At 65.3% G+C, this 113,819-nt stretch carries 100 protein-coding genes, 3 tRNA genes and 1 pseudogene; 50 read left to right on the top strand and 54 right to left on the bottom strand.

The features are described 5' to 3' along the window. Positions 1–92: 92 nt before the first annotated feature. From FG94_RS01580 to moaD, 6 genes are all read left to right on the top strand, one after another. Positions 93–1,298 (top strand): glycine C-acetyltransferase, encoded by a 1,206-nt coding sequence (locus FG94_RS01580; RefSeq protein ID WP_036206089.1) that lies wholly within the window; start codon positions 93–95, stop codon positions 1,296–1,298. Between the two features lie 18 nt (positions 1,299–1,316). Continuing rightward, on the top strand, positions 1,317–2,273 hold the full coding sequence (locus tag FG94_RS01585) for an NAD-dependent epimerase/dehydratase family protein (protein WP_036206093.1): 957 nt from the start codon (positions 1,317–1,319) through the stop codon (positions 2,271–2,273). Between the two features lie 50 nt (positions 2,274–2,323). Continuing rightward, positions 2,324–3,712 (top strand): L-serine ammonia-lyase, encoded by a 1,389-nt coding sequence (locus FG94_RS01590; protein ID WP_036206096.1) that lies wholly within the window; start codon positions 2,324–2,326, stop codon positions 3,710–3,712. A 119-nt stretch (positions 3,713–3,831) separates the two neighbouring features. After that, positions 3,832–5,307 (top strand): threonine synthase, encoded by a 1,476-nt coding sequence (thrC, locus tag FG94_RS01595; RefSeq protein ID WP_036206099.1) that lies wholly within the window; start codon positions 3,832–3,834, stop codon positions 5,305–5,307. Between the two features lies 1 nt (position 5,308). Next, a complete protein-coding gene (glp, locus tag FG94_RS01600) occupies positions 5,309–6,553 on the top strand; it encodes a gephyrin-like molybdotransferase Glp (protein WP_036206102.1) in 1,245 nt (414 codons plus the stop codon). Positions 6,554–6,560: 7 nt separating this feature from the next. Then, entirely contained in the window at positions 6,561–6,818 is a 258-nt protein-coding gene (gene moaD / locus FG94_RS01605) for a molybdopterin converting factor subunit 1 (RefSeq protein ID WP_036206428.1), read from the top strand. 34 nt (positions 6,819–6,852) lie between these two features. Here moaD and dctP read toward each other — a convergent pair whose 3' ends face one another. The 5 genes from dctP to FG94_RS01630 form a co-directional block, all read right to left on the bottom strand. Beyond that, positions 6,853–7,866, bottom strand: coding sequence for a TRAP transporter substrate-binding protein DctP (dctP, locus tag FG94_RS01610; protein ID WP_229445812.1), 1,014 nt, complete (start codon positions 7,864–7,866; stop codon positions 6,853–6,855). A 241-nt stretch (positions 7,867–8,107) separates the two neighbouring features. Next, a complete protein-coding gene (locus FG94_RS01615) occupies positions 8,108–8,338 on the bottom strand; it encodes a hypothetical protein (RefSeq protein ID WP_036206431.1) in 231 nt (76 codons plus the stop codon). A gap of 17 nt (positions 8,339–8,355) precedes the next feature. After that, a complete protein-coding gene (locus FG94_RS01620) occupies positions 8,356–9,300 on the bottom strand; it encodes an alpha/beta fold hydrolase (protein WP_036206105.1) in 945 nt (314 codons plus the stop codon). Next, positions 9,297–9,500 carry a helix-turn-helix transcriptional regulator gene (locus tag FG94_RS01625; protein WP_036206108.1) on the bottom strand — a complete coding sequence of 68 codons (204 nt, stop codon included), beginning with the start codon at positions 9,498–9,500 and terminating at the stop codon, positions 9,297–9,299. Before FG94_RS01625 ends, FG94_RS01620 begins: the two co-directional genes overlap by 4 nt. Beyond that, a complete protein-coding gene (locus FG94_RS01630; RefSeq protein WP_036206110.1) occupies positions 9,497–9,883 on the bottom strand; it encodes a hypothetical protein in 387 nt (128 codons plus the stop codon). The genes FG94_RS01625 and FG94_RS01630 overlap by 4 nt, the downstream gene beginning before the upstream one ends. A 145-nt stretch (positions 9,884–10,028) precedes the next feature. Between FG94_RS01630 and FG94_RS01635 the strand changes: the two genes are divergently transcribed. Beyond that, positions 10,029–11,276, top strand: coding sequence for a TIGR03862 family flavoprotein (locus FG94_RS01635; RefSeq protein ID WP_036206114.1), 1,248 nt, complete (start codon positions 10,029–10,031; stop codon positions 11,274–11,276). On the opposite strand, the gene FG94_RS01640 is transcribed toward FG94_RS01635, so the two are convergent. From FG94_RS01640 to hpnC, 6 genes are all read right to left on the bottom strand, one after another. Beyond that, positions 11,266–12,072, bottom strand: coding sequence for a head GIN domain-containing protein (locus FG94_RS01640; RefSeq protein ID WP_036206117.1), 807 nt, complete (start codon positions 12,070–12,072; stop codon positions 11,266–11,268). The two genes, FG94_RS01635 and FG94_RS01640, sit on opposite strands and share 11 nt — an antisense overlap. Positions 12,073–12,074: 2 nt before the next feature. Then, complete coding sequence (locus FG94_RS01645; RefSeq protein ID WP_036206120.1) at positions 12,075–12,869, bottom strand: DUF1700 domain-containing protein; 795 nt, start codon at positions 12,867–12,869, stop codon at positions 12,075–12,077. A gap of 28 nt (positions 12,870–12,897) precedes the next feature. After that, positions 12,898–13,059 (bottom strand): hypothetical protein, encoded by a 162-nt coding sequence (locus tag FG94_RS27785; protein ID WP_200879933.1) that lies wholly within the window; start codon positions 13,057–13,059, stop codon positions 12,898–12,900. Positions 13,060–13,095: 36 nt separating this feature from the next. After that, positions 13,096–14,499, bottom strand: a complete 1,404-nt coding sequence (hpnE, locus tag FG94_RS01650; RefSeq protein WP_036206123.1) for a hydroxysqualene dehydroxylase HpnE — start codon at positions 14,497–14,499, stop codon at positions 13,096–13,098. Then, positions 14,486–15,319 (bottom strand): presqualene diphosphate synthase HpnD, encoded by an 834-nt coding sequence (gene hpnD / locus FG94_RS01655; RefSeq protein WP_036206127.1) that lies wholly within the window; start codon positions 15,317–15,319, stop codon positions 14,486–14,488. Before hpnD ends, hpnE begins: the two co-directional genes overlap by 14 nt. A gap of 76 nt (positions 15,320–15,395) precedes the next feature. Continuing rightward, positions 15,396–16,205 carry a squalene synthase HpnC gene (hpnC, locus tag FG94_RS01660; RefSeq protein ID WP_036206130.1) on the bottom strand — a complete coding sequence of 270 codons (810 nt, stop codon included), beginning with the start codon at positions 16,203–16,205 and terminating at the stop codon, positions 15,396–15,398. Positions 16,206–16,347: 142 nt separating this feature from the next. Here hpnC and FG94_RS01665 point away from each other — a divergent pair, with 142 nt between their 5' ends. From FG94_RS01665 to FG94_RS01715, 11 genes are all read left to right on the top strand, one after another. Then, positions 16,348–17,472, top strand: coding sequence for an efflux RND transporter periplasmic adaptor subunit (locus FG94_RS01665; protein ID WP_036206133.1), 1,125 nt, complete (start codon positions 16,348–16,350; stop codon positions 17,470–17,472). Then, the gene (locus FG94_RS01670; RefSeq protein WP_036206136.1) at positions 17,469–20,564 is read left to right on the top strand and encodes an efflux RND transporter permease subunit; all 3,096 of its coding nucleotides are present in this window, start codon (positions 17,469–17,471) and stop codon (positions 20,562–20,564) included. The genes FG94_RS01665 and FG94_RS01670 overlap by 4 nt, the downstream gene beginning before the upstream one ends. A 188-nt stretch (positions 20,565–20,752) precedes the next feature. Beyond that, positions 20,753–20,839: transfer RNA gene (locus tag FG94_RS01675), tRNA-Leu, on the top strand. 31 nt (positions 20,840–20,870) lie between these two features. Beyond that, the gene (gene tig / locus FG94_RS01680; RefSeq protein ID WP_036206140.1) at positions 20,871–22,211 is read left to right on the top strand and encodes a trigger factor; all 1,341 of its coding nucleotides are present in this window, start codon (positions 20,871–20,873) and stop codon (positions 22,209–22,211) included. 241 nt (positions 22,212–22,452) lie between these two features. Then, positions 22,453–23,070, top strand: coding sequence for an ATP-dependent Clp endopeptidase proteolytic subunit ClpP (clpP, locus tag FG94_RS01685; protein WP_027864172.1), 618 nt, complete (start codon positions 22,453–22,455; stop codon positions 23,068–23,070). A gap of 161 nt (positions 23,071–23,231) precedes the next feature. Next, positions 23,232–24,500: an ATP-dependent Clp protease ATP-binding subunit ClpX gene (gene clpX / locus FG94_RS01690; RefSeq protein ID WP_027864171.1), complete on the top strand. Its 1,269-nt coding sequence runs from the start codon at positions 23,232–23,234 to the stop codon at positions 24,498–24,500. Positions 24,501–24,770: 270 nt separating this feature from the next. Further along, positions 24,771–27,182, top strand: coding sequence for an endopeptidase La (lon, locus tag FG94_RS01695; protein ID WP_036206144.1), 2,412 nt, complete (start codon positions 24,771–24,773; stop codon positions 27,180–27,182). Positions 27,183–27,326: 144 nt separating this feature from the next. Next, complete coding sequence (locus FG94_RS01700; RefSeq protein WP_161783926.1) at positions 27,327–27,644, top strand: HU family DNA-binding protein; 318 nt, start codon at positions 27,327–27,329, stop codon at positions 27,642–27,644. Positions 27,645–27,709: 65 nt separating this feature from the next. After that, positions 27,710–27,786, top strand: a tRNA-Asp gene (locus tag FG94_RS01705). Between the two features lie 19 nt (positions 27,787–27,805). Next, positions 27,806–27,882, top strand: a tRNA-Asp gene (locus FG94_RS01710). Positions 27,883–28,160: 278 nt separating this feature from the next. Next, complete coding sequence (locus tag FG94_RS01715) at positions 28,161–30,083, top strand: SurA N-terminal domain-containing protein (protein ID WP_081925721.1); 1,923 nt, start codon at positions 28,161–28,163, stop codon at positions 30,081–30,083. A 275-nt stretch (positions 30,084–30,358) separates the two neighbouring features. Here the strand turns inward: FG94_RS01715 and mnmH are convergent, their stop codons facing one another. Beyond that, positions 30,359–31,414 (bottom strand): tRNA 2-selenouridine(34) synthase MnmH, encoded by a 1,056-nt coding sequence (mnmH, locus tag FG94_RS01720; protein ID WP_036206146.1) that lies wholly within the window; start codon positions 31,412–31,414, stop codon positions 30,359–30,361. Then, positions 31,414–32,040 (bottom strand): arylesterase, encoded by a 627-nt coding sequence (locus FG94_RS01725; protein WP_036206149.1) that lies wholly within the window; start codon positions 32,038–32,040, stop codon positions 31,414–31,416. Before FG94_RS01725 ends, mnmH begins: the two co-directional genes overlap by 1 nt. On the opposite strand from FG94_RS01725, the gene FG94_RS01730 reads away from it, so the two are divergent. Beyond that, positions 32,039–32,764: an ABC transporter ATP-binding protein gene (locus tag FG94_RS01730; RefSeq protein ID WP_036206152.1), complete on the top strand. Its 726-nt coding sequence runs from the start codon at positions 32,039–32,041 to the stop codon at positions 32,762–32,764. The genes FG94_RS01725 and FG94_RS01730 overlap by 2 nt on opposite strands. A 3-nt stretch (positions 32,765–32,767) precedes the next feature. Here FG94_RS01730 and FG94_RS01735 read toward each other — a convergent pair whose 3' ends face one another. Next, complete coding sequence (locus FG94_RS01735; RefSeq protein ID WP_036206155.1) at positions 32,768–34,264, bottom strand: bifunctional ADP-dependent NAD(P)H-hydrate dehydratase/NAD(P)H-hydrate epimerase; 1,497 nt, start codon at positions 34,262–34,264, stop codon at positions 32,768–32,770. An 87-nt stretch (positions 34,265–34,351) separates the two neighbouring features. On the opposite strand from FG94_RS01735, the gene FG94_RS01740 reads away from it, so the two are divergent. Further along, positions 34,352–37,951 (top strand): hydantoinase B/oxoprolinase family protein, encoded by a 3,600-nt coding sequence (locus FG94_RS01740; RefSeq protein WP_036206156.1) that lies wholly within the window; start codon positions 34,352–34,354, stop codon positions 37,949–37,951. A gap of 21 nt (positions 37,952–37,972) precedes the next feature. Here the strand turns inward: FG94_RS01740 and FG94_RS01745 are convergent, their stop codons facing one another. Together FG94_RS01745 and FG94_RS01750 are read right to left on the bottom strand one after the other, a co-directional pair. Beyond that, positions 37,973–38,425 (bottom strand): hypothetical protein, encoded by a 453-nt coding sequence (locus FG94_RS01745; protein ID WP_036206159.1) that lies wholly within the window; start codon positions 38,423–38,425, stop codon positions 37,973–37,975. Positions 38,426–38,522: 97 nt separating this feature from the next. Next, a complete protein-coding gene (locus FG94_RS01750) occupies positions 38,523–40,151 on the bottom strand; it encodes a tetratricopeptide repeat protein (protein WP_036206161.1) in 1,629 nt (542 codons plus the stop codon). A gap of 202 nt (positions 40,152–40,353) precedes the next feature. Between FG94_RS01750 and purL the strand changes: the two genes are divergently transcribed. After that, the gene (gene purL / locus FG94_RS01755) at positions 40,354–44,379 is read left to right on the top strand and encodes a phosphoribosylformylglycinamidine synthase (protein WP_036206163.1); all 4,026 of its coding nucleotides are present in this window, start codon (positions 40,354–40,356) and stop codon (positions 44,377–44,379) included. Positions 44,380–44,439: 60 nt separating this feature from the next. Here purL and FG94_RS01760 read toward each other — a convergent pair whose 3' ends face one another. The 8 genes from FG94_RS01760 to FG94_RS01795 form a co-directional block, all read right to left on the bottom strand. Beyond that, the gene (locus FG94_RS01760) at positions 44,440–44,790 is read right to left on the bottom strand and encodes a hypothetical protein (RefSeq protein WP_036206165.1); all 351 of its coding nucleotides are present in this window, start codon (positions 44,788–44,790) and stop codon (positions 44,440–44,442) included. 90 nt (positions 44,791–44,880) lie between these two features. Beyond that, positions 44,881–45,309 carry a hypothetical protein gene (locus FG94_RS01765; protein WP_036206167.1) on the bottom strand — a complete coding sequence of 143 codons (429 nt, stop codon included), beginning with the start codon at positions 45,307–45,309 and terminating at the stop codon, positions 44,881–44,883. A gap of 220 nt (positions 45,310–45,529) precedes the next feature. Beyond that, complete coding sequence (locus tag FG94_RS01770; RefSeq protein WP_036206170.1) at positions 45,530–46,321, bottom strand: peptidylprolyl isomerase; 792 nt, start codon at positions 46,319–46,321, stop codon at positions 45,530–45,532. A gap of 81 nt (positions 46,322–46,402) precedes the next feature. Then, positions 46,403–47,182: a peptidyl-prolyl cis-trans isomerase gene (locus FG94_RS01775; RefSeq protein ID WP_036206173.1), complete on the bottom strand. Its 780-nt coding sequence runs from the start codon at positions 47,180–47,182 to the stop codon at positions 46,403–46,405. Positions 47,183–47,317: 135 nt separating this feature from the next. Next, positions 47,318–47,596, bottom strand: a complete 279-nt coding sequence (locus tag FG94_RS01780; RefSeq protein ID WP_036206178.1) for a BolA family transcriptional regulator — start codon at positions 47,594–47,596, stop codon at positions 47,318–47,320. Further along, on the bottom strand, positions 47,586–48,227 hold the full coding sequence (locus FG94_RS01785) for a septation protein A (protein WP_036206437.1): 642 nt from the start codon (positions 48,225–48,227) through the stop codon (positions 47,586–47,588). Before FG94_RS01785 ends, FG94_RS01780 begins: the two co-directional genes overlap by 11 nt. A gap of 20 nt (positions 48,228–48,247) precedes the next feature. Continuing rightward, positions 48,248–48,643, bottom strand: coding sequence for a peptide-methionine (R)-S-oxide reductase MsrB (msrB, locus tag FG94_RS01790; RefSeq protein WP_036206181.1), 396 nt, complete (start codon positions 48,641–48,643; stop codon positions 48,248–48,250). 35 nt (positions 48,644–48,678) lie between these two features. After that, complete coding sequence (locus FG94_RS01795; protein ID WP_051995989.1) at positions 48,679–50,145, bottom strand: YdiU family protein; 1,467 nt, start codon at positions 50,143–50,145, stop codon at positions 48,679–48,681. Positions 50,146–50,334: 189 nt separating this feature from the next. On the opposite strand from FG94_RS01795, the gene FG94_RS01800 reads away from it, so the two are divergent. Further along, entirely contained in the window at positions 50,335–51,999 is a 1,665-nt protein-coding gene (locus tag FG94_RS01800) for a 3-(methylthio)propionyl-CoA ligase (RefSeq protein WP_051995990.1), read from the top strand. Positions 52,000–52,004: 5 nt separating this feature from the next. Here FG94_RS01800 and FG94_RS01805 read toward each other — a convergent pair whose 3' ends face one another. The 4 genes from FG94_RS01805 to FG94_RS01820 are packed head-to-tail and all read right to left on the bottom strand — an operon-like array spanning position 52,005 to position 56,221. After that, positions 52,005–53,000, bottom strand: a complete 996-nt coding sequence (locus FG94_RS01805; protein ID WP_036206184.1) for a 2-hydroxyacid dehydrogenase — start codon at positions 52,998–53,000, stop codon at positions 52,005–52,007. Between the two features lie 20 nt (positions 53,001–53,020). Beyond that, the gene (locus FG94_RS01810; RefSeq protein WP_051995991.1) at positions 53,021–54,856 is read right to left on the bottom strand and encodes a bifunctional diguanylate cyclase/phosphodiesterase; all 1,836 of its coding nucleotides are present in this window, start codon (positions 54,854–54,856) and stop codon (positions 53,021–53,023) included. Then, positions 54,834–55,460 carry an MEDS domain-containing protein gene (locus FG94_RS01815; RefSeq protein ID WP_036206188.1) on the bottom strand — a complete coding sequence of 209 codons (627 nt, stop codon included), beginning with the start codon at positions 55,458–55,460 and terminating at the stop codon, positions 54,834–54,836. The genes FG94_RS01810 and FG94_RS01815 overlap by 23 nt, the downstream gene beginning before the upstream one ends. Positions 55,461–55,519: 59 nt before the next feature. After that, positions 55,520–56,221, bottom strand: a complete 702-nt coding sequence (locus FG94_RS01820; protein WP_036206191.1) for a hypothetical protein — start codon at positions 56,219–56,221, stop codon at positions 55,520–55,522. 144 nt (positions 56,222–56,365) lie between these two features. Here FG94_RS01820 and FG94_RS01825 point away from each other — a divergent pair, with 144 nt between their 5' ends. From FG94_RS01825 to FG94_RS01835, 3 genes are all read left to right on the top strand, one after another. After that, positions 56,366–58,453 (top strand): 3-hydroxyacyl-CoA dehydrogenase NAD-binding domain-containing protein, encoded by a 2,088-nt coding sequence (locus FG94_RS01825; protein WP_036206194.1) that lies wholly within the window; start codon positions 56,366–56,368, stop codon positions 58,451–58,453. 5 nt (positions 58,454–58,458) lie between these two features. After that, complete coding sequence (locus FG94_RS01830; RefSeq protein WP_036206198.1) at positions 58,459–58,995, top strand: DUF2939 domain-containing protein; 537 nt, start codon at positions 58,459–58,461, stop codon at positions 58,993–58,995. 74 nt (positions 58,996–59,069) lie between these two features. Then, positions 59,070–59,318 (top strand): hypothetical protein, encoded by a 249-nt coding sequence (locus FG94_RS01835; protein ID WP_036206202.1) that lies wholly within the window; start codon positions 59,070–59,072, stop codon positions 59,316–59,318. A 66-nt stretch (positions 59,319–59,384) separates the two neighbouring features. Here the strand turns inward: FG94_RS01835 and FG94_RS01840 are convergent, their stop codons facing one another. After that, positions 59,385–61,085: an MFS transporter gene (locus tag FG94_RS01840; RefSeq protein ID WP_036206205.1), complete on the bottom strand. Its 1,701-nt coding sequence runs from the start codon at positions 61,083–61,085 to the stop codon at positions 59,385–59,387. Positions 61,086–61,357: 272 nt separating this feature from the next. Here FG94_RS01840 and FG94_RS01845 point away from each other — a divergent pair, with 272 nt between their 5' ends. The 3 genes from FG94_RS01845 (at position 61,358) to FG94_RS01855 (ending at position 63,558) form a co-directional block, all read left to right on the top strand. Further along, positions 61,358–61,660 carry a Dabb family protein gene (locus FG94_RS01845; protein ID WP_036206207.1) on the top strand — a complete coding sequence of 101 codons (303 nt, stop codon included), beginning with the start codon at positions 61,358–61,360 and terminating at the stop codon, positions 61,658–61,660. A 187-nt stretch (positions 61,661–61,847) separates the two neighbouring features. Next, entirely contained in the window at positions 61,848–62,630 is a 783-nt protein-coding gene (locus FG94_RS01850) for an SDR family oxidoreductase (protein WP_036206209.1), read from the top strand. 19 nt (positions 62,631–62,649) lie between these two features. Further along, positions 62,650–63,558 carry an SDR family oxidoreductase gene (locus FG94_RS01855; protein WP_036206210.1) on the top strand — a complete coding sequence of 303 codons (909 nt, stop codon included), beginning with the start codon at positions 62,650–62,652 and terminating at the stop codon, positions 63,556–63,558. 167 nt (positions 63,559–63,725) lie between these two features. Here FG94_RS01855 and FG94_RS01860 read toward each other — a convergent pair whose 3' ends face one another. From FG94_RS01860 to FG94_RS01870, 3 genes are read right to left on the bottom strand one after another with little or no spacing between them, the layout of a single operon-like run. Further along, positions 63,726–64,484 carry an NRDE family protein gene (locus FG94_RS01860; RefSeq protein WP_036206212.1) on the bottom strand — a complete coding sequence of 253 codons (759 nt, stop codon included), beginning with the start codon at positions 64,482–64,484 and terminating at the stop codon, positions 63,726–63,728. 3 nt (positions 64,485–64,487) lie between these two features. After that, positions 64,488–64,778, bottom strand: coding sequence for a DUF4936 family protein (locus FG94_RS01865; protein WP_051995993.1), 291 nt, complete (start codon positions 64,776–64,778; stop codon positions 64,488–64,490). 3 nt (positions 64,779–64,781) lie between these two features. After that, entirely contained in the window at positions 64,782–65,852 is a 1,071-nt protein-coding gene (locus tag FG94_RS01870) for a folate-binding protein YgfZ (protein WP_036206214.1), read from the bottom strand. Positions 65,853–65,986: 134 nt separating this feature from the next. Between FG94_RS01870 and mltG the strand changes: the two genes are divergently transcribed. The 13 genes from mltG to FG94_RS01935 all read left to right on the top strand — a co-directional run bounded on the left by mltG (position 65,987) and on the right by FG94_RS01935 (position 75,422). Then, positions 65,987–66,985: an endolytic transglycosylase MltG gene (gene mltG / locus FG94_RS01875; protein ID WP_200879925.1), complete on the top strand. Its 999-nt coding sequence runs from the start codon at positions 65,987–65,989 to the stop codon at positions 66,983–66,985. Beyond that, on the top strand, positions 66,982–67,611 hold the full coding sequence (gene tmk / locus FG94_RS01880; protein WP_036206216.1) for a dTMP kinase: 630 nt from the start codon (positions 66,982–66,984) through the stop codon (positions 67,609–67,611). Before mltG ends, tmk begins: the two co-directional genes overlap by 4 nt. Before the next feature lie 8 nt (positions 67,612–67,619). Then, complete coding sequence (locus FG94_RS01885; protein WP_036206456.1) at positions 67,620–68,639, top strand: DNA polymerase III subunit delta'; 1,020 nt, start codon at positions 67,620–67,622, stop codon at positions 68,637–68,639. A gap of 10 nt (positions 68,640–68,649) precedes the next feature. Further along, positions 68,650–69,036: a PilZ domain-containing protein gene (locus tag FG94_RS01890; protein WP_036206218.1), complete on the top strand. Its 387-nt coding sequence runs from the start codon at positions 68,650–68,652 to the stop codon at positions 69,034–69,036. A 57-nt stretch (positions 69,037–69,093) separates the two neighbouring features. Beyond that, positions 69,094–69,612 carry a GNAT family N-acetyltransferase gene (locus tag FG94_RS01895; RefSeq protein ID WP_036206220.1) on the top strand — a complete coding sequence of 173 codons (519 nt, stop codon included), beginning with the start codon at positions 69,094–69,096 and terminating at the stop codon, positions 69,610–69,612. A 35-nt stretch (positions 69,613–69,647) separates the two neighbouring features. Next, entirely contained in the window at positions 69,648–70,430 is a 783-nt protein-coding gene (locus FG94_RS01900; protein ID WP_036206223.1) for a TatD family hydrolase, read from the top strand. Position 70,431: 1 nt separating this feature from the next. Continuing rightward, positions 70,432–71,097, top strand: coding sequence for an ankyrin repeat domain-containing protein (locus tag FG94_RS01905; protein ID WP_036206227.1), 666 nt, complete (start codon positions 70,432–70,434; stop codon positions 71,095–71,097). A gap of 120 nt (positions 71,098–71,217) precedes the next feature. Further along, positions 71,218–72,132 carry a methyltransferase domain-containing protein gene (locus FG94_RS01910; protein WP_036206460.1) on the top strand — a complete coding sequence of 305 codons (915 nt, stop codon included), beginning with the start codon at positions 71,218–71,220 and terminating at the stop codon, positions 72,130–72,132. Between the two features lie 195 nt (positions 72,133–72,327). Beyond that, positions 72,328–72,528: a hypothetical protein gene (locus FG94_RS01915; protein ID WP_036206230.1), complete on the top strand. Its 201-nt coding sequence runs from the start codon at positions 72,328–72,330 to the stop codon at positions 72,526–72,528. Positions 72,529–72,650: 122 nt separating this feature from the next. Beyond that, positions 72,651–72,878: a DUF6139 family protein gene (locus FG94_RS01920; protein ID WP_036206234.1), complete on the top strand. Its 228-nt coding sequence runs from the start codon at positions 72,651–72,653 to the stop codon at positions 72,876–72,878. Positions 72,879–73,052: 174 nt separating this feature from the next. Further along, entirely contained in the window at positions 73,053–73,952 is a 900-nt protein-coding gene (gene lpxO / locus FG94_RS01925) for a lipid A hydroxylase LpxO (protein ID WP_036206237.1), read from the top strand. Positions 73,953–74,042: 90 nt separating this feature from the next. Continuing rightward, on the top strand, positions 74,043–74,642 hold the full coding sequence (gene wrbA / locus FG94_RS01930) for an NAD(P)H:quinone oxidoreductase (protein WP_036206241.1): 600 nt from the start codon (positions 74,043–74,045) through the stop codon (positions 74,640–74,642). 81 nt (positions 74,643–74,723) lie between these two features. Beyond that, positions 74,724–75,422 carry a glutathione S-transferase N-terminal domain-containing protein gene (locus FG94_RS01935; RefSeq protein ID WP_036206246.1) on the top strand — a complete coding sequence of 233 codons (699 nt, stop codon included), beginning with the start codon at positions 74,724–74,726 and terminating at the stop codon, positions 75,420–75,422. 18 nt (positions 75,423–75,440) lie between these two features. Here the strand turns inward: FG94_RS01935 and FG94_RS01940 are convergent, their stop codons facing one another. After that, entirely contained in the window at positions 75,441–76,757 is a 1,317-nt protein-coding gene (locus FG94_RS01940) for a PEP-CTERM sorting domain-containing protein (RefSeq protein ID WP_036206249.1), read from the bottom strand. A 209-nt stretch (positions 76,758–76,966) separates the two neighbouring features. Between FG94_RS01940 and FG94_RS01945 the strand changes: the two genes are divergently transcribed. Then, the gene (locus FG94_RS01945) at positions 76,967–77,959 is read left to right on the top strand and encodes a tripartite tricarboxylate transporter substrate binding protein (protein ID WP_036206252.1); all 993 of its coding nucleotides are present in this window, start codon (positions 76,967–76,969) and stop codon (positions 77,957–77,959) included. A 54-nt stretch (positions 77,960–78,013) separates the two neighbouring features. Here the strand turns inward: FG94_RS01945 and FG94_RS01950 are convergent, their stop codons facing one another. The 3 genes from FG94_RS01950 to FG94_RS01960 all read right to left on the bottom strand — a co-directional run bounded on the left by FG94_RS01950 (position 78,014) and on the right by FG94_RS01960 (position 81,982). Further along, complete coding sequence (locus FG94_RS01950; RefSeq protein WP_036206255.1) at positions 78,014–78,946, bottom strand: family 43 glycosylhydrolase; 933 nt, start codon at positions 78,944–78,946, stop codon at positions 78,014–78,016. Between the two features lie 135 nt (positions 78,947–79,081). Beyond that, the gene (locus FG94_RS01955) at positions 79,082–81,052 is read right to left on the bottom strand and encodes a U32 family peptidase (RefSeq protein ID WP_036206259.1); all 1,971 of its coding nucleotides are present in this window, start codon (positions 81,050–81,052) and stop codon (positions 79,082–79,084) included. A 198-nt stretch (positions 81,053–81,250) separates the two neighbouring features. Next, on the bottom strand, positions 81,251–81,982 hold the full coding sequence (locus FG94_RS01960) for a siderophore-interacting protein (protein ID WP_036206262.1): 732 nt from the start codon (positions 81,980–81,982) through the stop codon (positions 81,251–81,253). Between the two features lie 66 nt (positions 81,983–82,048). Here FG94_RS01960 and FG94_RS01965 point away from each other — a divergent pair, with 66 nt between their 5' ends. Beyond that, positions 82,049–82,525 (top strand): MarR family winged helix-turn-helix transcriptional regulator, encoded by a 477-nt coding sequence (locus FG94_RS01965; RefSeq protein WP_229445814.1) that lies wholly within the window; start codon positions 82,049–82,051, stop codon positions 82,523–82,525. Here the strand turns inward: FG94_RS01965 and FG94_RS01970 are convergent. The 4 genes from FG94_RS01970 to FG94_RS01985 form a co-directional block, all read right to left on the bottom strand. Next, on the bottom strand, positions 82,489–83,040 hold the full coding sequence (locus FG94_RS01970; RefSeq protein WP_036206268.1) for a putative glycolipid-binding domain-containing protein: 552 nt from the start codon (positions 83,038–83,040) through the stop codon (positions 82,489–82,491). The two genes, FG94_RS01965 and FG94_RS01970, sit on opposite strands and share 37 nt — an antisense overlap. Before the next feature lie 75 nt (positions 83,041–83,115). Then, on the bottom strand, positions 83,116–83,313 hold the full coding sequence (locus FG94_RS01975) for a hypothetical protein (protein ID WP_027864111.1): 198 nt from the start codon (positions 83,311–83,313) through the stop codon (positions 83,116–83,118). Positions 83,314–83,544: 231 nt separating this feature from the next. Further along, positions 83,545–84,504: a chemotaxis protein gene (locus FG94_RS01980; protein WP_027864110.1), complete on the bottom strand. Its 960-nt coding sequence runs from the start codon at positions 84,502–84,504 to the stop codon at positions 83,545–83,547. 129 nt (positions 84,505–84,633) lie between these two features. Beyond that, positions 84,634–86,517, bottom strand: coding sequence for an AI-2E family transporter (locus tag FG94_RS01985; RefSeq protein ID WP_036206271.1), 1,884 nt, complete (start codon positions 86,515–86,517; stop codon positions 84,634–84,636). 183 nt (positions 86,518–86,700) lie between these two features. Here FG94_RS01985 and FG94_RS01990 point away from each other — a divergent pair, with 183 nt between their 5' ends. Next, complete coding sequence (locus FG94_RS01990; RefSeq protein ID WP_200879926.1) at positions 86,701–87,171, top strand: SgcJ/EcaC family oxidoreductase; 471 nt, start codon at positions 86,701–86,703, stop codon at positions 87,169–87,171. Positions 87,172–87,298: 127 nt separating this feature from the next. Then, on the top strand, positions 87,299–87,634 hold the full coding sequence (locus tag FG94_RS01995) for a hypothetical protein (RefSeq protein ID WP_036206274.1): 336 nt from the start codon (positions 87,299–87,301) through the stop codon (positions 87,632–87,634). A gap of 67 nt (positions 87,635–87,701) precedes the next feature. Here FG94_RS01995 and FG94_RS02000 read toward each other — a convergent pair whose 3' ends face one another. The 8 genes from FG94_RS02000 to FG94_RS27025 all read right to left on the bottom strand — a co-directional run bounded on the left by FG94_RS02000 (position 87,702) and on the right by FG94_RS27025 (position 95,546). Beyond that, positions 87,702–88,340: a DVUA0089 family protein gene (locus FG94_RS02000; protein ID WP_036206277.1), complete on the bottom strand. Its 639-nt coding sequence runs from the start codon at positions 88,338–88,340 to the stop codon at positions 87,702–87,704. 87 nt (positions 88,341–88,427) lie between these two features. Continuing rightward, entirely contained in the window at positions 88,428–90,701 is a 2,274-nt protein-coding gene (locus tag FG94_RS02005; protein WP_229445816.1) for a hypothetical protein, read from the bottom strand. A 274-nt stretch (positions 90,702–90,975) separates the two neighbouring features. Beyond that, positions 90,976–91,419 (bottom strand): DUF4440 domain-containing protein, encoded by a 444-nt coding sequence (locus FG94_RS02010; RefSeq protein WP_036206281.1) that lies wholly within the window; start codon positions 91,417–91,419, stop codon positions 90,976–90,978. Between the two features lie 21 nt (positions 91,420–91,440). Continuing rightward, positions 91,441–91,788 carry a copper-binding protein gene (locus FG94_RS02015; RefSeq protein ID WP_036206283.1) on the bottom strand — a complete coding sequence of 116 codons (348 nt, stop codon included), beginning with the start codon at positions 91,786–91,788 and terminating at the stop codon, positions 91,441–91,443. A 51-nt stretch (positions 91,789–91,839) separates the two neighbouring features. Beyond that, on the bottom strand, positions 91,840–93,234 hold the full coding sequence (locus tag FG94_RS02020; RefSeq protein WP_036206287.1) for a multicopper oxidase family protein: 1,395 nt from the start codon (positions 93,232–93,234) through the stop codon (positions 91,840–91,842). Between the two features lie 14 nt (positions 93,235–93,248). Continuing rightward, on the bottom strand, positions 93,249–94,664 hold the full coding sequence (locus tag FG94_RS02025; RefSeq protein ID WP_051995996.1) for a TolC family protein: 1,416 nt from the start codon (positions 94,662–94,664) through the stop codon (positions 93,249–93,251). Positions 94,665–94,677: 13 nt separating this feature from the next. Next, complete coding sequence (locus tag FG94_RS02030) at positions 94,678–95,019, bottom strand: hypothetical protein (protein ID WP_051995998.1); 342 nt, start codon at positions 95,017–95,019, stop codon at positions 94,678–94,680. 107 nt (positions 95,020–95,126) lie between these two features. Further along, the gene (locus FG94_RS27025; RefSeq protein WP_152570803.1) at positions 95,127–95,546 is read right to left on the bottom strand and encodes a hypothetical protein; all 420 of its coding nucleotides are present in this window, start codon (positions 95,544–95,546) and stop codon (positions 95,127–95,129) included. Between the two features lie 198 nt (positions 95,547–95,744). On the opposite strand from FG94_RS27025, the gene FG94_RS02040 reads away from it, so the two are divergent. After that, positions 95,745–96,086, top strand: coding sequence for a DUF3703 domain-containing protein (locus FG94_RS02040; protein WP_036206292.1), 342 nt, complete (start codon positions 95,745–95,747; stop codon positions 96,084–96,086). 69 nt (positions 96,087–96,155) lie between these two features. Here FG94_RS02040 and FG94_RS02045 read toward each other — a convergent pair whose 3' ends face one another. Beyond that, positions 96,156–97,148, bottom strand: a complete 993-nt coding sequence (locus FG94_RS02045; RefSeq protein WP_036206295.1) for a tyrosine-type recombinase/integrase — start codon at positions 97,146–97,148, stop codon at positions 96,156–96,158. Between the two features lie 503 nt (positions 97,149–97,651). On the opposite strand from FG94_RS02045, the gene FG94_RS02050 reads away from it, so the two are divergent. Beyond that, on the top strand, positions 97,652–97,978 hold the full coding sequence (locus FG94_RS02050) for a hypothetical protein (RefSeq protein WP_036206297.1): 327 nt from the start codon (positions 97,652–97,654) through the stop codon (positions 97,976–97,978). A gap of 85 nt (positions 97,979–98,063) precedes the next feature. Here FG94_RS02050 and FG94_RS02055 read toward each other — a convergent pair. Further along, a pseudogene (locus FG94_RS02055) lies at positions 98,064–99,144 on the bottom strand (IS3 family transposase). Between the two features lie 548 nt (positions 99,145–99,692). Here FG94_RS02055 and FG94_RS02065 point away from each other — a divergent pair. From FG94_RS02065 to gudD, 3 genes are all read left to right on the top strand, one after another. Further along, positions 99,693–101,996, top strand: a complete 2,304-nt coding sequence (locus tag FG94_RS02065; protein WP_036206303.1) for a TonB-dependent receptor — start codon at positions 99,693–99,695, stop codon at positions 101,994–101,996. 62 nt (positions 101,997–102,058) lie between these two features. Continuing rightward, positions 102,059–103,909, top strand: a complete 1,851-nt coding sequence (locus FG94_RS02070) for a glycoside hydrolase family 2 protein (RefSeq protein WP_036206306.1) — start codon at positions 102,059–102,061, stop codon at positions 103,907–103,909. Positions 103,910–103,937: 28 nt separating this feature from the next. After that, on the top strand, positions 103,938–105,278 hold the full coding sequence (gene gudD / locus FG94_RS02075) for a glucarate dehydratase (protein WP_036206308.1): 1,341 nt from the start codon (positions 103,938–103,940) through the stop codon (positions 105,276–105,278). A 119-nt stretch (positions 105,279–105,397) separates the two neighbouring features. On the opposite strand, the gene FG94_RS02080 is transcribed toward gudD, so the two are convergent. From FG94_RS02080 to FG94_RS02095, 4 genes are all read right to left on the bottom strand, one after another. After that, positions 105,398–106,678, bottom strand: coding sequence for a hypothetical protein (locus FG94_RS02080; protein WP_036206311.1), 1,281 nt, complete (start codon positions 106,676–106,678; stop codon positions 105,398–105,400). 87 nt (positions 106,679–106,765) lie between these two features. Then, a complete protein-coding gene (locus FG94_RS02085; protein WP_051996004.1) occupies positions 106,766–108,040 on the bottom strand; it encodes a DUF2264 domain-containing protein in 1,275 nt (424 codons plus the stop codon). Continuing rightward, positions 108,037–110,118: a glycoside hydrolase family 88 protein gene (locus tag FG94_RS02090; protein WP_051996009.1), complete on the bottom strand. Its 2,082-nt coding sequence runs from the start codon at positions 110,116–110,118 to the stop codon at positions 108,037–108,039. Before FG94_RS02090 ends, FG94_RS02085 begins: the two co-directional genes overlap by 4 nt. Before the next feature lie 473 nt (positions 110,119–110,591). Beyond that, positions 110,592–113,696, bottom strand: coding sequence for a TonB-dependent receptor (locus FG94_RS02095; RefSeq protein WP_036206314.1), 3,105 nt, complete (start codon positions 113,694–113,696; stop codon positions 110,592–110,594). Positions 113,697–113,819 lie beyond the last annotated feature (123 nt).

Here is a 113,819-nt window from a genome sequence, read left to right on the forward strand (position 1 = left end):
ACAGAACTCGGTTCCATGAACCGAACGGGTCCAACGATACGACATTCGCCAACCACCGGTCAAGCCGGATCAAACCAGGGAGTAGGGACACCATGAGCGATCAAGCATTCTATAGCGGCCTGCAATCGAAACTCGAGACGCTGCGCAGCGACGGCCTGTTCAAGCCGGAGCGCGTGATCGCCTCGCGCCAGGGTTCGGAAGTGGTGTCCCAGGACGGCCGCACGCTCATCAATATGTGCGCCAACAACTACCTGGGCCTGTCCGGCGACGAGCAGACCTCCCAGGCCGCCGCGGCCGCCCTGGAAAAGTACGGCTACGGCCTGTCCTCGGTGCGCTTCATCTGCGGCACCCAGACCGTGCACAAGGAACTGGAGCAGAAGCTGTCCGAGTTCCTCGGCACCGAAGACACCATCCTGTACGCGGCCGCTTTCGACGCCAATGGCGGCGTGTTCGAGCCGCTGTTCGACGAGAACGACGCGATCATCTCGGATGCCCTGAACCACGCCTCGATCATCGACGGCGTCCGCCTGTGCAAGGCCGCGCGCTACCGCTACGCCAACAACGACATGGCCGACCTGGAAAAGCAGCTGCAGGCAGCAACGGAAGCCGGCAAGCGCCATAAGATCATCGTCACCGACGGCGTGTTCTCGATGGACGGCACCATCGCCCAGCTGGACAAGATCGTCGAGCTGGCCGAGAAGTACGGCGCCCTGACCATGATCGACGAATCGCACGCCTCGGGCTTCATGGGCAAGACCGGCCGCGGCACCCACGAACACTGCGGCGTGATCGGCAAGATCGACATCATCACCGGCACCCTGGGCAAGGCCCTGGGCGGCGCGATGGGCGGCTTTACCTCGGGCCGCAAGGAAGTGATCGAGACCCTGCGCCAGAAGTCGCGTCCCTACCTGTTCTCGAATACCCTGGCGCCGATGATCGCCGGCGCTAGTCTAGCGGTGCTGGACCGTATCTCGAAGTCGACCGAGCTGCGCGACCGCCTGCATGAGAATACCGCCTACTTCCGCAAGGAGATCGAGCGCATCGGCTTCACCATCAAGCCGGGCACCCACCCGGTGGTGCCGGTGATGCTGTTCGAGGCGCCGGTCGCCCAGAAATTTGCGGCCCGCATGTTCGAACTGGGCGTGCTGCTGTCGGGCTTCTTCTACCCGGTGGTGCCGATGGGCCAGGCGCGCGTGCGCGTCCAGCTGTCGGCCGCGCACACCCGCGAGCAGCTCGACACCGTGCTGAAGGCTTTCGAGCAGGCCGGCAAAGAGCTGGGCATCCTCAAGAATAACTAAGATCTAGATCGGAACAACATGGAACGCATCCTCATCATCGGCGCCAACGGCCAGATCGGCAGCGAGCTGGTCACCGCCCTGGCCGAACAGCACGGCCTGGACAATGTGATCGCCTCGGACATCGGCAGCACCAACATCTACGGCGCCGCGCGCTACACCCAGCTCGACGTGCTGGACCGCGAGCGCCTGGCCGGACTGATCGAGCAGGAAGGCATCACCCAGGTCTACCAGCTGGCGGCGTTGCTGTCGGCCACCGGCGAAAAGGCGCCGCTCAAGGCCTGGACCTTGAACATGGACGGCCTGCTCAACATCCTGGAAGTGGCGCGCGAGCGCGGTGAGGCGGGCAAGCCGCTGAAAGTGTTCTGGCCGTCCTCGATCGCCGCCTTCGGTCCGAACACCCCGGCCGAGAACACGGCCCAGTACACGATCATGGACCCGACCACGATCTACGGCATCAGCAAGCTGGCCGGCGAGCGCCTGTGCGAGTACTACCACAGCAAGTACGGCGTGGACGTGCGTTCGATCCGCTATCCCGGAATCATCAGCTTCAAGTCGCCCCCGGGCGGCGGCACCACCGACTACGCGATCGCCATCTTCCATGCGGCGCTCAAGGGCGAGACCTACGAATGCTTCCTGGGGCCGGAAACCACGCTGCCGATGATCTACATGCCGGACGCGATTCGTGCGACCATCGAGCTGATGGACGCGCCGAGCGAGAAAGTTGCGATCCGTTCCTCGTACAATGTGGCGGGCGTGTCCTTCAACCCGCGCGAACTGGCCGCCGCCATCCAGAAAGCGGTCCCGGGTTTCGAGATCGCCTACAAGCCGGACAGCCGCCAGCAGATCGCCGATACCTGGCCGAAGAGCCTGGACGACAGCCGCGCCACCCTCGATTGGGGCTGGAAGGCGCGCATTGGCGTGGATGAGATGGTCGAGAGCATGCTGAAGAACATCGACGTGGGCATCACGGCCTGAGTCGCTTCACCCATAACACAATAATAAAAAACTGAAGAGTCGAGACAACGATGGACATGAGTGTTTTTGATCTGTTCAAGATCGGTATCGGGCCGTCGAGCTCCCACACGGTGGGACCGATGGTGGCGGCGCGCCGCTTCCTGCTGGAGTGCGGTTCGCTAGAGCAGGCAGTGGGCGTCGAGGCGCACCTGTACGGTTCGCTCGCCTTGACCGGCGTCGGCCACGCGACCGACAAGGCCGTGATCCTGGGCCTGATGGGCGAGACGCCGCAAGGCATCGATCCGGATACCGTCGAGGACAAGCTGGCCGAAGCCGAGATGGACGGTGTCTTGAGACTGCTGGGCGAGAAGGAAGTGCCGTTCCAGTACGCCACCGGCCTGGTGTGGCACAAGCAGTCGACCTTGCCGGAACACCCGAACGGCATGAAGTTCGTGCTCAAGCTGCTTGACGGCAGCATCATCGAGCGCATTTATTACTCGGTGGGCGGCGGCTTCATCACCGCGGCGGGCGAAAGCCAGAACCGCGGGGAAGAGCCCGCGTCAAGGCAGGTGCCTTTCCCCTTCAGCACCATGAGCGAGCTGCTTGCGCACGGTAGCAAACACGGCCTGTCGATTCCGCACATGCTGCGCGCGAACGAACTGGTGCGCATGAGTGAGAGTGATCTGGACGCGGGCCTGGACCGCATCTGGGAAACCATGCGCGACTGTATCGCCCACGGCCTGGTCACCGAAGGCCAGTTGCCGGGCGGCCTGAACGTCAAGCGCCGCGCGGCCAAGCTGTGGAAGCAGGCGCATTGCACCGAAGGTAAACGCGTCAACGAGCTGCCGCATGATGCGACGCACCACGTGACCCTGTACGCGATGGCGGTCAACGAAGAAAACGCGGCCGGCGGCCGTGTCGTCACCGCCCCGACCAACGGCGCGGCCGGCATCATCCCGGCGGTGCTGCGCTACTACGCCGAGGACTGCCGCCCGAGCGACCCGGTCAAGGGCATCCGCGATTTCCTGCTCACGTCCGCCGCGATCGGCATGCTGTGCAAGAAGAACGCCTCGATCTCGGGCGCCGAGATCGGCTGCCAGGGCGAGGTCGGCGTGGCCTGCGCGATGGCGGCGGCCGGCCTGGTGGCGGCCCTGGGCGGCTCCAACGAGCGCATCGAGAACGCGGCGGAGATCGGCATCGAGCACCACCTCGGCATGACCTGCGACCCGATCGGCGGGCTGGTGCAGATTCCCTGCATCGAGCGCAACGGCATGGGGGCGATCAAGGCGATCACCGCGGCCTCGCTGGCCTTGAAGGGTGACGGCACTCACTTCGTCAGTCTGGACAACGTGATCGAGACCATGCGCCAGACCGGCGCGGACATGCAGGTGAAGTACAAGGAGACTTCGCTGGGTGGACTCGCGGTGCACGTGGTGACAGTGAATCACGCGGCCTGCTGAAGCAGGGCGGACCCGGGGCCGCGCTTGGGCGCGGCCCGTTTTTTTTGCAGCACAGCATACGAAGCGCTGGGGCGCTATAATAAAAGTTCAACTTTGGCCCCAACCGGATCCCGACCCGTATGCATTACGTCTCCACCCGCGCGACCAGCGCGTCCGCAGCACGCAATCCCCAGCGCTTTTCCGACATCCTGCTTGCGGGCCTCGCCCCAGACGGCGGTCTGTACCTTCCCGAAGAATACCCGCAGGTCACAGGCGAGGAACTGAACGCCTGGCGCACGCTCTCCTACGCCGAACTCGCCTATGAAATCCTGCGCAAGTTCGCCACCGACATTCCCGACGCCGACCTGCGCGCCCTGACCGCGAAGACTTACACTCCCGAGGTCTATCGCAACGCACGCGCAGGCGAAACCGCCGCCGACATCACCCCGCTGCGCGTGCTGGAAGACGGCGCAGGCGGCAAGCTGGTGCTGCAGGCCCTGTCGAACGGCCCGACCCTGGCTTTCAAGGACATGGCCATGCAGCTGCTCGGCAACCTGTTCGAGTACGCGCTGGCGAAGAACAACGACGAACTGAACATTTTTGGTGCCACCTCCGGCGACACCGGCAGCGCGGCCGAGTATGCGATGCGCGGCAAGCGCGGCGTGCGCGTGTTCATGCTGTCCCCGCACAAGAAGATGAGCGCCTTCCAGACCGCGCAGATGTTCAGCCTGCAGGACCCGAACATCTTCAACATCGCCGTCGAAGGCGTGTTCGACGACTGCCAGGACATGGTCAAGGCGGTGTCCAACGACCTGTCCTTCAAGGCGCGCCACAAGATCGGCACTGTCAACTCGATCAACTGGGCGCGCGTGGTGGCCCAGGTGGTGTACTACTTCAGGGGCTATCTTGGCGCGACCACCAGCAACGACCAGAAAGTCTCGTTCACCGTACCGTCGGGGAACTTCGGCAATATCTGCGCCGGCCACATCGCCCGCATGATGGGCCTGCCGATCGACAAGCTGGTTGCCGCCACCAACGAGAACGACGTGCTCGACGAATTCTTCCGTACAGGCAGGTACCGCGTGCGCAAGCCCGCCGAGACCTTCCACACCAGCAGCCCCTCGATGGACATCTCGAAGGCGTCCAACTTCGAGCGCTTCGTGTACGAACTGGTGGGCCGCGACGCCGAGCGCACCCATGCCTTGTTCCGCAAGGTCGACACCCATGGCGGCTTCGACCTGTCGGGCGGTCCCGGCAGCGACGGCGACGAGTGGAAGCTGGTTGGCCAGTACGGTTTCGCCTCCGGCAAATCGACCCACGCCGACCGTCTCGCGACCATCCGCGACGTGGCGGACGACTACGACATCACCATCGATACCCACACGGCCGACGGCATCAAGGTCGCGCGCGAACACATGCAGCCCGGCGTGCCGATGATCGTGCTCGAAACCGCGCTGGCCGCGAAATTCAACGAGACCATCCTGGAAGCGCTGGGCCAGGATGCCGAGCGCCCGGCCGGCTTCGAGGACATCGAGTCGCTGCCGCAACGCTTCGTCGTCATGCAGCCGAGCGTGGAGGCGATGAAAGCCTACATCGCCCAGCACACGGGCTTGTGACATGAAGCCGCCCATGTTGTCCGTGCGCGAGGCCCTGGGCCAGCTGCTCGACGCGGTGCGTCCGGTGGTTGACAGCGAGACAGTGCCGACCCTCGAGGCGAATGGCCGCGTGCTCGCCGAGGACCAGCGCGCGACCATCGACGTCCCTTCCGCCGACAACACCCAGATGGACGGCTACGCGGTGCGCGCGCTTGACTGCGAGAGCGGCAGCGCGACCCTGCGCGTGACCCAGCGCATCCCCGCCGGCAGCGTCGGCGATCCGCTGGAGGCCGGCAGTGCCGCCCGGATCTTCACCGGCGCCCTGATTCCGCCCGGCGCTGACGCCGTCGTCATGCAGGAGCAGTGCGAGGCGGTGGGCGACAGCGTCACGGTGCGCCACGCGCCGCGTCCGGGGGAGTGGATCCGCCGTACCGGCGAGGATGTCGCCGCCGGCGCCGTGATCCTGCCGGCCGGCACCCGCCTGCGCAGCCAGGAACTCGGCCTGGCCGCCTCGGTCGGCCTGGCCCGGCTGCCGGTACTGCGCCGCGTGCGGGTCGCGGTGTTCTTCACCGGCGACGAGCTGGCCATGCCGGGCGAGCCCTTGCAGCCGGGCGCCATCTACAACTCCAACCGCTTTACCCTGCGTGGCCTGCTGGAGAACTTCGGATGCACCTTCACCGACTACGGCATCGTGCCGGATTCGCTGGACGCCACCCGCGCCACCCTGCGCGAGGCGGCCCGCGAACATGACCTGATCATCACCTCGGGCGGCGTGTCGGTGGGCGAGGAAGACCACATCAAGCCCGCGGTCGAAGCGGAAGGGCGGCTGAACATGTGGCAGATCGCGGTGAAGCCGGGCAAGCCGCTGGCCTTCGGCGAAGTCCGCCGAGAAGGCGGGCTCGCAAGCAGCTCCACTGGAGCTGCTTGCTTCTTCATCGGCCTGCCCGGCAATCCGGTCTCGAGCTTCATCACCTTCCTGCTGTTCGTGCGGCCCTTCCTGCTGCGCCTGCAGGGCGTGAGCGGCCCGGTGGAACCGCGCGGATACACCATGCGCGCCGACTTCACCCTGCCGAAGGGCGACCGCCGCAACGAGTTCCTGCGCGTGCGGGTGAACGCGGCCGGCGGCCTCGACCTGTTCCCCAACCAGGGCTCGGGCGTGCTGACCTCGACCGTCTGGGGCGATGGGCTGGTGGACAATCCGCCGGGCCAGGCGATTCTCGAAGGCGACCTGGTGCGTTTCATCCCCTTCGCCGAACTGCAGCATTAGGATGCACATGAAGATCACATTGCGGTATTTTGCGTCGGTGCGCGAGCAGCTCGGCACCGCTCAGGAAAGCCTGGCGCTGCCGGAGGGCGTGGCGACCGTGGGCGCGGTGCGCGCGCACCTGACTGCGCGCGGCGGCGTGTGGGCCGAGGCATTGGGACCGGACCGGGCGGTGCGCACGGCCCACCAGCAGGTGATGTGCGGACCGGACACCGTGGTGCAGGATGGCGCCGAAGTGGCATTCTTCCCGCCCGTGACGGGCGGCTAGGCCGGGCGCTGTAGCCGCCCAGCCCTTTGAAACATCAGATCATCGCGATCGACTGTTCCGCCAGTGCCAGCAGCTTGGCGCAGTTCGCACTGCGCTCGGCATACTCGCGCCATGCATTGGTGCGCGCCACCGCCTGCCACTTGCGCAGCGCTTCCGCATTCAGGTCGACGATCTGGGCGCCGCTCTTGGCGTACACCGATGCCACCGCGGCGTCATCCGCACGCGCGGCCTTGAGGGCGAAGGCTTCCAGCTCGGCGCCCACGGCCATCACCGCCGCCTGCTGCTGCTTGGTGAGGCGATCGAACACGGTGCGCGACATCATCAAGGGTTCGAACATGAACCAGTAGGCGCCGCCGCGCGCCGTGGTCAGGGCGCGCGCCGATTCCTGCAGGCGGAACGAGATCAGCGAGGTCGACGACGTCAGCGCCGCGTCCAGCCTGCCGTCGCGCATGGCGGCCGGGATCTCGTTGGACGGCATGTTGGCTACGGTGGCGCCGGCGTCGAGCAGCAGACGGTCCATTTCCGGCGAACCGCCGCGGACCTTGAGGCCCGCGACGTCTTCCGGATGCACGATCGGCTTGCCGGTTGATGCGACGCCGCCGGCCTGCCAGATCCAGCTGACCACGACCAGGCCCTGGTCGTTCAGGATGCGGGTCAGTTCGCGGCCGACCGGCACATTCTTCCAGGCATAGCCCTGCTCGTACGAGGTGACCAGGCCCGGCATCAGGCCGATGTTGGCCTCCGGGGCCTCGGCGCCGGCATAGGACAGCGGCACCAGCGCCATGTCCAGGCCGCCGCTGCGCAGCGCGCCGATCTGGGCGCCGGGGGCCATCAGGCTGGCGCTTGGGTGGATCGAGAACTTCAGGCTGCCGCGGGTGCGCCGTTCGACGTTGGCCGCGAACATGCGGCACAAGCGGTCGCGGAAATCGCCTTCGGCCAGGCTGGCGCGCGGGAACTGGTGGGAGATCTTCAGGTTTGGCTGCGCCCATGCGGACTGCATCCAGAGTGGGCTGGACGCGATCGCGCCCAGCATCGTCCTACGGGACATTGCTGCCCTTGTCATTACCGACATACACATCCTCCAAGATGTTGAAACGGACTGCCTTGGCGAATCGTGGCCGACCTCGTCGAGCGGGCGCCATCGTTCGTTGTAGCGGGTACAAGAATATTCCTGTTACATGTATTGTCAAGCAGAATCTTATGGATATGACAAATGCATGCATACGCCAGGGCGGCAGTATCGCCTTGCCGCCCCAGGTCCGTCTTGATGCAGCTTGGAGGAAAGCGGATCAGGGTTTGGTGTCCGGATGGCGGCACATCGCGCAACTCGCCCCGCGGTCGGCCCGGTAGTAGCGCGAACCGATGAAGATGGCGGACGCCATCAGCGACCAGGCCAGCGATTCGCGCCAGCCGGTCTCGAATGCCTCGCCGCGCAGGAACACGTCGATCGAGACCAGCAGGGCGAACATCGAGCCGGCCGCCAGCAGGTATTGTCCGCTCCAGTAGATCAGCTTTTGCATCAGGTTCTCCTTCGTGTTCACAGGTGTTTGAGGAAACGGCGGACTGCATCGGCCACGGCTTCGGGCTGGTCGACCATCGCGAAGTGGCGCGCCTTGTCGATGGCTTCGACCTCCAGGCGCGGGGTGCCGCTCATCAGCTCCCGATAATACGCCAGCTTGTCGGCGATGGTGATGTTATTCAGCACCACGGCGTCCGGCGCGTAATAGGGCACCAGCACCAGCACCGGGGCCTTCAGATTCGCCAGGCCGGGCCGCAGGTCGCGCGCCAGCACCGCGCCGACCCAGGCGGCGACGGCAGCGGGATCGCTGCGCGCGGTGAGCCTGGCCGCATCATCGGCCTTGCCGATGTCGACCATGCCGATGGCGCGCATGTACTGGTGCTGCTGCGCGACGAAGGCGGGGCCGGTGACCGCCAGCATCTGCTTGCGCGTGCCCTCCGCCATCGCAGCGCGCTGCTCCGGCGGCATGTCTTCGGTGCGCGGGAATACCGGCAGGCCGTCGATGGCAACCACGCCACCCACCTGCTGGGGCAGGTCCTGGGCCAGCGCGAGCGCCAGCGTCGCTCCCAGGCTGTGGCCGATCACGACCGGCTTGGACAGCTTGCGTGACGCGATCAGCTCGGCGAGTGCGCCTTTGGCCGCATCGAAGGGGTCGCCGTCCACCGCGGGGCGGCCGTCGAAGCCGGGCAGGGTCACGACGTAGATGGTGTGGCCAGGGGCAAAATCGCGCACCATCTGTCCCCACACCCAGCCTCCGCTGGACAGTCCCGGCACCAGCACCAGCGGCCGCGGGCCGCTGCCGTGGCGCTCGACCAGCATGCCCTTGATCTCGAAGCGCTCGGCGGGCGTCGGCTGGGCGGCGAAGCGGTTCGGCGCCTCGGTCGGAGCTTGCGCCGCGGCGCTGGGAACAAGGCTGGCGCCGGCCAGGCCGACGAGTAGTGCGAACAACAGGGATGCTTTCATGCTGACTCCTGGTCTGGGATGAAGATCGATTCGATCGGTAGTTGAAACAGCCTGGCAATCGCGAAGGCCAGCGGCAGGCTGGGGTCGTAGCGGCCGGTCTCGATCGCGTTCACGCTCTGGCGCGAAACGTCGAGCAGGTCGGCCAGCTCGGCCTGGCTCCAGCCGCGCTCGGCACGCAGGGTTCGGATATGGTTGTTCATCGGTCGAGCAGTTTACGCAGCAGCTGGACCAGGACGGTGGCGCCGCACAGCACGCACCACACGGTAAACATGGACAGCTTCGGGTAGCCGGCCGTCTCCAGGAAGCCATAGCTGAACGTCAGCCCGGCGGTGATGGCGGCGGCCAGGGCGACGTTTTCCAGCAGCCGCATACGCAGGTATTCGTCGATCCGGCCGAAGTGGCGCGCGATCACCCACAGGGCGGCGCAGAAGCCGATCATCGGCGAGAGCAGCACCAGCGTGCGCGCCAGGCCGTCTTCCATCGGCCGGCCCCAGCGGATCGCGGCGAACAGCAGGACCACGTACAGCCCCAGTGCGCCCATCAGTTCGCGGACGTAGACTTTTCCAACCCGCTTCTCATGCATGACATCCTCCGCAAAGTAAAGTATGCTTTACATCGTAGTCAAGCGAACTTGACATGTCAAGCTCCCTTTACATCGACTCCCGCATTTTATGCAAGCTGCAAACTCGACTACAATGCCGCTCCTTCGCTTCTCCCCGATATTGCCGATGAACCAGCCGCCCAACCCAAGCAAACGCGCCGCCGTGATCGGCGCCGGTCCCGCCGGCCTGATGGCCGCCGAAACCCTGGCCGCGGGCGGGGTGCAGGTCGACGTCTACGATGCGATGCCCTCGAGCGGCCGCAAGTTCCTGCTGGCCGGGAAGGGCGGCATGAACATCACCCATTCGGAGCCGCTGCCGGCCTTCCGCAGCCGCTACCGGGAGCGCGAGCGCGAAGTCGGGCGCTGGCTGGAGGGCTTCGACCCGCAGGCGGTGCGCGACTGGATCCATGGACTCGGCATCGACACCTTCGTCGGCAGCTCCGGACGCGTGTTCCCGCTCGAGATGAAGGCCGCGCCGCTGCTGCGCGCCTGGCTGCACCGGCTGCGCGAAACGGGCGTGCGCTTCCACATGCGGCACCGCTGGCTGGGCTGGCAGGACGGCCGCCTGCGCATGGCCACCCCGGACGGCGAGATCCTGTTAGAGGCCGACGCCACCGTGCTGGCCCTGGGCGGCGCCAGCTGGGCGCGGCTCGGCTCCGACGGCGCCTGGGTGCCGCTGCTGGCGGAACGCGGCGTCGGGGTGGCGCCCCTGGTCCCGTCCAACTGCGGCTTCGACGTCGACTGGAGCGCGCACTTCAGGGAAAAACATGCGGGCGCGCCGCTGACGACCGTGGCGATCGCCTGGCGCGGCGCAGGGGGCGCCCTGGAAAAGCGCCAGGGGCAGTTCGTCGTGACCGAGTCCGGTATCGAGGGCAGCCTGGTGTACGCCGTCTCGGCGCTACTGCGCGACCAGATCGCGGCCGAAGGCAGCACCACCATCTGGCTCGACCTGCTGCCCGATCTCGACGAGGCGCGCGTGCTGGCGGAAGTCGAGCATCCGCGCGGCTCGCGCTCGATGTCGAGCCACCTGCAGGGGCGCCTCGGGATCAAGGGCGTGAAAGCCGGCCTGCTGCACGAATGCCTGTCGAAGCAGGCGTATGCCGACCCGGGCAGGGTGGCGCGGGCGCTCAAGGCCTTGCCGCTCGTACTGGTGCGTCCGCGCCCGATCGATGAGGCGATCAGCAGCGCGGGCGGGGTGCGTTTCGAGGCGCTGGACGGGAACAGCGCGATGCTGCGCGCGCTGCCGGGTGTGTTCGTGGCGGGAGAAATGCTCGACTGGGAAGCGCCGACCGGCGGCTACCTGCTCACCGCCTGCTTCGGCAGCGGACGCGCCGCCGGGGGCGACGCGCTCGCCTGGCTCGGCCTTACTCGCTGAAGGTCACCGAGCCGCTGCCGCTGCGGCTGACGCTGCGCTCGGCCGGATTGCCGGTCACTTCGATGTCGCCGCTGCCCGAGATCGAGGCCGCGACGCTGTGGCGCGCATGCACCGTGCTGCGGCCCGAGCCGGTCTGGCTCACCTCGACCTTCTCGGCGCGCAGGTGGCGCGCATCGAGTTCGCCGGAACCGCTGGCATTGGCATGCAGTTCGCGGGTGCCGCCGACGATGGTCAGGTGGCCGGAACCGGTCAGCACGGCGTCGAAGCGCTCGATGCTTGGGCCCGCATTCAGGTCCAGTTCGCCGCTACCGCTCAGGGCCGCGTCGACCTGGCGGAAGCGCCCGTTGAAGCGCAGGCTGCCGGAACCCTGCATGCGCGCTTCGATCCGTTCGCCCGAGAAGCCGTTGACGCTGCTGTCGCCGCTGCCGTCGATCTTGACGCTGTCCAGGCGCGGAAGCACCAGTTCCACCTGCAGCGGGCGGCGGTGGCCCAGCACCATGCCGCGCAGGCCGATGTGCAGGACCTCGCCGTCGGCATTCACGTCGACGTTGTTGAGCAGGCGCGCTTCGCCGCGCACCTCGAGCGAGGGCGCCGCACCGTAGCGCACGTTCAGGTCGATCGGTCCATCCAGGTCGATCGCCTTGATTGCGGCCGGCACCTCGCGCTTCTCGCTGCTCACCTGGCGGCCCTCGCTGGCCGCGGCCACGCCGTTGGCGCGCAGCGCCGCATAGCTCAGGCCGATCAGGACGAAGGCCAGCATCAGGAGGCTGAATCCGACTTTCAGCAATGCGCGCATGATCAGGCTCCCCGCAGAAGCGACAGGTTCATCCTGACGTAGCGCTTCAGGCCGATGAAGGTGTACTTGGTGATCACCAGCGACAGCAGGAACAGCAGGATCCCGCCAAGGACCATGGCGAAGCCGACCAGGGTCTGGGTGGTGCGCGATTCGCCGTCCATGTCGGTGCTGATCCGGATGCCGGCGTCGGCCACCTTCTCGGCGCGGCGGATGACGATCGAGGACCTGGCCACCTCGGCCGGGTCGTCGGCCACAGCGCTGTCCTCCTCCGGCTCGTCCTCGTAGACGTGAATGCCCTGCTTGCCGATCGAGACCCGGGTGCGGCTGTTCTCGACCGTTTCGCGGCGCTCGCCGTCGGCCATGACTTCGATCCGGTGCAGCGGATTGTTCAGCACCAGCTCATTGGCGCCGGCCAGGCCGCTCGCGGTGATCGCGATGCCCGAGACGTAGAAGCCGAGCGCGGTGCCGTAGACCGCGACCAGCAGCGAAGCGTAGACGGCCGCCGGGATCGCCATGAAGAGGTTAAAGACCAGCAAGCCAACGCCGGCGACCAGCATGCGCACGGCGTTGGCAGGGGACTTCTTTTCCTTGAACGCGTCCATGTGGGTGTTGGCGCGCAGCGTCACCGCGATTCTGCGCGGGTCGTCGAGTTCTTCGGCGATGCTGGCCTCGCTGCGGCCAGCAGCCACGCCGTCCACGAAGCGCTGCTCATACCAGGCCAGGGTCTTGGCCTGGATCTCCGGCGGCAGGCCGCCCAGGGCCCGCTTGAGCGCGTCGAGATATTCCAGTTTGCCCATGTTGAGCCGTTCCGATCAGTGGTGGATATCAGTGGTGACTGAGCGCCGGGATCGCGCCGATCGCCAGTGCGGTGTCCCGTTTGCTGCCGCCGATGAGTTCGGGCTCGACCAGCACGGCGGTGCTGAAGGCCACGACGGCCACCAGGGCGAGGGCGCGCACACCGAGTTCGAAGTTGCTCATCTTGTTCATGATCTTGTTCATTCCGCAAGGCCTGTTTCGATGCTGCTACTTTACGGAAGTCGGTTCCTGGCCGCCATCGGTGTGCGACAGTCTGCGTTTTTCTGGGGGCAGCTTGCCGTAGGCACGGATAAGCGTGGCGGCCGCCACGCCGCTCTGCACGGCGGTCTCGAGCGTCGCCGGGTAGTCGCCGGCCGTGTAGTCGCCCGCCAGCACCACGCCGGGCAGGGGTGTTTCGTTGCAGGGGCGAAGCAGTCCCGGGGTGCATGAAAAGGTCGCGCGCTTCTCGGTGATCACCCGGGTCCACTGCGGCGTGGCAAGCTCCGGGCGGCGCAGGTCGTGGGCCAGCTGGGCCGCGATCATCTTGCCGAGCGCCCCCTGGTCGAACGCTGCCGCCTCGGCGGCGGCGCTGACCACCACCGCCAGCAGGCCCGGCTGGGTAACATCGAGCTGGCCCCGGTCGAAGGCGAACTGGCCCCAGCGCCCCTGCGCCGGATCGTCGAGCAGGGCGTAGAAGGGCAGGTCGAGGCGCACCGACGAGTCGTACTCTAGGTAACAGGTCGCGATCGGCTCGTAGGCCAGCGCAGCCAGCTGCGCGGCCACGTCCTGCGCGTGCGGCGCCAGGATGGCGGCGGACTGGGTGGCGGGCGTGGCCAGCACCAGCGCGTCGAATTCGGCATCGCCGCCGCTCAGGCTGAGCCGCCAGCCGCTGTCGGTGGGCGCGGCGGCCGTGAGTTTGCACCCCAGTCGCACCTCGCCGCCATGCTGCTCGACGAAGCGCGCCGCCGCCTGCGGGAACAGGGCGCCCATGTCCATGCGCGGCAGCAGCATGTCCGAGGCCGCGCGCCGCTTCGCGCCCAGGCTGTCGCGCAGCACCGCCAGGAACACCTTGGCCGAGGCCCGTTCCGGTGGCGTGTTGAGCGCGGCGATGCACAGCGGATGCCACAGCAGGCGGTTCAGGCGCGGGGTCTGGTCGAAGCGCTCGAGCAGTTCGTCGACCGTGCAGTCGTTGTAGAGCACCCAGCCCATCGTGCGCGCCGCGGTGGTGAAGCGGGCCAGGGCCAGCTTGTCGGCGCGCGCCAGTCCCTTGGCGCGCACCAGGGCGCCAAGCAGGTGCAGCGGCGCCGGCCAGCGCGGAGCAACGAAGTCCATGCCGCCGCTGCCCTCGGGATAGCGCATCTGCACGGGCAGGCGCAGCAGGGCCTGGTCCGGGTCGATGCCGACCCGCGCCAGCTGGCGCAGGGTTTCGCCGTAGGCGCCCAGCAGGATGTGCTGGCCGTTGTCGAGCATCTTTCCCTCCACCTCGACGCCGCGCGCGCGGCCGCCGAGGCTGCGCGCGGTCTCCACCAGGGTAACCCGGGCGCCGCCGGCCGCCAGTTCGACCGCGGCGGCGCAGCCGGCCCAGCCGCCGCCGGCCACGGCGACCCGCAGGCCGCTGTCAAGTGCGGACATAGGTCTTCCAGGCCAGCCACAGCTTGCGCAGCGGCGTGAGCGAGATGCGCTGGTTCAGCACCTGGAAGTTGTCGCGCGCGATCTCGTCGAGCAGGGTGCGGTAGATGGCCGCCATCATCAGGCCGGGACGCTGGGCGCGCCGGTCTTCTTTCGGCAGCAGGGCCAGGGCCTCGTCGTAGGTGCGCTGGGCGCGTTCATTCTGGAAGCGCATCAGGGCCTCGAACTTCTCGCTGTGGCGGAAGTTGAGGATGTCGGCGGCGGTCACGTTGAACTGCTGCAGCTCGTTGACCGGGATGTAGATGCGGCCCTTGCGCGCATCGTCGCCGACGTCGCGGATGATGTTGGTCAGCTGGAAGGCCAGGCCGAGCTTCTCGGCATAGGCCAGGGTCTCCGGCCTGGTGTAGCCAAAGATGCTGGCCGACAGGATGCCGACCACGCCGGCCACCCGCCAGCAGTACTTCTGCAGGCCGGCGAAGTCGAGGTAGCGGCTCTGGTCGAGGTCCATCTCCATGCCGTCGATGATGGCCTGCAGGTGCTGTTCTTCCAGCTTGTAGGTCGCGACGTGCGGCTGCAGCGCCTGGGTCACCGGATGCGTCGGCGAGCCCTTGTACATGGTCGAGACTTCGGTGCGCCACCAGGCCAGCTTGATGCGCGCGACCGACGCGTCGGAAGTTTCGTCGACGGTGTCGTCGACCTCGCGGCAGAAGGCGTACAGCGCGGTGATCGCGCGGCGGCGCTCCGGCGGCAGGAACAGGAAGCTGTAGTAGAAGCTGGAGCCGCTTTGGACCGTCTTTTGCTGGCAGTATTCGTCGGGGGACATGTATTGTTTGTTTTGTTGCTGATTGCTGAGGCGAATCCGCTATCTTAGCCGATACGGATAGCTCTGCGAACATCGATCACATCTTCAAGGCGCGCCAGGCGACCACGATCCAGTCCGCCGCCGCCAGGGTCGGACGGCGCCGGAACACGTCGTACTCGGCCTTTTCGATCGCTTCCAGGATGCGCAGGCCGCCCTGCACCATGAGGCGCAGTTCCCAGCCGATACGCCCCGGCAGGCGGTGCACCAGCGGCGTGCCGCTGAGCATCAGGGCGCGGGCGCGCTCCACCTCGAAGCGCATCAGGGCGCGCCAGGCCGGCGTGGCCGGCCCGGAGGCCAGCTCCGCCTCCGACACGCCGTGCCGCTCCAGGTCTTCCAGCGGCAGGTAGATGCGGCCCTTGGGCAGGTCGATCGCGACGTCTTGCCAGAAGTTAATGAGCTGTAGCGAAGTGCAGATCGCGTCCGAATCGCGCAGGTTGCGCTCGTCGACGGCGTCGTAGAGTTCGAGCATCAGCCGCCCGACCGGGTTGGCCGAGCGCCGGCAATAGTCGAGCAGCGCGGTGTAATCGGCATAGCGCGTGGTGCTCACGTCCTGGCGGAAGGCCGACAGCAGATCGTGCATGGGCGCGACCGGCAGCCGGAACTCGCGCACCACGCCGGCCAGGCGCCCGAACAGCGGGTCGGCGGGCGTGTGGCCGCGTTCGATGGCCGCGAGCTCCCGCCCATAGCGCTCCAGTTCGGCCAGGCGTTCGGGCGGGGCTGCGTCGCCCTCGTCGGCGATGTCGTCGGCGCTGCGGGCGAAGGCATAGATGGCCTCGACCGCGGGCGCCAGGCGGCGCGGCAGCAGGAAGGAGGCAACCGGGAAGTTCTCGTAATGCTCAACTGGCATATTTGACTGTTGACTCTAATGTCGGGTTTCTGGCTCTTTCACTGATTATAATTGCTTGATTACAAATGCCCTAACTTGGCACATGATCGACAGGGGACCCCACGTGTCTGCATCTCCGAAGTTTCGCCCGAAGTTTCCCCCCATGCGCGCCGCATATGCCGCGCCCTTGCTGCTGTTCCTCCTGGCCGGATGCGGCAAGGAGGAACCCAGGGTGGAGGAGGTGCGCCCGGTGCGCGCCATCCAGCTCGCCGCCGGCACCGGCGGCGAGCGCGTCGAGTTTTCGGGCGACGTACGCCCGCGCTACGAATCGCGCCTTGGCTTCCGGGTGGGCGGCAAGATCGTCGAGCGCCGCGTCGACGTCGGCGCCAATGTCAAGGACGGCCAGGTGCTGATGCGCCTCGATCCGCAGGACCTGCGCCTGGCCGAGGCCCAGGCGCGCGCCACCTTGCGCGCCGCCGAGACCGAGCGCGACTTGGCCCAGGCCGACTACAAGCGCCACCAGAACCTGCGCGCCCAGAATTTCGTCAGCCAGGCCGTCCTCGACGCCAAGCAGGCGGCGCTGCGCGCGGCCCAGGCCAACGTCGATGCGGCGCGCGCGGGTTTCCGCGGCCAGTCGAACCAGGCCGGCTATGCCAACCTCGAATCGGACGCCGACGGCGTGGTGACGGCGGTCGACGCCGAGGTCGGCCAGGTGGTGGCCGCAGGGGCGCCGGTGGTGCGCGTGGCCCGCACCGACGAGAAGGAAGTCGTGATCGGCATCCCCGAAGACCGGGTCGAGGCGCTGCGCCAGGCCAGCGACGTCAACGTGCGCCTGTGGGCCAAGCGCGCCGAAGCGATTCCCGGCAAGATCCGCGAAGTCTCGCCGGTGGCCGATCCGGCGACCCGTACCTATACCGTCAAGGTGTCGATCCCGGCGCGCGCCGACATCCGGCTCGGCATGACGGCCACCGTGGAAATGAGCACCGGCGGCGGCTCGAACGCCACGGCGCTGCGGGTGCCGCTCAGCGCCCTGGTGCAGGACAAGGGCGTGACGGGCGTCTGGGTCGTCGACAAGGGCGTGGTGCAGATGCGCAAGGTTGAGGTGGCGGGCCAGTCGGGCAACGACATCCTGCTCTCGGGCGGCGTGCAGCCCGGCCAGACCGTGGTGACGGCCGGCGTGCACCTGCTCAAGCCAGGCCAGAAGGTGCGCATCCTGACGGCCGACGTGGCGCGCCGCGGCGATACGGAGGCCGCCGCAGTCGGCGGCGCCGATGGAGCCGGCAAATGAGGGGTTTCAACCTGTCGCGCTGGGCGCTGGAGCACATCCCGCTCACGCGCTACCTGATCGCCGCGCTCCTGATCGGCGGCATCCTGAGCTACCAGCAGCTGGGCCAGGACGAAGACCCGCCCTTCACCTTCCGCGCGATGGTGGTGAGCGCCGTGTGGCCGGGGGCGACCGCGGTGCAGATGGCCGAGCAGGTGACCGACCCGCTCGAGAAAAAGCTGCAGGAGACGCCCTACATCGACCGCATCCGCAGCTTCTCCAAGCCGGGCGAGACCACCATCATCCTCGAGCTGCGCGAGTCGACGCCGCCCCAGGAGACCGCGCCGGCCTTCTACCAGGTGCGCAAGAAGATCGGCGACATGGCGGCCACCCTGCCGCAGGGCGTGGTCGGCCCCTTCTTCAACGACGAATTCGGCGACACCTACGGCTCGATCTTCGCGCTCTCGGGCGACGGTTTCACGCCGGCCGAGATGCGCGACTACGCCGACTTCGTGCGCCAGCAGCTGCTCAAGGTGCCGCTGGTCGCGAAAGTGGAGCAGTTCGGCGTGCAGGCCGAGAAGATCTACATCGAATTCTCCAGCAAGAAGTTCGCCCAGCTGGGCGTGCCCTTCGAGCAGATCGTCAACCAGATCGCCACCCAGAACCAGGTCGAGGCCAGCGGCGTCCTGGTGACGCCGAGCGACAACCTGCAGGTGCGCGTCACCGGCGCCCTGAAGAGTCTCGAGCTTCTGGAAAACCTGCAGCTGCGCGCCGGGAATACCACCTTCCGCCTGGGCGACTTCGCTACCGTGAAGCGCGGCTACCAGGACCCGCCGCGCGACAAGATGCGCTTCAACGGCAAGGAAGTGATCGGCCTGGGCGTGTCGATGGAAAAGGGCGGCAACATCATCCGTCTCGGCGAGGGCCTGGACGAAACCGTCGCCCGCATACGCGCCCAGCTGCCGGTCGGCATCGAGCTGGAGCGCGTGTCGAACCAGCCGCAGGCAGTCACCGCCTCGGTCAACGAATTCATCAAGGTGCTGATCGAGGCGGTGATCATCGTGCTGGCCGTGTCCTTCATCGCGCTCGGCCTGCACACCAAGCCGAAGCTGCGCATCGACGTGCGCCCCGGCCTGGTGGTGGCGCTGACGATTCCGCTGGTGCTGGCGATTACTTTTCTCTTCATGCGGGTGCTCGACATCTCGCTGCACAAGATCTCGCTGGGCGCCCTGATCATCGCGCTCGGCCTGCTGGTGGACGACGCCATCATCGCGGTCGAGATGATGGTGCGCAAGATGGAAGAGGGCTTGTCGCGCTTCGAGGCCGCCACCTTCGCCTACACCTCCACCGCGATGCCGATGCTGACTGGGACCCTGATCACGGCGGCGGGCTTCCTGCCGATCGGCCTGGCCAAGTCGGCCGCCGGCGAATACACCTTCACGATGTTCTCGGTGAACGCGCTCGCCCTGCTGATTTCCTGGGTGGTGGCGGTGGTGTTCACGCCCTACATCGGCTACATCCTGCTGAAGGTGAAGCCGCACGGCCAGGGCGAATCCTCGCACGACGTGTTCGACAGCCCGGCCTACGAGCGTTTCCGGCGCCTCGTGAACCGCTGCGTCGAGTGGCGCAAGACCACCATCGCGCTGAGCCTGGGCGTGTTCGCGCTGGGCGTGTTCGGCTTTAATTTCATCGAGAAGCAGTTCTTCCCCGATTCCAGCCGTCCCGAACTGATGGTCGAGATGTGGTCGCCGGAAGGCACGAGCTTCGCGGCGAACGAGGCGGTCGTCAAGCGCTTCGAGGGTTTCCTCAAGCAGCAGCAAGGTGTGCAGAGCGTGACCAGCTATGTCGGCACCGGCAGTCCGCGCTTCTACCTGCCGCTGGACCAGATTTTCCCGCAGTCGAACGTGTCCCAGCTGGTCGTGCTGCCGGTGGATGCGGCTGCGCGCGAGGCGCTGCGCCTGAAGATCGAGGAAGCCTTCCGCAATGACTTCCCCGAGGTGCGCGGGCGCGTGAAGCTGCTGCCGAACGGGCCGCCGGTGGCTTATCCGGTGCAGTTCCAGGTGCTGGGCCCGGACATCGGCGTGGTCCGCAAGGTCGCCGACGAAGTGAGGGAGGTCATGCGCGCCAACCCGAACACGGTGGGCGTCAACGACAACTGGAACGAGGCGGTCAAGGTGCTGCGCCTCGACCTCGACCAGGACAAGCTGCGCGCGCTCGGCGTCACCTCGCAGGCAGTGCGGCGCGTGATCAACACCACGCTCACCGGCACGCCGGTGGGCCAGTTCCGCGAGACCAACCGCCTGATCGACATCGTGGTGCGCCAGCCGCTCGAAGAGCGTTCGACCATCACGCGCCTGTCGGAGGCCCTGGTGCCGACCGCCGGCGGCGCCGTGCCGATCGGGCAGGTGGCGCGCGTGGCCTTCGTCTGGGAGCCGGGCGTGGTCTGGCGCGAGGGCCGCGAGTGGGCCATCATGGTCCAGTCCGACGTGGTGGAGGGCATCCAGGGCCCCACCGTCACCGCCCAGGTGGACGAGAAGCTGGCCGCGATCCGCGCCAGGCTGCCGGCGGGCTACCGCCTCAAGGTCGAAGGCGCGGCGGCCGACAGCTCGGATGCGGAAGCCTCGATCATGGCCAACGTGCCGTTAGTGCTGTTCATCGTGTTCACGCTCCTGATGCTGCAGCTGCACAGCTTTTCGCGCTCGCTGCTGGTCTTCCTTACCGGGCCGCTCGGGATCGCGGGTGCGGCGATGGCGCTCTTGGCGTTCGGCCGGCCCTTCGGTTTCGTCGCCAACCTGGGCGTAATCGCGCTGTTCGGCATGATCATCCGTAATTCGGTGATCCTGGTGGACCAGATCGAGCAGGACATCGCGGGCGGGGCAGAAGCCTGGGACGCGATCGTCGAGGCGGCGGTGCGGCGCTGCCGGCCGATCCTGCTGACGGCCGCCGCGGCGGCGCTGGCGATGATTCCGCTGTCGCGCTCCGTGTTCTGGGGACCGATGGCGGTGGCGATCATGGGCGGCCTGCTGGTGGCGACGGCGCTCACCCTGCTGTTCCTGCCGGCCCTGTATGCGGCGTGGTTCCGGGTCAAGAAGCCGACCAGGCCGAAAATCACCTAGGGGCGATGGCGGGCTCCTCTATATAGATGAGCTCCCATCCCCACACGCACAGCAAAAAACGCCCCAATAGTGACAGAAAATCCAGTAAAATAATCGATTGAAGTTGTAGCCCCTAAACAGAGGAGTGCAGGGCGGCCGGTTTCACTGTCGGGCGCCCTTTGTTTTTGTGGCAAAAATGCAATCCTTCCGCGAGGATGGCGAAATTGGTAGACGCACCAGGTTTAGGTCCTGACGCCAGCAATGGTGTGGGGGTTCGAGTCCCCCTCCTCGCACCACGAATAATTATTTTTTTGGACGATTTTTATAATGGCAACTGCAGTCGAAACCCTGGGTAAACTCGAGCGTCGCTTGACGATCACTTTTCCGGTAGCTGACGTCCGTACGGAGGTCGAAAAGCGCCTCAAGAAGCAGGCCAAGACGGCAAAGGCCCCGGGCTTCCGCCCAGGTAAGGTGCCGCTCAAGATGGTCGCTGCGCAGTACGGTTACCAGATCGAATCGGACGTGCTGAACGACAAGGTCGGCCGCGCGTTCAACGAAGCCGCCAACGAGAACCAGCTGCGCGTTGCCGGTTTCCCGAAAATCGAACCGAAAGAGGAAGCACCGGAAGGCATGCTGGCCTTCGACGCGACCTTCGAAGTCTATCCTGAAGTCGTGCTGGGCGACCTGGCGACCACCGAGATCGAAACCGTTGCCGCCGAGGTGAGCGACGCCGAGATCGACAAGACCATCGACATCCTGCGCAAGCAGCGCGTGCACTACCACACCAAGGGTGAAGAGGGCGAGCACGGCACCGGCGGCGAAGCCGTGGCTGCCAACGGCGACCGCGTCACCGTCGACTTCGTCGGCAGGATCGACGGCGAAGAGTTCGCCGGCGGCAAGGCCGAGAACTACGCATTCGTGCTGGGCGAAGGCCGCATGCTGCCGGAATTCGAAGCCGCGACCGTGGGCCTGAAGGTCGGCGAAAGCAAGACCTTCCCGCTGCCTTTCCCTGAGGACTACCATGGCAAGGACGTGGCCGGCAAGACCGCCGAGTTCACCATCACCCTGAACAAGCTCGAATGGGCCCACATGCCGGAAGTCGACGCGGAATTCGCCAAGTCGCTGGGCATCGAAGACGGCTCGATCGAGAAGATGCGCGAAGACATCAAGACCAACCTGGAGCGTGAAGTCAACGCCCGCATCAAGGCCCGCAACAAGGAAGCCGTGATGGACGCGCTGGTCAAGTCGACCGAACTGGACGTGCCGAAGGCCATGATCCAGCAGGATTCGGAGCGCCTGGCCGAGATGACCCGCCAGGACATGGCGCAGCGTGGCATGGACGTCAAGGCCATGCCGTTCCCGCCGGAAATGTTCGCCGACAAGGCCGAGCGCCGCGTGCGCCTGGGCCTGATCCTGTCGCAGCTGGTGCAAGATAACAACCTGCAGGCGACCCAGGAGCAGGTCAAGGCCCAGATCGAAGACTTCTCGCAGAGCTACGAAGATCCGAAGGAAGTCCTGAAGTACTACTACAGCGACCGCCGCCGCTTGGCCGAAGTGGAAGCTCTTGTATTGGAAGAAAACGTCGTTAACTATGTCCTCGGCAAGGCGAAGGTCAGCAGCAAGACCATCGCTTTCGATGAACTGATGGGCGGCAACGCCCAGGGTTAATGAATGCCAGCCAGCAAGGCTGTTGTGGTTAAATCGTAGGGTGGGCGGGGTGATTCAGGCCAGTGGCCTGAATTACAGACGCCCACTGTTGTATTGGCGGCGAGATCATCGATAGCGAGATCGGAGCCGGCAACAATCACCGCGTGGGCAGCGGAGCTGCCCACCCTACGTGTCTGTGCAAACTACGCGCACCTGCTAAGATTGGACTTCTGAACCCCTATTTACAAGGAACGAGACAGGTATGATTCGTAATCCGGCATTGGATACCCAAGCACTCGGCCTCGTGCCGATGGTGGTCGAACAAAGCGGCCGCGGCGAGCGCGCCTATGACATCTACTCGCGCCTCCTCAAAGAGCGTGTGATCTTCCTGGTCGGCCCTGTCAACGACCAGATGGCCAACCTGATCGTGGCCCAGCTGCTGTTCCTGGAGAGCGAGAATCCGGACAAGGACATTTCGCTGTACATCAACTCGCCGGGCGGTTCGGTCTCGGCGGGCCTGGCGATCTTCGACACGATGAACTTCATCAAGCCGGACGTCTCCACCCTGTGCACCGGCCTGGCCGCCTCGATGGGCGCCTTCCTGCTGGCTGCCGGCGCCAAGGGCAAGCGTTTCTCGCTGCCGAACTCGCGCGTCATGATCCACCAGCCGTCCGGCGGTTCGCAGGGCATGGCTTCGGACATCGAGATCCAGGCCAAGGAAATCCTGTACCTGCGCGAGCGCCTGGCGCGCATCATGTCCGAGAACACCGGCCAGAGCATCGAGCAGATCCACCGCGACACCGACCGCGACCGCTTCATGTCGGCGGAAGAGGCCGTTGAATACGGCATGATCGACCGCGTGCTGACGAACCGCGCGTAAGTAAAGCGCGTTGCGACGCCGCCAAGGTGTTGCCAAAAAACGCCCGGGCGCAAAACGTGTTCGGGCGTTTCGTTTTTATTTCGGGTAGCATGTTCGTGTGCGCACTTGTTGCGTACCCGTATTAGCGTTATATTCAAGCAACTTATTAGATAACCTGCCCCATGTCTGACAAAAAATCCTCCAGCGGCGAAAAACTTCTGTACTGCTCGTTCTGCGGAAAGAGCCAGCACGAAGTCAAGAAGCTGATCGCGGGACCGTCGGTGTTCATCTGCGATGAATGCATCGACCTGTGCAACGACATCATCCGCGACGAGACTTCCAATGTCGAATCGGTGGCGGGCGCCAAGTCCGATCTGCCGACGCCTCACGAAATCACCGAACTGCTCGACCAGTACGTGATCGGCCAGCAGACGGCCAAGCGCATCCTGTCGGTGGCGGTGTACAACCACTACAAGCGCCTCAAGCACCTGGGCAAGAAGGACGACATCGAACTGGCCAAGAGCAACATCCTGCTCGTCGGCCCGACCGGTTCCGGCAAGACCCTGCTGGCCCAGACCCTGGCGCGTATGCTCAATGTCCCCTTCGTGATCGCCGACGCGACCACGCTGACCGAAGCCGGCTATGTCGGCGAAGACGTCGAGAACATCATCCAGAAGCTGCTGCAAAGCTGCAACTACGAAGTCGAGAAGGCCCAGCGCGGCATCGTCTACATCGACGAGATCGACAAGATCTCGCGCAAGTCCGACAACCCGTCGATAACCCGCGACGTGTCGGGCGAGGGCGTGCAGCAGGCCCTGCTCAAGCTCATCGAGGGCACCATGGCCTCGGTGCCGCCGCAGGGCGGCCGCAAGCATCCGAACCAGGACTTCGTCCAGATCGACACGACCAACATCATGTTCATCTGCGGCGGCGCCTTCGACGGCCTGGCCAAGATCATCCAGAACCGTTCGGAAAAGAGCGGCATCGGTTTCGCGGCCACGGTCAAGAGCCAGACCGAGCGCGCCAACAGCGAAATCCTGATGGAAGCCGAGCCGGAAGACCTGATCAAGTTCGGCCTGATCCCGGAACTGGTCGGCCGTCTGCCTGTCGTCGCGACCCTGAGCGAGCTGACCGAAGAGGCGCTGATCCAGATCCTGATCGAGCCCAAGAACGCCCTGATCAAACAGTACTCGAAGCTGCTTGAAATGGAAGGCGCCGAACTCGAAATACGTCCTGCGGCACTGCACGCGATTGCGCGCAAGGCCCTGGCACGCAAGACCGGTGCCCGCGGCCTGCGCTCGATCCTCGAGCATGCACTGTTGGACGTGATGTACGAACTGCCAAGCCAGCAGAACGTGGTGAAAGTCGTGATCGATGAAAATACGATCACGAATGCTGCGAAACCTTTGCTGATTTATAGCGAAACGCCAAAAGCTTCTGGCGAGAACTAAAAAAAGGCGCGTTCTTTTGCCACAAAAGTCTTGCCGTACGGATTCTTGAAGGTACAATTTACTTCAATAATAGACGCCGGCTTCAATCGAAAAGCCACTCGCGAGCTCGCTCGCGCAGTGGCTTTTTCATTTGAAAACGCGTTTTTTATCGGAACGGCTATATTTTCTAAACATTGATATTCTTTTACTCGTAGAAAATATATTCGCGGTGGTCTTGAGATTTGCGCTGCGAGTGCCCAAGTTCAGCAACACGTTTCTATAAGGTATGCCATGACAACTTCGAAATTAACCGAGCAAACGACGCTGCCTCTCCTGCCGCTGCGCGACGTGGTCGTGTTCCCGCATATGGTGATACCTCTGTTCGTCGGCCGTCCGAAATCGATCAAGGCCCTGGAAGCCGCGATGGAGCAGGGCAAGAGCATCATGCTGGCTGCCCAGAAAGCCGCCGCCAAGGACGAACCTTCCGCCGCAGACATCTACGAGATCGGCTGCGTGGCCAATATTCTGCAAATGCTGAAACTCCCCGACGGTACTGTGAAGGTCCTGGTCGAGGGCGCCCAGCGCGCGCGCATCGATCACATCACCGATGGCGCCACCCACTTTACCGCCGAGCTGACCCCGGTCGCCTCGGAAATCGGAGACGACTCCGAAGTCGAGGCGATGCGCCGCGCCATCGTCCAGCAGTTCGACCAGTACGTCAAACTCAACAAGAAGATCCCGCCCGAGATCCTGGCCTCGCTGGCCGGCATCGACGGCGCCGGCCGCCTGGCCGACACCGTTGCCGCGCACCTGCCGCTCAAGCTCGAGCAGAAGCAGGTCATCCTGGAAATCTTCAACGTCGCCAAGCGCCTCGAGCACCTGCTCGGCCAGCTGGAAGGCGAACTGGACATCCTGCAGGTCGAGAAGCGCATCCGTGGCCGCGTCAAGCGCCAGATGGAGAAATCGCAGCGCGAGTACTACCTGAACGAACAGGTCAAGGCGATCCAGAAGGAACTGGGTGAAGGCGAAGAGGGCGCCGACATCGAAGAGCTGGAGAAGAAGGTCATCGCCGCCAAGATGCCGAAAGAGGCACTGGAAAAGGCGCAGGCCGAGATCAAGAAGCTCAAGCTGATGTCGCCGATGTCGGCCGAAGCCACCGTCGTGCGCAACTACATCGACACGCTGGTCGGCCTGCCGTGGAAAAAGAAGTCGAAGGTCACCATCGACCTCGAGAAGGCCCAGCAGGTGCTGGAAGCCGATCACTACGGCCTCGACAAGATCAAGGAACGCATCCTCGAGTACCTCGCGGTGCAGCAGCGCGTCGACAAGCTGAAGGCGCCGATCCTGTGCTTTGTCGGTCCTCCGGGCGTGGGTAAAACCTCGCTGGGCGAATCGATCGCCCGCGCCACCAACCGCAAGTACGTGCGCATGGCACTGGGCGGCGTGCGCGACGAGGCCGAGATCCGCGGCCACCGCCGTACCTACATCGGCTCGATGCCGGGCAAGGTGCTGCAGTCGCTGTCCAAGGTCGGCGTGCGCAACCCGCTGTTCCTGCTCGACGAAATCGACAAGATGGGCGCGGACTTCCGCGGCGATCCGTCCTCGGCCCTGCTCGAGGTGCTGGACCCGGCGCAGAACCACACCTTCAGCGACCACTACGTCGAAGTCGACTTCGACCTGTCGGACGTGATGTTCGTGGCCACCTCGAACTCCTTCAACATCCCGCCGGCGCTGCTGGACCGGATGGAAGTGATCCGCCTGTCGGGTTATACCGAAGACGAGAAGACCAGCATCGCGCAGCGCTACCTGCTGCCGAAGCAGATCAAGAACAACGGCCTGAAGGAAGGCGAGATCAAGGTCGAGGAATCGGCGATCCGCGACATCATCCGCTACTACACCCGTGAAGCGGGCGTGCGTTCGCTCGAGCGCGAGATCTCGAAGATCTGCCGCAAGGTCGTCAAGATGCTGCTCCTCACCAAGGCCGAGAAGAAGATCACGGTGGGCGCCAAGAACCTGGACAAGTTCCTGGGCGTGCGCCGCTACGACTTCGGCGTGGCCGAGAAGGAAAACCAGATCGGCCAGGTGGTCGGCCTGGCCTGGACCGAGGTGGGCGGCGACCTCCTCACCATCGAAGCCGTCAACGTGCCGGGCAAGGGCGCGATCATCCGCACCGGCACCCTGGGCGACGTGATGAAGGAGTCGATCGAGGCTGCGCGCACGGTGGTGCGTTCGCGTGCCCAGCGCTTCGGCATCAAGGCCGAAGCGTTCGAGAAGACCGACATCCACATCCACGTGCCGGAAGGCGCGACGCCGAAGGATGGTCCGTCGGCCGGTATCGGCATGACGACGGCGCTGGTCTCGGCCTTCACCGGCATCCCGGTGCGCGCCGACGTGGCGATGACCGGCGAGATCACGCTGCGCGGCGAGGTCCTGCCGATCGGCGGCCTGAAGGAGAAGCTGCTGGCGGCGCATCGCGGCGGCATCAAGACGGTCCTGATCCCCGAGCAGAACGTGAAGGACCTGGCCGAGATTCCGGACAACGTCAAGAACAAGCTCGAGATCGTGCCGGTGCGCTGGATCGAGAAGGTCCTGGAAGTTGCGCTGGAGCGCCAGCCGGAACCGCTGGCGGAGGTGGCGGCGGCACCGGTGGCCGTCACCCCGAGCGCGGCTGCGGAGGGCTCGACCGAGGTGGTCAAGCACTGATCGCTCGGTCTGAACGATGAGACAGGCGCCCGCGGGCGCCTGTTTTTTTGTGCGGAACGTGCGATATGGGAACAAGCGGTGCTATTCACTACGGATGTTGCTTGACAGACCAATGTTGCCCTTGTTTAATACCGGCTTGCACTTTTGCAGGAAGGCGCCCCGGCGTCCAACGTATACACGAGGGTTAGAGTGAACAAGACAGAACTGATCGAAGAAATCGCGAAGTCCGCGGACATTACCAAGGCCTCGGCGACGCGTGCTCTCGACGCCATGATCGGAGCCGTGACCGAGTCCCTGAAGAAGAACGACAGCGTCACGCTGGTCGGCTTCGGCACCTTCACCGTGGGCGAACGCGCTGCCCGCACCGGCCGCGATCCGCGCACCAAGGAACCGATCAAGATTGCAGCTGCAAAGGTTCCGAAATTTAAGGCTGGTAAAGCTCTGAAAGATGCTGTAAACTAATGCCTTCTCTGCGGTGACACGCAGAGGCACTACCTGCAAAGGTAATGCGATGTCGTGTTTTTGTTGGAGCGGTAGTTCAGTTGGTTAGAATACCGGCCTGTCACGCCGGGGGTCGCGGGTTCGAGCCCCGTCCGCTCCGCCAACATTCACCACATTAGTCTGGAGCGGTAGTTCAGTTGGTTAGAATACCGGCCTGTCACGCCGGGGGTCGCGGGTTCGAGCCCCGTCCGCTCCGCCAGAATTCAGTATTGCCTGAGGTGTCCGACGATGCCGAGGGAGACAAGAAGGGGCGAACGCGAGTTCGCCTTTTTTTTTAACTTGTGCTGTGAAGAACCTATCCCAGTGGGTGGGGGGAAGCAGATGCCGATGCATGGCAAGCGCGGGCAAGGCGCGAGGAGGCCGCATGGCTCGCCATGCAACGACGAGCAACGCCGCCCCCGCTTGCCAGGCGCGGCAGCAGCGACTCCCGCCTACTGGGATAGGTTCTAGAGCATTATCAACCTTGAATGGCTGACCATGTTTGATTTTGTCCGTAACAACAAGCGCGTGATGCAGGGCCTGCTGCTCGTCCTGATCGTGCCTTCGTTCGTGTTAGTCGGTGTCGAGAGCTACCAGGACCGTGGCGACGCGGCGTCAAGCGTGGCGACCGTGGCCGGCCAGAAGGTCACCCAGCAGGAATGGGAAGAAGCCCAGCGCCGCCAGATCGACCAGGCGCGCCAGATGATGGGCCCGCAGTTCGACCAGAAGATGTTCGAGACGCCGGAAGCCAAGCAGGCGATCCTGAACAACCTGGTGGCCGAACGCGCCATCAACGCCGAGCTCGCGCGCACCCACATGACCGTGGGCGACGCCGCGCTGGCCAGGAAGATCGGCGAGTACCAGCAGTTCCGCAAGCCGGACGGCAGCTTCGACATGGAGCAGTACAAGCAAGCGCTGGCTGCCCAGGGCATGACCCCGGCGATGTTCGACCAGCGCCTGCGCCGCGACCTGACCCTGGAGCAGCTGACCGGCTCGATCCAGGGCACCGCGTTCGCGCCGCGTTCGGTGAGCGAGCGCCTGTCGAGCATCAGCGACCAGGAACGCGAAGTCCAGGAGATGCTGTTCCCGGTCGCGCAGTACTTGCCGCAGGTGAAGGTCACCGACGCGATGGTCAAGGCCTACTACGACAAGAACGCCCAGCTGTTCACCATCCCCGAGCAGGTAAAGGCCGAGTACGTCGTGTTCGACGCCGCCGCGGTGGAGAGCCAAGTGCAGGTCAGCGACGCCGAAGTCAGCGACTACTACAACAAGAACCTCAAGAGCTACACCACGCCGGAACAGCGTACCGCGAGCCACATCCTGATCAACGCCAGCCGCGACGCCAAGCCGGCCGAGCAGGCTGCAGCCAAGGCCAAGGCCGAGGCGGTGCTGCTTGAAGTGCGCAAGAACCCGGCGAACTTCGCCGAGATCGCCAAGGCGCAGTCGCAGGACCAGGGCTCGGCCCAGGCCGGCGGCGACCTCGGCGTGGTCGAGAAGGGCACGTTCGTGAAGCCGGTGGAAGACGCGATCTATGCGCTCAAGGAAGGCGAAGTGAGCGGCGTGGTGCAGTCGGAGTTCGGCTACCACATCATCAAGCTCACCTCGCTCAAGCCGGCCGCACAGAAGCCGCTCGAAGCCGCGAAGGATGACATCGCCGCCGACCTGAAGAAGCAGAAGATGTCGAAGCGTTATTCGGAAATGGCCGAGACCTTCACCAACATGGTCTACGAGCAGTCGGAAAGCCTGAAGCCGGTGGCCGACAAACTGGGCCTGAAGATCCAGACCGTCGACGGCCTGACCCGCAAGCCGAATCCGCAGCTGGGCGAGGCGCCGTTCAACAACGAGAAGTTCCTGGCCGCGCTGTTCGGTACCGACTCCGTCAAGAACAAGCGCAACACCGAAGCCGTGGAAGTGTCGCCGAGCGTGCTGATCTCGGGCCGGGTGGTCGAGTTCAAGCCGGCCACCAAGCGCCCGCTGGCCGAGGTCGACGCCATGATCCGCCAGCGCGTCACGCTGGAAGAGGCAGCGCGCCTGGCCAAAGCCGCCGGCGAGCAGAAGCTGGCCGCCGCCAAGGCGTCGGGCGATGCGACCGGCTTCGGCGCGCCACAAGTCGTGACCCGCACCAAGGAACCGACCATCAACACCACGGCTGCGATCGCGGTGCTGAAGGCGGATGCGACCAAGCTGCCGGCCTACGTCGGCGTGGAGATTCCGGGCCAGGGCTACGGCGTCTACCGCATCAACAAGGTGTCGCAGCCGGCCAACCCGGACGTGAACCGTCGCAAGCAGGAAGCGCAGCAGATCTCGGGCCTGGTGGGCCAGGCAGAGCTGTTCAACTATGTCGAGGCGCTCAAGACCAAGGCCAAGGCCAAGGTCAACGTGAACGCGTCGCAGCTGGGCGCCAAGCCGGAAGGCGAGTGATCGCGGTTGACAGGTAGGATGCAAAAAAGCCCGGCTGTGTGAGCAGCCGGGCTTTTTGTTTTTTCGGTCTCGTGAGCAGGGCGCAGCTTGTGTCGACCCGCAGCCTTGGCACGTCATGCGCGCCACTGGCGCCCATGACTTCCGGCGAAGGCCGGAATCCAAGTTTGCGTGCGCAGCCACGAGTGCATGCGTTCTCACTACTCAAGGGCATTGGATCCCGGCCTGCGCCGGGATGACAATTCGAAGGCTAGTGGAAAAAATGCCGTAGCGGGTGTTCAGGCAGCGTGCAAGCGCCGTGCCGCCGCCACGAAATCTTGCTCGGCAATGTCGTTCAACTCCAGCACCTCCGCCTTCGGAAACTGCACGAAATTCCGGTCGATCGAGCGCAGGTAGGCCGGATCGTAGTGCTCCACCAGCAGCTGGTCCACCAGCTCGGCCATCGCGCCGCTGTTGGCCATGTCGCGCCAGGCCTTGATCTTGTCGTTCCCGTGCAGCTGCACCAGGTGGGCCAGCTGCCCGGTGAGCGCGTCCGGGTTCTTGCAGAAGTGCGCGTAGTCTTCCATCAGGAGCCGCACCCGGTTCTCGCGCGACAGCGAGAGCGAGATGCAGGGCGAGGCGCGCATGCCTGCCATGACCGCGTCCGGTACGCGCAGGTTGCCGACCTTCTTGCTCTCGGATTCCACGAACACGGGCTTGGCTGGATCGAAGTGCCGCAGCTTGTCCCAGACCTGGCTCTCGAACATCTTCTGGCTCGGCTGCGGCTCGTCCGGCAGGTGGCCCAGCACCGAGCCGCGGTGCGCCGCCAGCTTCTCCAGGTCGAGCACCTGCGCGCCGATGCGGTCGAGGGTCTCCAGCAGGCGGCTCTTGCCGCTGCCCGTGGTGCCGCACACGACACGGAAATCCAGTTGCGGCGGGTTCTCCAGCGCGCTTGCCACGTGAGCGCGGTAGGCTTTGTAGCCGCCGTCGAGCTGCACTACCGGCCAGCCGATCTTGGCCAGGATGTGGGCCATCGAGCCGCTGCGGTTGCCGCCGCGCCAGCAGTACACCAGCGGCTTCCAGTCGCGCGGCTTGTCGGCCCACAGGGCCTCGATATGGCGCGCGATGTTGGCGGCCACCAGCGGCGCGCCCACCTTTTTCGCCTCGAAGGCGCCGACCTGCTTGTACAGGGTGCCGACGCGCACGCGCTGCTCGTCGTCGAGCACCGGCGCATTGATCGCGCCGGGGATGCGGTCGAGCGCATATTCCGACTCGCTGCGCGCGTCGATGATGGTGTCGTAGGTATCGAGTTCGGGAAGGATGTCGGCGAAGTTCAGGACGGCTGGGTATTTCATTATTTTTTCACGAGTGGCGCGAACTGCGGCCAGATGTTGTTCAGGATGATGGGGTGGGCCGCAGCAAGCGGGTGCATGCGGTCCTGCTGAAACAGGGACGGCTTGTCGGCCACGCCGTCCAGCATGAAGGGCACCAGCGGCGATTTGGTGTCGCTTGAAATCTTCTTGAACATGTTGAAAAAGCTTTCGGTGTAGGCGCGCCCGTAGTTCGGCGGCATGCGCATCCCCACCAGCATCACCTTCGCATTTTTCTTTTGCGCCATGTCGACCATAACGCGCAGGTTGCCTTCGGCCGAGGCCACGGGCAGGCCGCGCAGGCCGTCGTTGGCGCCCAGTTCGATCACGACGATGTTCGGCTTGTGCTGGTCGAGCAGCGCCGGCAGGCGGGTACGTCCGCCGATCGTGGTCTCGCCGCTGATGCTGGCGTTGACGACCTTGGCCGGGATGTTTTCGGCCTTGAGCTTTTGTTCGAGCAGCGCGACCCAGCCGGCGCCGCGCGCGATGCCGTACTCGGCCGAGAGGCTGTCGCCCAACACGAGGATGGTTTTTGGTGCAGAATAGGCGCTGCCCGACGCGGCCAGCGTCACGATGAAGACGAGAGACAACTTTTTAAGAATGGCTAGCATGCGTGATAACCCCGAGGTGTTCAAGAATGGTATGACGGCCGGCGCTGCAGCGCCAGGCCGGCCGGCGGCAATCGCGGTCAGCGGCCTGTCGAAGCGGGTGGCGGATGCCAGCGGCGAACTCACCATCCTGCAAAACATCGATTTTACCGTGCAACCGGCCGAGACGCTCGCGCTCGTCGGTGCCTCCGGCTCGGGCAAATCGACTTTGCTGGGCCTGCTTGCCGGCCTGGATACGCCATCGAGCGGCAAGGTCCTGCTCGACGGTACCGACATTTTCGCGCTCGACGAGGATGGGCGCGCCGCCTTCCGCAAGGCCAAGCTGGGCTTCGTGTTCCAGTCTTTCCAGTTGCTGGCCCACCTGAATGCCGTGGAAAACGTGATGTTGCCGCTGGAACTGCGTGGCGACAATGATGCCCGCGCCAAAGCCGAGGCCATGCTGGGACGCGTGGGCCTGTCCAGCCGCCTGCGCCACTATCCCAAGTACCTGTCGGGCGGCGAGCAGCAGCGCGTAGCCCTGGCCCGTGCCTTTGTCACCGAACCGCCGCTGCTGTTCGCCGACGAGCCGACCGGCAGCCTGGACGCCGCCACCGGCGAAGCGATCATTGGGCTGATGTTCGAACTGAACCGCGAGCGCGGCTCGACCCTCGTGCTGGTGACGCACGATCCGGCCATGGCGGCGCGCTGCGGCCGCACCATCACCATCGCCGCCGGGCGCCTGGCCTGAGGCTCAAGCCGGCTTCTCCGCCACCAGCAGGTTCAGGACGGCGCGCGCCGCGCCCGGCAACTCGCCGGCCGTCATGCCGATTGGACCAACCCCGTGCGCGACCAGCAGGTCCGCCGCGGTGCCGTGGATCCAGGCGCTACCTGCCGCCGCTTCCCATGCCGGCCAGCCCTGCGCCAGCAGCGCACCGCAAATCCCCGCCAGCACGTCGCCGCTGCCGGCCGTCGCCAGGCCGGCATTGCCGGTGGGGTTAATCAGTATCGCCCCATCCGGGCGCGCGATCACCGAGCCCGAACCCTTGAGGATCACCGCCGCATTGCTGCGCAAAGCGATCTCGCGCGCGGCCGCCAGGCGGTCGGCCTGGATGCCGGGCGCCGTCATGCCGAGCAGGCGCGCGGCTTCCAGGGGGTGAGGCGTGAGCACGGCCGGGCTGCTTCTTTGCGCCAGGCGTTTCAACAGGTCGGGACTGGCGCCGATCAGGGTGATCGCATCGGCATCGATCACCAGCGGGCAGTCGCTGTCGAGGGCCCTGGCCAGCAGGCGCATGGCACTGGCCGAGCCGCCCATGCCGGGGCCGATCACCAGCGTGCGCTTGTCGAACTCGAACTCGTCGGCCAGCCGGAACATGATCTCGGGCTGCACGCTGTCGTAGCCCGGCCCGGGATCGATCATCGCGACAAAGGTCCGGCCGGCGCCGGCAAACAGGGCGCCGCGCGCGGCCAGCACCGGGGCGCCCGCCATGCCATGGGCGCCGCCGATCACGGCGACGTCGCCGAAGCTGCCCTTGTGGGTGTTGCGGCGGCGGCCGGACAGGTGCTGCGCAAAGCTGTCGGCCGACCCGAGGCGGGCGGCGGGCGCCGGGAGCAGATTTGGTGCGACGCCGAGCGGCTCGACCCGCACCTGGCCCGCATGGTCGCGCCCATCGGCCGTGTGCAGGCCCGGCTTGTCGCCCAGGAAGGTGATGGTGTGAGTCGCCCGGACTGCGATGCCGTCGGGGCCGATCACGGCGCCGGTGTCGGCATCCAGTCCGCTCGGCACGTCCAGCGCCAGGATCGGGCAGCGCACATCGTCGAGCGAGGCCACCAGCGCACGGTACTCGCCCTCGATCGGACGCGTCAGGCCGATGCCGAACAGGCCGTCCACGACCAGGCCCCACTGCGCACCAGGGGGCAGCATGTCGATGAAGCCGACCGTGCCGTCGCGTGCGCGTTCGTGCGCGCTCGCCGCCTCGTCCGAGGTCTCGCGCTGGCCGGGCGGGTAGAGCACGGTCGCATCGACGCCTGCGTCGGCAAGGACGGCCGCCATCTCCAGCGCATCGCCGCCGTTGTTGCCGGGGCCGGCCAGCAGCAGGACGGGCAAGTCGCGCTTGTCGCCCAGCAGTTCCAGCGCATACTTCGCGGCCGCTGCGCCGGCACGGCGCATCAAGGTTCCAGGTTCGAGCTCCGCATAGGCGGCCCGTTCGATCTCGCGCAGCTGCGCGACGGTATACAGGGGATTGTCCATGATCCTATTGTCATGCATTTTGGCCAAAACAGTCGCGCGCCCGGACTACAATAGGCGTTTTGGATCGCGTCGCAAGGGAGGTTGTACATGGACTGGCAGTTCTGGATCGATCGCGGCGGCACCTTCACCGACATCGTGGCACGCAGGCCCGACGGCCAGCTGCTCACCCACAAGCTGCTGTCCGAGAACCCCGAACAGTACCGCGACGCAGCCGTGGCCGGCATCCGCCACCTGCTGGGCGTGGCGAAGGACGAGGCGGTGCCGGTGGCGCAGGTGGAGGCGGTCAAGATGGGCACGACCGTCGCCACCAATGCGCTGCTCGAGCGCAAGGGCGAACCGACCGTGCTGGCAATCACCCGGGGCTTTCGCGACGCCTTGCGCATCGCCTACCAGAACCGGCCGCGCCTGTTCGACCGCCACATCGTGCTGCCCGAGCTGCTGTACGCGGAGGTCATTGAAATCGACGAGCGCATGGGCGCGCACGGCGAGGTCGTGCAGCCGCTGGACGAAGCCGCCACCCGCGCCGCGCTGCAGCAGGCCTATGACTGCGGCCTACGCTCGGTCGCCATCGTGTTCATGCACGGCTACCGCTACACGGAGCATGAAGTGGCGACAGCACGCATCGCGCGCGCGATCGGCTACACCCAAATCTCGGTATCGCACGAGGCCAGCCCCCTGATGAAGCTGGTGGCGCGCGGCGACACCACCGTGGTCGACGCCTACCTGTCGCCTATCCTGCGCCGCTACGTCGACCAGGTGGCCGGCGAGCTGCCGGGCGTGAACCTGCAGTTCATGCAGTCGAGCGGCGGTTTGACCGATGCGCGCGCCTTCCAGGGCAAGGACAGCATCCTGTCCGGCCCCGCCGGCGGCATCGTCGGCATGGTGCGCGCGAGCCAAGCAGCCGGTTTCGAGCGCGTGATCGGCTTCGACATGGGCGGCACCTCGACCGACGTCTCGCATTTCTCGGGCGAGTTCGAGCGCGTGTTCGAGACCCAGGTCGCCGGCGTGCGCATGCGCGCGCCGATGATGAGCATCCACACGGTGGCCGCGGGCGGCGGTTCGATCCTGCATTTCGACGGCACCCGCTACCGCGTCGGTCCCGACAGCGCCGGCGCTAATCCGGGCCCCGCCAGCTACCGCCGCGGCGGGCCATTGGCGGTCACCGACTGCAATGTCATGCTCGGCAAGATCCAGCCGCGCCACTTCCCGCGCTTGTTCGGCAAAGGCGGCGACGAAGCGCTCGACCTGGACGCCGTGCGGGCAGGATTCGCCGCGTTGGCGGAGCACATCGGGCAGGCGACGGGCAGCACGCCCGCGCCGGAAGCGGTAGCCGAGGGCTTCATCCAGATCGCGGTCGGCAACATGGCCAACGCCATCAAGCAGATCTCGGTGCAGCGCGGCCACGACGTGACGGAATATGCGCTGACCAGCTTCGGCGGCGCCGGCGGCCAGCACGCCTGCCTGGTGGCCGACGCGCTGGGCATGAAGACGGTGTTCATCCATGCGCTGGCCGGCGTCCTGTCGGCCTACGGCATGGGCCTGGCCGACCAGACCGCGATGCGCGAGCAGGCGGTCGAGCTGCGCCTGCGCGATGCCGGCGTTGATGCGCTCGCGGCGCGCCTCGAGCCGCTTGGCGCCAGCGCTCGCGACCAGCTGCTGGGGCAGGGCGTGGCGCCCGGCCGCATCGAACTGGTGCAGCGGGTGCACCTGCGCTACGAAGGCACGGACTCGGCCATCGTCGTGCCTTTTGGTGAGACCGATGCCATGCAGGCCGCCTTCGAGGAGGCTTACAAGCGCCGCTATTCCTTCCTGATGCCCTCGCGCGCCCTGGTGGTGGAGGCCGTTTCGGTGGAAGCTATCGGGCGCTCGGACGCGCCCGCCGAGGCGATTGCAGCGGCCGGTTCGAACGGCGCGCAGCCGGCGCCGGGCGAAGTGGTGCGCATGTTCAGCAGCGGCGCCTGGGTTGATACCGGCGTGTTCCTGCGCGATGCTATTCGAGCAGGCGACATCGTGCGCGGCCCCGCGATCATCGCCGAAGCGAATGCGACGACGGTGGTGGAGCCGGGCTGGCAGGCCCAGGTCACGCCGCACAATCACCTCGTGCTGCGCCGGGTGGAGGCGCTGCCGGAACGGCGCGCGATCGGCACCACGGCCGATCCGGTCATGCTCGAAATCTTCAATAACCTGTTCATGTCGATTGCCGAGCAGATGGGCCTGCGCCTGCAAAATACGGCGTACTCGGTGAATATCAAGGAGCGCCTCGATTTCAGCTGCGCGATCTTCGATGCTGGAGGCAACCTGGTCGCCAACGCCCCGCACATGCCGGTGCACCTGGGCTCGATGGGCGAGAGCATCAAGACCGTGATGCGCAAGAACGCCGGCCGCATGAAGGCGGGCGACGTCTACGTGCTGAACGACCCCTACAACGGCGGCACGCACCTGCCGGACGTCACGGTGATCTCGCCCGTGTTCGACGAAGCGGGCAATGAGATCCTGTTCTACGTCGGCTCGCGCGGCCACCACGCCGACATCGGCGGCACCACGCCGGGTTCGATGCCGCCGGATTCAAGCCACATCGAGCAGGAGGGCGTCCTGATCGACAACCTCAAGCTGGTCGACGGCGCGGACGGGGTTCTGCGCGAAGAGGAAGCGCGTGCGTTGTTGACGGGCGCGCGCTACCCGGCGCGCAATCCCGACCAGAACATGGCCGACCTGCGCGCTCAGGTGGCGGCGAACCAGAAGGGCGTCGAGGAACTGCACAAGATGGTGGGCTACTATGGGCTGGACGTCGTGCGTGCCTACATGGGCCACGTGCAGGACAACGCCGAGGAAGCCGTGCGCCGCGTGATCTCGGCACTGAAGGATGGCCAGTACAGCTACGATCTCGACAACGGCGCCCGCATCGAGGTCGCGATTCGCGTCGACCGCGCCAGCCGCAGCGCCGAGATCGACTTCACCGGCACCTCCGGCCAACTGCCCAACAACTTCAACGCACCGTCGGCGGTGTGCATGGCGGCGGTGCTGTACGTGTTCCGCACCCTGGTCGACGACGAGATTCCGTTGAATGCCGGCTGTCTGAAACCGCTGAAGGTGATCATCCCGCCGGGCTCGATGCTCAATCCCCACTATCCGTCCTCGGTGGTCTCGGGGAACGTCGAGACCTCCACTTGCATCACCAACGCGCTGTACGGCGCCCTGGGCGTGATGGCCGCAAGCCAGGGCACGATGAACAACTTCACCTTCGGGAACGCGCGCTACCAGTACTACGAGACCATCTCGGGCGGCGCCGGCGCGGGTGAAGGCTTCGACGGGACCGACGTGGTGCAGACCAACATGACGAACTCGCGGCTCACCGATCCCGAGATCCTGGAATTTCGTTTCCCGGTGCGGCTGGAGAGCTACGAGATCCGGCACGGCTCCGGTGGGGCAGGGCGCTGGCATGGCGGCAATGGCGGCACCCGCAAAGTGCGCTTCCTGGAGCCGATGACGGCGGCGATCCTGTCGAACAACCGGATCCATGCGCCCTTCGGCATGGCCGGCGGCGCGCCGGGCGAGCGCGGGCGCAATACCGTGCTGCGCGCCGACGGGACGGTCGAGACGCTGGGACACATCGGCAAGGTCGGGATGGAGCCGGGCGACCTGTTCGTGATCGAGACGCCCGGCGGCGGGGGCTATGGCGCCCCATAGCGCCTGAGGCGTGCTTTCTCTTCAGGGACCGGTCCTGCGCGACTTCCTGGTGTATGTTTCCGGAGGCGGCATAGCGATGGTATCGCGCCAGAACTGGTCGAAGCTGCCACACAAGGCAGGATGCTCTTCTCGGTTCCGTGCGGCGCAATTCACCATGGATGGGCCGATCGAATCCGAGATGAGGCCGTCGACGACGACGCCCTTCTCGAACCTGGCAATCGAGTGCAGCTCGGTGCCGTTCAGCGCTGCGTCTTCCGCCAGCCAGGCATAGGCGCATCCGCTGAAGTCTTTCGCCAGGCGCTTGGGGTAGAGAACCAGCAAGGGCAAGGGCGTGTTCTCTTCGCCGATGACCACGCTGTCCTCCGGGACCGGGATGGTCGGGCAAGTCCGGGACTCCCCGATGCGCTCGACGACGCGGCATCCTGCCTGGCTGGAGATCGCCAGCACGAGGACGATCAGTTTGCTAAGTCTCATAGGCTTCCAGTTCACCCTACGGTTCCCTCGGTTCGTCACACGGTCCGCGTGCCGGCCTGATGCGTCCGGCTTCGGGCAGCCTGACAGCGGCGAACATTCAGGTCGACATACCGTACTTGCGCCTGGCCTGCTGAAGCTCTTCCGTGAGGGCCCCCAGGCGCGGATGCTCCGCATCCATCGCCCGCAAGCGCTCGATCCGCTCGCTCGCCACCTCGCCGAGCGCATGGTCCCATCCCAGCTCGTTGACCTGGCGCAGGATGCCGCCAGCCACCGCCACCATCACCTGCAGGTTGCCAGGCGCCATGTGCAGCGCCTCCAGCAAGGTCTGCACCGCGCCGCGCACGTCGCCCATGTTGCGCTTCTCGTCCGCCACGCCGAGCAGGATCTGCGCCTGGGCGCGCAGCTGCTGGCCCATGCCGTCGGCCAGGTCCGGGCGGCCTGCGCGCACGAACACGTTCATCGCCTGGTCCACGGTCACCTGGTTCGACGTATCGCCCATCACGCTCATCATGACGTTCGAGGCCTGCTCGTCCATCTGGTGTTCCAGGCAGGCCTGCGCCAGGCCGATCTTCAGGTTCGGCGACAGTCCGCTGCTGGTGCGCGCCGCGCTGACGGCGTTCGAGAGTTCGGCCACGGCGGCGCTGACCTTGCCCATCTTTTCCAGGAGCAGGGCGCTGGAATAGGCCTTGCAGGCATCGACGTTGGCGTTGCCGCGCATCGAGCGCTCCAGGTCGCGGATCACGCCGCCAGCGCCTGCGACGTCGCCGCGCGTGACCATTGCCCTGACCAGGTTGACGTGGTCTTCGGGATTGCGAAATTCCGAGTAGCGCGCCTTGCTCACCACCTGCTTGAAGGATTTCTCGGCGGCCTCGGCATCGCCGTTCTCCAGCGCGACTTCGCCCAGTTTACGCAGGCGGCGCACCATGTGCGGGGAGATCGACACCGCTTCTTCCAGCACCTTCTGCGCATCGAGGCTGCTGCCCAGCTGCTCGTGGCAGCGCGCCAGCAGGTCGTAGGCCGCCATCAGGCGCGGATTGGCCTGCACCAGCGCCGCCAGCGTATCGCGCGCATCTTCCACCTGGCCTTGCGCGAGCATGGTGCGCGCCAGGCCAAGGCCGGCCCAGCCCAGCGGGCGCTCGGCCAGCACCTCGCGGTAGATCGCCCCGGCCTGGGCGTGTTCGCCGCTGGCGACATGCAGCTCGGCCTTCAGGCGCAGGAAGTCGAGCGCATAGCGCGGGCTGGCAATGGCGGCGGTGGCGCAGGCGCGGATGGCCTCCACTGATTTACCCTGCGCGGCCAGCTGCCAGACCGGGAGCAGGGCGCTGCGGCGCTCCAGCGCGCGCTTGATGCGGCTGCTGAGCATGTCCACCGTGAAGGGCTTGAGCACGTAGTCGGTCGGCGTCAGTTCGGCGGCGCTGACGACCTTGTCGTACACGCCTTCCGACGTGAGCATGATGAAGATGGTCGATGCCGTGATCAGGCGGTGGTGGCGCAGGTCTTCCAGCAGCTGCTGGCCGTCCTGGCCGTCCCCCTGGGGGCCGCCCAGGTCGTACTCGCACAGGATGATGTCGTAGCCGCGCTTGGTGAGCTGCTTGATCGCGGTGCCGGCATTGACCGCCGACTCGATCCTGGTGATGCCGGCCTGGTTCAGCATGTTCTGCAGGCTGCCGCGCATGCCCTGGTTGGGGTCGACGATCAGTACCGTGAGGTTGGCGTTCTCTTGCATCTCGCTTCCGTTCCTGTGTGGTGCCCATGCACCTTGTTTTAATTATGGTGTGCTTACAATACCGATAAGTTCCTGCAGGATCAAGAAATGTCCGTTCTACAAGGTCAGGACTGGTAGGAATGCAACGCTGCCTAGTGACCCTGTATAATAGCGGGCTATCTTCCACCCAAGCAGCGACGCTGCATCAACCAACTTCTCAGCCATGTTGATTCTGCCGGGTTCCAACGCCCTGTCCGCCTTCCGTAGCCAACGCCTCCTGTCGCAACTCCAAGCCGTCGCACCATCGATTGCCGCAGTCCAGGCCCGCTTCTATCACTTCATCGACGCCAGCGCGCAGCTAGGCGTCGAAGACACCGAGCGCCTGTCGGCCATGCTCACCTATGGCGAGCCTGCGGCGCAGACGCTGTACGAGGGCGTGACCGAGGAGTTCTTCGTCATCCCGCGCCTGGGCACGATCTCGCCGTGGGCCTCGAAGGCCACCGACATCGCCCACAACTGCGGCATGCAGCACGTGCACCGCATCGAGCGCGGCGTGGGCTATACCGTCGTGCTCAAGGGCGGCATCCTCGGCACCGGCATTGGCGCGCCGAAGAAGCTGGCGGAGAATGAAGTGGCCGCAGTCGCCGCGCTGCTGCACGACCGCATGACCGAGACCGTGCTGCGCAACGCCGATGAGGCGCAACGCCTGTTCGACGAACTCGAAGGCCGTCCGCTCGAGACCGTGGACGTGATCGGGCAGGGCCGCGACGCGCTGGTGCGCGCCAACCTGGAATTGGGCCTGGCGATGTCGGTCGACGAGATCGACTACCTGCACGACGCCTTCACCAAGGCGCAGCGCAACCCGACCGACGTCGAGCTGATGATGTTCGCCCAGGCCAACAGCGAACACTGCCGCCACAAGATCTTCAACGCCGACTGGATCATCGACGGCGTCAAGCAGGACAAGTCGCTGTTCGGCATGATCAAGAACACCCACCAGCTGAACCCGCGCGGCACCGTGGTCGCCTACAGCGACAACTCCTCGATCATCGAGGGCGCCAGCGTGACCCGCTTCTTCCCGCGCCTCGGACAGGAATACGGCGCGTCGACGGAGCTGACCCACATCCTGATGAAGGTCGAAACCCATAATCACCCGACCGCGATCTCACCGTTCCCGGGCGCCTCCACCGGCGCCGGCGGCGAGATCCGCGACGAGGGCGCGACCGGCCGCGGCGCCAAGCCGAAGGCCGGCCTGACCGGCTTCACGGTGTCGAACCTCCTGCTGCCGGACGCCCAGCGTCCGTGGGAGAACGCCTCCGACGTCACCGCCGGCGAAAACGGCCGCGTGGACGCCGTGTACGGCAAGCCGGAGCGCATCGCTTCGCCGCTGCAGATCATGATCGACGGCCCGATCGGCGGCGCCGCCTTCAGCAATGAATTCGGCCGGCCGGTGCTGGGCGGTTACTTCCGTTCCTACGAGCAGAACGTGGGCGCGGCCGGCAACGTGTACGGCTACCACAAGCCGATCATGATCGCCGGCGGCATCGGCAACATCGCAGCAGAGCACACCCACAAGGACGAGATCCCGGTCGGCAGCCTCCTGATCCAGCTGGGCGGCCCGGGCATGCGCATCGGCATGGGCGGCTCGGCCGCGTCCTCGATGGCCACCGGCACCAATACCGCCGACCTGGACTTCGACTCGGTCCAGCGCGGCAACCCGGAGATGGAACGCCGGGCCCAGGAAGTCATCAACGGCTGCTGGCAGATGGGCGCGGACAACCCGATCATCTCGATCCACGACGTCGGCGCCGGCGGCCTGTCGAACGCCTTCCCGGAAATCGTCAACGACGCCAAGCGCGGCGCGCTGTTCGACCTGCGCAAGGTGCCGCTCGAAGAGAGTGGCATGGCGCCGAAGGAAATTTGGTCAAACGAGTCGCAAGAGCGATATGTGTTGGCGATTTCGCCAATGGACCTTGATAAATTTGCATCGCTGTGCGAGCGCGAGCGCTGCCCCTACGCAGTCGTCGGCACCGCCACCGAAGAGCGCCAGCTGCGCGTGATCGACCCGCAGGCAGGTAATAGCCCGGTCGACATGCCGATGGACGTCCTGCTCGGCAAGCCGCCCAAGATGCTGCGCGACGTCGCGCACGTGGAATACGACTTCCCGGCCATCGACCTGACCGGCATCGCGCTCGAGGAAGCGGCGCGCCGCGTCCTGCTGCTGCCGACCGTGGCCGACAAGTCCTTCCTGATCACCATCGGCGACCGTAGCGTGGGCGGCATGACCGTGCGCGACCAGATGGTCGGCCCGTGGCAGGTGCCGGTCGCCGACTGCGCCGTCACCGCCATGTCCTACGAAGGCTTCGTGGGCGAAGCGATGGCGATGGGCGAGCGTACCCCGCTGGCCGTGATCGACGCCGCCGCGTCGGGCCGCATGGCCGTGGGCGAGGCGATCACAAACATCGCCGCCGCCGCGATCGAGCAGATCGGCGACATCAAGCTGTCGGCCAACTGGATGGCGGCCTGCGGCCAGCCGGGCCAGGACGCCGCGCTGTTCGACACCGTCAAGGCGGTCGGCATGGAGCTGTGCCCGGCGCTGGGCGTGTCGATCCCGGTCGGCAAGGATTCGCTGTCGATGCGCACTACCTGGAACGACGAGGGCGCCAACAAATCGGTGATTTCGCCGGTGTCCCTGATCGTGTCGTCCTTCGCATCGGTCCCGGACGTGCGCCGTTCGCTGACCCCGCAGCTGCGCACGGATCTGGGCGACACCGCCCTGGTGCTGGTCGACCTCGGCCGTGGCAAGAACCGCCTGGGTGCATCAAGCCTGGCGCAGGTGTTCCAGCAGATCGGCGACAGCGTCCCGGACGTGGATTCGGCCGACGACCTGAAGGCCTTCTTCAATGCCGTGCAGCGCCTCAACAAGGAAGGCAAGCTGCTGGCCTACCACGACCGTTCGGACGGCGGCCTGTTCGCGACGCTCTGCGAGATGGCCTTCGCCGGCCGCGCCGGCGTCTCGGTCAACCTCGACATCCTGACCATGGAAGGCGAGCACGCTTCCGACTGGGGCGACGCCAAGAACTGGACCACCCAGGTGGGCGAGCGCCGCAACGAGATGACCCTGCGCGCGCTGTTCAGCGAAGAGCTGGGCGCGGTGCTGCAGGTGCGCGCGGAGGACAAGCAGGCCGTGATGGCCGTGCTGCGTGAACTCGGCCTGGGCGCTTGCAGCCACATCATCGGCAAGCTGAACGACCGCGGCGTGATCGAATTCACCCGCGACGCCAAGCTCATCTACAGCGAGAAGCGGAGCGTCCTGCACCGCCTGTGGAGCGAGACTAGCTGGCGCATCGCGCGCCTGCGCGACAACCCGGACTGCGCCGACCAGGAATACGAGCGCCTGCTGGACGAAAGCGATCCGGGCCTGTCGCCGAAGCTGACCTTCGACCTGAGCGACAACGTGGCCGCGCCCTTCATTGCGACCGGCGTGCGTCCGCGCGTGGCGATCCTGCGCGAGCAGGGCGTGAACTCGCACATCGAGACCGCCTGGGTCATGCACCAGGCCGGCTTTGCCGCCGTCGACGTGCACATGAGCGACCTGATCGCGGGCCGCGCCAAGCTCGAGGACTTTCACGGTGTGATCGCCGTCGGCGGCTTCTCGTATGGCGACGTGCTGGGCGCGGGCGAGGGTTGGGCCAAGACCATCCTGTTCAACCCGCAGCTGTCGGACCAATTTGCCGCCTTCTTCGCGCGCCAGGACACCTTCGGCCTGGGCGTGTGCAACGGCTGCCAGATGCTGAGCAACCTGAAATCGATCATCCCGGGCGCGCAGGCGTGGCCGAAGTTCACCCGCAACAAGTCGGAGCAGTTCGAAGCGCGCTTCGGTATGGTCGAGGTGCTGGACTCGCCGTCGATCTTCTTCGACGGCATGGCCGGCACCCATGCGCCGCTGGCGATCGCCCACGGCGAAGGCTTTGCCGACTTCTCGCTGACCGGGGACGTCAATGTAGTGGTGAAATCGCTGCGCTACGTCGACAACCGCGGCCAGGCGACCGAAACCTATCCGTTCAACCCGAACGGTTCGCCGGGCGGCCTGACCGCCGTCACCACCGAGGACGGCCGCTTCACCGCGATGATGCCGCACGCCGAGCGCGTGTTCCGCACCGCCGTGCACTCGTGGGCACCGGAAGGCTGGCCGGACGAGTCGCCGTGGATGCGCATGTTCCGCAACGCGCGCAAGTGGGTCGGCTGATCGGCTGAGCCTACGACGAAGAGCGCCTCCGCGGAGGCGCTTTTTTCATGGTGGAGCGGGTCAGGTCGCCCAGACGGGCTGGTCCGGCGTACCGTTGCCGACCGGGGCAGGCTGGCCGCCGCCGGCGCCCGGCATCGGCTGGGTCTGCGGATCCGCGCCGCCTTGCCCGGCGCTGCCGCGACTGGTCTGTGGCGAACCCGCGGGCATCGCATTCGCTTCCGGCGGCGACTTCAGAAAGTCGCCCTGCTGGCTGTCGCCGCCATGGGCGCCGCCCGTGTAATGGCCCGCGTTCGACTGCACGCTGCCTGCGCCCGGATCCTGGGGCGGCACCTCGTACTGCCACAGTCCGCCCTGGGAGCCGTTCTTTCCGTCCTGGCTGGCGGGTGCTGCTTTCGCTTGTTCCTTGTCCATGTCGTCCTCCTGTGGATCAAACGGCCCGATAGTAGCCGTCAAGAGAAAAAACGGGCGCTACGGAGGAAGCGCCCGGAGCAAATGGCGGAGTCAGCTGCGGTCGGTGCCGGCGGAGCCGCTCATGTTGCCGTCCGCATTGCTGGCCGCATCGTCAGGAGGGCCGCCAGCCGCGCCGCCCGTGGCCTGGGCTTCCCGGCTGGCCTCGATGCCGCCGATAGTGCCTGGCGCTGGATCGGTGGCGCTGCCGGCGCCACTGAGCGGCCGTCCGGGTGCGTTGACGTTGCTCTCGGCCGGCGCCTCGACGATCCCGCCACCGTGGCCAGCCGCATTCGGCGTGTAGTGACCCGCATTCGATTGGTCGGCGCCCGTACCGCTGCCCGGCGGTGGCACCTGGTAGCGCCACACCGCCTCGGTGGACTGGTCGGCGCCGGCGCCGCCTGGCAAGCCGATGGTCTCGGCCGGGCCTTCGCGGCCACCGTCGAGTGCTGGTCCATGCTGGGTGCGTTGTTCGGTGCTCATGCCAGTCTCCTGTTCGGTTGTCCTTGCTGATGATCTTAGTTGCTCTGGCAAATGCCTGAATAGGCGCACGCTCCGTGCTCCCGTAGGAGGGTTCCGAAGCGCGCGCATGCTCATTCCATAAGGAAAATTATGGAGGCAGCACTGTGGCGAACACTGAGCCGGGCAGCGGGCAATAAAAAAGCGCTCCCGCGGGAGCGCTTTTCGTTCGCTAAGACCGTACTTACTGGATCTTGGCCTTCTTGACCAGGCTTTCGCGGTACTGCGCCAGCTGGCGCTGCTGCAGCGATTCCGCGACCTGCTGCTTGACTTCGTCCAGGGCCGGGATCTTGGCCTGGCGCACGTCTTCCAGCTTGATCACGTGGAAGCCGTACTGGCTCTTGACCGGGGTGTCGGTGATGGCGCCTTTTTGCAGGGCAACCATAGCCTTCGAGAACTCAGGCACGTAGTTGGCCGGGCTTGCCCAGTCCAGGTCGCCGCCGTTGGCAGCCGAGCCGTCCTTCGAATGCTGCTTGGCCAGGTCTTCGAACTTGGAGCCGCTCTTGAGCTTGGTGATGATCGACTTCGCTTCGTCTTCGGTCGGGACCAGGATGTGGCGCGCGTGGTATTCCTTGTCGCCCACCTGTGCCTTGTACTTGTCGTACTCGGCCTTGATGTCGGCATCCTTGATCGGGTTCTTCTTGACGTAGTCGGCCAGCATGGCGTTGATGATGATGCTCTGGCGGGCATTGTCGATGGCTGCCTTGACGTCGGCGCGGCCGCCGATGCCTTGCTTGTCGGCTTCCTGGATCAGGACTTCGCGGCCGATCAGGTCTTTCTTGATGGCGTCGCGCAGCTGTGGCGAATCGGTGGCGCGGCCTTGCGCGACCACTTGCTTGACCAGCTGGTCAACCTTTGCCGCCGGGATGGGCTTGCCATTGACGGTGGCGACGTTCTGCGCAATAGCAGGCGCGGCGATCATCGCGGCCGTGGCCAAGCTGATTGCCAAAGTCAGGCGGGCTGGCTTCAAAATCATTGTTAAGGTCCTATCTAAACACGAAAAAGTTCGCCGCAGGCGGCAAGAACCGGTGCCATCAGGCACCGGCGGTAGTACATCTTACTGCACCTTTGCCTTTTTGACCATTTGGTCACGGTAGTCAGCCAGCTTTTTCTGCGCCAGGGCGTCCTGGATCTGCGGCTTGACTTCTTCCAGCGACGGCAGCTTGGCTGCGCGGGTATCGTCCAGCTTGATGACGTGGAAACCGTTGGCGGTCTTCACCGGCTTGTCGGTGACGCCGCCTTTCTGCAGGCCGGTGAAGCCGGCAGCGAATTCAGGCGGGAACGAGGACGGGGTGGCCCAGTCCAGGTCGCCGCCGTTGTTGGCGGTGCCGGTGTCCTTCGACTGCTTGGCCAGCTCTTCGAACTTGCTGCCGGCCTTGATCTTGGCGATCACGGCATTGGCATCAGCTTCGGTATCGAGCAGGATGTGGCGCACGTGGTATTCCTTGTCGCCGGTCTGGGCCTTGAAGCGGTCGTACTCGGCCTTGATCTCGGCGTCGGTCACCGGGTTCTTCTGGATGTAGTCGCGGGCCAGCTGGTTAACGACGATGGCCTGGCGCGCGTTGTCGAGGGCGGCGCGCACTTCCGGCTTCTTGTCGTAGCCCTGCTTGATGGCTTCCTGCATCAGCACTTCGCGGGCGATCATCTCTTCCTTGATGGCCAGGCGCGTTTGCGGATTGTCCTGGGCCTGGCCGGCGGCGACCAGCTGCTTGACTGCTTCCTCGACGCGCGAGGTCGGGATGGCTTTGCCGTTGACGACGGCGAGATTCTGCGCAAAGGCGGGTGCTGCGGACACGGCGATCAGCGCTAACAGCAGGCGTGCTGGCTTAAAAGTCATTTATGGAATTCCTGTGGGAGGGGTGCTTGGACGAGATTTGATTAGTTCTTGTACTTCAAGTTCTGGTACTTAGCGTTACAGATTGTCGGCCACTATTCTTAAAGTAGACTGAAGATGAGTACGGGCGGTATGCCTTCAAGGCGATTCCGACGGTGCGAGGGCCGTGATGGCCAGCGCATGGATTTCCGCCTTGTTGATCATTTCGTGAACGGCATCATACACAAGACGATGGCGCATGACTAGCGTGAGGCCCTGGAACTTCTCCGATACGATTTTCACGCTGTAATGGCTGCCGCCCGAGGCGGCGCCGGCGTGGCCGGCGTGCAGGTGCGAGTCGTCGGTGATGTCCAGCACGGACGGATTGAGTTCGGCCTGCAGGCGCTCGCGCAGGCGTTCGGTACGGTTAGCTTCCATTTTGAGCATCCTCCTGGATATGTTTGGAGAGGAACAGCGATTGGATGATGATAAAGGCGAACAGGATGCCGCTGATGCCGAACAGCTTGAAACTGACCCAGGCGCCGGTATCGCTACGGAAGACCACGAACGCCATCAGGAGGTTCAGCAGGCCCAGCCCGATGAAGAAGGCGATCCATGCATACAGGACGCGGGTCCAGACCGCGTCCGGCAGGTTCATCGCGCCCCCGAGCGCCGAGCGCATCAGGTTCTTCCTGTATATCAGTTGCGCCAGCAGCAGGGCGACGCCGAAGGCCCAGTACAGGATGGTCGGCTTCCACTTGATGAAGGTGTCGTCGTGGAAGTAGATGGTGGCGCCGCCGGCCACCACCACCACGCCCAGCGACAGCCACAGCATGCCGTCGACCTTGCGGCGGCGCGCCAGCAGGTAGACGATCTGCAGCACCGTGGCGATGATCGTGACCGCGGTCGCCAGCAGGATCGGCGACTGCGCGGCCGGCACCGCGCCGCCCGAGATCAGGAAGCCAAGGTGATCGGTGACAAGCCCGTGGGCCCATTCCTGGTTGTTTTCCCCATATTTGTAGATGCCGAAGAACAGGATCACCGGCAGCATGTCGAACAGGAACTTGATCATTGAGTTCTCCGCCTTCCTCAGAGGGGCTCGAAGCGCATGGCCGCCGAGTTGATGCAGTAGCGCAGGCCGGTGGGCGGCGGACCGTCCGGGAACACGTGCCCGAGGTGGGCGTCGCAGACGGCGCAGATGATCTCGGTACGCAGCATGCCGTGGCTGCGGTCGACCTTCTCGATGACATTATCCGGGTCGAGCGCACGGAAGTAGCTCGGCCAGCCGCAGCCGGAGTCGAACTTGGCGTCGGATTCGAACAGCGGGGTATCGCAGCAGACGCAGTGGTAGATGCCGTGCTCGTGGTGGTCCCAGTACTTACCGGTGAAAGCGCGCTCGGTGGCGGCGTGGCGGGTCACCTGGTACTCCATCGGGTCCAGCTGGGCGCGCCACTCGGCGTCGCTCTTGGTCACTTTGTCGTTCATGACGGTTCCTTCTTGTGTCTCATGTTTCAGGTGGTTCAGGACGAGCAGCTCACCTCGAGGTGGGCTGCCCAATCGGGCGGCAGGGCCGCATACGATTCGTTCTCCGGCTGCTCGTCGAAGGGGCGCTCCAGGACGGCGAGCAGCTTGTGCACGCCTCTGAAATCGCCGTTCTGGGCCTGTTCGATCGCGGTCTGGGCCAGGTAGTTGCGCAGCACGTACTTCGGGTTGGCGCGGTGCATGGCGGCGCGGCGCAGTTCGTCGCTGCTGTCTTCGAGCCGCAGGCGCGCGCGGTACTGGCCGGCCCAGGCGTCGAAGGCTTCGCGGTCGATGAACAGGTCGCGCACCGGTGCATCCTGTTCCACGCCGCCCTCGCGCGGCAAGTCGCCCAGGCGGCGGAAGAACAGCGTGAAGTCGGCGTGGTTCGCCTGCAGCAGCTTGAACATGTCGTCGAACAGGGCGCTGTCTTCGTCGCGCGCGTCGAACAGGCCGAGCTTGGCATGCAGCAGTTCGTCCAGCCTGGCCCCGAAGGCAGGGCGGTAGACGTCCAGCGCTTCCTCGGTGTCCTCCGGGGTGCCGATCAGCGGCAGCAGGGCATTGCCGAGCGCGTAGCAGTTCCAGTGCCCCACCGGCACCTGGTTGGCGTACGAATAGCGGCCGCCCTGGTCGGTATGGTTGCAGATGTGGTTGGCGTCGAACGCTTCCATGAAGCCGAAGGGGCCGTAGTCGAGCGTCAGGCCCAGGATCGACATATTGTCGGTGTTCATGACGCCATGCATGAAGCCGACCGCCTGCCAGCCGGCGATCATGTGGGCCGTGCGGCGCGTGACTTCGGCCAGTAGTTCCTTGTAGGGATTGGCGGCGCCAAGGAATTCCGGATACCAGTTCTTGATGACGTAGTCGGCCAGGATCCTCAATTCGTCCTGCTTGTTGCGGTAATGCCAGTGCTCGAAGGAACCGAAACGCACGAAGGTCGGCGCCATCCGCGTCACCACGGCGGCGGTCTCGACGGTTTCGCGCATGACGCGCTGGTGCGAACCGGTCAGCATCAGGGCGCGGGTGGTTGGAATGCCGAGCGCGGCCATGGCTTCCGAGCACAGGAATTCGCGGATCGAGGAGCGCAGCACCGCGCGGCCGTCGCCCATGCGCGAATAGGGCGTCAGGCCGGCGCCCTTGAGCTGCACTTCCATCGGGCCGTTCGGGCCAGGCAGGTCGCCCAGCGTGATCGCGCGTCCGTCGCCGAGCTGGCCGGCCCAGACGCCGAACTGGTGCCCCGAATAGACGGCCGATAAGGGCTGGGAACGCACCGCCACCTTGTTGCCGGTAAAAACGTCGACGAAATCGTCCCCGGCCAGCGCCTGCGGGTCGAGCGCTACCTGCGCCGCTGCGGTTGCACTGGCAGCGATGAAATAGGGCGACGGCAAGGGCGTCGGCATCAGCCGGGTATAGAAGGCCGGCGGCAACTCGGCAAACGAGTTGTTGAAGGGGAGTTCGTCGGCTGTGATGGCAGCTCCTTCGGTAGTCGGTCGGCACGCTTATGCGTGTGGTATTGGCAGGATTCTACCGTACCGGGCCGAATCCATCGGCGCACGGCTGCATCCGGCCATGCTGCGGCGCGCAATCGAATTGCGTTGACGACAGCTCAAGCGGGAGTTGAAACTCGGAATTTGTTGTACTAAATATATGGAGACCTGATGAACGCTGCTGTGAACGCTTACCCGGCCAGTCCCCTGATGGGGCAGATGATGGACCAGCCGCTGCTGGTCTCGAACATCATCAAGTTCGCCGCCCGCCATTACGGCGCCAGCGAGATCGTCTCGCGCCGGGTCGAGGGCGACATCCACCGCACCACCTACCGCGAGCTGGAGGCGCGCGCGCGTCGCATGGCCCAGGCGCTGCAGGCGCTGGGCGTGGGCATGGGCGACCGGGTCGCCACGCTGGCCTGGAACGGCTACCGCCACATGGAGCTGTACTACGCGGTGTCGGGCTCGGGCGCGGTCCTGCATACGATCAACCCGCGCCTGCATCCGGAGCAGATCGCCTACATCATCAACCATGCCGAGGGCCAGTACCTGTTCTTCGACCTGACTTTCCTGCCTGCGATCGAGGCGCTGGCGCGCCACTGCAAGACCATCAAGGGCTATGTGGCCATGTGCGGGCGCGAGCACATGCCGCAGGAGACCGACATCCCGACCCTGCTGTGCTACGAGGACCTGATCGCCTCCGCCTCCGGCGACTATGCCTGGCCGCAGTTCGACGAGCGTTCGGCCGCCAGCCTGTGCTACACCTCGGGCACCACCGGCAACCCGAAAGGCGCGCTGTACTCGCACCGCTCGACCGTGCTGCACGCGTATGCGTCCGCCATGCCGAACGCGCTCAACGTGTCGGCCCGCGACACCGTGCTGCCGGTGGTGCCGATGTTCCATGTGAACGCCTGGGGCCTGCCGTATTCGGTGCCGCTGTCGGGGGCGAAGATGGTGTTCCCGGGGCCGGCGCTGGACGGCAAGTCCCTGTACGAGCTGTTCGAGGCCGAAGGCGTCAGCTTCTCGGCCGGCGTGCCCACCGTCTGGCTCGGCCTGGTCAACCACGTGCTGCAGAACGATCTGCGCTTTTCCACCTTCCGGCGCACCGTGATCGGCGGCTCGGCCTGCCCGCCGGCCATGATGGACATCCTGATCGACAAGCTGGGCGTCGAGGTGGTCCACGCCTGGGGCATGACCGAGATGTCGCCGCTCGGCACGGCCTGCACCCTGCTGGGCAAGCACCTGGCGCTGCCGGACGAGGCCCGGCGCGCCGTGCTGCGCAAGCAGGGGCACGCCATCTACGGCGTCGACATGAAGATCGTCGACGACGACGGCAGCGAGCTGCCCTGGGATGGCGCCACCTACGGCCACCTCTTGGTGAAGGGTCCCTGGGTGGTGTCCGGCTACTTCCGCGGCGAGGGCGGAGAGGTCCTGCAGGATGGCTGGTTCCCGACCGGCGACGTGGCCACCATCGACCCGGACGGATACCTGGCGATCACCGACCGCAGCAAGGACGTGATCAAGTCGGGCGGCGAGTGGATCGGCTCGATCGACCTGGAAAACATCGCCATGGCGCACCCGGCGGTGCTGCAGGCCGCCTGCATCGGCGTCGCGCACCCGAAGTGGGCCGAGCGCCCCTTGCTGGTGGTGGTCAAGCGTCCCGGCGCTTCGGTGTCGCGCGAGGAGTTGCTGGGCTTCTTCGACGGCAAGGTGGCCAAGTGGTGGATCCCGGACGACGTGGTCTTCACCGAGGCGCTGCCGGTCGGCGGCACCGGCAAGATCCAGAAGAACAAGCTGCGCGACATCTACCAGGAGCACCGGCTGCCGACCGCGTGACGCCTTCAGGCCGGCGGCACGCGGTTGACCAGGGGTTCGCCGCGCTCGAAGGCGCTGATGCTGGCTATCGTGGTCTGCATGATCTGGCCGATCGCTTCCACCGTGAAGAAGGCCTGGTGGCCGGTGACGATCACGTTCGGGAAGGAGACCAGGCGCTGGATCACGTCGTCGCAGATGATGGTCGAGGACAGGTCCTGGAAAAACAGGTTGGCTTCCTGCTCGTAGACGTCGATCGCCAGGCCGCCGAGCTGTCCACTCTTGAGCGCCGCGATGGCGGCGTCGGTGTCGACCAGGCCGCCCCGGCTGGTGTTGACCAGGATGCTGCCGCGCTTGAGCCGTGCCAGGTTGTGCGCATTGATGATGTAGCGCGTCGCCTCCGTCAGCGGGCAGTGCAGCGACACGGCGTCGCTGCGCGCGAGCAGCTCGTCGACCGCGACGTAGCTGCCGCCGGCTTCTTCGAAGCCCCGGCTCGGGGTGGGATCGTGGCCGAGGATGGTGCAGCCGAAACTGGCCATGATGCGGGCAAAGATCATGCCGATCTTGCCGGTGCCGATGACGCCGATGGTCTTGCCGTGCAGGTCGAAGCCCATCAGGCCCTCGAGATCGAAATTGCCGTCGCGGGTGCGGGCGCTGGCGCGCGCGATCTTCCGGTTCACGCCCAGCAGCAGGCCTACCGCGAACTCGGCGACCGAATGGGGCGAATAGTCGGTGACGCGCACCACCTCGATGCCGAGCTGCGCGGCCGCCGCCACGTCGATCTGGTTGTAGCCGGTGGAGCGGGTCGCTACCAGCCGCGTGCCTTGCCGGGCCAGCGCGGCCAGCACCTGCGCGTCGACGCTGTCGTTGACGAACACGCAGACGGCTTCGCAGCCTTCGGCCAGGCCGGCGCTCGCCAGGGTCAGGCGGTCTTCAAAGAAGCGCAGCTCGTGGCCGGCATCCTGGTTGGCGCGCGCCAGCAGGGTCTTGTCGTAGCGGCGCGCGCTGAATACGGCGGTCTTCATCGGATGCTTCCTCCCTTGGTTCAGGCCTGGCGGGTATCCCAGCCCGGCGGATCGCCCTTGCGGTACAGGGCTTCCAGTTCCTCGGCCGGCAGGGGGCGCGACAACAGATAGCCCTGGATCTCGTCGCAGCCGTGCAGCCGCAGGAAGCCGGCCTGTCCGGGCGTCTCCACGCCTTCGGCATTGACCTTCATGCCGAGCGTGCGGGCGAACGAGATCACGGCCAGCGTCACCGCCGCGGCGCTCTGGTCGCCCTCGACTTCCTTCACGAAGGAGCGGTCGATCTTCAGCTTGTCGACCCGGAAGTAGCGCAGCGCGCTCAGGCTCGAGTAGCCGGTGCCGAAATCGTCGATCGAGATGCGCACGCCCAGGGCCTTCAGTTCGTGCATCAGCGTCGATGCGTACTCGAGGTCGTGCATGATCGAGCTTTCGGTGATCTCCAGCTCCAGGCAGCTGGGATCCAGGCCGGTGTCGCGCAGCACGGCGTCCACCACCTCGACGATGCGGCGGTCGCGCAACTGCCGGGCGGCGACGTTGACCGCCACCGACTTGCCCGGCAGGCCGGCCCGGTGCCACCCGGCAGCCTGGCGGCAGGCCTGCTCCAGCACGTGCTCGCCGAGCGCCACGATCAGGGACGACTCTTCGGCCAGCGGAATAAACTCGCCCGGCGGCAGCAGGCCGCGCTTCGGGTGCTGCCAGCGCACCAGGGCTTCGACGCCGCGCCAGGCGCCGGTGTGCAGGTCGAGCTTGGGCTGGTAGTGCAGCACCAGCTGCCCGCCGGGAATCGCTTCGCGCAGCTCGGCTTCGCGTTCCATGCGCTCGGCGACCGCGGCGTCGCGGGTGCTGGCGTAGAACTGCATGCCGTCCTTGCCGGAGCGCTTGGCCCGGTGCATGGCCGAGTTTGCGCGGCGCAGCAGCAGCTCCGGGTCTTCGCCGTCGAACGGGTAGACGCTGGCGCCGATGCTGCCCGTGACCACCAGCTCCTTGTCGTCCAGCCGCAGCGGCGCGCGCACGGCGGCCAGCATCTCGTGCAGCCAGTGGCTGCTGCGCTCGACGTGGTCGAGTCCGGCCAGCAGGATCACGAATTCGTCCGAGCCGATCCGGGCCACTGCGTCGCAGTCGGGCACCACGCGGCACAGCCGCTCGGCGGTCTCGCGCAGGAAGGCGTCGCCGCAAGCATTGCCCAGGCCGGTGTTCATGAAGCTGAAGCTGTCGAGGTCGAGGTAGACCACCACGACCACGTGCCCGTCGCGGCGGGCGTGGGAAATGGCGGTGTGCAGGCGGTCGAGCAGGAGCGGCCGGTTGGCGAGCCCGGTGAGCAGGTCGTGGGTGGCGCGGTATTCGAGTTCGCGGGTGCGCTCGGCGACCCGCAGTTCGAGGCTGTCGCGCGCCTGGCGCAATTCCTCGTTGAGCCGGACCAGCTGTGCCTCGTACAGGCGCGATGCGAGCACCCGGCTGATCGTGCTGGAGATATTGCTGAGAAAATCGCGGTAGGGGCGCAGGGCCGCTTCGTCGGCGATCTGCACCACCAGGCAGCCGAAATGCTGCTCGGGAGTGCGGATGGGAAAGCAATGCCCCTCGTGGCCGATGTCGCGCTGCAGGTTGCCGGCGGGAGCCGGGCCGGCGCCGCCCTTGCAGCATCCGAGCAGGGCCGCGATGGCCGCGGTCGGCGGCGTCGTGCGCCCCTCGAGATGGACGTGGGCGTCGGCAATGCCCGGCACGCCCGAGAGTGCGCGCCGCACGAAGCCGTCCAGGCGCTCGTCGTCGGGCAGGGCATCGATGGCCTGCTGGATCACCAGCAGGCGACCCAGGACGGCCGCGCTGGGCTCGCCGTTGTCATGCCCCGTGGTGGTGTCCATGCCTGGCGGGCGGATGCTGGTAAAACGGGTTGCGCAGGATGTGGCCGCCGACGATCAGGATCGGATGGACGCTCATGACGTCGAACATGGTGGCGCCGTCGAACTGGCGCAGGTCGTACTGGCACATCACCGTCACGGGCGCTTCCCGGACCAGGTCATTGATGCGCGACTCGCACTCGATGATCCGGTCGGAACCGGGAATGCCGCGCAAGGCCCAGCTCATTTCACCCGCGAAGCGGGCGCCGGCCTGGCCTGCGGCGATGCATTGATCGTACGCAGCGCGCAGACGCGCCAGCATCGCGTCCGGATCGAAGCGGCCGTCCGGATAATAGCCTTCGCTCACGGTCGCGATGTCGATGCGGCCAGGCAAGCCGCGCCCGGCGTTCGCCAGGTCGAGCTCGTCCATGACGCGCGGCAACGCGGCAGCGTCGGGCACGTCGGCTACATAGTGGAAGCATTCATGGTCGAGCAGCGCATGACGCGCGAACAGCGGCAGGATGCGGCGCCGCTCCTCGTCGTCGTTGTAGAGGTAACAGATGTGGGTCCCTTCCGGGTAACTCTCATCCGTGAAGCCAAGGCAGATGTGCCGTCGTTCTTCGCTCATGCGCAGCTCCAGTGTCCTGTGCGTACAGGATACACCGGCGCCGAGGATGAAGCTGCCCGTTAGGCGTGGCCCGGCAGGACGTGGCGGAAGGTCGGCTCGATGCCCAGCGCATGCAGGTGGCGCACGATGTCTTCCAGCGTCGCGTCCTTCAGTAGCAGACCGTCGGGCGGCGCCGCCAGCGGGGCCTGCAGAGGCGCGGTTTCGCGCGGCCGGTGCATGGCGCCCATTGCCTCCTCGAACTGCGCTGGGGCGATGCTTTCCAGTCCTTCCAGGAAAGCCAACTGGGCCGCCGCGGGGGGCGCGATGTCCAGCCCTTCCTCCCCGGCGAACGAGGCGCCCATGCCGGGATGGATGAAGGCCGCCCATTTGCCGGTCGCGCCGTGGAGGCAGGGCGGCAGCTCGACCGTGCTGCTGGCGTGCAGGGGCAGTTCCGGGAACCAGGCGCTGCGCAGCAGGGAGAGGAAGCGGCGCACATCGGCCACCGGCACCGGCTCGCGCAGCGACAGCCACAGGCGGAAGGCATCCGCGCCGGTGACGCTCACGCCCGGGGCCGGAAAGCCCAGCTTCTCCTGCAGGGTATTGGCGACTTCGCACAGCTGGACCCAGTGGCCGCTTTCGTCCCCGGCCGCACGCGGGAAGTCGATGACGATGGCGCGCGTCAGGCCGTCGTCCGAGACCAGTGGCGTGGCGGCCGGATGCTGGCCGGTTGCTTGGCCGGGCATGAGGTAGAGCCGGATCAGTTGTGCGAGCAGTTTTTCCATGTGCGGGGTGTGACAGGAGTGTGAGGCGCGTATTCTGGCACATCCCGCCCCGCCAGAAAATAACACGAACGTTCTTTTAGTTGAGGTATAGTTAAGCGGTTCAGCCAGGTTCCAGCCTGGGCATTTACAAGGAGAAGAAGAGACATGAGCGCCGACTACACCGTCCAGGGCAGCGTTGCCGTAGTGACCCTGAATAATCCGCCGGTCAACGGTTTGGGCCTGGAGACCCGGACCGCCGCCGTCGCCGCCATCGGGCGCGCCGAGGCCGACGCGGCCGTCAAGGCCATCGTCCTCACCGGCGCCGGCAAGGCCTTCTCGGGCGGCGCCGACATCCGCGAATTCAATTCGCCCAAGGCGCTGACCGAGCCAACCCTGCACAGCCTGATCCGCGTGGTCGAAAACTGCGGCAAGCCGGTGGTGGCCGCGATCCACAGCGTCTGCATGGGCGGCGGCCTGGAGCTGGCCCTGGGCTGCAACTACCGCGTCGCACTGCCGGGCGCCCAGATCGCGCTGCCGGAAGTGAAGCTGGGCCTGCTGCCTGGCGCCGGCGGCACCCAGCGCCTTCCGCGCGTGCTGGGTCTGGAAATGGCCCTGAACATGGTGGTGTCGGGTACGCCGGTGGCGTCCGAAAAGCTGGCCGGCACGGCCTTGTTCGACGAGGTCTTCCCGGCCGGGACCGACCTGATCGGCGCAGCCGTGGCTTTTGCCGACAAGGTTGCGGACATCCGTCCACTCCCAAAGGTGCGCGACCGCGCTGTCGATTACCCGAACCCCGAAGCATTCGTGCAGGCCGCGCGCGAGAAGGTCAAGGCGATGGCCGGGCCGTTCCCGGCGCCGCTCGAGTGCGTCGAGACCGTCGCCGCCTCGGTCACCAGGCCCTTCGAGGAAGGCTTGGCCTTCGAGCGCGAGCGCTTCCTGCACCTGATGCAGACGCCGGAATCGAAGGCCCTGCGCCACGCCTTCATGGCCGAACGCGCGGCCAGCAAGGTGCCGGACGTGCCGGCGGATACGCCGCTGCGGAACATCGAGCGCGCGGCCGTGGTCGGCGCCGGCACCATGGGCGGCGGCATCGCGATGAACTTCGCGAACGCCGGCATCCCGGTGACCCTCCTCGAAACAAAGCAGGAAGCGCTGGACAAGGGCCTGGCGACCATCCGCAAGAACTACGAGAACACGGTCAGGAAGGGCAAGCTGACGCAGGAGAAGTGCGAGCAGAGGATAAGCCTCATCACCGGCAGCTTGTCCTACGCCGACATCGCCCAGGCCGACATCGTGATCGAAGCCGTGTTCGAAGACATGGGCGTGAAGGAATCGGTGTTCCGCCAGCTCGACGAGGCCATGAAGCCGGGCGCGATCCTGGCATCGAATACCTCGACGCTGGACCTGGACCGCATCGCCGCCTTCACCCGTCGCCCGCAGGACGTGATCGGCCTGCACTTCTTCAGCCCGGCCAACGTCATGAAGCTGCTCGAGATCGTGCGCGGCAGGGAAACCGGCAAGGACGTGCTGGCTACCTGCCTGGCGCTGTCCAAGAAGATCAAGAAGACCGGGGTGGTCTCGGGCGTGTGCGACGGCTTCATCGGCAACCGCATGCTGGAGCAGTACCTGCGCCAGGCTTACTTCCTGCTGGAGGAAGGCGCGCTGCCGGAACAGGTGGATGGCGCGATCGAACGCTTCGGTTTCGCGATGGGACCGTTCCGCATGAGCGACCTGGCCGGCAACGACGTCGGCTGGTATATCCGCAAGCGCCGCGCCATCGAATCGCCGCACATCGCCTATTCGAAGACCGCCGACCTGCTGTGCGAGCAGGGGCGCTTCGGCCAGAAGACCGGCGCCGGCTGGTACGACTACGGGGCGGGCGAGCGCAAGGCCACCCCGTCCCAGCTGGTGAACGACATGATCGTGCAGCATTCGCGCGAGCTGGGGCTGGAGCGGCGCCGGATCGACGACGCCGAAATCGTCGAGCGCCTGGTGTACGCCCTGGTCAACGAGGGCGCGAAGATCCTGGAAGAAGGCATCGCGCTGCGCGCCTCGGACATCGACATGGTCTACCTGAGCGGCTACGGTTTCCCGCTGCACCGGGGCGGCCCGATGTTCCATGCCGAGTCGGTCGGCCTGCCGAAGGTGCTGGAAGCGATCCGCCGGTATGCCCAGGGCCGCCATGGCGACGCCTGGAAGCCGGCGCCGCTGCTGGAGCGCCTGGCGGCCGACGGCAAGGGTTTCGGCGCTTGAGCGGCATGAAGAAGAAAGCACTTCCGATCGTGGCGGCAGCCGTCGTCGCCGCGCTTGCCCTGGCCACCTGGGCCAGCCCGCACTGGCAGTTGTACCAGATGCGCGCCGCCGTCGAGGCGCGCGACGCCCAGGCCCTGTCGCGCTACGTCGACTTCCCGAAGCTGCGCGAGAGCGTCAAGGTCCAGGTCATGCGCCGGCTGGGCGCGGCAGGCGCATTGGCAGAATCGCGTTCCAATCCGTTCGCTGACTTCGGAAGACGGATGGCGCTGGCGGTGATCGACCCGGTCGTCGATGCCGCGGTCTCGCCGGAGGGCGTGGCGGCCATGCTGGAGGCCGGCGACATCCGCGTGCAGTCCAGGCCGGAGGCGCCGTCCCAGCAAGCCGGCGAAGCACCGCGCGAAAAACTCAACTACGACGTCTCCTACCGCAGCTGGAACCAGGTGCTGGTCGAGCGGGCAGACGGCGGCGGCGTGGCCTTCGTGCTGGACCGGCACGGGCTGTGGAGCTGGAAGCTGGCGGGCGTCGAGCTGCGCGAGGATTGATGGTGAGGATTGGTGAGTTTATCCGCCGGCCGGGATGTTAACATCGTTGCCGTTTCGACCGGATGGAGATGAGGATGACCGATGTGATGACGACGAGCCTTGGTCGCACCTGGTGGTTCGCAGCCGCCATGGGTTTCTTGAGCGCCTTGCTGACTTTCCCGCTGCTGCGGGAGGCGGGGATGGGATCGCGGGAAAACTGGGCGCAGTGGCTGGTGTACTTCCTGTGCTTCTTTACGATCTGGCGCATCCTGGGCTTTCTCGGCTGGCTGGCGATCGTGCTGATCGCGCCGAAGAGCAAGCTGCTCGATCCGGCCAAGCGCTAGGCGGCCGGCACCGGTCAAAAAAATGCCGCTGTCTCCAGCGGCATTTGTCATTCGACTGACGCTTGCTCAGTCGTGCGCGTAGATGTCGTTATCCTTGGTCTCGCGGATGAACAGGCCGCCGATCACGACGGTCGCCAGCGCGATGATGATCGGATACCACAGGCCGTAGTAGATGTCGCCCTTGAAGGCCACCAGGGCGAAGGTCACGGTCGGCAGCATGCCGCCGAACCAGCCGTTGCCGATGTGGTAGGGCAGGGACATCGAGGTGTAGCGGATGCGGGTCGGGAACATCTCCACCAGCATCGCCGCGATCGGGCCGTACACCATGGTCACGTACAGTACCAGGATGAACAGCAGCAGCACTAGCATCGGCTTGTTCATGGCGGCCGGGTCGGCCTTGTCCGGATAGCCGGCGCTCTTCAGCGCGCCGGTCACCTGCTTCTTGAGCGCGTCTTCCTGGGCCTTCGAAGCGGCGTCGAAGTTCAGGTTATCCGGCGTCATGACGGCATTGAAGGACTGGAAGGTGGTGTCGCCGACCTTGACCGAGGCCACGGTACCGGCTGGCGCTTCCTGGATGTTGTAGCTCACTGAGGCGGCGGTCAGCATGCGGGTCGCGATGTCGCACGAGGACGGGAATTTCTTGGTGCCGGTCGGGTCGACCTGGAAGTGGCAGGTGGCCGGGTCGGCGACGACCACGACCGGTGCGGTCTGGATCGCGCGTTCGAGGGCCGGATTGCCGTAGTGGGTGATCGCCTTGAAGATCGGGAAGTAGGTGGCGGCGGCGATGATGCAGCCGCCCAGGATGATCCACTTGCGGCCGATCTTGTCCGACAGCGCGCCGAAGAAGATGAAGAAGGGCGTGGCCAGGGCCAGTGCGATCATGATCAGGATGTTCGCGGTCGGTTCGTCGATCTTCAGGGTCTTGGTCAGGAAGAACAGGGCGTAGAACTGGCCGGTGTACCAGACCACGGCCTGGCCCATGGTCAGGCCGGCCAGGGCCAGGAAGGCGACCTTGGCGTTCTTCGGTTTCAGGAAGGCTTCCGACAGCGGCGCCTTCGAGGTCTTGCCTTCGGCCTTCATCTTGGCGAAGGCCGGCGACTCGTTCATCGACAGGCGGATCCACACCGAGATGCCCAGCAGGACCACCGAGATCAGGAAGGGAATGCGCCAGCCCCAGGCCTGGAACTCTTCCTCGCCCATGGCGGTGCGGGTGGTCAGGATCACGATCAGCGACAGGAACAGGCCGATCGTCGCGGTGGTCTGGATGTAGGCCGTGAACAGCCCGCGCTTGCCGTGCGGTGCATGTTCGGCCACGTAGGTGGCGGCGCCGCCGTACTCGCCGCCGAGCGCCAGGCCCTGCAGGATGCGTAGCGTGACCAGGATGATCGGGGCCGCGATGCCGATGCTCGCATGGCTCGGCAGCAGGCCGACCAGGAAGGTCGAGGCGCCCATGATCAGGATCGTCACCAGGAAGGTGTACTTGCGGCCGATCATGTCGCCCAGCCGGCCGAACACCAGCGCGCCGAAGGGGCGCACGATGAAGCCGGCCGCGAAGGCCATCAGGGCGAAGATGAAGGTGGTGGTGGGGTCGCCGATGAAGAACTGCTTGGCGATGATGGTAGCGAGCGAACCGTACAGGTAGAAGTCGTACCATTCGAATACTGTGCCGAGGGAAGAAGCGAAAATGACTTTCCGTTCTTCCTTGGTGATCCCGGCGGAGGAAGGTGCAGCTTTCCCTCCGGCGGTCATGCCGGGTGTGATTGCCATGTGTGTCTCCGTATAGGTTTTAGTGTTACCGGAAATGCTGATTGTTTGTCAGCTGTCGCGGAGTGTGTGCCGGTTTCCTTACACGATAATTACTCCAAACTTACACGGAGCTTACAGCCGATCTGTGCAATTGCAGCAACTCGACAGTGATTCTTGTGTTTACACTTTGGGGATGGGCTTGGTGCGGCGCGCAATGTGACTTGCCAAAATATTTACGAACGACCGTACTTATCATGCTATCCTCGATCACCCCCAATCCAAGGAATGGAAGAATGCTGAAACATATCGTGATGTGGAAGTTGAAGGATGACGCCGAAGGCGCGGACAAGCTGAGCAACGCGCGCGAGATGAAGCGCCGGCTGGACGAGTGCGCCAACATCGTGCCGGGCCAGCTGAAGTTCGAGGTGGTGCTGGCGCAGCCGGGGCTGGAAGCGACCTACGACGTGGTGCTGTACTCCGAATTCGCGGACAAGGCGGCGCTGGAGGCCTACATCGAGCACCCGACGCACAAGGCGGTGGTGCCCTTCATCGGGGCGGTGCGCGAAGGCAGGCAGTGCATGGATTACGAGGTGTAAGCAGCCAGAAGCTTTGCTCATCCAAGCTTGGGTCCCGGCCTGCGCCGGGACGACGTGCGTGAGTCCATAGCCGTAAGACCGTCGTTCCTGCCACTGGCAGAAACGACTTCCGGCGCAGGCCGGAACCCAGTTTTCTGCCCGAAGTCGGCTCAAGCATCAACACAACAAAACAAAACGGAGACCAAGCATGCGCACCACCCAGGAACTCTTCTCCCTCCAGAACAAGACCGCCATCGTCACCGGCGGCTCGCGCGGCCTCGGCCTGCAGATGGCCGAAGCCCTCGGCGAGCAGGGCGCCCGCGTCCTCATCTCCGCACGCAAGCAGGAGGAGCTCGACGAGGCCGTCGCCCACCTGACGAGCCGCGGCATCGACGCCGGCGCCATCGCCGCCGACCTGTCAAGCGAGGCCGAGGTCCAGCGCTTCGTGCAGGCCGCCATGGCGCGCCTCGGCCATGTCGACATCCTGGTCAACAATGCCGGCGCCAGCTGGGGCGCGCCGGCCGAGGACTATCCGCTCGAGGCCTGGGACAAGGTGATGGACCTGAACGTGCGCAGCATCTTCCTGGTGACCCAGGCGGTCGCCAAGCTGTCCATGATCCCGCGCCGCTACGGACGCGTCATCAGTATCTCGTCGATCGCCGGCCTGGCCGGCAATCCCCCTGGCACCATGCAGACCATCGCCTACAACACCTCCAAGGGCGCGGTCGTGAATTTCACCCGTGCGCTGGCCGGCGAATGGGGCCGCTATGGTATTACCGTGAACTCGATCGCGCCGGGCTTCTTCCCGTCGAAGATGACCAAGGGCGTGCTGGCCGCGTTCGGCGCCGAGAACCTGGCCAAGGATGCGCCCTTGATGCGCCTCGGCGACGACGAGGACCTGAAGGGCGCGGTGGTGTTGTTCGCGTCCGACGCCGGCAAGCACATCACGGGACAGACGCTGGCCGTCGACGGAGGCGTGTCCGCGGTCTGATCAACAAGGGGGAGGGAACATGAAGGACTTTCGCGGCAAGGTTGCCGTCATCACCGGCGCCGCCAGCGGCCTGGGGCGCGAGTTCGCCAACACCGCCGCCGGCCTGGGCATGAAGCTGGTGCTGGCCGACGTCCAGCCCAAGGCGCTCGAGCACGCGACCGAGGAGCTGCTGGCGGCGGGCGCCGAGGTGCTGTCGATGGTGTGCGACGTCAGCAAGGCCTCGCACGTGCAGGAACTGGCCGACGCGGCGATCGCGCGCTTTCACCACGTGCACCTGGTCTTCAACAACGCCGGCGTCGGCTGCGGCGGCCTGGTCTGGGAAAGCTCGGAGCAGGACTGGGAATGGGTGCTCGGCGTGAACCTGATGGGCGTGGTCCACGGCGTGCGCGTGTTCACCCGGGTGATGCTCGAGTGCGCCCGGCGCGACCCCGGTTTCGAAGGCCATATCGTGAACACGGCCTCGATGGCGGGGCTGCTCACGCCGCCCGCGATGGGCATCTACAACGTCTCCAAGCACGCCGTGGTGGCGCTCACGGAAACCCTGCACCACGACCTGAAGCTGGTCGATGCGCCGGTCAAGGCCTCGGTGCTGTGCCCCTATTTCGTGCCGACCGGAATCGCGCATTCCGAGCGCAACCGGCCGATCGAGATGGCCAGCCATGAACGCAGCACGGCCAGCCAGATGGCGGCGCAGGTGCTGACCGAGAGGGCGGTCGAGTCGGGCAAGCTGACGGCGGCGGACGTGGCGCGCATCACCTTCGAAGGCATCCGCGAGGAGCGCTTCTACATCTATTCACACCCGCAGGCGCTGGGGGCGGCGGTGGAGCGCTTCGAGGCGATGGTGCAGGGGAAGGCGCCGGCGGATCCGTATGCGGCGACGCCGCAGATCACGGAGATGCTGAAGGCGGGCGTCAAGGGCAGGCAGTAGGAACCACCATACCCTGTTCTCTGCGCTGACTGTAAGACCGTCGTCCCGGCGCAGGCCGGGACCCAATTTTTGCAAGCAGACAGTCTGCGCCAGCAGAACTTGGGTTCCGGCCTTCGCCGGAACGACGTGCTCAAGCTCACTACACCAAGGGGCCCGGCCGAGGAGCGTCAGGCCGCCGTGCTAGCCGGCTGCACCACGCGTTCGTGCAGTTCCGGCTCGCCCTCGCGGTACAGCTTGACGACGGTGGAGGTGCGGGTGCCGTAGCCTTCCATTTCGATGCACACCGGAGAGAGCATGCGCTCGACCTCGATCGGCATGCCGGTTTCCGGCAGGCGCAGGTCGGGCGCGCGGGTGGTATCGGCCAGCATCTCGAAATAGGCGTCTTCCGGCGCCGCCTGGCACAGCAGGCTGGCGAATTGCGCCTTGGTGCGCAGCACCTTGGGCCAGGGCGCGTCCAGCAGGCCGTTCGAGATGCCGTAGATGCGGCCCGGCTCGAGCGGCTGGCCGTTGCGCGGGTCATCCAGCCCGCGGTTCGAATACCAGTACAGGGTGTCGCGGTCGCCCAGCACCAGGTTGTAGCCGTTGTAGACGTCGCCGCGCGCAATGATGCTGTCCAGGTAGTCGGCCGCCGATTGCGAACCGGTCAGGAAACCGGCCACCAGCTCGCCGCGCGAAGGCGCATCCGCGCGCCGTTCGGCGGGGCCGCGGATGTTGGTCAGGGCGGCGAACTTCGGGCCGTTCGGGCCATCCGTTGTCACACCCATCCAGCTGCCGCCGCCCTGCAGGTCGCGGCCCGCGATCACGTGCGGATGCTCGGGCCAGGGCGCGGCCTTCGTTGTCGGGCGGTCGTAGAACTCGTCGCGGTTGGCGCAAGCGATGATGGGCACGCCCGGCAGCACCTGCCAGGCAAAGACGATCAGGCACATGTGTCAGGTCCCCGGTAGGAGGTCAATGAATACTTCGGAGCGGCGCGGTCCCTGGATCAGGCCGGCGAGGCCGGCATCCAGGACGGCCTGTTCGACGCGCGTGCCGAAGGCCGCATCGACGCCCGGATAGACTTCCATCCAGGTCTCTAGGCCGTCGCCGCGCGTTTCCGGGCGACGCTGCAGCAGCGCGCCGCTGCCGGCACCGGTGAGCGCGAGCTGCATGGCACGCACGCGCGGCGCCAGTTCGGCGGCGTCCTCGCTGCGTACCTTGTAGTAGACGTACAGGTCGATCATGCCTTAGAGCTCGAGCGCGTCGAGATGGTAGGGCATGTGCTGGAAGGCGAGGGCCGGGCCGCCAGCGGCGCCGTGGCGTACGTCTTCGCCGAGCGCATCGAGCTTCATCTCGACCAGCAGGTCAGCGCCGCCGAGGCCGTTCGCGGCCGCGTTCACCACCATGCCGCAGGGCTGGCCCGGGTCCGCCATCGAAAACACTTCGTCGCCGGCGCGCGCCGCCAGGTTGGCCACCGTGGCCAGCGCCGTGCGTCGCTTGAGCTTGCCAAGATACTGGCTGCGCGCGACGATTTCCTGGCCCGGGTAGCAGCCTTTCTTGAAGTTCACGCCGCCCAGCAGCTCGAGGTTGACCATCTGCGGCACGAACTGCTCCTGGGTAGCAAGGGTAACTTGGGGCACGCCGGCGTGGATCGCGGCCAGCTGCCAGGCCTGGTTGCCGCCCAGGGCCAGCTCGCCGGCCAGGCCGGGCAGAGCGGAACTCGCGCTTTCGGCCGTGGTCAGCCACAGGTAGCGCGGGGCGCCGAACACGTCCGCCAGCCGGATCACGGTGCCGAACGGGCCGTCGACCTTGCCGTAGGGCGCGGCCGGCAGCTCGGCCACGTGGCGGCGCAGGGCGCTCTCGGCCTTGGCCCCGCCCAGGCCCAGCACGGCGGCAAACGGGGCTTCGCCGGTGGCGTCGCGCAGCTTGGCCTTGGCGCGCAGCACGAACATGCTCAGGCGTTTCTGCAGGGGCGGCTGGATGGCGCGCGGCAGCTGCAGGTAGACGGTGTCGGGTTCGGCGCCGGGGCTGCGCCAGTACAGCAAGGTCGCCTGCAGGCGGCCCTTGGGGGTGCAGTAGCCGGCCAGTCGGGCCTCATTGCGGCCGAGGTGCTCGACGTCGTTGGTCAGCTGGTTGTGCAGGAAACTGGCGGCATCAGGGCCTTCGGCGGCGATGATGCCGAGGTCGGTGACCGTGGCCACGAATCCGTCGGCCAGCTCGCCGGCGGCCAGCGGGCGGCCGAAATCGTCCACCTGCGAGGCTTCGTCAATATGGAAGCGAGCGCCGAGCGAGGATAGGGTATCTGTCCAGTTATGCATAAATCCAGTTAGTATTAGCAATTCTGTTTGCAAATAAGCTTTATCATTACGGGCTCATTATAAAGATGTCGGCAAAATCGCGCCGAGGACGGCCAAACTCAGGGTCCAAGCCGCGGCGAAAACCAAAACAACATATGGCATTCATCAAAAAACTCCTGGTCACCGGCGTCATCGTGTCGGTGGCCGCGGTCGCCGGCTTCTCGTACTGGGCCAAGAGCCCGCTCGACACCGGCGGCAAAGCGGTCGAATTCAGCATCGCCCCGGGCAGCGGCGTGGGCGCGGCCGGCCAGCAGATGGCCAAGGCCGGCGTGCCGGTCAATCCGCAGCTGTTCAACATCCTGGCGCGCGTCACCGGCGAGGCCGGCCGGATCAAGGCCGGCAGCTACGAGCTCAAGCCGGATACCTCGCCGCGCCGCCTCTTGACCCAGCTCGTGCGCGGCGAGTTCGCGCAGGAAGCCATCACCATCGTCGAAGGCTGGACCTTCAGCCAGATGCGTGCGGCCATCGCCGCCCACGAGCGCCTGCGCCACGACACCGTCAAGCTGTCGGACGAAGAGCTGATGCAGAAGGTCTCGAGCGAGTACAAGACGCCCGAGGGCCTGTTCTTCCCGGACACCTACCTGTTCGCCAAGGGCTCGTCGGAACTCGAGATCTACAAGAAGGCCCACCAGGCCATGATGAAGCACCTGCAGAGCGCCTGGGAAGGACGCGACCCGAGCCTGCCGTACAAGACGCCTTACGAGGCCCTGACCATGGCCTCGATCATCGAGAAGGAAACCGGACAAAAGAGCGAGCGCAACATGATCGCCGGCGTGTTCGTGAACCGCCTGCGCACCGGCATGATGCTGCAGACCGATCCGACCGTGATCTACGGCATGGGCGAGCGCTACGTCGGCGACATCCGCAAGAAGGACCTGCAGACCGACACCCCCTACAATACCTACATGCGCGCCGGCCTGCCGCCGACCCCGATCGCCTTGCCGGGCATCCAGTCGCTGCACGCGGCGCTGGCGCCGGCCAAGACCGAGGCCCTGTATTTCGTGGCGCGCGGCGACGGCACCAGCCAGTTCTCGGACAACCTGAACGACCATAACCGGGCGGTCAACCAGTACCAGCGGCGGATCAACCAATGACGGAGCAGGGCAAGGCAGGAAAATTCATTACCTTCGAAGGCATCGACGGGGCCGGCAAGTCGACCCACATCGGCTTCGTGACCGACTTCCTGGCGGCGCGCGGCAAGACCGTGGTCTCCTCGCGCGAGCCGGGCGGCACGCCGCTGGGCGAGAAACTGCGCGACCTGTTGCTGCACGAGAAGATGCACCTGGAAACCGAGGCATTGCTGATGTTTGCCAGCCGTCGCGAGCACATGGCCCGGGTGATCGAACCGGCGCTGGGACGCGGCGACTGGGTGCTGTCGGACCGCTTCACCGACGCCAGCTTCGCCTACCAGAGCGGCGGTCGCGGCCTGGACCGCGCCAAGCTGGAAGCGCTGGAACACTGGGTGCACCCGGATCTGCAGCCGGATCTCACCCTGCTGTTCGACGTGCCCCTCGAGGTGGCGCGCCAGCGCCTGGACGCCACCCGCACGCTCGACAAGTTCGAACGCGAGCAGGCGGATTTTTTTGAGAAGTGCCGCAAGGAATACCTGCGCCGCGCGGCGCAATTCCCGGAGCGCATCGTGGTGGTCGATTCGACGCAGACGATCGCGGCCATCCAGGCGCAGCTGGGTCGGATTCTGGCAGAAGTATTGGAGAAGTAGTCGTGACGATGTACCCCTGGCAGCAAGCGGCGTGGACGCGCCTCCAGCAGATGCGCGAGCGCCTGCCGCATGCCATCCTGTTCCACGGTCCGGCGGGCGTCGGCAAGGCCGGCTTCATGGAAAGCTTCGCGCAGGCCCTCCTGTGCGAGAACGTGCGCCCGGACGGCCACGCCTGCGGCAGCTGCGCCTCCTGCGGCTGGTTCCTGCAGAACAACCACCCCGATTACCGCCGGGTGCGCCCGGAAGCGCTGGAAGACGAGCCGGCCGCCGAAGGCGAAGACACAGCAGAGCCGGCCGGCAAGTCCAAGTCGAGCAAGGCGCCCTCCAAAGAGATCAAGATCGAGCAGATCCGGGCCCTGGCCGACTTCATGAACATCTCCACCCACCGGCAAGGCCTGCGTGTGGTGGTGCTGTACCCGGCGGAAAGCCTGAACATGCCGGCCTCGAACGCGCTCCTGAAGACCCTGGAAGAACCGCCGCCGGGCACGGTGTTCCTGCTGTCCTCGAACAGCCTGGACCGCCTATTGCCGACCATCCTGTCGCGCTGCCGCAAGTTCGCGCTGCCGATGCCCTCGCACGAGGAAGCGCTGGCCTGGCTCAAGGAACAGGGCGTACAGGATGCCGACAGCTGGCTGCGCGAGCAGGGCGGCGCGCCGCTGGCCGCGCTGCTTGAAGCCGAGTCCGGCAGCCGCGAAGAGATGGAAGCGCTGCTGCATTTCCTGGCCAACCCGGCCGTCGATGGCGCCTTGCGCACCGCCGAGAAGCTGGCGAAGGCGTCCTTGCCGGCGCTGGTGGCATGGCAGCAGCGCTGGCTCTATGATGTGTTCTCGGTAAAATTGTCGGGCAAGATACGCTATTACCCGCGCTACCAGCGCGAACTTGCGGCCCTGGCCGGCAGGGTGTCTACTGGCAGCCTGAACCGGGCTATCAAGGCCGCCAACGAGCGCCGCGCCGTCGCCGACCACCCGCTGTCGGCAAAATTGTTTGTCGAAGATATGTTGCTTGAGTACACTTCGTGCTGCGCATGAAAGGAAGCCGATGAACGCCAACCCCGCAGAGCAGCAGGCAAACCCGGCCCCGCAGCCGCCGCGGCCGTCCGTGCTGTCGCTGGCGATCAAGGAAAAGGCCGCGCTGTACGCGGCCTACATGCCCTTCCTGAAGAATGGCGGCATGTTCGTGCCGACCACCAAGCCGTATAAAATCGGCGACGAGATCTACCTGATCCTGTCGCTGATGGACGACCCCAACAAGTACCCGATCGCCGGCAAGGTGGCCTGGATCACCCCGGCGGGCGCGAACAACAACAAGGCGCAGGGCATCGGCGTGCACTTCCCGGCGGACGAAGCCGGGCAGCGCGCCAAGCTGCGCATCGAAGAAATCCTCGGGGCGGCGCTGCGCTCGGCGCGCGCCACGCATACGCTCTAATTCAGTTTCTCTAATCCTTGCTGGTTTTCGATCAGCTGCGCTTAATTGTCTTTCTCCATGCCGTCCTACGTCCACCGCCTCGCCACCCGCGACGACCTGCCCGTCATCGTCGACATCTACAATTCGACCATCGCCTCGCGCGAAGTCACCGCCGACACCGAACCCATCACGGTACAGTCGCGCGAGCAATGGTTTGCCGACCATACGCCGGAGCGCCGGCCGCTGTGGGTGATCCATGACGCCGACGACAAAAGCGGGAAACCGGAAGTGCTGGGCTGGCTCTCCTATTCGAATTTCTACGGGCGCCCGGCCTATTCGGGCACGGCCGAGGTGTCGATCTACATCGCGGAAAGCGCGCGCGGCAAGGGGATCGGGCGCTACTGCCTGGAGCTGGCGATGACGCACGCGCCGAACGTGAACGTGCACACGCTGCTGGGCTTCATCTTCGGTCACAATGCGCCGAGCCTGGCCCTGTTCGGCAAGTACGGCTTCGAGAAGTGGGCGCATTTCCCGCGCGTGGCCAATCTGGACGGGATCGAGCGCGACCTGGTCATCCTGGGCAAGCGGGTGGCCTGAGCCGCATTTCGCCTCCCTCCGGGTACAATATCGGGATGTTTATCGATTCCCACTGCCACATCAATTTCCCGGAGCTGGCTGCCCGGATGCCCGAGATCCTGGCCAAGATGGCCGAGAACAAGGTGACGCATGCGCTGTGCGTCTCCGTCGACCTGCCGGACTTTCCCCAGGTGCTGGCCCTGGCCGAACAGCACCCGCACATCTTCGCCTCGGTCGGTGTCCATCCCGACTATGAGGACACCCCCGAACCGACGGTGCAGCAGCTGGTCGAACTGGCCAAGCACCCGAAGATCGTCGCCATCGGCGAAACCGGCCTCGACTACTACCGCCTCGAGGGCGACCTAGAATGGCAGCGCGAGCGCTTCCGCACCCATATCCGCGCCTCGCGCGAGACCGGTAAACCGCTGATCATCCATACCCGGGCGGCATCGAGCGACACCATCCGCATCATGAAGGAAGAGGGCGCCGGCACCGACGCCGGCGGCGTGGCGGGCGTCATGCACTGCTTTACCGAATCCCTGGCGGTCGCCCAGGCGGCGATGGAGCAGGGCTTCTACATCTCGTTTTCCGGCATCGTCACCTTCAAGAGCGCCAAGGAACTGCAGGAAGTGGCCAAGGCCGTGCCCCTCGAGCGCATGCTGATCGAGACCGATTCGCCCTACCTGGCGCCGGTGCCCTACCGCGGCAAGATGAACGAGCCGGGCTTTGTTGCCCACGTGGGCGAGTTCATCGCCAACCTCAAGGGGGTCTCCCTGCGCGAGGTCGCGGCGCAGACCAGCGACAACTTCTTCAACTTGTTCAAGACTGCAAAGGCCTGACATGACTCGAGTCCGCCGCGCCATCCTCAAGAGCTGCCTGCTGGCATTCGCACTCCATCTTGGCACGGCCGCGGCGGCAACGCCCCAGCAGCTCGCCAGCTTCTTCCGCGCGGTGCAGGTCGATAACGTGTCCGCCGTCAAGGAGATGGCCGGCAAGCTGGTGAATCCCAACGAGATCAACCCGGTCGGCGGCGAGCCGGCCCTGGTGCTGGCGGTACGCGAGGGTTCGATGCGCGTGTTCGACGCCTTGCTGCTTCAGCCCGGCATCGACCTGGAAGCCCAGGCGATGAACGGCAACACCGCCCTGATGATGGCGGCCTTCAAGAACAACCGGCGCGCTGCCGAAGCCCTGCTGGCCAAGGGCGCCAGAGTGAACCGCGCGGGCTGGACGCCGCTGCACTACGCCGCCGCCGGCGGCGCCGAGGACATCGCACGCCTGCTCATCGATCGCAAGGCGAAGCTGGACGCGCTGTCGCCGAAGGAGAGCGGCGCCTACACGCCCCTGATGATGGCGGCGCGCGAAGCCCAGCCGGGCATGGTGCGCCTGCTGCTGGAGGCGGGCGCCAATCCCGCGTTGAAGAACACCGAGGGATTGACGGCAGCCCAGATCGCCGAACGCGCCGGCCAGACCGACATCGCGGCCGCGATTTCCGGCTTCAAGCGCTAGCAATTTACATTTCCATTGGGAACTAAGCGGTAAACACCCCGCAGCTCCGGGCATGGACCGCATGCATCCTTGGCCATAATGCCTTCACGGACAATGACCATGAAGGAAGACGGGCCAACCATGCTGAACGAACGCGAAATCGAAAGCTGCTACCTGGGGCAGTTCATTCCAGTGCACTACCATCACAACATGCTGATGGACCAGAACCGGATGCATAGCTTCAAGTCCGCGATCCACTACGCGGTCAAGCCGGGCGCGAAGGTGCTGGAGCTGGGCGGCGGCACCGGCGTGCTGTCCTTCTTCGCGGCGCAGAAGGCGTCGAAGGTCTATTGCGTCGAGTTCAACCCGGATATGGTGCGCGAGGCGCGCAAGTTCCTGGCGCTCAACCCGAACGGCCACAAGGTCGAGGTGATCCATGCCGACGCCTTCGACTACCTGCCGCCCGAGCCGGTCGACGTCGTCATCTGCGAGATGATCCACGTCGCCATGCTGCGCGAAAAGCAGGTCGAGGTGATCGAATCCTTCAAGCGCCGCTACCTGGCCCGGTTCGGCGGCCCGCTGCCGGTGTTCCTGCCCGAGGCGGTGATCATGGCGGCCCAGCCGATCGGGCAGGAATACGACTTCGAAGGCTTCCATGCGCCGATCGTGCAGTTCCAGGAAACCGGCGTGGTCTATCCGGGCACCATCGAACTGGGCCAGCCGGCCGTGTACAGCCTGATCGACTTCAACCAGCCGGTCGACAATGTGTTCGCCTGGGAAGGCGGCATCGTCATGGAGCGAAGCGGCCTGCTGAACGCCATGCGCTTCATCACCAAGAACGTGCTGGCCATCGTGCAGGAAGAGTCGACCACCATCGACTGGCTGAACCACTACATGACGCTGCCGCTGGCCCAGCCGGTGAAGGTGGAGGCGGGCGACCTGGTGCACGTGGCCTTCCAGTACCGGGCGGGCGGCTCGATCCCGTCGCTGCAGGCTTCGCTGCGGGCCCAGGTGGTGAACCAGCGCGTGACGGAGCAGGTGGCGGCCTTCGCCTGATCCTTCCCTGGCGTCGGCCGGCGAGCAGCCGGCCGGCGGCCCAGGGTGCCACCTGCCCGCCATTTTCCTCCATTCACCCCGCTTTTTGCCCCGTCTGTCGCAGACCGATTGTCCATCCCGGCGCAGCAACTTATCCTTCTCCCGTCTTGTCAGAACTGCTGGCTGCAGCGCTGACTCACCAAAGGAGCGAGAACAATGTTAGGTTTCCTGCTATGGTTGCTGCTGCTGTTCCTGTGCTGGCCCATTGCCCTGCTGGCCCTGGTGCTGTACCCGCTGGTATGGCTCGTCTTGCTGCCGTTCCGGCTGCTCGGCATCGGGGTCGAAGCCGTGTTCGAATTGCTGCGCGCCATCGTGATGCTGCCGGCGCGCATCCTCGGGGCATCGCCGGGCCGTTGAGCCTGGCGGCTGCCTCCTGCGGCTGAGTGTGGGTCAATTAACAGACGACAGCGTTTCGATCTTCTACTGTGGAAGTGCCCGCTTTCATCGGGAAAGCGGGCTTTGACTTTGAGGAAACGACTATGCGCCTGGATATTTACCGCCGACCAGAAACCGACGGCAAACTGTCTTACCTGGCAGTGCCGGAAGCACGCAATATCCCTGAAGAAGCGACCAACACCGACTGGGAAATCGAGGCTCGCGCCATCGAGGTCGCAGACGACGCCGACCAGCTGGAAGACTACGACATCGAGAACGTGGCCGGCCAGATCAGCGAAAAAGGGTATGCGATCACCTCGGTCCAGCACTGAGTAGCGTTTCTCCCGGGTCCGGCCCTGCCGGACCGCCATGACGCCGGCGCTCCAGGATGGAGTTGCCGGCGTGCCATAGTTTCCCAGAATTACGACCCGGCCGACGACGGCCCATTGGCCGTTGTGATATCCTGCGTCCCTCATCAAGGTCAGCCAGCAAGGACGGAGGTAGCAATGAAATGGGTCGTGGTCGGTTTTTATGTTCTGTCGATCCTGCACATCCACTTCCGTGGCCGTGTGCGCCTGCCTTTCCGCCGCCAGATCTTCGACCATTCGTCGTTCATGGCGCCGATTAACATCTTCATGCACAAGTTCTCGCGGGTTCCGAGCACGCCCTTCATCCCGGTGAGAGAGTTCCCGGAACTGGCGCGCCTGCAGGAAAACTGGCCCGTCATCCGCGCCGAAGCCGAGAACCTGCTGGCACTCAAGAAGATCAAGGCGGCCGAGCAGAACGACGACGCCGGCTTCAATTCCTTCTTCAAGAACGGCTGGAAGCGCTTCTACCTGAAGTGGTACGACGCCAGCCACCCGTCGGCCGAGCGCCTGTGCCCGCAGACCTATGCGCTGCTGCAATCGATCCCCTCGGTCAAGGCGGCGATGTTCGCCGAACTGCCGCCGGGCGGCAAGCTCAATCCGCACCGCGACCCCTTCGCCGGCTCGATGCGCTACCACCTGGGCCTGGCTACGCCCAACGACGACCGCTGCTTCATCGAAGTCGACGGCGAACGCCACAGCTGGCGCGACGGCCAGGGCGTGGTCTTCGACGAAACCTACATCCACTGGGCCATCAACGGCAGCGAGAGCGACCGCATCATCCTGTTCTGCGACGTCGAGCGCCCGATGCGCTACCGCTGGATGGGGGCCTTCAACCGCTGGTTCGGCCGCACCGTGATGACCGCCGCCGCCTCGCCCAACGAAACCGGCGACCAGGTCGGCCTGGTGAGCAAGCTGTTCCGCATCTCCTTCTACATGGGCCAGTACCGTCGCCGCCTCAAGGCTTGGAACAAGACGGTCTACAACATCACCCGCGTGGCCCTGGTCATCGCGCTGGCCGCCTTCATCTACTGGATCTGAGCACGCCGGCCGTCCAACTTCTGGCGGGTGCCGCAAAAATCCTGTTCGCAGCAAAATAGGATTTTTGACGATCACCACAAGGAGGAAGGCATGTCGAAAGTCCTGGTGTTGTATTACTCGACCTATGGCCACATCGAGCAGATGGCCAATGCGGTGGCCGAAGGTGCGCGCGCGGCCGGCGCGACCGTGACGGTCAAGCGGGTCCCCGAGACGGTGCCGGAAGAAATCGCGAAGAATGCCCACTTCAAGCTGGAGCAGGACGCCCCGATCGCGACCGTGAACGAGCTGCCCGACTACGACGCCATCATCATCGGCGCGCCGACCCGCTACGGCCGCATGCCCTCGCAGATGGCGGCCTTCCTCGACCAGACCGGCGGCCTGTGGGCGCGCGGTGCGCTGAACGGCAAGGTCGGCGGCGCCTTCACCTCGACCGCCACCCAGCACGGCGGCCAGGAAACCACCCAGTTCTCGATCATCACCAATTTGCTGCACTTCGGCATGATCGTGGTCGGCCTGCCGTACAGCTACGCGCCCCAGATGACGCTCGACGAGATCGTCGGCGGCAGTCCGTATGGCGCCTCGACTATCGCCGGCGGCCAGGGCCAGCGCCAGCCGAGCGAGCTCGAACTGGGCGGGGCGCGCCACCAGGGCGAGCTGATCGCCCGCACCGCCAACAAGCTGTTCGGTTAAAGGGGAGAAACGGGCCGGCTTCGGCGGGACAGCCGGAAGTTTGCTATCGTTGGCAGTCCTGCAACCCATAGGACTTCCGCCATGACCGATCTTAGCGCTTTCGGCATCACCGCCAAGTGGCCCGCGCAGCACCCCGACCGCATCCAGCTGTACTCGCTGCCCACGCCGAACGGCGTGAAGGCATCGATCATGCTCGAGGAGACCGGGCTACCCTACGAGCCGCACAAGGTCAGTTTCGAGACCAATGACCAGTTGTCGCCGGCCTTTCTCTCGCTCAACCCCAACAACAAGATCCCGGCCATCATCGACCCGAACGGGCCGGACGGCGAGCCGCTGCCGCTGTTCGAGTCCGGCGCCATCCTGCTCTACCTGGCCGAGAAGAGCGGCCGCTTCCTGCCGAGCGATCCGGCAGGGCGCTACGCCACCATCCAGTGGCTGATGTTCCAGATGGGCGGTATCGGTCCGATGTTCGGCCAGCTCGGCTTCTTCCACAAGTTCGCCGGCCGGGACTACGAGGACAAGCGCCCGCGCGACCGCTACGTGAACGAATCGAAGCGCCTGCTGGGGGTGCTCGAGGGCCAGCTGGCCAGGCACCGCTGGGTGGCGGGGGAGGAGTACACGATCGCGGACATCGCGATCTTCCCATGGGTGAACAACCTGGTCGGTTTCTACGATGCCGGCGAACTGGTGGGGATCCAGGACTTCCCGCGCGTGACGGCCGCGGTCGAGGCCTTCCGCGCCCGTCCGGCCGTGGCCGCGGGCCTGAAGATTCCCGGCTGAGAAGGACCTAGGCGCTGCTTAGGTGCTGCGCCGGCGGCGCAGCACGCCCATCGCGACCAGCGCCAGGGCGAACAGCCAGAGGCTGCCGGGTTCCGGCACTTCCACCGGCGCCGGCGGCACGATCGCCTGCGGAGGGAGCGGCTCCGGCACCGGCTTGGGCAACACGGGTTCCGGCGCCGGAGCGGCCGGCACAGGCGGCAGCGGCGTCGGCGCAGGGAGCGTCGGTTGCGGCTGCGTCACGGGGCCGGGCGCGGGATGCGTGCCGGGATTCGTGCCGGGCAGGGGCGCTTCGAACCCGGGAGCCGGCGCAGGCGTGCCTAGGGGCGTGCTCGTATCGGGCAACGGGCTCGTCACCGCCTCGCCGCCAACCGGGGCGCCGCCCGGCGTGCCGCCATCAGGCGACGGCGCCGGCGCGCCGGAAGAACCGCCAATGCTTCCGGTGCCCCCTTCGGAGACCGCTTCAGGCGCGGCAGGGGCCTCGGGCTCAGGGGACGCGACTGGCCGGCTGGTCGGACGTGGCCGGCTACCCATGCTGCTCGATGCGCCCGACAGGGCCAGGGTCGTGACCGGCCCCATGCCGCTCGCGCTCGACGCCAGGGTTCCGGCGAGCGCGCTGTTGGCGGGCGTGGCGGCGCTGCCGCTGCTGCCGGCAGCGCCGGCGCCACGGGCCGCGAAACGCATCCCGGTATGGGGCGGGATGCTGCCGTCGGCGGCCATCGCCACCGGCAACCCGTCTGGTCCCAGCGCGTATTCTTCCCCCTCGGCGAGATCGATCGCCTGGTCGAGTTCTTCCATGGCGGGCCGGTGGGCTTCCACCGGGTACTGGGGCAGGTCGGAAATGCGGTTGGCGCAGCGCGCCCGCATCTCGTTGCGGCCGTCGCTGAGCAGGGTTTCGCCCGGGGCCAGCATGACCTTGTGGGCGGTCCAGTACACCTTGTCGCCCTTGCGGTAGGACACGTGCACCGCGCGCGGCTTGTCGACCACCACGGCGCGCGCCTTGCTGGAATCAAAGGTCGCATAGTGGGCGGCGACCACGCTGTCGGTGCGGATGATGCGCTGCAGTTCCGACTGGCCCGAGACGCCGCCCGGGACCACCGAATACGGGTAGATGCGGCGCAGGCCGCGCTGGAGCGGCTCGGCGGCGCCGGACGGACCGTTCAAGGCCAGCGCCGGCAGGAAGGGCGCGGGCGAGGCGGCGGCGACCGGATCTGGTTTCCATGTCAACATGAACACGGCAGTCGCGGCCACCAGGCCGGCGCCAGCCACGGCGGCAATGCGCTTGCGCAGGCGGGCACGTGAGAGCAGGCGGCGGCTGTAGGGATAGCTGCGGTCCATATTGAACAGAAGTAGGAGTGATCCTACAGGTTAGTTCATTTCTTATAATTAAGCTAGGTTTCCTTTGCGAAAATTGATGACGATGTTGTAATTAGTGCGGGTGCATGGCTTGGCTACGTATTTCCACGTAGCGTACGGGCCGTGTTGCTGGGCGACGGATAGGATAAACTGTCCGCTCAATACCAAATCATCAACAAAGGATGGAGACTATGCGACAATTTTTCGGCAGCGCCGGACGTACCACCTTGAAGCTGGCATGTGTAGCGGCGGCATCGGCAATTTCTTTCAGCGCGCTGGCCCAGAACTGGCCGAGCTCGACCGTGACGGTGGTGGTGCCATGGCCGCCGGGCGGACCCTCGGACATCGCGGCGCGTCCGCTGGCCAAGGGCCTGACGCAGGGCCTGGGCCAATCCTTCGTGATCGACAACCGCGCCGGCGGTGGCGGCAACATCGGCACGGCGGCCGTCACCCGCGCCAAGCCGGATGGCTCGACGCTCCTGATCACCTCGAGCGCGCCGATTGTGATCAATCCGAGCCTGTACAAGAACATGAGCTTCGACCCGCTGAAGGACCTGGCGCCGGTCACCAACCTGCTGCGCGTGCCGCTGGTGCTGGTCGCCGGCCCGAACGTGCCGGCCAAGAACCTGAAGGAGCTGATGGCTTTCATCCAGTCCAAGAAGGGCCAGTTCTCGTATGGCTCCTCGGGCAACGGCACGCCGCAGCACCTGACCAGCGAACTGTTCGCCAGCGTGACCAAGCTGCAGATGACCCACGTGCCCTATAAAGGGTCGGCGCCGGCGATCTCCGACCTGCTGGGCGGCCACATCCCCATGATGTTCGACAGCACCATCGCAATCATGCCGCATATCAAGAGCGGCAAGGTCAAGCCGATCGCGATCTCGAGCGCCAAGCGTTCGCCGCTGCTGCCCGACGTGCCGACCTTCGCCGAAGCCGGCCTGCCGCAGATCGAGTCCTATGCCTGGTACGGCATGTTCGCTCCGGCCAAGACGCCGGCGAACGTGATCGCCAAGATCAATGCCGAGGCGATCAAGGTCATGAAGGGACCGGAGTTCCAGAAGGTGCTGGCCGATACCGGTTCCGACTTCGTGGGCGACACGCCGGCGAACTTCGGCAAGTTCGTGCAGGCCGAGCATGCTCGTTGGGGCAAGGTCGTGAAGGACAGCGGCGCGACGGTCGACTGAGCTCCCTGACTTTCAACGCAAAACGCCGCCCAGGGCAACAGGGCGGCGTTATTCTTAGCGCGTGACCTGGCGGATCCTGCCGTCCGCCTCGTACTCGAGCGGCGCGATCGCGATCGAATGGCGGTGGCTGCCGCCGCCCGGCAGCAGATTGTCGTGATAAAAGAGCCAGCTTCTACCATCATGCTCGACGATGGCCTGGTGGTTGGTCGAGATTGTCAGGTAGTCGAGCACCACGCCGCGGTAGGTGAAGGGCCCCAATGGCGATCTGCCGGTGGCGTACAGGATCTGTCCGGGCCAGCCGCTGGAAAAAGTGAAGTAGTAGACGCCGCCGCGCTGGTGCAGGAAGGGGGCTTCGCCGAATTTCTTCTTCGGGTCGGCTGCCGGCAGCCCCGCGATGGCCACGTCCAGGATCGGCCCGTCCAGGCTCACCATGTCGGCCTTCAGCTTGACGACCTTGGGCACCCGGGTGCCGAAGTACAGGTAGGCCTGGCCATCCCTGTCGACGAACACGGCGGGGTCGATCGGCTCGTCGCCGGCGTTAAGGTCGTGCGCCTTGTCGACCAGCGGGTCGAGGCGTGCATCCACGAAGCCGCCGTCCGGGCGGCTGGAGACGGCGACGCCGATCTTGTCGCCGCCGACCGGCGCGTAGAAATAGTAGTTGCCGTTGCGGTAGGCCGCTTCCGGCGCCCAGGCCTTGGCATCCGGCTTTGCCCATTTGAACACCCTCACGTCGAGCGGCACGCCGGCATCCTGCCAGCTGCGCATGTCCTTCGAGGTGTACAGGCGCCAGGTGACCGAATCCCAGTACTTTCCGCTATTCGAGGCGTCGTCGGTGGCGTACAGGTAGAACTTGCCGCCATCGAGCGGGAACCAGTGCGGCGACGGGTCGGCATTGAAGCGCGGCGAGATCGGCTCGGCTGCCTGGGCAGGCAGGACGAAGGCAAGGGCCAGCGGTAAGGCGGCCAGGTAGGGCATGGGGCGCTGCATCGGGACATCTCCGGAATGGACATGCCGCCATGCTAGCGCCCGCGCGCCGCCCAGGGGCGGCCGCAAGCCACATGCTCAACGTGTTAATTGCCCGGCCCGAGCCGGGCGGGGATTTTTTACCAGTTGGTAAAAACCTCAGGCGCGCGGGCGCTGCTTGTGGAAGACCAGCGGGCTGTAAGGCACGGCCGAGGGCGGCGGCTGCTTGAGGATGTTGTCCTTCATCGCGCCCACCACGTGCATCTCGCAGGGCTTGCAGTCGAAGCGAAGGGTGTAGCGCTCGTTGCCGCTCACCAGGGTCATCGGCTCGGCCTTGACCTGGCCCTGCACGCCCTGGACACCCTTGGCCTGCTTGGGGCACAGGTTGAAGGAGAAGCGCAGGCAGTGCTTGGTGATCATCAGGGACACCTCGCCCGGCTCTTCGTGCGACTCGTAGGCCGCGTCGATCAGCTGCACGCCGTGCTTGTGGTAGAAGGCGCGCGCCTTGTCGTTGTAGACGTTGGCCAGGTAGCTCAGCTGCTGCTCCGGATAGACCGCCGGCGGCTCGGCTGCCGCCTTGCGCTGGGGACGGTCCCAGCTTGCCAGGCGCGCCGCTTCATGGGCGGCGATGGCGTCGCGGCGCAGCGCATTGATCGCGCTGGAGGCCACGAACCAGGGTTGCGACAATTGCAGCTCCACCGCGCCGGCCTCGAACATCGTGTTGCCGAGCTTGGCGATGCTGGTGCGCAGCGCGCTTTCCGCCTGCGCCGCCTGCTGGGCCGGCTGCAGCGCGATCACGGCGCTGGTCGCGGTCTCGATGCCGTCCTCGTCGCGCAGCGTCAGGCGCAGGCCGTCGGGCTGCTCGGCCAGCAGCAGGTCGACCCGGACCTTGCGCTCGGACGACTTCTTGCTCAGCGCCGATTCCCAGTGATGGTCGCGGTTGCGGTGCACGATGGTGCCGACCTTCAGGCCGGCCAGGCTCTTGACGGGTTCGTTCGGGAACACGCGCCAGTTCTGGCCATCCGCGTCCTCGCCCAGCTTCTGCGCCGTGTTGGCCTGGATGCCGACCGTCTCGCGCTTGTTCATGTAGTTCAGGCCGTCGCCGTTGGCCATCGCCGCATTGGTGGCCAGGTCGATGAAATCCGGGCCGATGCGGGTAACCGTGCCCAGTTCCACGCCGATGTACTTGGGCGAGTCGAAGGCGCCGATGTCGTCCTGGCGGCCGAGCGCGAAGTAGTCGGTGTGGCCGCGGTGGAAGTTCTTGTCGACGTCCGGGGTGAACAGCACGCGGGTATTGCCGCTGGACGCGCGCGCGTATTCCGGACGGCGCTCGAGCAGCTCGTCGAGCAGCAGGCGGTAGTGGGCCGTGATGTTCTTCACGTAGCCCATGTCCTTGTAGCGGCCCTCGATCTTGAACGAGCGGATGCCGGCGTCGACCAGGGCTTCCAGGTTGCGGCTCTGGTCGTTGTCCTTCATGGACAGCAGGTGCTTTTCGTAGGCGACCACGCGGCCCTGGCCATCGCTCAGGGTATACGGCAGGCGGCAGGCCTGCGAACAGTCGCCGCGGTTGGCGCTGCGGCCGGTGTCGGCGTGCGAGATGTAGCACTGGCCCGAGAAGGCCACGCACAGGGCGCCGTGCACGAAGTATTCGAGCGGGGTATCCACTTGCGCCTTGATCTTGCGGATCTGCTCGACGGTCAGCTCGCGCGCCAGCACCAGCTGCGAGAAGCCGACGTCGCCCAGGAACTTCGCCTTTTCCACGGTACGGATGTCGCACTGGGTCGAGGCGTGCAGCTGGATCGGCGGCAGGTCCATCTCCAGCAGGCCCATGTCCTGGATAATCAGGGCGTCGACGCCCGCCTCGTACAGCTGCCAGATCTGCTGGCGGGCCAGGTCGAGTTCGCTGTCGTGCATGATCGTGTTCATGGTCACGAAGATGCGCGCGCGGTAGCGGTGGGCGAATTCGACCAGGGCGGCGATGTCCTCCAGCGGATTGCTGGCATTGTGGCGCGCGCCGAAGGCGGGGCCGCCGATGTACACCGCGTCGGCGCCGTGGAGGATGGCCTCGCGGCCGATCTCGGCGGTTTTGGCGGGCGACAGCAGTTCAAGCTGGTGGTCGAGCAGTGACATGGCGGGAATCCTTGATGCGAAGGGCGAAATTATAGCCAAATCAAGGCGTTAAGTCATTCGCGATCATCGCCGGCGTGGTGGCGCTCGACGCGCCGCCAATGCCCGCTCAGGCGAACCGCGTGTATCGGCGGTATATGTAAATTGCCGCGAGAGGCTTTACACGCATTTAGCCAGCGTTTTCCATCGGGCTGGGCCGGCTCAGTCGAGATGCTCGTGGTGGTCGGCCACGCCTTGCTTCCAGTATGCAGAGACGCGCATGGCGTCTTTCGCGATGCCCTTTTCCTCGAGCAGCACGCTGCGAACCTGCCTGGCGGTCGCGGCTTCGCCGGCAAACCAGGCAAAACCTTCGCCCGCGGGCAGGGACAGGGCGCGCAGGGCAGCCACCAGGTCCGCGTCGCTGTCGACCCAGCACACCTCGACCTGCGCCTGCGAGACCGGCGGCATGCGGTCGGCGCCGTCGGCCGCGATCACGGCCAGCACCCGGCTGCCGGCAGGCAGCTCGGCCAGGCGGCGCCGGATCGCGGGCAGGGCGCTGCTGTCGCCCGCCAGCAAGTGCCAGTCGAGGTCTTCCGGGATGATCATCGAGCCCCGCGGTCCCGCAATGACAGCCGGCTGGCCGACGGCGGCGGCGCGTGCCCAGTCGCTCGCCGCGCCGCCGCCATGCAGCGCGAACTCCAGACTGACTTCACGCGCGTCGGCGTCATAGTCCAGCGGAGTAAAGTCGCGCCGGACCTCGGCGCCGTCATCGCCGGCGAAGATGAACTTGACGTGGTCGTCGAACGAGGCCGACACGAACCGGGCAAGACCATCGCCGCGGAAACGGATGCGTATGAAGGAGTCGCCGAGCGCTTCAATGCGGGAAACGGTGACATCACGGATGTGCAGTTCATGGCGCACGCGTCGTACGCCCTTGCGGTTTGGCTGTTCCATGCTGATCCAAATTGGTTGATGATATCATCTATTATGGATAATTTAGTTGATGAGGTCAACCATCGTATGAGCCAGCTTCCCCCTCGCCCCGGCAGCGACGTCTTCGAAGCGATCCACGAGATCATGCATCTCTATCGCGCCCAGCAATACCGTGCGCTGCGCGCCGGTGCCCACGAACTCACCCACATGGAGAACCGGGCGCTCGGCCATATCGCGCGTCATCCGGGAGCGACCGGCCGCGACCTGGTGCAGCGCTCGGGTCGCGACAAGGCGCAGGTCACGCGCTTGGTGCAAGGCTTGCGCGAGAAAGGCCTGGTGGAGGCACGCACCGACGAGGCCGACCGCCGCAGCACCCGCCTGTACCTGAGCGCCAGCGGCCAGGCCGTGCACGCCGAATTGCGGCAGGCCGGCCTGGTGCTGGCGGCCCAGGCACTTGCCGGGCTGGACGAGGGCGAGTTGGGCCAGCTCGAGACCCTGCTGGACCGGGTGCAGGAAGGGCTGCGCGCTCAGGCCGGGAGCAGCCGGGTGAACAGCGAAGGGTAGTGCCGCACCAGGCCGTCGGCATCCAGTTCCAGTTCGGCCTGGAAGTCGCCGATCGGCCCCTCGTACAGGTAGCGGCCATCGGCCAGCCGGGTATAGGCCTGCTCCATGCGGCGCGCCGCCAGCGCGGGCACGGGAATGTAGACGACCGCGATCCTGGTGCGCGCTTGCAGGACGGCGCCGAGCCGCCGTACCGGCAGGGTGTTGGTGAAGGGCGTGGCGGCGATGTCGACGTCGGTGCAGCCGCCGAGCTGGGGCTGGACCGCGCCGTCGCCGTCGCGCCAGTGGCCGCTACCGTCGCTGGTAAGCACCAGGGAGGCGCCGCCGGCCGCGTGCACCTCGACCGAGCGTACCCGCCAGGCGGTATCGCAGCAGATCCGGTAGCTGCAGCCGAAGGGCGCGTCGCCGCAATCGCCGACGACGACGCCGTCGGCGACGATCAGGTCGTCCCGGTAATCAAGATTCAGGTGTTCCAGCCCGATGCCGTCGAGCGGCTGCCAGCGGTATGCATGTCCCATGATCGGCCTTGTCGGATCGAGCTAGCACGGTAGCACGGCGCACGGACGCTTGCAGGGTTAGGGATGACGGAAGCGTCAGTCGTTGCGGGGATAGCGGCGCCGTTCGCCCTTGCGGCGGCGCTCGGGCTGGTCGATGGCGCGCAGCAGGATGTCGCGCGGGATATGGCAATTGTCGAGGTAGTCGAGGGCGAAACGCAGGCCCCGGGTTTCCGCCAGAAAGAAGGCGTACTCGGCAGTTACAGCGGTGTTGTCGTCTCGTCTTCGTTGCGGCATGGTGTGCTCTCCGCGGGAACGGCGGCATGCTTGCCGCGCGAACCCGCTTGTTCTGTCGGCGGAGAAAGTGTTCCCCGCCTGGCCGGTACCCCCGATAAGCTACCGACTTGTTGTCAATAATACATTCTCCGCCGCTGCGCACGATGTCGAATGTGTTAATGTTTGTTACATCACAACGAATGTGATGCGTGTCGGGTTGACTGCCGTGAAAAAAACCTGAGTTGGCGGGACTTACTGGCGCAGGAGGCGCCGGATCGTCGCCGCCAGCTCCTCGGCCGAGAACTTGGCCACGTAGGCGTCGGCCTGCACGTTCTTGACATGCTCTTCGTTCGTGGTGCCGGACAGCGACGAATGGATGATCACCGGCAGGCTGGCGAAGCGGCCGCTCTTCTTGATGGTCCGGGTGAGCGTGAAGCCGTCCATTTCGGGCATCTCGAGGTCGGTCAGTACCAGGGCGACCTTGTCGTGCACGCTCTTGCCCTCGGCTTCGGCGGCACTCGCGATGCTGTTGAGCTGCTCCCAGGCTTCCTTGCCGCTCTTGACCATGATGAAGGGCAGGCCCATGGCGTCCAGGCCCTGTTCGATGAGGGCGCGCGCCACCACCGAATCGTCCGCGGCCAGCACGACCGAACCCGGCTTGATCTGGATCCTGGCGCCGACCGTCTGCTGGTTGATCTCGGGACCCGAATCCGGGTTCATGTTGCGCAGGATGGTTTCGACGTCGAGCACCTGCGCCAGGCGGCTCGGCTGGCCATTTTCTTCCGGCAGGCGGGCAATGCTGGTGACCATGCCGCTGCCGGCGGCGTGCTCGGCCGACATCACCTGGTTCCAGTCCAGGCGCACGATTTCCTCGACGCTCTCGACGGCGAAGGCCTGGGTGGTGCGGGCGAATTCCGTCACCAGCATGATGTTCAGGCCGGTCTTCGGCTTGACCCCGGCGATCGCAGGCAGGTCCAGCACCTGGATGATCTGGCCGCGCAGGTTCACCACCCCCAGCACGTGGGGCATCGAGCCGGCCACGGCGGTGATCTCCGGCATCGCGACGATCTCACGGATCTTGAACACGTTGATGCCGAAGAGTTCGCTGCGCTCGCCGTTCTCGTCGCCGCCGAGGCGGAACAGGAGGAGCTCGAATTTATTGGTGCCGGTGAGATTGCTGCGTTCGTCGACTTCTTGTTGAACCGATTTCATATTCCGCCATGAGAAAAATAGTGCCGATAGGCAAGCATTTTACGTGGGAAACATCCCGAGCCGTAAAGACTGCCGCAAATCTCGCCCATTTTTCTGTGTGAGCACGGTCGGAAAACAACAAACTGCGATTCAACGAACGGGTTCGGGCATGGCGCTGCGGGGCGCGGCATTGCGGTCCGGCGCCACGAAGGCCAGCCCCTCCTCGAACGAGCGCAGGATCATGTCGACATACGCCTCGACCAGGGCCCGTTTCGGCAGCTGCTCGTCGTAGGGCAGCAGGACAGTGACCATCAGCGCTTCCGGCAGGTCGCTGCGCAGTTCGGCCACCGCCGCGCGCCAGGCCTCGAAGTTGTCCTGGCGCGGGTAGGTGATGAACACGGTCGACACCAGCTCGGGCGCGCTGCCTTCCGGACGCTCTACCGGCGCGCCGACCATCAGGCTGCGGGCATCGACGTCGCCCTCGCGCAGCGCGCGCACCAGCAGTTCGGTGAGGAACTCGTCGCGTTCCGACGCCAGCCCAGCGCACAGCACGATCGAGCCGGCCGGCACGTCGAGCGAGCCCTGCCAACGGCCGAAACGCGCTTCGCGCATCTGGCGCAGGTGGGCGCCGATGTTCGCATCGAGCAGCGGTACGGGTTTGCGGCGTCCGCGCGCGCTGCTCTCCGAAGCCGAGGCCACGGTGTCGGCGATGTTGGCGATGACGGCGCGCATGCGCGTTTCCTGCGCCTTGTCGATGGTGCCGGCGCCGAGGTCGGACACCGCCATGCGCAGGCCGGGCAGCAGCACGTGGTCGCAATAGCGCGCGAAGCTGTAGCGGCGCACGTAGGCGCGTGCATCCTTGGTCAGCTCGTCGGCTTCGCCGGCCAGCACGCGCTGGTGGAAGCGCTCGGCGTCCGACATGTTGGGCGCGTCGCCCAGCAGGATGGTGATCGGCGCCAGCGCCCGCACGTGGCGGCCGGCCACCACCAGGCACAGGGTCAGCGGGGTCGACAGCAGCAGGCCGACCGGCCCCCACAGCGCACCCCAGAACAGCGCCGAGACGATCACGGCCAGCGGCGACAGGCCGGAACTGTGGCCGTACACCTTCGGCTCGATGAAATTGGCCAGCACCAGCTCGAAGGCCAGGAAGATCGCCATGCAGGTGAGCGCCAGCGACCAGCCGGGGTCGATGGCGGCCACGAACACCGCGATGATCGTTCCCGCCAGCAGCACGCCCAGGTAGGGCACGAAGCGCAGCACCCCGCTCAGCACGCCCCACAGGATCGCGTGCGGGATCCCGGCCAGCCACAGCGACACGCCGATCACCACGCCGAAGGTGAAGTTCACGATGAATTGCGAGAAGAAGAAGCGCGACACCCCCTGGGCGGCGTCGCCCAGCGTGCGGATGGTACGGCTGACCTCGGCCTGGCCGGCCAGGCGCACCAGCCGGTCGCGCAGCGAGCTTTGCTCGAGCAGGATGAAGACGAGCAGGATCAGCACCACGCCGGCCTCGCCGATCGGGCCCCAGACCAGGTTGATAACCCGTCCCAGCGTGTCCTTCATGGTGCGCGGGGTGCGCACTTCCACCGGCAGCGGCTGGTTGGGGGTGACCACCAGGTTGCCGCGCCGCACCCGCGCCGCCTCGGTGCTCGGCACCGGCGCCACCGCGCTCAGCTCGGCCTCGATGCGGCTGATCGGGCGCTCGACCAGCTCGCGCACATTGGCCACCTTGGTCTTGATCGCCTTGCGGTACTGCGGCAGGTCGCGCGTGATCGTCACCAGCTGGTCGAACAGGACCGCGCCGATGGCGCCCACGCCGGTGGCGACCAGGGCCACCGACAGCAGCACGGCCGGCATGCGCGCCAGCCCGACCCGCGTCATGCTGCGCACCAGCGGCGCCAGCACCAGGCTGAGGATCAGGGCCAGGGCCAGCGGCTCGAGCACTTCACGGCCAAAATACAGGAGGGCGACGACGCAGGTGGCGCTGACGACGGTGCCCGCCGTCAGGCGCAGGGTGGGTGGCAGGACATTCATGCGGGTCGTCGTCGGCTCTTGAAGATGGAAACCGGGTATGTATAAAGGAAAATCCCGCGTTCGCCAAGGGCCGAGCCGCTGTTTCTCGCAGTCGAGCCGGGATGCATATCCGATTTTCGTGGTCAGCGGCGCAGGGCGCCGCTAGAATCGGCCGCATTCCTCAACCCGAGCAAAGGACGCGCCATGCGCAAGATGCTGTTTGCCCCGCTGTTCGCCGCCGTGCTGGCAATGCCGGCACTGGCCCAGACCCAGCCTTCAATGGCCGTGCCGGCCGAGGTCGACCAGCTCCAGCGCGCCTACGAACGCGCCTGGGCGGCGAACGATGCGCCGGCCCTGGCCGCGCTGTTCGCGCCGGACGGCTTCGCGCTGCCGAGCGGCCAGCCGCCGGCGCGCGGCCTTGAAGCCATTCGCCAGGCGTATTCCCACGGCGGCGGCCAGCCGACTACCCTGCGCGCGCTCGACTACCGCGCCTCCGGCGAGCTGGCCTATGTGGTGGGCGCCTACGGTCCCGCGAACGCGGGCCGCGACGTCGGCAAGTTCGTGCTGGTGCTGCGCAAGGTGGACGGGCGCTGGCTGATCGCCGCCGATATCGAAAACGCCAACGGGCGCATGGGGCCGCCGCCGCGTCCGGCAGCGAAGCCGGCCGCCGGCTAGTCCTCCGGGCAGCGCTCCCGCTTGCTTGACATCCGTGCGGCGATTCATGAACCTTGCTTGATTGCTGCCCCGGCCCGTGGGCACGGACGCCGGGCGGCCACGTTTCTCCACGAACGGGAGCACGATCATGAACATCACACCGGACGCTTCGCGCCGTTTGACCGCTGTCCTGGCGGCGCTGGCCCTGGCCGGCTGCGCCGCATCGCACGGCGGCCCATCCACCGCCGCCACCAGCGCTCCGCCTTCCGGTCCATTCTACGGACTGGAAACGGCAACCGGCGGAGGCGCGGCCGGCAGTGCGACGCAACACTCCGACGACGGAAGGATGTGCGCCATGCACCGGCAGATGCAAGCTGCGCCGAACGAGGAAGCGCGGCGGGCGATCGCAGAGCGCCAGATGCAAGACATGTCGCCCGAGCAGCGCGACCAGCACATGGAAATGATGCGCCAGCATTGCAGGTGAAGAAGCGGCGCAGCACGGACTTCGGCGCCGCCATGCCGACGCATGGCGGCGGCTGGCCGCTGTTGCCTCAGGCCCTGGACCGCCCGGCTGTGCGGCGGCGCATTGCCGTCAAGCCGGCCAGCGCGGCGCCCACCAGCCAGATCGAGCCGGGCTCCGGCACGTCGGCCGGGGCCGGCAGGCTCACGTTCAGCAGGTCGAAGGCCCAGGAACCATTGCGCTTGAAGTCCATTTCATCCACGAAACCGTTGCGGAAGTTGCGGTACTGCTCGTCCTGGTAATAGAAGCCGTCCGCCAGGTTGCTGCTGACGTGGTAATTATTGTATTGCTGGAGCGACGCGGTATAGGTGCCCGGCGCCAGTTCGATGCTGTAGTCGATGTCCCAGCACTGGCGGGTGAGCGCGTCGGCGGCGACCGTGCGGCAGCCGCCGTCGTCCTGCTCGCCGATCAGCTGGCCAGCCGAGTTGAACAGCGCCACGATCGGGTCGAAGCCGCCGCGGGCGATCGTCTCGCCGGCGGCGTTGATGCCGCCGGCATACGACCAGGTGCGCAGGCCGACCGTGGACAGGGTGTCGACGGTGAACTGGAACAGCTTGACCTCGTTATCGTAGGCGAACTCTCCGGTGTAGGAGATGTTGGCGGCGCTGGCCGACGAGACGCAGGCGCACAGGGCCAGGAGAAGGGCGATCGGTTTGATTGTCAGTTTCATCGGGTCTGCTCTTTCAGGATGGGGTAAAGGGATATCCGCTGCGACGGCCGCCGTGGCCGTCGCAGCGGCAAGCGTGCTTGAAGCGCCTCAGTTCAGGCCACCGCCGACGACCGTGAGCTTGCTGAAGCTCACGGACTGGCCGACCGTGTTGCTGCCCGAGGAGACGGCCATGCCGACATACAGGGTCGGCGCCGTAACGTTGACGCTGGTCGCCTCGGTCCAGGTGAGGCCGTCGCGCGAAGCCGCCGAGTACAAGGCATTGCCGCGGCGTTCGATGCGCACCCACACCGGCAGGGTCGTCGTCGAATAGCCGGACAGGACCGACTTGTTGTCGCCGTTGATGGCGCGCCGGATCTCACCGGTGCTGGCATAGCGCGCCGTCCACGCGTAGGTGCCCTGGCCGGTCACCGAGTCGGTCGCCAGCAGGCCGGCACGGGCGCCGCTCGCGCTGCCGCCCTGGGTCAGCATCTTCGCCGTCATAGTGAAGTTGCCGGTCAGGGGCATGTACTTGAAGAAGAAGTTGTAGCTGGTGGAGGTCGAGATGTTGCCGCCGCCGGCGACGGTGTACACGCCATTGAGCAGCGAGCTTCCCACCGGCGCCGTCACCGCCGCATTCATCACGCCTTGCCCGACCCCGGAGCTGCAGTTGAACAGTGCCGTGCAGGTGGGTGCGATGACCGGCGGCTGCGGATCGGTCGGTGTAGGATCGGTCGGCGTCGGATCGGTCGGGTTGGTCGGCGGCGTGGTGGTGCTGGCCGCGGTGCAGGTGGCGTCGGTGCCGGGATTGTTGACGCGTCCGGCGCCCGCATTGTTCTTCACGAACACGCAGGCCTGGTCGGCCGGCATGGCGCTGTAGTTGTACGGCGGCGTCCACCTGGTGAGGCGCGGCAGGCCGGTTGCCGCCATCAGGGCGCTCGAGATGTCGATCGCGCCGCCGACCCAGGGCTTGGTGTCGTCGCCCTTGTCGTTGATGAACAGTTCGCCCGAAGCGCGGTAGCTGATCGCGTCCTTGCCGCTGGAGACCTTGCCGCCCACCTGGGACGGCTTCAGGTTCTTGAACAGATAGTAGTTATGTTCGGACAGGACGTCGGACTGGTAGCGCACGTCGAGGCCGCCGGCGAACTTCATGTCCGGATCGGCCGGAGCGGTGTCGCCTTCGAGCAGGTTGTTGAAGGTGTGCAGCTGGCCGAAGCGGATCAGCGGCCGCCGGCTCGCGGTCCCGTGCCAGTGCAGGCCGGTAAAGGTGACGTGCAGGCGTCCGGCATCGCTCCAGGCCCGGCCGCTGTCGCCGTTGCCGACCAGGGTGGTCTTGCCGTGCTTGAAGAACTTGCTGTTCGACAGCGTCACATAGTCGGAGCCGCGCACGATGTCGAGTGCGCCGTCGTGGCGGGTGTCGCTGGCCAGCCGGTCGGGCGTATCGCCGTCGCTGATGGTGACATGATCGACCCAGATGTTCTGCGAGCGCGAAATCGTCACGCCGTCCGCATAGGCGTTCGCCGAATCCTCCGGGTTGACGTCCCAGGGGGTATCGAGGGCGATGTTGCGGATGATGATGTTGCGGGTCCAGGTGGGGAACAGGTCGCCGTCCTTGCCGGCCGCGATCCATGCCTTGAAGTCGGCTTCCGCATCGCCGCCCTGGCTTGCCGCGAGCTCGCCGCCGATCAGGAGCGTGGTGCCGGTGATACGGGCGGCGCGGCCCTGGGCATCGTTGATGCCGACCAGGGTGGAGTTCGACGGGATGCTGACCGAGCCGCCGAACTTCTGGTCGGTGTAGCTTTCGTATTCCTTGAAGACGGTGTTGTTGGCGCTCATCCGCAGGTCGATGTGGCCGACGATCCGGACGATCTTCGGCGCCAGTCCCGCTTCGTTCAGCGCGGCGACCAGCTGCTGGCCGTTGTAGACCGTGTAGATATGCTGGGGCGCCGCATTGCGGCCGCCCGTGACGACCACTTTCTCGTGCGCGCTGCCGCTGCGCTTGTAGCTGTGCCAGCCGGCGTCCGGCGCCACCTCGCATTCGAAAGTCAGGACGCCACCCGTTGGGTCGGAGGTGGCGAACTGCCAGTTCGGCAGCACCGGCGCGGCGCGGTAGTTGGCCGGCGAGTGCTTGCCGCCCACCAGGACCGGCGCCCCGGGCCTGCGGGTGCCGTAGCTGCCCAGCTGGAGCGGCGTGGAAGCGCCGGTGAGGGTCTGGGCGTCGACGCCGTTCAGGGGCAGGGCCGGGCAGCCGGTAGTGGCCGTGGCGCTGGAAACGACAAGGGAAGAGGTTCTCGACATCGACATCGCGGTCGCGGTGTCGGGTTCGCCACCGCCGCAGGCGCTGAGAAGCACGCCGACGGCGGCCGCAAGGCTGGTACGTTGCAAGCTTTGATCACGTTTTAGTCTCCAAAGTGTTATTTTTGACTACAAAACTGTTCAGGCCAATTTTGTATTGCACGTACCACTAGAGCTATTGGTCTGACCAATCAATTAATTGGTATAGGCACTTTGCGAGCTCGTCCATAACTTTCGTATTGACGACCAGTCATCGAGGAGGCCCCTTGTGGGGCGTGCGGCGGGGAGGAAGGGGGGACTTGCCGGCGGGATGCGGGGATGGGTGAAGGTGCGCCCCGGCGCGGGAAGCGCCGGGGCGGCGGGCTTACTTTGCCTTGCGCGACGACCAGTGCACGTGCACGATCGTCCAGCCGTCCCCCTGTTTTTCGAGCACCATCGTGCCGGTACCGAAGGCATGCACAGGCTTGCCGCGCGCGGTGCCGGTGGTCTCGGTTTCTTCCCAGACGATGGCCGTGTTGCCATCGATCCGTTCGCTTTGTTTCAGCAGCTTGCGGCTGGTGGTCTTCGCGAACTCCATGTCGCCGCCCAGGTGATGGTGGGCGTACTCGTCGCGCGAGCGTTCGACGTAGCCGGCCTCGTAGATGGCGACCGCGGGCGACAGCAAGGCGAGCGCCTTGTCCTTGTCGCCGCTGGTGAGCGCTTCGTGGAAAGCCGCGACGGTTTCTTTCGGCGTGGCCGCGAGGGCGGCCGGATGGACGCCTGCGAACGCGACGGCGAGGATGGTCCATGCGAGTGACTGCTTGATCATGTGTGCTCCGTGGCGTGGGTATTACTGCGTCTTCTGCATCTGGACGATGGTAATGGCGCCGTTCAGGCGCTCGGCCGCGAACTGCACCTTGTCGCCAACCTGGACCTGATCGAGCATCGCCGGGTCCTGCACGCGCAGGACCATCGTCATCGCGGCCATGTTGAGATTCCGGATTTCGCCATGGCGCAGCGTGATCTTGCCCGCCTCCTTGTCTATTTTCCTGACCTCGCCTTCGGTGAGCGCAGCCGCGGCGTTCGTCGCGGTCGCTTCATGGGCGCCGTGGCCGTTGTGCTGGTGGTCCTGGCTTGACGCCAGCGGGGCCGCGCCGGCCATCAGGATCGCGAAGAAGTGCTGTGCGAGTGCTTTCATGGTGTGTCTCTCCTTGTTCGTTGATTGCTGATTGCTTGTTTTGGAAAACGCTCAGTGGTGACCCTGGTGCCCCTTGGGCTTGCGCACGGTGACTTCGACGTCGTGCGAGTTCCCGGCCGCGGGCATGGCCTGGCCGCCGGCTGACTGGCTGCGTACCGCCGCGGGCGGCTCGCCCTGCCATTCGTAGGCGACGGTACCGGCCGGATGCTTGTACCAGCCCGGGTCCTTGTAGTCGCGGGCTTTCTGGTCCTTGCGTACTTTCAGCACCGTGAACATGCCGCCCATCTCGACGCCGCCGAAGGGGCCCTGGCCAGTCATCATCGGCAGGGTGTTGTCGGGCAGCGGCATCTCCATGTCACCCATCGACCCGCCCTTGTCTCCCATCACCATGTAGTCGGGAACCAGCTTGCTGATCTTCTCGGCCACGCCGCGGTGGTCGACGCCGATCAGGGTCGGCACGTCATGTCCCATGGCGTTCATGGTGTGGTGCGACTTGTGGCAGTGGAAGGCCCAGTCGCCCGGCTCGTTGGCGATGAACTCGATGGCGCGCATCTGGCCGACGCCGACGTCGGTCGTCACTTCCGGCCAGCGCGACTCCGGCCGGGTCCAGCCGCCGTCGGTGCCCGTCACTTCGAACTCGTGCCCGTGCAGATGAATCGGGTGGTTGGTCATCGTCAGGTTGCCGACGCGGATGCGCACCCGGTCGTTCAGGCGCACGTTCATCGTGTCGATGCCGGGGAAGGCGCGGCTGTTGAAGGTCCACAGGTTAAAGTCCAGCATCTCGTTGACGCGCGGCGTGTAGCTGCCCGGCTCGATATCGTAGGCGTTCAGCAGGAATACGAAGTCGCGGTCGACGCGGTGCTGGGCCGGATTCTTCGGATGCGTGACCCAGAAACCCATCATGCCCATCGCCATCTGCACCATCTCGTCGGCGTGCGGGTGGTACATGAAGGTACCCGGGCGCCGCGCCACGAATTCGTACACGAAGGTCTTGCCCGGTTGGATGCCAGGCTGCGTCAGGCCGGTGACGCCGTCCATGCCGTTCGGCAGGCGCTGCCCGTGCCAGTGGATGCTGGTGTGCTCCGGCAGCCGGTTGGTGACGAAAATGCGCACCCGGTCGCCCTCGACCACTTCGATCGTGGGTCCCGGGCTCTGGCCGTTGTAGCCCCACAGGTTGGCTTTCATGCCGGGTGCGATCTCGCGCACCACGGGTTCGGCGATCAGGTGGAACTCCTTGACGCCGTTGTTCATGCGCCAGGGCAGCGACCAGCCGTTCAGGGTCACCACCGGGTTGTAGGGGCGGCCGTTGGGCGGCGGCGGCGGCGGCTGCGTGGCTGCCGTGTTCATCACGGGCGCTTCCGGCAGGGTGGCGGCGCCTGCGCGGCTCACCAGTCCGGCGCCGACCAGCGCCGCGGCGCCGGTGAAGAAATCTCGTCGAGAACTCATGTTGGTTTCCTTGCTTAGTGCGCCGCGGCGGCGGCGTCGGTACTGGCACTTGGGCCAGCCATGTTCAGGCTCGCGCCACCGCTGCCGCTGATGGCGGCCTGCAGATCGGTATCGGCGATCCAGAAATCACGCTGGGCCTCGATCGCGGCGTTCACGGCGCCGATCGAAGCGCGGGTGTCGGCCAGCAGCTCGAACACGCTCATCAGCATGCCGTTGTAGCGCAGCAGGGTCTCTTCCGAGATCTTCTTGCGCAGCGGGACGATCTCGTCGCGGTAGTGGCGGGCCAGGTCATGGCTCGTTCGGTAGGCGGAATAGGCTTCGCGCACCTGCGAGCGGGCCTGGATGGCGGTATCGGCGGTGCGGTGCACCGTCTGCATGTAGAGCGCCTCGGCTTTTGCCGTGCGCGCACCGCCCCAGTCGAACAAGGGCAGCGCGAGCTCGATCTCGTAGCCGTTTTCGCGCGGCGTGCCGCTCTTGCTGGCATTCGCATAGCCGGCATGCAGCACGTTGACGAAGCCGGTGGCCTTCGACAGCCCGAGTGCGCGCGCAGTCGCCTCGGCCTCCAGCTTCGCCAGGCGCAGGTCGAGACGCTGCTGCATCGCCAGGGTCTCGATGTTGGCGGGCTCGCGCGGCGCTGCCGGCAGCTCGGGTAGCCGGTCCGGTAATTGGAAGGCGGTATGCGCACCCCACACGCCCATCAGCCTGGTAAGCTGCTCGCGGGTGGCGCTGGCATTGTGGCGGGCACGGGCCAGCTGGGCGGCAGCCTCGGCGGAAAAGGCCTGCTCGCGGGCGCTGTCGAGGGCGCTCAGGTTGCCGACCCTGGCCATACGCTGGGCCAGCTCGGCGCCGGCCTGTGCCGCTTCGTGCACCTGTTCGGCGTAGCGCGCCGATTCGTTGGCGGCGACGGCGCGGAACCAGGCCTTGCGGGTGTCAAGCGCGTGGCGCACTGCCGCGCTGGCGGCCACCAGCTTGGCGCTTTCGAAGCGGCGCGCCTCGATGTCGCGGCGCAGCGGCATGGTCAAGAGGCCCACCAGGTCGAACATGACACTGCGTTCTATCTCGGTTTCGCCATGGCCCGACATGCGGCCGAAGCCCAGGCTCGGGTTGGCAAGCCGCCCGGCCTGGACCAGGTCGGCTTCGGCCACGCCCAGCTGGGCCAGCGAGGCGCGCAGGCCGCGGTTGCCCAGCAAGGCCACGCGCACCGCACCGTCGGCTGACAGCGGCTGCTTCAGCAGTGCATCCAGCTCGGCATGGGCGGGGACGTCGCCGGCGCGCGGCAGGCGCAGGTCCTGGCCGGTGCGCTCGGCAGTCCTGGCCGAGACGTCCTCGAGGCCGCCATCGCGTGAAAAGCTGGCGCAGCCGCCAAGCGTGAGGGCGATGGCGCCGATCGCCAGCGCGCGCAGCGCCGGGGGAAATTCTCTGTTAGTCATCGGTCGGCTCCGCTCAGTGGTGCTGGTGCTGCTTGTGCTGCGCGTGCGCCGGCGCCGTGCTTCCCGGTCCCGGCTCGGACGGCGCCGATTCCTTGCGCGGTTCCGCAGCCGGCGCATGGTGCCCGGCATGGCCTGGCTGGCCAGCAACTGTGGCGTTGGCGGCGCGCCAGGCCTTGTCCGGTGGCGGCGCTGCCTTGTCGGTCGATGTGTAGCCGGCCAGGGCTGACTGATAAATGATGGCGGGTACGGCCGCGGCCGGGTCGGCCGGGTCAGGCGTGCGGGATGGCTGTCCAGCATGCGCGTGAAACGCTGCGGCCAGCAGGGTGCCGAAGGCAACCCATCGATGGAGATGCATGGTCAATCCTCGAAATCGGGAACAGCGGTGCGCAGGTGCGCACCAGGGCTCGGCACGCAGCAGCGGCTGATAGCCTCAGGCTGCGCGTGCGCGGTCGATTGCGTGGATCAGCGCCGGGGAGGTCGCTGCAGGCCGTCCGGAATGAAGCCGGTACCGAAGTCGGCGGGAGCGATGACGACGACGTCGGAACCGTCGAAGCTCGGCAGGGGAAGTGAAGCGGAAGGGGGCGCGACTGCGCCGACACAGAAGGCCGAGCATGCGCTGCAGGACGCGTGCGACAACATCGACCCGGACCCGGATCCAGCTGCGTTGTCGGCCGCGGCTGCTTTTGCGGCATGCTCGCCGTGGCCGCCATGGTGGGCGTGTTCGTCGACATCTGCAGCGGCATGGTCCGCATGCGGATGCGCGGCAGCGGCGTGTCGTTGCTGCGAGTGCGCGCACGACAGCTCCATGGTAGCGGCCATCGCATGCAGCGGAAGCGCGGCCATCAGGAGCCAGACCAGCAATGTCGTGAGCAGACGGTTCATAGGTGCGGCGAGTATAGCACGGGCATTTTGGCGCCGGAACAGGCCGGAAGCGGTGGCTGCGAAGCCGCAAGCTCCGCGCGCAAATCGGCTTGACCTTGCCATTGTGGGAAGGACTAGAGTGATCGGAAGCCTGCGGCAGGTCGGCAGGGCCAGGTCTGCCGTCCGCTGCACGAACTTTGTCTGCGAAGGAGCCATGTCATGCATCCCAAACTGAAACGGGCCTATCGGGCCGAAATGATGGCAGCGCGCCGTTCATACCGCAAACGCGAGGATGGAAGTGCGATGCGCCATCTGGAAATCGCCCACGTCATGGCGCAGCAGTACGTCGCGCCGCACGTGGCAACGCATTACTGGATGCTGAAGATCGGCTTGCGGCGCCGTTCGCCGTTGCAGGTGTGGGGGCAGTTGCTGCGGATTGTGCTGGGCGCGATCGGATCGGCCGTGGGCACCGTGCCGGTCGGGAACACCGGCGGGACGAACATCAGCATGTTCCGGCGGCTGCCGGTCGATCCGGCCATCCAGCGCCTGCTCGAGAAATGAAGGCGAAAAGACGACCGTCGATTCGGGTGCGATAGTGATTGGTGACCCGGCAGCGCTCCGGGCCATTGTTTACTTCTCGGGATCCGGTTTGATGCGCGCGTACTGGTAGTCCGCAGCGGAGCGCTCGAGCGCCAGGCCGAGCGTGTCCTTGAGCTCGTCCGGTGTGGCGCCTTCGGCCAGCTTCTGCTGGGCGAAGGTGTTGCGCAAGGTGCGCCCACCCGCCCGGGACAGCTCGATTCCGGCACGCTCGAACGTGGCCCGGACCTGCATGTAGACGGTTTTCTTGATCATCTTCCGCCCCTCGGTATTCGCAGGGAAGACGAAATCGCCCGGAATACCCATCTCGGCGCGTTCCCGCAGCCAGGCTTGCAACTCGGCAGCACCTTCCCGTGGAAGGAGCGTGACGTGCTCGTGACTCGTCTCGTGCTTCTGGCTCGGGGTAATGGAGAGTTCGATGGCGCCGTCGATATCAATTTGTTGCGCGACCTCGCCCAGCAGCAGTCCGATCGCCTCGGACACCTTGAGCCCGGCCAGCGCGATGGTCACCTGCATGGCGCGGTCGCGCCGGCGCTTCCAGCCGTCGAAGGGCGTGACGCGGCGCAGCCGTGCCGGCGCCGAGGGGAGGGCGTCGAAAAAGCGGCGCAACTGGTCCTCCGACAGGGCTCGCGTGGGCTCGTCCTTCATGTACTCGGCCTGGCTCGTGGCCAGGATTGCCTCGCGTGCCGGGTTCGGCTCGGCTTCCAGGTACTGATAGCAGCGCTCGAGCAGGCGCAGGTAACGGTGGGCGATCTTGCTGTTGATGGCGCGCCCGTGTTCGTCGGCGCGGTTGATGAAACGCTTCAGGTCGTCCTTGTCGACGGTGGAGAAGCGTTTCCCTTGTTCCGCCATCCAGTTGCAGAAGTTCCCGAACATGTAGGTGTAGATCGCGACGGACTGTTTCGAGACGGTCTTGAACTTGCCGTCGGCCGGGAGGCGCTTGGCGGTCTCGGCGAAATCGAGGCTGATGATGAAGGCAGAGAAGGCCTTGATGGGATTGTCGTCCCAGGATGAAAGCTTGGACATGATGGACACGGAGACGGGATTAAAAAGACTATAGCACTAAAAATGTAACTAACCAACGAGTTATCACAGGACCCTAAAAACCCGGCCGCCAGCGGCGCCGGCGGGGAGCGAGTCACATCAGGGGAAGGAGACAGTGGCCACAGAGGCGATCGGACCCTGGTCAGGAGGCGAGAACCACGACAGCCGGGACGCGAGAGTAGGGCAGCAATAGTCATCCCCGGCTGCCGCCAGGCATGCCCGCACGTCTACCCCTCACGCCCTGTCAGACATTCGCAATTACCTGATCGGGACGGGGGACAGAAAACTGTCCAGATGTTCACGAACGTCCTTTGACGGCAGAGTCTGCATCCGCGTGGTGTTAGGGCTGGAACGCTCGAGCGTGCGCTTGAGGTCCGTGCAATCTCCTCTTTACTGGCCGACGGCTGGGAACCACTCGGTATTGGGGCGGGGTTGGTAACTGGTCGGTAAGCTTGCCGGACGATGGCTTTACACTAAACGAGCATGTGGAACATGCCTCCGGCGACCACAACCCTGAAACACTTCGCCAGGAGGGCGGCTTCAGAGAATTTCTGACGTTCGCGGTCATTGGACTGGTCGCCTGCGCGATTATCCTTAGTTTTGCTGCACCGTTTTTCAACCGGTCCGAGGGCGCGCCGTCAAATGCCGTCGACGACGACGATAACGAGCTCAAATTCGTGCAGGTGAATCCTGCTACTTGCCTGCCAATGGACGACGACGGGATCATGGACGATGGCGGCAACACGTTTGGTTCGGGTTCCTCTTCGGACTCGGACTCGTTCTTCGACTCGACTTCGAACTCCGACGACTGAACAACTCGTCTGCTACACCGCTATGCGCATCTACACTTGACCTGATCGGCTAATTTGTAGCCGCGGTGATTGTTAGTCTTCGACTTCAGGCAGCCTGTTCCTGGCGCCGTTCACGGCCAACTGCGGCTGGCGCCCGGTTGCCAAGTGCAGAGTGCGGGCGCTCATTGTTATAGAAGTGACGCCATTTCTCAATGATCAGCTTGGCCTCCTGCCGGCTGACAAACCACTCCCGGTTCAGGCATTCATCGCGCAGCTTGCCGTTGAAGCTCTCGACGAAGCCGTTCTGCCATGGGCTGCCCGGGTTGATGTAAGCCGGCCCGATGTTCTGGTCACGCAGCCATTTCATGACGGCCGTAGCAGTGAATTCGGCACCGTTGTCGGAGCGAATAAAAGCCGGCTTTCCATAGATGCGCATCAGCCTGGACAACGTCAGGATGCCGTCCTGAGTGCGCAGCGACTTGCCCACTTCGATCGCCAGACATTCGCGGGTGTTCTCGTCAAGGACGCAAAGCATCTTGAGCGCCCCCCCGTTGGCCAGCTGGTCGTGCACGAAGTCATATGTCCACACGCCGTTGGGCGCAGTCGAGCCGGGAATACGGATGTCGCCGCCACAGCGACGTTTCCTGGGCCGGGGCTTCGGCAGATTCAATCCCAGCCTGCTCCAAAGGCGCCATACACGGCTCAGCTTCGTGTCCGTCATCCCGGCGATGCGTCGATAGCCAAAACGCGGATAGCGACTTGACGCCTCGATCAGTTGGGCTCCCAGGGCCTGAGCCTTGACTGGCTGTTTGAGCTCGTAATTCGCTATGCGCCGACTTACCCCGGCAAATCGGCAGGCAGCGCGTTCGGATAAGCCTTTACTCTTCAGGATCTCAAGCGCTTGCCTCCTAGCTGCCGGGGTTACCATTTTTCTCCGGCGATCTCCTTCAGTCCTTCGATCGCCAGCAACTGCTCGGCCAGGAGCTTCTTCAACTTGGCGTTCTCGGCTTCCAGGTCCTTAAGCCGACGTGCCTCAGGCACCGTCATCCCGTTGTACTTGTTCCGCCACCGGAAAAAGTCTGCTCGGTGACGTTGTGCTTCCTGCAGAGATCCCGGATGACTACGCCGTCGGCCTCGGCCTGGCGCAGGATCCCAATGATCTGCTCTTCGGTAAAACGTTTCTTCATCTAGCCTCCATGTACAAAAGTAACATGAAGACTAACTCTCCCGCTGGCTACAAGATTCCGATCAGGTCACCCCCTTCAAAGAGGCGATGTCCGTAAATGTGATCGGCAGGGAGACATGGCTGTCCTTCACGGAGTTGTCAAAAACAGCACTATTGACTCAACGTTGAATTGATACTGTTTGCCATGGGCGATGCGAGTCCGATGAGGTAGGCGCGCCAGTTTTAAAACCGCGCTAATCGAAATAGTAGGCGTGTAAGACTTTTACTCAACTTGCTGACTAAAGCACGCTGGCCGCTGCAAATTGCCTGATCCGTGTACTAATATATTACTTAAGTTGTCCTTTTGACGAGCACAGTCGACCGCTCCCGCACTGCCCACTCTCTCCACCTTACGAGCCTGGCTTCCGGAAGAGGTGCCACATCAACCCTACAGCAGGTGAGCGGTTGCATGGTGCAGTAGGTACGAGCGGCAAGACCATCTATAGCGGTCTGAAATTTGTACGACACACGAATCTTTAGCATATTTCACTACAATATCCAGGAGACCAGATGAGTTTGTCATCCACGCGATGCCGCCTGCAGCGAACCGCTATCTCTCATGCAGCCGCGCTGTTTGCCGCCAGCATGTTTGCAGCCCCGACCATGGCAGAGAACCAACCCCGGGATACCGCTGAAGTGACCGCCGAGGGTCTGCAGGTTGTCACCGTTACTGCACAAAAACGTCCGCAGGCTTTGCAGGACGTGCCAGTCGCGGTCAGCACCGTGGATGAGCGTGCCATTGAGAACCAGCAAATCGTCGGATTTTCAGACCTGACGCGCGTGGCGCCTGCTCTGACTATCAACGAGAATCCGAACAACAACAATATCGCGCTGCGCGGTATCGGCACGTTCGCGTTCAGTATCGGTATCGAATCGGCGGTCTCCGTGATCATCGATGACGTGCCCGTAATCCAGCAACTGCAGGCGTTCTCGAGCCTGAGTGATATCGCGCGCATTGAAGTGCTGCGCGGTCCGCAGGGTACGCTGTTTGGAAAAAACTCGTCGGCCGGCGTCATCAATATTGTCACCAAGGAATCGAGCGAGGAGCGCGAAGGCCATGCCCAGGTGACCGTGACCAGCGACGGTGAGCGACGTCTCGAAACCGGTATTTCCGGCCCTGTCAACGATAAGCTAGGCTATCGCCTGAATGCCTATACCGGCAACCGGGAAGGCGACATCACGAATCTGGAGTCGGGAGCCAGGCTCAACGGTGAGCGCAGCAAGGGCGTGCGCCTGCGCCTGGACTTCAAGCCCACACCCACACTCGATGGTCGCCTAATCGCCGACTACAACAAGCGTCGCATCGAAGGCCCTGTAACGACCTTCCTGGCGGTGCCGCCGGGTGCTCGCTTGCGCGGCGTGGCGCCGATCGGACCGGCCGTGGTCGGCATCACCCCCGGTCCGGACAACCGCGCTGTACGCATGGACAACCCGGGCTTTGCCGAACACGAGTCGCGTAGCCTTTCGGGCGCCGTGAACTGGAGGTTCGACAGCCATACGGTGACCTCTGTCACCACCTGGCAGGACTGGCAGTTCGATTTCCTGAACGATTTCGATGGTACGAATTTGGACCAACTCGGTGCGCAGACCAACGGCGTATTCCGTGGCGGGATTACCGCCGGCGGCCCATATCGCTCGCGCATGTCCACTCAGGAGCTGCGCTTGAGCTCTGCTGGCGACGGTGCGCTGAGCTATCTGGGCGGCCTGTATTACGCGGATTCGCGCACCGAACGCAGCTTTGTGCGCGGACCTGTCTCGAACCTGGCTAACTGGGACGCTCGTTCCGGCAACCAGACCGCCGCAGCTTTTGCCCAGGCCGAATACCGGATCACCCCGGCCACGCGCGTTAGCGCCGGTCTGCGCTTTAACCGCGAGACGATCGAGGTCGATTTCACCAACCGCTTGCCGGCGGTGCCAGTCAGTTTCGACGGACGCAGCCGCGACGATGCAAGCACCGGCAAGCTGGCCCTGCAGCACGACCTGGCCAAAGACGTGATGGTGTACGGCTCGTTTGCCACTGGTTACAAAGGGGCAGGCTATGATATCTCCACCGGCTTCAATTCCGCCCGCGTGCGGCTTCCGGTTGCGCCCGAAACCTCAGAGGCGTGGGAGCTGGGCATGAAGAGCCGTTTCCTGCGGAATCGCCTGCAAGTTAATGCCACGGTGTTCCATACCGATTACAAGGATTTTCAGGCCCAGTCGCGCCGCCTGGATCCGCTCACCCAGACCTACGAAAACGCAGTCACCAACGTCGGCGAACTCCGCACCCGTGGCGTGGAGCTGGAAGTCCAGGGCAAGCCGATTAACACCCTCTTGTTGGAAGCCTCGCTCGCCTGGGTTGATGCGATCATAAAGAAGTTCCCGAATACGACCTGCTACCCGGGCCAGACGCTGGCCGCTGGCTGCGTACCGGTCAATAATGTGCCGTTGCAGGACTTGTCGGGCAAGCGCTTGTCAAACGCGCCGCGTACCAAACTCAATGTCGGCGCGACCTACAATTTCGCGATTGGCGAGTCCGGCTACAGTGGGATCGCCAACCTTAATGCCCAGTACCAGTCTAGCGTGAACTACGATCTCGCTGCCAATCCTTTGGCCGTACAGAAGGGCTACGGTATCGTCAACGGTAGTGTTGCGTTCTTCAATCCGGCGCAGAACGTGAAGCTGACTTTTTACGTCAACAACCTGTTCGACAAGAGTTATGCCAGCTTCGTCGGCGATAACTACAGCGTGTTTGGGAATGTGCCCGTGCTAACGCAGACGCTTCCGCGCAACTCGGACCGTTACTTCGGCGTGCGCTTGAGGTACGAATTCTGATCTTTTCCTGTAACGCACGCGCAGCTTTCGGGCGCGTGCTCAACCAATCTTGCTGCGACTTCATGTATAAACTCTCTATCGCGTTGTGGGCCTTTATCGGGGCGATTCTGTGCCAGGACGTTGTGGCGCACGAAGCCAGGTCCGATTCCCTGCGGCCCGCTTTTCTCCTGGCCGGCGCGCTGCACCGCGACGGCCAGGACCTGTCTGGCCAGTGGACCTATTCGAAGGACCTGTACCGCACCGGCCTCACCGACATCAACGGCTGGGTGGCCAAGTCGCGCATGCAGCGCTACCGCGACATCGACGTCGCCGCCGTCGAGGCCAAGGGTGGCGTCGATTTCTTCGAGTTCGACCTCGACCGCGGCCCGCTCATCAACCTGCCGGGCGCTTGGAACGCCGCCATCCCCGAGCTGCGCTACTACGATGGGCTGATCTGGTTCCAACGCAAGTTCAATGCGCAGCCGGCCGCCGGAAAGCGCGCCTTCCTGCGCTTCGAGGCGGTCAACTACCGCGCCTATGTCTACCTGAACGGCAAGGAGGTGGGACGCCACGAAGGCGGCTTCACGCCCTTCGTGCTGGAAGTGACCGATGCGCTGCGCGCCGGCGACAACCGCTTGGTAGTGGGCGTCGATTCGACCCACGACGCCCAGTCGATCCCGACCTTCATCACCGACTGGGACCTGTACGGCGGCATCACCCGCCCGGTACGCCTGATTACCACCCCGGCCACCTTCATCGACGACGCCATGGTCCAGCTGCGCCCGGACGGGCGCATCGCCGGCGAAGTGCGCCTGCAGGGACCGCAGGCCGCCAACCAGGCCGTGACGGTGGCGATCGGTGCGCTCGCCACCGCCCGCGCCGTCACCGACGCCGGCGGCCGCGCCGTGTTCGACCTGCCGGCCCCGAAAGGCCTCGAACGCTGGTCGCCCGAGAAGCCGATGCTGTACGACGTGCGCTTCAGCGCATCGGGCGACACGGTTCGCGACCGCGTCGGCTTCCGCACCATCGCGGTGAAGGGCAATCAGATCCTCCTGAACGGCAAGCCGGTCTGGCTGCGCGGCATCTCGCTGCACGAAGAAGAGTTCAGCCCCAACCCGGCGCGCAACATGACCGAACAGGCTTCGCGCGCGCTGCTGCACGAGATCAAGCATGGCCTGAACGGGAACTACGTGCGCCTGTCGCACTACCCGCACTCGGAAACCACGGTGCGCCTGGCCGACGAGATGGGCCTCTTGGTGTGGAGCGAGATCCCGGTCTACTGGACGGTCGACTGGGACAACCCGGCCGTGCTGCGCAAGGCCCTGGCGATGCAGGCCGAGACCATCTACCGCGACCGCAACCGCGCTTCGGTGATCATGTGGAGCGTCGGTAACGAAACCCCGGTGGCGGACGCGCGTACGCGCTTCCATGTGGCGATGGCGGACAACGTGCGCCAGCTGGATCCTTCGCGCCTGGTGAGCGCGGCGCTGCTGGTCAAGCACGACGGCAACGCGCTGGCGATCGACGATCCGCTGGCCGACAAGCTCGACGTGCTGGCGGTGAACACCTATGCCGGCTGGTACGGCTCCGACAAGCTCGACGCCGTCGCCAGGCTGAAGTGGAGGGTGCCGGCGGACCGTCCGCTGATCCTGTCCGAGTTCGGCGCCGACGCGCTGGCCGGTTACAAGAACGACGGTATGAAGAAATTCACCGAGGAGTATCAGGCCGAGTACTACCGCCAGACCCTGGCGATGGCCGAGCGTATTCCGACCCTGCGCGGCATGTCGCCGTGGATCCTGAAGGACTTTAAGTCGCCGCGCCGCGAGCACCCGGTGTTCCAGAACGGCTGGAATCGCAAGGGCATCGTGTCTGAAACCGGTGTGCGCAAGCAGGCCTTCAGCGTGCTGGCCGACTATTACCGTAGCAAGCAATAAATAACATTTGAATCCTTTGGAGTCATCGATGAATACCCCCGTCTCAGGCGCCCCCGTCATCACCGCGATGCGGGTCGTCCCCGTCGCCGGCCAGGACAGCATGCTCATGAACCTGAGCGGTGCCCACGGCCCCTGGTTCACCCGCAACGTCGTGGTGCTGACGGACAGCGCCGGCAACATGGGTCTCGGCGAAGTGCCGGGCGGCGAGTCGATCCGCCAGACCCTGGAAGACGCGCGCCCGCTCGTCCTCGGCAAGTCGCTGGGCGAATACAACGCGGTGCTGAACGCCATCCGGACCAGCTTCGCCAATCGCGACGCCGGCGGACGCGGCCTGCAGACTTTCGATCTGCGCACCACCATCCACGCCGTCACCGCGGTCGAATCCGCCTTCCTCGACCTGCTCGGCCAGTTCATGAACGTGCCGGTGGCGGCCCTGCTGGGCGAGGGCCAGCAGCGCGCCGCGGTGCCGATGCTGGGTTACCTGTTCTACATCGGCGACCGCGGGCGCACCCGGCTGCCGTACCGCGCCGAAACGGATGTGGGCGACGCCTGGTTCAGGCTGCGCAACGAGGAGGCGATGACTCCTGAAGCGGTGGTGGCCCTGGCCGAAGCCGCGCAGGCGCGCTATGGCTTCCAGGACTTCAAGCTCAAGGGCGGGGTGCTGTCGGGCGACGAGGAAATGGAAGCTGTGATTGCCCTGCACGAGCGCTTTCCCGAGGCGCGCGTCACGCTCGACCCGAACGGCGCCTGGTCACTGGCGGAAGCGGTGCGCCTGTGCCGCGACAAGCACGGCGTGCTGGCCTATGCCGAAGACCCCTGCGGCGCCGAGAACGGCTTCTCGGGCCGCGAAGTGATGGCCGAGTTCCGCCGCGCCACCGGCCTGCTCACCGCCACCAACATGATCGCCACCGACTGGCGCCAGATGGCGCATTCGATCCAGCTGCAGTCGGTCGACATCCCGCTGGCCGACCCGCACTTCTGGAGCATGCAGGGTTCGGTGCGCGTGGCCCAGCTGTGCGACATGTTCGGCCTGACCTGGGGCTCGCACTCGAACAACCACTTCGACATCTCGCTGGCCATGTTCACCCACGTCGGCGCCGCCGCGCCGGGTAGAATCACCGCAATCGACACCCACTGGATCTGGCAGGACGGCCAGCGCCTGACCAGGGAGCCGTTGACGATCGAGGGCGGCCAGGTGAAGGTGCCGGCGCGGCCGGGCCTAGGCATCGAGCTCGATGTCGATGCATTGGAAGCGGCGCACCAGGCGTATAAAAACATGGGCCTGGGCGCGCGCGACGATGCGGTGGCGATGCAGTTCCTGATCCCGAACTGGAAGTTCGATAGCAAGCGGCCGTGCATGGTGCGTTGAGTGTCAACCAGGCGTTGAGCCAAGCGGCTCGTGGCGCGAATGGGATCCATTCGCGCTCCAGGTTCAGTGCCGACTTGCCATCCACCCTCACCATGGAAACTTGGCATTGGCGAGGGGCGCTAACCGGCATGACCCTCCATCGGGAGCGACTGATGGCACAGCCATTTGCGAATGGCGGTGCCGTTCCGATACTTTCCATAGGATGCCACGGAGCGAATACTCGTACGTGGGACGCTTGCTGCCCCGCGTCGGTCACGATGTCCGGAGAGTCCGATGTGCACCGCTGTCACCGCAGAGGCCGCGCCCCTTGTCGTGATGAGCAGCTGGTCGCCAGCGAGATCGACGGTGTCGATTTCGCCACCGCTCAGCGCGATGCCGAGATTGTCCGGCGCGGTAAGGTCCGTCAGATGTTCCACCTGCGCCGCTTCGCTCAATGTGATTGCGATCCGGTTCGAATGCATCCGTCGGGCCGCTGTCGCACGCAGTACGTCCCAGCGCCCCTGGCGCAGCAAGGCCTGAAAGGCTACTGCGTACAACTCGCCGCGCATGTCATGGCCTTGGCTTGAATGGTGCAGATAGTCGCGCGCAAAAGGAAAGTTGTAGCTGGGTCCAAGGCAGAAGAACGCGCCCCCATGTTCAATGGTACGTACATGCTCGTCGAGGATGGAACGCACGCCTTCCGAACTCTCCTGGAAGCTCGACGGCTGTACCGACAACATCCACACAGGATCGCGCTGCCCGGTTATCGTTTGCACGGATGACTCGATCTCGGCACGCACCTGTTCTTGCAAGACCCCAAGGCGTTCCTCTCCGGCATCACTCTCGCCTTGTGCGGTCAGGATCACCTTGACAACGTAGCCCTTGCCCTCACGCTTGAGCGCCGCATGCACAGCTGTAGTGGCCCGTTGCAGGTTGCGAAAGCCATGATACTTCGGCGCCGCGTTCAGTCCAAGGTTCCGGATTTTCTGTCCTCCTTCAGCGACGTTGAACAGCACGACCTCCGAAAAAGGCAGGTCCGCCGCTCGCCCCCCATCGTCGACCAGTCGTAACACCATGCTTTCGCCAGCAGTCGTACCATGCGAGCTGCTTCCCATGGCGCCGTGCAGGGGTGCCAGGCCTGTGATCGCATCTGGTGCAAGCTCGAGCGATCGTCCGCCGGTGGTGGCCATGCCCAGCCAGATGTTGTTAGCCGCAGTGCGAGGCATGCGCAACTGCCGCGGATAATCCGTCCGCAGTAGCGCAGCGCGATCTACGGCCTGACCTTCCGAATTGGACTGTCCGTACTCGATTACACCCAGCACCGCAGGCTGCTGCTCGCGCGTTCGAGGGATAAGGCCGCAAGCGGTACAGGTAGGTATGATGGACAGGATGAAAGTGCGTCGGTTTAAAGTGATCGGCATGGCGCAAGCACGTATGTAGTAACAGCGGTGGTGTCCTGAGGGCGAATTCGAAGCGTGTCGAGCAGCATGAAGGCAAATCCTGTACAGCTAGCGCTGCAAAACTGGCAGTGTGATCTCGTGCTCGTCGCGCAATGCTGCGTCCTTCGCCACATCGGCACCTGCCCATACTTGCTGCGCCGTCCAGGGGACGGGAGAAGCGCTCCAGAACCCATGTGCCGGCGGAAGTCCGAGCGGTAGTAGTGCGTTCGCAGCGATGTAAAGGCTCCCGGTGGACACGTATTCTTCGCCGAGCCTGGGCTGGTGGCCCGCCAGGCCGATGCGCAGCCAGCCATTGGAATCGAAGGTGCCCGCCGGCTCCATCGTGCGGCCAATGACGGCGCCCAGGGCTTCGCGGACTTGAGCAGCTTGCAGCGGCTTGGGCAGCCTGTCCATGAGCGCCATTTGCGCCAGCGTCTGAAACGCACCGCAACGATAGGGAAGGGAACGCCCCAGGGGAGGAAAGCTGCCGTCAGGCGCTATCATGCGTTCTTGGATGGCCGCGTGGCGGATCGAGCGGGCCAGTACCTTTTCATATGCGGGTACGAAGCGGCGGTCGCGTTGTTGCAGATATTCGAGGCAATCGACCAGCATCGGCTGAATGACGTAGCCGTTGTAGTAGTCCGCGTGATAGCTCTTCCCGTCGCCATACGTGCCGTCTCCAACGTACCAATTGAGCATGACCTGAATATTGTTTTCGAAGCGTTTGAACTCCGTGGAACGTCCGGCCATCATCAGGAAGCATTCGATCGTCGCGGCAAACATGACCCAGTTATTCCGGATCGGATTGGCGAGTTTGCGCGTGGATTCAAGCGCCGCGATCACGTGGCCTTTCTCCTCGCTGGACAGGGGCTCCCACAATGCCCGCGGCGCGCGCAACATCGCAAGTGCCACATACGAGGCATCCACCAAGGGCTGGCGCTGGCGGTTGAAGTTCATGAAGTCAGGCGAAGCAGGATTGGTGGCGCGCTCGAGTGATGCCCGGGCCCATCCAATATAGAGGGCCTGCAACGTCTTCTCGTTGCCACTTGCCCCGGTCAGCTCCAGCCAGGGAGCGATGCCGCTCAACAGCCGGCCGAACGCTTCCAGGTGAGAGAAATTCTCACGGCCCTTGCCGGCTTGCTGTTCGACCGGCATGCTGGCCTTAAGCGTTCCCCTTGACAGGTTCTCGAGCACCGGACGGCCCAATTTGTCGGCGATCTTCAGCCAGTAATCGCGTGTTCCGGTAAGTGCGCGGCCTGGTCCTGCCGCGCCGGCCGTCGGCATGGCGAATGCAAGGCCTGTCGCTGCCGAGACGTGCAAGAAACTGCGTCGTGAAGTATTCATTGATTTCCTTGTTTGCGCGTGAGTTCAGCACGCCGTTTGTCAAGCCAGGTGCGGAACTCGGGAAGCGACCTGAAGCCTTGAAGGTCCTGGGTCCAGGCGATACCGAATGCGTAGTCAATCGCGGCCGCATCCTTGAACGCGACAAACAGGGTGTTACCGTCGTTTGCCGGCGCGCTCGTCACGCTGTCCGGGCGGTAGAAAACGGCGATGCCGAGCTCATCCTTTGCCAGGCTTTGCCGTCCCCAGGTAGCGAAATAAGCCCAACCGCTCTGATCGGCACCGTCGGCGACGACTGTGGTGCCAGGGTGGACGACCATTCCGGTGACAAATGGGTCGCCGCCTGGCGCGCCCGCCCGCGCCGAGACTCGCGTCAACGCCGAACCCGAGCGGATCGACAAGCGTGTCGACAGATCAGTCTTGCCTTCGTCGAGGCCGGCGTTATGCACCTCGGCCGACGCCGACCGGGCATCGGTGTTATCCAGCAAGACACTGATGGTGGACTTGCCGAGCGAGACGACCTTGCCGTCGCGCAGGCGGCCTATTCCGCCAATCCCTACGCTTGTGCCTACCTTGAAGATGTCCATACCCCAAGGCGCCATCGCGTGGTAGCTGTCGCCGCCTACGCCTACGGTGTGCAACATGTTGTCAGGCGTCTTCTTCCCAAAAATGTCGACCGCCATGCGCTCATCGAGATATAGCCTGTAGGCGGCAAGGTCAGACTCCCATCCCAGTCCTTCAAACGCGATCAGGTCGTCACCGATGGTGTGATCCGGTGGAAGCGTGTAACGGCTTTTGAGCGCATAATTTTTCCCTTCCGTGCGGACGTTCAACACCATTTGCGGGTACGGCGGGGCGTGAACGGTCGGGTCTTTGCCGGGTGAGAGCTTCAGATCGGCGACTGCCGATGCCGCCAGCAGGAAGGCGCCTCCACCATAAAACTGCGTTTCACCATAGCTGACGTTGTCCGGCCGGTCCCCCACCGGCTGGACATAGCCAAGAAGACCGTTCGGATGGACCGCACGGACAAGGGCAGCCCACCCTTTGCGTACCGAAGGCTCAAACGTCGCTCGATCGAGCAGGCGGGCCTTGATGCCCCAGGCAAGTGCGTAGGTGAAAAACCCGGTGCCGCTGGTCTCCGGACGCGTGCTTGCGGGATCGGCCAGCAATGACGGGGACCAGTATCCGTCCGCTTTCTGCAGCGTGACGAGCCTGGCCGACATCTGTCTGAAGATGGTCTCCATCCGCTGGCGGGCCGGATCGTTGGCTGGAAGCATGGGTATGAGGCGCGCAAGGCCCGCCAGAACCCACCCGTTGCCACGGCTCCAAAATACTTTTTCGCCATTCGGTCCACGCCGATCGAAAAAGCGCGAGTCGCGGTAGAACAGCTGTTCGTTTTGATCGTACAGATAGGCCGTAACAGCGAGGAACTCACGCTTGGCGTACTCCGCGTAGCGCTGATCACCAGTCAGCCTGGAAAGCTCGACCCAGGCCGGTGGCGCCATGAACAGGGCGTCGGACCAGCACCACCGTTTCCTGCAATCGGCGATCGTCGGGTCGCCACGCTCACCGTGCTGAAGTCCGACGCCTACCGGCGGGGCCGCAAGGATCTGGTCAAAACGCGCCCGCAGTGGTGCGATGGCCTCCATTCCTGCACCATTGCTTGCCGCCCAAAGATAGGCTTGGCCGATGACGTGATCGTCCGCATGATATGGGCGGGATGCCAGTTTCCACTGATTGAACTGGCCCCGCGCCAGAATCGCTGCCTTGTATTTCGGGTTATTCGAACGATCGGCGAGCTCGCGCAAGCCCACGAAGAATGCGCCCTGGACCCAACCGGTCTCCTTGAACGATTCCATAGGCAAGCCAGCTTTTGCACGGCCATCGGCGTATCGCTGCAATTGATGGTCCGCGACCCGTTCCGCGAGTCTGAGCGCCTCGGCCGGCGCGTAGGGAATGTGCACTGTACTGGCGGCCGGTGTTGGCGCGGCATTGGCGTCTTGCGCCTCACCTGCAACAATACTGAGTAAGGTGGCAGCCATGATGAAATTCGCTCGAAATGCGAGCGCAGTGATGTTCATAGGAAGGTTCTCCTTTTTCTAGCTTTAACCATGTGCCTGCTATGTAACTGGGGGAATAAAGCACCGGTTAAGCCAAGTCGGGTGGGCATGGCTGAAGGAAAGACCGGCATTGCTGATGTCGATCACCTTGACGAGCAACCGGGACGGAGCTGGGCGGCACAAGTAGGCGATGGGGTCCGAGTCGACAGATTGCCGTGCTCGCTTTCGAGATTGCATGCTCATCAGGAACGCTGCTGGGGAAGATTGAGCGGTGTCATAACGTGCAAAAAAAGCCGAGGGTACCCCTTGTACCCTCGGCAAAGATCCATGGAGGAGACAACACCATGGTCGACAGAAACGGGGCGTGCCGTGGCCGCGCCGCAGCGCGGCCGTGGCCATAAATCGGATCCGCACATCAAATGCTGCAGATCCGTATCGTCTCTGCGTTTCCCTAAATCGAGAACAAGCGGAGGCGATATCCCAGATCGAAAAGGTCAGTATTTGTAGCGGAGGCTCACGTAATAGCGACGACCGGACCAGCTATAGTCGATCGGCAAGGACGCATTACCAGCCGTGCTCAGCGTGCGTTCGTCAGTCAGGTTCTTCGCTTCCACGGAGAAGGTGAGCTGCTTGCTGAGGCGGTACTGAATCTTGGCGTCGAGGAAACCGGTCTTTTCGAAGAACACCGGCGTATTGCCCGAAATCGATCCCGAGTAGTAGCCATCCCGGGCGTTGTACGCCACGCGGGCATTGATCGGACCCTGGTCGTACCACAGACCCAGATTGTACGAATTCTTCGACATGCCAGGGAAGGGCAGTTCCGTGCCGTCCAGCGGGTTGACGAGCTCGTCGCCGGGGGCATAGTCATAGCGCATGCGCGTGTAGTTGACGTCGACACCGAACCCGGACAGGAAGCCCGGCAGGAAGGTCAGCGCCGTGCGGCCCGCGATTTCAAACCCTTCTGTCGTCGCGCCTTCATAATTGACGGGCGCGGTCACGTCGAAGAGACGTCCATCGCCGAACAGATCGCGGCGCTCGACGACTCCGTTAATGATCCCGGTATTGATGTCCTTGCGGAAGTAAGCAAGGCTCATCTGACTGCCGCGGTTCGGATACCATTCGAGCGACAGGTCCTTGTTGGTGGCGCGGTAGGGTTTCAGGTTAGGGTTGCCAGCGGAGCAGTTGTCAAAGCCGTCGCCACCGAACTGGACGGCACCGCCATTGATCACGCAATTGAACTTGGGGTTAAGGTGTTCAAGATTCGGTCGCGCCATGACCTTTGCCAGCCCCACGCGCACCACCATCGCATCCGGCATCACCCAGGTGGCAGCGTTGAAACTCGGCAGCCAGTCGTCGTACTTGGTCTCGCGTTCAACGACGGTATCGCTGATGGTCACGTTAGTCCCGGAAGAACTGCCCGGCGAATTCTCGAAGCGCTGCTGCAGGCGCTGGCGGCCTGCAGCAGTGGTCTTGGTACCCGAATAGCGCATGCCAAAATTGCCCTCTACCGTGTAGCCGAGCACCTCCTGGTCGAAGTCCAGGCGCAGGTAGCCGGAGCGGATACGTTCGCGGACGTTATAGCTCGGCGCCTGCGCATACAGCTTGCCGTCGCTGCCCAGCGCCTGGCGCACCCGATCGCGGTTCAGGTAAGTGCTGTCGAAGAACGGCGCTGCCGCGGCAAGGTCCGGCGTAGGCCAGTTGGCAGGGAAACCGCTCAGGTCACCGGGTTTGAAGTTTGGTCCCGCGCGAAGAATCGCTTCGGCCATCTGACGCATCTGTTCAGCAGACACATAGCTTTCGCGATAGGTCGACTCGGTATAGGGTTGCTCTTGCGGGCCACGGATGGGCCGGCTGGTATTCAAGGGGTCGTAGGTAAAGCTCTGCCGCACCTGCGAGGTGAGGAGGGTCACGTCGTCATCTGTGCTGCTCAGGTCGCTGCCGGGATCGACCACGCCGCCGCCTTCGGTAAACCGCAGCGAGCCGTTCTTGCGTCCCTGGAAGCCAACCGAAACCTTGTGAATGAACGGCAGGCCAGTGCGGTAACGCAGGTCGAGCTTGAGCTGGTCCTCGAAACTCTCTTGTTCCACAGGGGTGTAGTTGTACGACGCGCTGGTGAAGGCGGTCGGGTTGGAGAGGCTGACTGCCGTCGACGGGTCGATGAAGCGCGGCAGGCCGTTTTCGTCGAGCGAGACCTTCAGCCCGGGGGCATTTATCGTCATGCCGATGAAATTGGTGTCGTTCTCGTACTTGGCTTTGGAACGGACCACCTGGCCTTCCACGTCGAGCCGGCCCTTGCGGTAATTGAAGCCGGCGGTACGGTATTGCTGTTTGGATTCCTGCCCGAAGTCGCGCAGTTCCGAGCGGAGGGCATTCGCGCCGCCCCTGCCCGATACTGCCAGGCAGTTGCCAACGACGTACTCGGATACGCGATGGTCCGTCACCACGACGCTGGCCGGCTGGGAGGTGGTCGGCGCTGCGGTACAGCTGCCGCCGCTGGGTACGCCTGCCGCATTGTAGGTTGGCAGTCGATTCGGGGATGCCAGTACATTAACGTTGAAGCTCTGGATCACGGTCCGATCAACGAGGCGCGAGTCCTGCCCGGAATCGGTCAAGGAGGCGTATGCGCTCAGTTCCTTGGTGAACTGGTATTGCGCAGTGAGTTCCGCGCTCTTGCGTTTGTGGTCGCGGGTCAGGAGGCTGTGGCGCGGATTGGTCGGGCTGTAGTCGAACCACTGGCGGTCGCAATCGGTCCGCTCGGCGCCGGTCAAGGCCGTGCAGCCGGTTTTGGCGCCGATCGCGGCAGCGGCCGGATTGAGCGAGGTCACTGTTTTTTCAGGGGAGAAATCCCAATCTCGCAGGAGGCTCCAACCGGAGTTACGCACGCGGTCGGCCCTGGTCAACACCTTGTCATACACGATGTTGGCCATCAGGCCCAGTTTGCCGTCCAACATCCGGTCCGCGATCAACAGGCTGGCGCGCGGCTGGGTACCGCCGCGCAGGCTGTTTCGTTCGGCAGAGACGGTAGAGGCGAACGTGAATTTCTTGAAATCGAGCGGCTTGTTGGTCTTGACGCTCACCGTGCCACCGAGACCGCCTTCGGTCAGGTCGGCGGTCACGCCCTTATACACGTCGATCGATTTGATCAGTTCGGATGGAAGTTCGCGAAGTTCGGGTGCGCGGTCACCGTTCGGCGACTCGCTGGTCGACAACACCGACATGCCGTTGATCTCGATCCGGTTCAGTTCTGGCGCGACGCCGCGGATCGACACCTGGTTGCCCTCTCCGAAGTCGCTCTGGATCTGCACGCCGGTGATACGCGACAGCGCCTCGCCGACGTTCTTGTCGGGGAACTGGCCGATATCTTCCGCCACGATGGAGTCGACGATGGTGGAGGCGTTCTTCTTGTTCTCGATCGCCGAGATCACGGACTGACGAGTGCCGCTGATCACCACGACATTTTCTGGCTGCGCTGCAGGTTCCGGCGCTGGCGCCTGCTGGGCCCATGCGCCTGGCGTACTCAGGGCCGATACAACGGCAGCGACAGCCGCAGCGCAGCGCGTGCGTCGAAGAGTGTAATAACGCGAATTGCTTTGATTCATAACTAAGTCTCCAAAGGGGCACATTCGGACCGGCCCTCTATTTAACGGGATATTGCAAATTCCGGGTAATTCACTACTTGGTGAATATTATCCGGCGCAGTTACTCGATATCAGTATTGCCGC

This window comes from Massilia sp. LC238 (assembly GCF_000735635.1).
Taxonomy (GTDB): domain Bacteria; phylum Pseudomonadota; class Gammaproteobacteria; order Burkholderiales; family Burkholderiaceae_D; genus Telluria; species Telluria varians.

Bases quoted from the DNA above. Each gene is read 5' to 3' on its own strand.
- FG94_RS01580 (WP_036206089.1), top strand. From the start codon at position 93: ATGAGCGATCAAGCATTCTATAGCGGCCTGCAATCGAAACTCGAGACG.
- FG94_RS01585 (WP_036206093.1), top strand. From the start codon at position 1,317: ATGGAACGCATCCTCATCATCGGCGCCAACGGCCAGATCGGCAGCGAG.
- FG94_RS01590 (WP_036206096.1), top strand. From the start codon at position 2,324: ATGGACATGAGTGTTTTTGATCTGTTCAAGATCGGTATCGGGCCGTCG.
- thrC (WP_036206099.1), top strand. From the start codon at position 3,832: ATGCATTACGTCTCCACCCGCGCGACCAGCGCGTCCGCAGCACGCAAT.
- glp (WP_036206102.1), top strand. From the start codon at position 5,309: ATGAAGCCGCCCATGTTGTCCGTGCGCGAGGCCCTGGGCCAGCTGCTC.
- moaD (WP_036206428.1), top strand. From the start codon at position 6,561: ATGAAGATCACATTGCGGTATTTTGCGTCGGTGCGCGAGCAGCTCGGC.
- dctP (WP_229445812.1), bottom strand. From the start codon at position 7,866: ATGTCCCGTAGGACGATGCTGGGCGCGATCGCGTCCAGCCCACTCTGG.
- FG94_RS01615 (WP_036206431.1), bottom strand. From the start codon at position 8,338: ATGCAAAAGCTGATCTACTGGAGCGGACAATACCTGCTGGCGGCCGGC.
- FG94_RS01620 (WP_036206105.1), bottom strand. From the start codon at position 9,300: ATGAAAGCATCCCTGTTGTTCGCACTACTCGTCGGCCTGGCCGGCGCC.
- FG94_RS01625 (WP_036206108.1), bottom strand. From the start codon at position 9,500: ATGAACAACCATATCCGAACCCTGCGTGCCGAGCGCGGCTGGAGCCAG.
- FG94_RS01630 (WP_036206110.1), bottom strand. From the start codon at position 9,883: ATGCATGAGAAGCGGGTTGGAAAAGTCTACGTCCGCGAACTGATGGGC.
- FG94_RS01635 (WP_036206114.1), top strand. From the start codon at position 10,029: ATGAACCAGCCGCCCAACCCAAGCAAACGCGCCGCCGTGATCGGCGCC.
- FG94_RS01640 (WP_036206117.1), bottom strand. From the start codon at position 12,072: ATGCGCGCATTGCTGAAAGTCGGATTCAGCCTCCTGATGCTGGCCTTC.
- FG94_RS01645 (WP_036206120.1), bottom strand. From the start codon at position 12,869: ATGGGCAAACTGGAATATCTCGACGCGCTCAAGCGGGCCCTGGGCGGC.
- FG94_RS27785 (WP_200879933.1), bottom strand. From the start codon at position 13,059: ATGAACAAGATGAGCAACTTCGAACTCGGTGTGCGCGCCCTCGCCCTG.
- hpnE (WP_036206123.1), bottom strand. From the start codon at position 14,499: ATGTCCGCACTTGACAGCGGCCTGCGGGTCGCCGTGGCCGGCGGCGGC.
- hpnD (WP_036206127.1), bottom strand. From the start codon at position 15,319: ATGTCCCCCGACGAATACTGCCAGCAAAAGACGGTCCAAAGCGGCTCC.
- hpnC (WP_036206130.1), bottom strand. From the start codon at position 16,205: ATGCCAGTTGAGCATTACGAGAACTTCCCGGTTGCCTCCTTCCTGCTG.
- FG94_RS01665 (WP_036206133.1), top strand. From the start codon at position 16,348: ATGCGCGCCGCATATGCCGCGCCCTTGCTGCTGTTCCTCCTGGCCGGA.
- FG94_RS01670 (WP_036206136.1), top strand. From the start codon at position 17,469: ATGAGGGGTTTCAACCTGTCGCGCTGGGCGCTGGAGCACATCCCGCTC.
- tig (WP_036206140.1), top strand. From the start codon at position 20,871: ATGGCAACTGCAGTCGAAACCCTGGGTAAACTCGAGCGTCGCTTGACG.
- clpP (WP_027864172.1), top strand. From the start codon at position 22,453: ATGATTCGTAATCCGGCATTGGATACCCAAGCACTCGGCCTCGTGCCG.
- clpX (WP_027864171.1), top strand. From the start codon at position 23,232: ATGTCTGACAAAAAATCCTCCAGCGGCGAAAAACTTCTGTACTGCTCG.
- lon (WP_036206144.1), top strand. From the start codon at position 24,771: ATGACAACTTCGAAATTAACCGAGCAAACGACGCTGCCTCTCCTGCCG.
- FG94_RS01715 (WP_081925721.1), top strand. From the start codon at position 28,161: ATGTTTGATTTTGTCCGTAACAACAAGCGCGTGATGCAGGGCCTGCTG.
- mnmH (WP_036206146.1), bottom strand. From the start codon at position 31,414: ATGAAATACCCAGCCGTCCTGAACTTCGCCGACATCCTTCCCGAACTC.
- FG94_RS01730 (WP_036206152.1), top strand. From the start codon at position 32,039: ATGCGTGATAACCCCGAGGTGTTCAAGAATGGTATGACGGCCGGCGCT.
- FG94_RS01725 (WP_036206149.1), bottom strand. From the start codon at position 32,040: ATGCTAGCCATTCTTAAAAAGTTGTCTCTCGTCTTCATCGTGACGCTG.
- FG94_RS01735 (WP_036206155.1), bottom strand. From the start codon at position 34,264: ATGGACAATCCCCTGTATACCGTCGCGCAGCTGCGCGAGATCGAACGG.
- FG94_RS01740 (WP_036206156.1), top strand. From the start codon at position 34,352: ATGGACTGGCAGTTCTGGATCGATCGCGGCGGCACCTTCACCGACATC.
- FG94_RS01745 (WP_036206159.1), bottom strand. From the start codon at position 38,425: ATGAGACTTAGCAAACTGATCGTCCTCGTGCTGGCGATCTCCAGCCAG.
- FG94_RS01750 (WP_036206161.1), bottom strand. From the start codon at position 40,151: ATGCAAGAGAACGCCAACCTCACGGTACTGATCGTCGACCCCAACCAG.
- purL (WP_036206163.1), top strand. From the start codon at position 40,354: ATGTTGATTCTGCCGGGTTCCAACGCCCTGTCCGCCTTCCGTAGCCAA.
- FG94_RS01760 (WP_036206165.1), bottom strand. From the start codon at position 44,790: ATGGACAAGGAACAAGCGAAAGCAGCACCCGCCAGCCAGGACGGAAAG.
- FG94_RS01765 (WP_036206167.1), bottom strand. From the start codon at position 45,309: ATGAGCACCGAACAACGCACCCAGCATGGACCAGCACTCGACGGTGGC.
- FG94_RS01770 (WP_036206170.1), bottom strand. From the start codon at position 46,321: ATGATTTTGAAGCCAGCCCGCCTGACTTTGGCAATCAGCTTGGCCACG.
- FG94_RS01775 (WP_036206173.1), bottom strand. From the start codon at position 47,182: ATGACTTTTAAGCCAGCACGCCTGCTGTTAGCGCTGATCGCCGTGTCC.
- FG94_RS01780 (WP_036206178.1), bottom strand. From the start codon at position 47,596: ATGGAAGCTAACCGTACCGAACGCCTGCGCGAGCGCCTGCAGGCCGAA.
- msrB (WP_036206181.1), bottom strand. From the start codon at position 48,643: ATGAACGACAAAGTGACCAAGAGCGACGCCGAGTGGCGCGCCCAGCTG.
- FG94_RS01800 (WP_051995990.1), top strand. From the start codon at position 50,335: ATGAACGCTGCTGTGAACGCTTACCCGGCCAGTCCCCTGATGGGGCAG.
- FG94_RS01805 (WP_036206184.1), bottom strand. From the start codon at position 53,000: ATGAAGACCGCCGTATTCAGCGCGCGCCGCTACGACAAGACCCTGCTG.
- FG94_RS01810 (WP_051995991.1), bottom strand. From the start codon at position 54,856: ATGGACACCACCACGGGGCATGACAACGGCGAGCCCAGCGCGGCCGTC.
- FG94_RS01815 (WP_036206188.1), bottom strand. From the start codon at position 55,460: ATGAGCGAAGAACGACGGCACATCTGCCTTGGCTTCACGGATGAGAGT.
- FG94_RS01820 (WP_036206191.1), bottom strand. From the start codon at position 56,221: ATGGAAAAACTGCTCGCACAACTGATCCGGCTCTACCTCATGCCCGGC.
- FG94_RS01825 (WP_036206194.1), top strand. From the start codon at position 56,366: ATGAGCGCCGACTACACCGTCCAGGGCAGCGTTGCCGTAGTGACCCTG.
- FG94_RS01830 (WP_036206198.1), top strand. From the start codon at position 58,459: ATGAAGAAGAAAGCACTTCCGATCGTGGCGGCAGCCGTCGTCGCCGCG.
- FG94_RS01835 (WP_036206202.1), top strand. From the start codon at position 59,070: ATGACCGATGTGATGACGACGAGCCTTGGTCGCACCTGGTGGTTCGCA.
- FG94_RS01840 (WP_036206205.1), bottom strand. From the start codon at position 61,085: ATGGCAATCACACCCGGCATGACCGCCGGAGGGAAAGCTGCACCTTCC.
- FG94_RS01845 (WP_036206207.1), top strand. From the start codon at position 61,358: ATGCTGAAACATATCGTGATGTGGAAGTTGAAGGATGACGCCGAAGGC.
- FG94_RS01850 (WP_036206209.1), top strand. From the start codon at position 61,848: ATGCGCACCACCCAGGAACTCTTCTCCCTCCAGAACAAGACCGCCATC.
- FG94_RS01855 (WP_036206210.1), top strand. From the start codon at position 62,650: ATGAAGGACTTTCGCGGCAAGGTTGCCGTCATCACCGGCGCCGCCAGC.
- FG94_RS01860 (WP_036206212.1), bottom strand. From the start codon at position 64,484: ATGTGCCTGATCGTCTTTGCCTGGCAGGTGCTGCCGGGCGTGCCCATC.
- FG94_RS01865 (WP_051995993.1), bottom strand. From the start codon at position 64,778: ATGATCGACCTGTACGTCTACTACAAGGTACGCAGCGAGGACGCCGCC.
- FG94_RS01870 (WP_036206214.1), bottom strand. From the start codon at position 65,852: ATGCATAACTGGACAGATACCCTATCCTCGCTCGGCGCTCGCTTCCAT.
- mltG (WP_200879925.1), top strand. From the start codon at position 65,987: ATGGCATTCATCAAAAAACTCCTGGTCACCGGCGTCATCGTGTCGGTG.
- tmk (WP_036206216.1), top strand. From the start codon at position 66,982: ATGACGGAGCAGGGCAAGGCAGGAAAATTCATTACCTTCGAAGGCATC.
- FG94_RS01885 (WP_036206456.1), top strand. From the start codon at position 67,620: ATGTACCCCTGGCAGCAAGCGGCGTGGACGCGCCTCCAGCAGATGCGC.
- FG94_RS01890 (WP_036206218.1), top strand. From the start codon at position 68,650: ATGAACGCCAACCCCGCAGAGCAGCAGGCAAACCCGGCCCCGCAGCCG.
- FG94_RS01895 (WP_036206220.1), top strand. From the start codon at position 69,094: ATGCCGTCCTACGTCCACCGCCTCGCCACCCGCGACGACCTGCCCGTC.
- FG94_RS01900 (WP_036206223.1), top strand. From the start codon at position 69,648: ATGTTTATCGATTCCCACTGCCACATCAATTTCCCGGAGCTGGCTGCC.
- FG94_RS01905 (WP_036206227.1), top strand. From the start codon at position 70,432: ATGACTCGAGTCCGCCGCGCCATCCTCAAGAGCTGCCTGCTGGCATTC.
- FG94_RS01910 (WP_036206460.1), top strand. From the start codon at position 71,218: ATGCTGAACGAACGCGAAATCGAAAGCTGCTACCTGGGGCAGTTCATT.
- FG94_RS01915 (WP_036206230.1), top strand. From the start codon at position 72,328: ATGTTAGGTTTCCTGCTATGGTTGCTGCTGCTGTTCCTGTGCTGGCCC.
- FG94_RS01920 (WP_036206234.1), top strand. From the start codon at position 72,651: ATGCGCCTGGATATTTACCGCCGACCAGAAACCGACGGCAAACTGTCT.
- lpxO (WP_036206237.1), top strand. From the start codon at position 73,053: ATGAAATGGGTCGTGGTCGGTTTTTATGTTCTGTCGATCCTGCACATC.
- wrbA (WP_036206241.1), top strand. From the start codon at position 74,043: ATGTCGAAAGTCCTGGTGTTGTATTACTCGACCTATGGCCACATCGAG.
- FG94_RS01935 (WP_036206246.1), top strand. From the start codon at position 74,724: ATGACCGATCTTAGCGCTTTCGGCATCACCGCCAAGTGGCCCGCGCAG.
- FG94_RS01940 (WP_036206249.1), bottom strand. From the start codon at position 76,757: ATGGACCGCAGCTATCCCTACAGCCGCCGCCTGCTCTCACGTGCCCGC.
- FG94_RS01945 (WP_036206252.1), top strand. From the start codon at position 76,967: ATGCGACAATTTTTCGGCAGCGCCGGACGTACCACCTTGAAGCTGGCA.
- FG94_RS01950 (WP_036206255.1), bottom strand. From the start codon at position 78,946: ATGCAGCGCCCCATGCCCTACCTGGCCGCCTTACCGCTGGCCCTTGCC.
- FG94_RS01955 (WP_036206259.1), bottom strand. From the start codon at position 81,052: ATGTCACTGCTCGACCACCAGCTTGAACTGCTGTCGCCCGCCAAAACC.
- FG94_RS01960 (WP_036206262.1), bottom strand. From the start codon at position 81,982: ATGGAACAGCCAAACCGCAAGGGCGTACGACGCGTGCGCCATGAACTG.
- FG94_RS01965 (WP_229445814.1), top strand. From the start codon at position 82,049: ATGAGCCAGCTTCCCCCTCGCCCCGGCAGCGACGTCTTCGAAGCGATC.
- FG94_RS01970 (WP_036206268.1), bottom strand. From the start codon at position 83,040: ATGGGACATGCATACCGCTGGCAGCCGCTCGACGGCATCGGGCTGGAA.
- FG94_RS01975 (WP_027864111.1), bottom strand. From the start codon at position 83,313: ATGCCGCAACGAAGACGAGACGACAACACCGCTGTAACTGCCGAGTAC.
- FG94_RS01980 (WP_027864110.1), bottom strand. From the start codon at position 84,504: ATGAAATCGGTTCAACAAGAAGTCGACGAACGCAGCAATCTCACCGGC.
- FG94_RS01985 (WP_036206271.1), bottom strand. From the start codon at position 86,517: ATGAATGTCCTGCCACCCACCCTGCGCCTGACGGCGGGCACCGTCGTC.
- FG94_RS01990 (WP_200879926.1), top strand. From the start codon at position 86,701: ATGCGCAAGATGCTGTTTGCCCCGCTGTTCGCCGCCGTGCTGGCAATG.
- FG94_RS01995 (WP_036206274.1), top strand. From the start codon at position 87,299: ATGAACATCACACCGGACGCTTCGCGCCGTTTGACCGCTGTCCTGGCG.
- FG94_RS02000 (WP_036206277.1), bottom strand. From the start codon at position 88,340: ATGAAACTGACAATCAAACCGATCGCCCTTCTCCTGGCCCTGTGCGCC.
- FG94_RS02010 (WP_036206281.1), bottom strand. From the start codon at position 91,419: ATGATCAAGCAGTCACTCGCATGGACCATCCTCGCCGTCGCGTTCGCA.
- FG94_RS02015 (WP_036206283.1), bottom strand. From the start codon at position 91,788: ATGAAAGCACTCGCACAGCACTTCTTCGCGATCCTGATGGCCGGCGCG.
- FG94_RS02020 (WP_036206287.1), bottom strand. From the start codon at position 93,234: ATGAGTTCTCGACGAGATTTCTTCACCGGCGCCGCGGCGCTGGTCGGC.
- FG94_RS02025 (WP_051995996.1), bottom strand. From the start codon at position 94,664: ATGACTAACAGAGAATTTCCCCCGGCGCTGCGCGCGCTGGCGATCGGC.
- FG94_RS02030 (WP_051995998.1), bottom strand. From the start codon at position 95,019: ATGCATCTCCATCGATGGGTTGCCTTCGGCACCCTGCTGGCCGCAGCG.
- FG94_RS27025 (WP_152570803.1), bottom strand. From the start codon at position 95,546: ATGAACCGTCTGCTCACGACATTGCTGGTCTGGCTCCTGATGGCCGCG.
- FG94_RS02040 (WP_036206292.1), top strand. From the start codon at position 95,745: ATGCATCCCAAACTGAAACGGGCCTATCGGGCCGAAATGATGGCAGCG.
- FG94_RS02045 (WP_036206295.1), bottom strand. From the start codon at position 97,148: ATGTCCAAGCTTTCATCCTGGGACGACAATCCCATCAAGGCCTTCTCT.
- FG94_RS02065 (WP_036206303.1), top strand. From the start codon at position 99,693: ATGAGTTTGTCATCCACGCGATGCCGCCTGCAGCGAACCGCTATCTCT.
- FG94_RS02070 (WP_036206306.1), top strand. From the start codon at position 102,059: ATGTATAAACTCTCTATCGCGTTGTGGGCCTTTATCGGGGCGATTCTG.
- gudD (WP_036206308.1), top strand. From the start codon at position 103,938: ATGAATACCCCCGTCTCAGGCGCCCCCGTCATCACCGCGATGCGGGTC.
- FG94_RS02080 (WP_036206311.1), bottom strand. From the start codon at position 106,678: ATGCCGATCACTTTAAACCGACGCACTTTCATCCTGTCCATCATACCT.
- FG94_RS02085 (WP_051996004.1), bottom strand. From the start codon at position 108,040: ATGAATACTTCACGACGCAGTTTCTTGCACGTCTCGGCAGCGACAGGC.
- FG94_RS02090 (WP_051996009.1), bottom strand. From the start codon at position 110,118: ATGAACATCACTGCGCTCGCATTTCGAGCGAATTTCATCATGGCTGCC.
- FG94_RS02095 (WP_036206314.1), bottom strand. From the start codon at position 113,696: ATGAATCAAAGCAATTCGCGTTATTACACTCTTCGACGCACGCGCTGC.